This is a genomic window from Serratia sp. S4 (assembly GCF_000347995.1).
Taxonomy (GTDB): domain Bacteria; phylum Pseudomonadota; class Gammaproteobacteria; order Enterobacterales; family Enterobacteriaceae; genus Serratia; species Serratia quinivorans.
In genome coordinates this window covers 4652261-4767603 of the sequence record NZ_KB661120.1, presented here as the reverse complement: position 1 = coordinate 4767603, position 115343 = coordinate 4652261, and the positions used below count along the sequence as shown (strand labels likewise).

111 protein-coding genes and 1 other RNA gene (2 of these 112 running past the window's edge) are annotated in these 115343 nt (G+C 55.9%); 68 read left to right on the top strand and 44 right to left on the bottom strand.

Annotation, left to right across the window (positions count from 1 at the left end; genetic code table 11):
• The 5 genes from SERS4_RS0122960 to maa form a co-directional block, all read left to right on the top strand.
• On the top strand, positions 1–263 hold the 3' portion of the coding sequence (locus SERS4_RS0122960; RefSeq protein WP_012147140.1) for an Lrp/AsnC family transcriptional regulator. 205 nt of this gene lie to the left of the window's left edge; 263 of the gene's 468 nt are visible here — the last part of the coding sequence; the start codon falls outside the window, past its left edge; it ends in the stop codon at positions 261–263.
• An 82-nt stretch (positions 264–345) separates the two neighbouring features.
• Positions 346–1539 (top strand): amino acid aminotransferase, encoded by a 1194-nt coding sequence (locus SERS4_RS0122955; protein WP_017894194.1) that lies wholly within the window; start codon positions 346–348, stop codon positions 1537–1539.
• Positions 1540–1661: 122 nt separating this feature from the next.
• A complete protein-coding gene (locus SERS4_RS0122950) occupies positions 1662–2078 on the top strand; it encodes a secondary thiamine-phosphate synthase enzyme YjbQ (RefSeq protein WP_017894193.1) in 417 nt (138 codons plus the stop codon).
• A 4-nt stretch (positions 2079–2082) separates the two neighbouring features.
• Positions 2083–2436, top strand: a complete 354-nt coding sequence (locus tag SERS4_RS0122945; protein WP_017894192.1) for an MmcQ/YjbR family DNA-binding protein — start codon at positions 2083–2085, stop codon at positions 2434–2436.
• Positions 2437–2598: 162 nt separating this feature from the next.
• Complete coding sequence (maa, locus tag SERS4_RS0122940) at positions 2599–3156, top strand: maltose O-acetyltransferase (RefSeq protein ID WP_012147136.1); 558 nt, start codon at positions 2599–2601, stop codon at positions 3154–3156.
• Between the two features lie 38 nt (positions 3157–3194).
• Here maa and SERS4_RS0122935 read toward each other — a convergent pair whose 3' ends face one another.
• Together SERS4_RS0122935 and uvrA are read right to left on the bottom strand one after the other, a co-directional pair.
• A complete protein-coding gene (locus tag SERS4_RS0122935) occupies positions 3195–4247 on the bottom strand; it encodes an NAD(P)-dependent alcohol dehydrogenase (RefSeq protein WP_017894191.1) in 1053 nt (350 codons plus the stop codon).
• 222 nt (positions 4248–4469) lie between these two features.
• Complete coding sequence (uvrA, locus tag SERS4_RS0122930) at positions 4470–7301, bottom strand: excinuclease ABC subunit UvrA (protein ID WP_017894190.1); 2832 nt, start codon at positions 7299–7301, stop codon at positions 4470–4472.
• A 277-nt stretch (positions 7302–7578) separates the two neighbouring features.
• Between uvrA and ssb1 the strand changes: the two genes are divergently transcribed.
• A complete protein-coding gene (gene ssb1, locus SERS4_RS0122925; protein ID WP_017894189.1) occupies positions 7579–8115 on the top strand; it encodes a single-stranded DNA-binding protein SSB1 in 537 nt (178 codons plus the stop codon).
• A 79-nt stretch (positions 8116–8194) separates the two neighbouring features.
• On the opposite strand, the gene SERS4_RS0122920 is transcribed toward ssb1, so the two are convergent.
• Positions 8195–9745: a lytic transglycosylase F gene (locus tag SERS4_RS0122920; RefSeq protein WP_017894188.1), complete on the bottom strand. Its 1551-nt coding sequence runs from the start codon at positions 9743–9745 to the stop codon at positions 8195–8197.
• Positions 9746–9828: 83 nt separating this feature from the next.
• The gene (locus SERS4_RS0122915) at positions 9829–10578 is read right to left on the bottom strand and encodes a 3-oxoacyl-ACP reductase family protein (RefSeq protein ID WP_017894187.1); all 750 of its coding nucleotides are present in this window, start codon (positions 10576–10578) and stop codon (positions 9829–9831) included.
• A gap of 130 nt (positions 10579–10708) precedes the next feature.
• On the opposite strand from SERS4_RS0122915, the gene SERS4_RS0122910 reads away from it, so the two are divergent.
• Entirely contained in the window at positions 10709–11626 is a 918-nt protein-coding gene (locus SERS4_RS0122910) for a LysR family transcriptional regulator (protein ID WP_017894186.1), read from the top strand.
• A 56-nt stretch (positions 11627–11682) separates the two neighbouring features.
• Here SERS4_RS0122910 and SERS4_RS0122905 read toward each other — a convergent pair whose 3' ends face one another.
• The gene (locus SERS4_RS0122905; protein WP_012147129.1) at positions 11683–11943 is read right to left on the bottom strand and encodes a YdgH/BhsA/McbA-like domain containing protein; all 261 of its coding nucleotides are present in this window, start codon (positions 11941–11943) and stop codon (positions 11683–11685) included.
• A gap of 211 nt (positions 11944–12154) precedes the next feature.
• Between SERS4_RS0122905 and SERS4_RS0122900 the strand changes: the two genes are divergently transcribed.
• The 5 genes from SERS4_RS0122900 (at position 12155) to SERS4_RS0122880 (ending at position 17251) form a co-directional block, all read left to right on the top strand.
• Positions 12155–12598, top strand: a complete 444-nt coding sequence (locus tag SERS4_RS0122900; RefSeq protein WP_017894185.1) for a lipocalin-like domain-containing protein — start codon at positions 12155–12157, stop codon at positions 12596–12598.
• Entirely contained in the window at positions 12595–13263 is a 669-nt protein-coding gene (locus tag SERS4_RS0122895) for a glutathione S-transferase family protein (RefSeq protein ID WP_017894184.1), read from the top strand. Before SERS4_RS0122900 ends, SERS4_RS0122895 begins: the two co-directional genes overlap by 4 nt.
• Before the next feature lie 47 nt (positions 13264–13310).
• Entirely contained in the window at positions 13311–13718 is a 408-nt protein-coding gene (locus tag SERS4_RS0122890) for a VOC family protein (RefSeq protein ID WP_012147126.1), read from the top strand.
• A 336-nt stretch (positions 13719–14054) separates the two neighbouring features.
• Positions 14055–15416 (top strand): NCS2 family permease, encoded by a 1362-nt coding sequence (locus SERS4_RS0122885; RefSeq protein WP_017894183.1) that lies wholly within the window; start codon positions 14055–14057, stop codon positions 15414–15416.
• Between the two features lie 185 nt (positions 15417–15601).
• Complete coding sequence (locus tag SERS4_RS0122880) at positions 15602–17251, top strand: Na+/H+ antiporter (protein ID WP_017894182.1); 1650 nt, start codon at positions 15602–15604, stop codon at positions 17249–17251.
• Positions 17252–17280: 29 nt separating this feature from the next.
• Here the strand turns inward: SERS4_RS0122880 and SERS4_RS0122875 are convergent, their stop codons facing one another.
• Positions 17281–18168, bottom strand: a complete 888-nt coding sequence (locus tag SERS4_RS0122875) for a LysR family transcriptional regulator (protein WP_012147123.1) — start codon at positions 18166–18168, stop codon at positions 17281–17283.
• A 139-nt stretch (positions 18169–18307) separates the two neighbouring features.
• On the opposite strand from SERS4_RS0122875, the gene SERS4_RS0122870 reads away from it, so the two are divergent.
• Positions 18308–18730 (top strand): CidA/LrgA family protein, encoded by a 423-nt coding sequence (locus tag SERS4_RS0122870; RefSeq protein WP_017894181.1) that lies wholly within the window; start codon positions 18308–18310, stop codon positions 18728–18730.
• Positions 18723–19412: an LrgB family protein gene (locus SERS4_RS0122865; RefSeq protein WP_017894180.1), complete on the top strand. Its 690-nt coding sequence runs from the start codon at positions 18723–18725 to the stop codon at positions 19410–19412. The genes SERS4_RS0122870 and SERS4_RS0122865 overlap by 8 nt, the downstream gene beginning before the upstream one ends.
• A 111-nt stretch (positions 19413–19523) precedes the next feature.
• On the opposite strand, the gene lpxP is transcribed toward SERS4_RS0122865, so the two are convergent.
• From lpxP to SERS4_RS0122800, 13 genes are all read right to left on the bottom strand, one after another.
• A complete protein-coding gene (gene lpxP, locus SERS4_RS0122860; RefSeq protein ID WP_012147119.1) occupies positions 19524–20444 on the bottom strand; it encodes a kdo(2)-lipid IV(A) palmitoleoyltransferase in 921 nt (306 codons plus the stop codon).
• A 356-nt stretch (positions 20445–20800) separates the two neighbouring features.
• Positions 20801–21097, bottom strand: coding sequence for a DNA-binding transcriptional regulator Fis (fis, locus tag SERS4_RS0122855; protein ID WP_000462905.1), 297 nt, complete (start codon positions 21095–21097; stop codon positions 20801–20803).
• A 21-nt stretch (positions 21098–21118) separates the two neighbouring features.
• Positions 21119–22084, bottom strand: coding sequence for a tRNA dihydrouridine synthase DusB (gene dusB / locus SERS4_RS0122850; protein WP_037410551.1), 966 nt, complete (start codon positions 22082–22084; stop codon positions 21119–21121).
• Positions 22085–22470: 386 nt separating this feature from the next.
• Positions 22471–23205: a carbonic anhydrase gene (locus tag SERS4_RS0122845; protein WP_017894178.1), complete on the bottom strand. Its 735-nt coding sequence runs from the start codon at positions 23203–23205 to the stop codon at positions 22471–22473.
• Between the two features lie 186 nt (positions 23206–23391).
• Positions 23392–24273, bottom strand: coding sequence for a 50S ribosomal protein L11 methyltransferase (gene prmA / locus SERS4_RS0122840; RefSeq protein WP_017894177.1), 882 nt, complete (start codon positions 24271–24273; stop codon positions 23392–23394).
• Positions 24274–24285: 12 nt separating this feature from the next.
• On the bottom strand, positions 24286–25731 hold the full coding sequence (gene panF, locus SERS4_RS0122835; protein ID WP_012147115.1) for a sodium/pantothenate symporter: 1446 nt from the start codon (positions 25729–25731) through the stop codon (positions 24286–24288).
• On the bottom strand, positions 25721–25963 hold the full coding sequence (locus SERS4_RS0122830) for a YhdT family protein (protein ID WP_026142555.1): 243 nt from the start codon (positions 25961–25963) through the stop codon (positions 25721–25723). Before SERS4_RS0122830 ends, panF begins: the two co-directional genes overlap by 11 nt.
• Positions 25964–26117: 154 nt before the next feature.
• On the bottom strand, positions 26118–27467 hold the full coding sequence (gene accC, locus SERS4_RS0122825) for an acetyl-CoA carboxylase biotin carboxylase subunit (protein ID WP_012147113.1): 1350 nt from the start codon (positions 27465–27467) through the stop codon (positions 26118–26120).
• A gap of 10 nt (positions 27468–27477) precedes the next feature.
• The gene (gene accB, locus SERS4_RS0122820) at positions 27478–27942 is read right to left on the bottom strand and encodes an acetyl-CoA carboxylase biotin carboxyl carrier protein (RefSeq protein WP_012147112.1); all 465 of its coding nucleotides are present in this window, start codon (positions 27940–27942) and stop codon (positions 27478–27480) included.
• A 32-nt stretch (positions 27943–27974) separates the two neighbouring features.
• A complete protein-coding gene (gene aroQ / locus SERS4_RS0122815; protein WP_012147111.1) occupies positions 27975–28427 on the bottom strand; it encodes a type II 3-dehydroquinate dehydratase in 453 nt (150 codons plus the stop codon).
• Between the two features lie 241 nt (positions 28428–28668).
• Entirely contained in the window at positions 28669–29268 is a 600-nt protein-coding gene (gene msrQ, locus SERS4_RS0122810) for a protein-methionine-sulfoxide reductase heme-binding subunit MsrQ (RefSeq protein WP_012147110.1), read from the bottom strand.
• Positions 29269–30270 (bottom strand): protein-methionine-sulfoxide reductase catalytic subunit MsrP, encoded by a 1002-nt coding sequence (gene msrP, locus SERS4_RS0122805; protein ID WP_017894175.1) that lies wholly within the window; start codon positions 30268–30270, stop codon positions 29269–29271. It lies immediately after the preceding gene.
• 122 nt (positions 30271–30392) lie between these two features.
• The gene (locus SERS4_RS0122800) at positions 30393–31370 is read right to left on the bottom strand and encodes an MDR family oxidoreductase (RefSeq protein WP_017894174.1); all 978 of its coding nucleotides are present in this window, start codon (positions 31368–31370) and stop codon (positions 30393–30395) included.
• Positions 31371–31663: 293 nt separating this feature from the next.
• On the opposite strand from SERS4_RS0122800, the gene csrD reads away from it, so the two are divergent.
• The 15 genes from csrD to SERS4_RS0122725 all read left to right on the top strand — a co-directional run bounded on the left by csrD (position 31664) and on the right by SERS4_RS0122725 (position 58004).
• Positions 31664–33595: an RNase E specificity factor CsrD gene (gene csrD / locus SERS4_RS0122795; protein ID WP_017894173.1), complete on the top strand. Its 1932-nt coding sequence runs from the start codon at positions 31664–31666 to the stop codon at positions 33593–33595.
• A 412-nt stretch (positions 33596–34007) separates the two neighbouring features.
• Entirely contained in the window at positions 34008–35051 is a 1044-nt protein-coding gene (gene mreB / locus SERS4_RS0122790; protein WP_012147106.1) for a rod shape-determining protein MreB, read from the top strand.
• A gap of 94 nt (positions 35052–35145) precedes the next feature.
• Entirely contained in the window at positions 35146–36150 is a 1005-nt protein-coding gene (gene mreC, locus SERS4_RS0122785; RefSeq protein ID WP_026142554.1) for a rod shape-determining protein MreC, read from the top strand.
• Entirely contained in the window at positions 36147–36635 is a 489-nt protein-coding gene (mreD, locus tag SERS4_RS0122780) for a rod shape-determining protein MreD (protein ID WP_012147104.1), read from the top strand. The genes mreC and mreD overlap by 4 nt, the downstream gene beginning before the upstream one ends.
• A 10-nt stretch (positions 36636–36645) precedes the next feature.
• The gene (locus SERS4_RS0122775; RefSeq protein ID WP_012147103.1) at positions 36646–37230 is read left to right on the top strand and encodes a nucleoside triphosphate pyrophosphatase; all 585 of its coding nucleotides are present in this window, start codon (positions 36646–36648) and stop codon (positions 37228–37230) included.
• A 38-nt stretch (positions 37231–37268) separates the two neighbouring features.
• Complete coding sequence (rng, locus tag SERS4_RS0122770; RefSeq protein ID WP_012147102.1) at positions 37269–38738, top strand: ribonuclease G; 1470 nt, start codon at positions 37269–37271, stop codon at positions 38736–38738.
• Positions 38739–38841: 103 nt separating this feature from the next.
• On the top strand, positions 38842–42657 hold the full coding sequence (gene yhdP, locus SERS4_RS0122765; RefSeq protein ID WP_026142553.1) for an AsmA2 domain-containing protein YhdP: 3816 nt from the start codon (positions 38842–38844) through the stop codon (positions 42655–42657).
• Positions 42654–43514: a deaminated glutathione amidase gene (nit1, locus tag SERS4_RS0122760; RefSeq protein ID WP_017894170.1), complete on the top strand. Its 861-nt coding sequence runs from the start codon at positions 42654–42656 to the stop codon at positions 43512–43514. Before yhdP ends, nit1 begins: the two co-directional genes overlap by 4 nt.
• 7 nt (positions 43515–43521) lie before the next feature.
• Entirely contained in the window at positions 43522–44967 is a 1446-nt protein-coding gene (gene tldD / locus SERS4_RS0122755; RefSeq protein WP_012147099.1) for a metalloprotease TldD, read from the top strand.
• A 287-nt stretch (positions 44968–45254) separates the two neighbouring features.
• On the top strand, positions 45255–46928 hold the full coding sequence (locus tag SERS4_RS0122750) for a ShlB/FhaC/HecB family hemolysin secretion/activation protein (protein ID WP_017894169.1): 1674 nt from the start codon (positions 45255–45257) through the stop codon (positions 46926–46928).
• 26 nt (positions 46929–46954) lie between these two features.
• Positions 46955–55936 (top strand): hemagglutinin repeat-containing protein, encoded by an 8982-nt coding sequence (locus SERS4_RS0122745; protein ID WP_017894168.1) that lies wholly within the window; start codon positions 46955–46957, stop codon positions 55934–55936.
• A gap of 9 nt (positions 55937–55945) precedes the next feature.
• Positions 55946–56332, top strand: coding sequence for a hypothetical protein (locus SERS4_RS0122740; protein ID WP_017894167.1), 387 nt, complete (start codon positions 55946–55948; stop codon positions 56330–56332).
• Positions 56333–56539: 207 nt separating this feature from the next.
• Positions 56540–56836: a hypothetical protein gene (locus SERS4_RS27255; RefSeq protein WP_017894166.1), complete on the top strand. Its 297-nt coding sequence runs from the start codon at positions 56540–56542 to the stop codon at positions 56834–56836.
• Positions 56836–57075 carry a hypothetical protein gene (locus tag SERS4_RS0122730; protein ID WP_017894165.1) on the top strand — a complete coding sequence of 80 codons (240 nt, stop codon included), beginning with the start codon at positions 56836–56838 and terminating at the stop codon, positions 57073–57075. The genes SERS4_RS27255 and SERS4_RS0122730 overlap by 1 nt, the downstream gene beginning before the upstream one ends.
• Positions 57076–57326: 251 nt before the next feature.
• Positions 57327–58004, top strand: coding sequence for a hypothetical protein (locus tag SERS4_RS0122725; RefSeq protein WP_017894164.1), 678 nt, complete (start codon positions 57327–57329; stop codon positions 58002–58004).
• A gap of 86 nt (positions 58005–58090) precedes the next feature.
• Here the strand turns inward: SERS4_RS0122725 and SERS4_RS0122720 are convergent, their stop codons facing one another.
• A complete protein-coding gene (locus SERS4_RS0122720) occupies positions 58091–59035 on the bottom strand; it encodes a nucleoside hydrolase (RefSeq protein ID WP_017894163.1) in 945 nt (314 codons plus the stop codon).
• A gap of 208 nt (positions 59036–59243) precedes the next feature.
• Here SERS4_RS0122720 and SERS4_RS26615 point away from each other — a divergent pair, with 208 nt between their 5' ends.
• Positions 59244–59525: a zinc ribbon domain-containing protein gene (locus SERS4_RS26615; protein ID WP_012147090.1), complete on the top strand. Its 282-nt coding sequence runs from the start codon at positions 59244–59246 to the stop codon at positions 59523–59525.
• A gap of 2 nt (positions 59526–59527) precedes the next feature.
• Positions 59528–59905: a hypothetical protein gene (locus SERS4_RS0122715; protein ID WP_012147089.1), complete on the top strand. Its 378-nt coding sequence runs from the start codon at positions 59528–59530 to the stop codon at positions 59903–59905.
• On the opposite strand, the gene aaeR is transcribed toward SERS4_RS0122715, so the two are convergent.
• Positions 59868–60779, bottom strand: a complete 912-nt coding sequence (gene aaeR / locus SERS4_RS0122710; protein ID WP_012147088.1) for an HTH-type transcriptional activator AaeR — start codon at positions 60777–60779, stop codon at positions 59868–59870. The two genes, SERS4_RS0122715 and aaeR, sit on opposite strands and share 38 nt — an antisense overlap.
• A 433-nt stretch (positions 60780–61212) precedes the next feature.
• On the opposite strand from aaeR, the gene aaeX reads away from it, so the two are divergent.
• The 5 genes from aaeX (at position 61213) to SERS4_RS0122685 (ending at position 65324) form a co-directional block, all read left to right on the top strand.
• A complete protein-coding gene (aaeX, locus tag SERS4_RS0122705) occupies positions 61213–61416 on the top strand; it encodes a p-hydroxybenzoic acid efflux pump operon protein AaeX (RefSeq protein ID WP_012147087.1) in 204 nt (67 codons plus the stop codon).
• A 7-nt stretch (positions 61417–61423) separates the two neighbouring features.
• Positions 61424–62359, top strand: a complete 936-nt coding sequence (gene aaeA, locus SERS4_RS0122700) for a p-hydroxybenzoic acid efflux pump subunit AaeA (RefSeq protein WP_017894160.1) — start codon at positions 61424–61426, stop codon at positions 62357–62359.
• A complete protein-coding gene (gene aaeB, locus SERS4_RS0122695) occupies positions 62359–64326 on the top strand; it encodes a p-hydroxybenzoic acid efflux pump subunit AaeB (protein ID WP_017894159.1) in 1968 nt (655 codons plus the stop codon). The genes aaeA and aaeB overlap by 1 nt, the downstream gene beginning before the upstream one ends.
• Positions 64327–64569: 243 nt before the next feature.
• The gene (locus SERS4_RS0122690) at positions 64570–65019 is read left to right on the top strand and encodes a ribonuclease (protein ID WP_017894158.1); all 450 of its coding nucleotides are present in this window, start codon (positions 64570–64572) and stop codon (positions 65017–65019) included.
• 5 nt (positions 65020–65024) lie between these two features.
• The gene (locus SERS4_RS0122685; protein ID WP_012147083.1) at positions 65025–65324 is read left to right on the top strand and encodes a barstar family protein; all 300 of its coding nucleotides are present in this window, start codon (positions 65025–65027) and stop codon (positions 65322–65324) included.
• 30 nt (positions 65325–65354) lie between these two features.
• Here SERS4_RS0122685 and yjgA read toward each other — a convergent pair whose 3' ends face one another.
• Positions 65355–65903 (bottom strand): ribosome biogenesis factor YjgA, encoded by a 549-nt coding sequence (gene yjgA / locus SERS4_RS0122680; RefSeq protein WP_017894157.1) that lies wholly within the window; start codon positions 65901–65903, stop codon positions 65355–65357.
• A 187-nt stretch (positions 65904–66090) separates the two neighbouring features.
• On the opposite strand from yjgA, the gene SERS4_RS0122675 reads away from it, so the two are divergent.
• The 4 genes from SERS4_RS0122675 to cybC all read left to right on the top strand — a co-directional run bounded on the left by SERS4_RS0122675 (position 66091) and on the right by cybC (position 68830).
• The gene (locus SERS4_RS0122675) at positions 66091–66441 is read left to right on the top strand and encodes a type II toxin-antitoxin system RelE/ParE family toxin (RefSeq protein WP_017894156.1); all 351 of its coding nucleotides are present in this window, start codon (positions 66091–66093) and stop codon (positions 66439–66441) included.
• A complete protein-coding gene (locus tag SERS4_RS0122670; protein ID WP_012147080.1) occupies positions 66438–66776 on the top strand; it encodes a helix-turn-helix domain-containing protein in 339 nt (112 codons plus the stop codon). Before SERS4_RS0122675 ends, SERS4_RS0122670 begins: the two co-directional genes overlap by 4 nt.
• A 175-nt stretch (positions 66777–66951) precedes the next feature.
• Positions 66952–68292, top strand: coding sequence for a metalloprotease PmbA (gene pmbA, locus SERS4_RS0122665; RefSeq protein ID WP_017894155.1), 1341 nt, complete (start codon positions 66952–66954; stop codon positions 68290–68292).
• A gap of 151 nt (positions 68293–68443) precedes the next feature.
• Complete coding sequence (gene cybC, locus SERS4_RS0122660; protein ID WP_012147078.1) at positions 68444–68830, top strand: cytochrome b562; 387 nt, start codon at positions 68444–68446, stop codon at positions 68828–68830.
• Positions 68831–68887: 57 nt separating this feature from the next.
• Here the strand turns inward: cybC and rnk are convergent, their stop codons facing one another.
• Complete coding sequence (rnk, locus tag SERS4_RS0122655) at positions 68888–69298, bottom strand: nucleoside diphosphate kinase regulator (RefSeq protein WP_012147077.1); 411 nt, start codon at positions 69296–69298, stop codon at positions 68888–68890.
• 423 nt (positions 69299–69721) lie between these two features.
• On the opposite strand from rnk, the gene SERS4_RS0122650 reads away from it, so the two are divergent.
• The 10 genes from SERS4_RS0122650 (at position 69722) to SERS4_RS0122605 (ending at position 78550) form a co-directional block, all read left to right on the top strand.
• Complete coding sequence (locus SERS4_RS0122650) at positions 69722–70069, top strand: glycine dehydrogenase (RefSeq protein ID WP_017894154.1); 348 nt, start codon at positions 69722–69724, stop codon at positions 70067–70069.
• Between the two features lie 34 nt (positions 70070–70103).
• Positions 70104–70469 (top strand): glycine-rich SFCGS family protein, encoded by a 366-nt coding sequence (locus SERS4_RS0122645; protein WP_012147075.1) that lies wholly within the window; start codon positions 70104–70106, stop codon positions 70467–70469.
• Positions 70469–70765, top strand: a complete 297-nt coding sequence (locus SERS4_RS0122640; RefSeq protein WP_017894153.1) for a DUF4312 family protein — start codon at positions 70469–70471, stop codon at positions 70763–70765. The genes SERS4_RS0122645 and SERS4_RS0122640 overlap by 1 nt, the downstream gene beginning before the upstream one ends.
• Positions 70766–70795: 30 nt before the next feature.
• A complete protein-coding gene (locus tag SERS4_RS0122635; RefSeq protein ID WP_012147073.1) occupies positions 70796–71572 on the top strand; it encodes a DUF4311 domain-containing protein in 777 nt (258 codons plus the stop codon).
• An 11-nt stretch (positions 71573–71583) separates the two neighbouring features.
• Positions 71584–72234, top strand: coding sequence for a DUF4310 family protein (locus SERS4_RS0122630; protein WP_017894152.1), 651 nt, complete (start codon positions 71584–71586; stop codon positions 72232–72234).
• A 62-nt stretch (positions 72235–72296) separates the two neighbouring features.
• On the top strand, positions 72297–73436 hold the full coding sequence (locus SERS4_RS0122625; RefSeq protein WP_017894151.1) for an amidohydrolase/deacetylase family metallohydrolase: 1140 nt from the start codon (positions 72297–72299) through the stop codon (positions 73434–73436).
• Positions 73420–74538 (top strand): DgaE family pyridoxal phosphate-dependent ammonia lyase, encoded by a 1119-nt coding sequence (locus SERS4_RS0122620; protein ID WP_012147070.1) that lies wholly within the window; start codon positions 73420–73422, stop codon positions 74536–74538. The genes SERS4_RS0122625 and SERS4_RS0122620 overlap by 17 nt, the downstream gene beginning before the upstream one ends.
• Complete coding sequence (locus SERS4_RS0122615; protein ID WP_017894150.1) at positions 74535–75275, top strand: KDGP aldolase family protein; 741 nt, start codon at positions 74535–74537, stop codon at positions 75273–75275. The genes SERS4_RS0122620 and SERS4_RS0122615 overlap by 4 nt, the downstream gene beginning before the upstream one ends.
• A 92-nt stretch (positions 75276–75367) precedes the next feature.
• Positions 75368–76582, top strand: coding sequence for a lactonase family protein (locus SERS4_RS0122610; protein ID WP_017894149.1), 1215 nt, complete (start codon positions 75368–75370; stop codon positions 76580–76582).
• A gap of 51 nt (positions 76583–76633) precedes the next feature.
• The gene (locus SERS4_RS0122605; RefSeq protein ID WP_017894148.1) at positions 76634–78550 is read left to right on the top strand and encodes a transcription antiterminator; all 1917 of its coding nucleotides are present in this window, start codon (positions 76634–76636) and stop codon (positions 78548–78550) included.
• Positions 78551–78605: 55 nt separating this feature from the next.
• Here the strand turns inward: SERS4_RS0122605 and npr are convergent, their stop codons facing one another.
• The 12 genes from npr to SERS4_RS27100 all read right to left on the bottom strand — a co-directional run bounded on the left by npr (position 78606) and on the right by SERS4_RS27100 (position 86951).
• On the bottom strand, positions 78606–78878 hold the full coding sequence (gene npr / locus SERS4_RS0122600) for a PTS phosphocarrier protein NPr (RefSeq protein WP_012147066.1): 273 nt from the start codon (positions 78876–78878) through the stop codon (positions 78606–78608).
• Positions 78875–79729: an RNase adapter RapZ gene (gene rapZ, locus SERS4_RS0122595; protein ID WP_012147065.1), complete on the bottom strand. Its 855-nt coding sequence runs from the start codon at positions 79727–79729 to the stop codon at positions 78875–78877. Before rapZ ends, npr begins: the two co-directional genes overlap by 4 nt.
• 131 nt (positions 79730–79860) lie before the next feature.
• Positions 79861–80322, bottom strand: a complete 462-nt coding sequence (gene ptsN, locus SERS4_RS0122590) for a PTS IIA-like nitrogen regulatory protein PtsN (RefSeq protein WP_012147064.1) — start codon at positions 80320–80322, stop codon at positions 79861–79863.
• A gap of 163 nt (positions 80323–80485) precedes the next feature.
• Positions 80486–80773 carry a ribosome hibernation promoting factor gene (gene hpf / locus SERS4_RS0122585; protein WP_012147063.1) on the bottom strand — a complete coding sequence of 96 codons (288 nt, stop codon included), beginning with the start codon at positions 80771–80773 and terminating at the stop codon, positions 80486–80488.
• Positions 80774–80796: 23 nt separating this feature from the next.
• Positions 80797–82230, bottom strand: a complete 1434-nt coding sequence (rpoN, locus tag SERS4_RS0122580; RefSeq protein ID WP_017894146.1) for an RNA polymerase factor sigma-54 — start codon at positions 82228–82230, stop codon at positions 80797–80799.
• Between the two features lie 50 nt (positions 82231–82280).
• Positions 82281–83006, bottom strand: coding sequence for an LPS export ABC transporter ATP-binding protein (gene lptB, locus SERS4_RS0122575; RefSeq protein ID WP_017894145.1), 726 nt, complete (start codon positions 83004–83006; stop codon positions 82281–82283).
• A gap of 6 nt (positions 83007–83012) precedes the next feature.
• Entirely contained in the window at positions 83013–83552 is a 540-nt protein-coding gene (gene lptA, locus SERS4_RS0122570; RefSeq protein ID WP_012147061.1) for a lipopolysaccharide ABC transporter substrate-binding protein LptA, read from the bottom strand.
• Positions 83521–84099, bottom strand: coding sequence for an LPS export ABC transporter periplasmic protein LptC (lptC, locus tag SERS4_RS0122565; protein ID WP_012147060.1), 579 nt, complete (start codon positions 84097–84099; stop codon positions 83521–83523). The genes lptA and lptC overlap by 32 nt, the downstream gene beginning before the upstream one ends.
• On the bottom strand, positions 84096–84650 hold the full coding sequence (gene kdsC, locus SERS4_RS0122560) for a 3-deoxy-manno-octulosonate-8-phosphatase KdsC (protein ID WP_017894144.1): 555 nt from the start codon (positions 84648–84650) through the stop codon (positions 84096–84098). The genes lptC and kdsC overlap by 4 nt, the downstream gene beginning before the upstream one ends.
• A gap of 17 nt (positions 84651–84667) precedes the next feature.
• Positions 84668–85654 (bottom strand): arabinose-5-phosphate isomerase KdsD, encoded by a 987-nt coding sequence (kdsD, locus tag SERS4_RS0122555; RefSeq protein WP_017894143.1) that lies wholly within the window; start codon positions 85652–85654, stop codon positions 84668–84670.
• A 20-nt stretch (positions 85655–85674) separates the two neighbouring features.
• The gene (locus SERS4_RS0122550; protein ID WP_017894142.1) at positions 85675–86652 is read right to left on the bottom strand and encodes a calcium/sodium antiporter; all 978 of its coding nucleotides are present in this window, start codon (positions 86650–86652) and stop codon (positions 85675–85677) included.
• Positions 86653–86672: 20 nt separating this feature from the next.
• The gene (locus SERS4_RS27100) at positions 86673–86951 is read right to left on the bottom strand and encodes a hypothetical protein (protein WP_156779312.1); all 279 of its coding nucleotides are present in this window, start codon (positions 86949–86951) and stop codon (positions 86673–86675) included.
• Positions 86952–86955: 4 nt separating this feature from the next.
• Between SERS4_RS27100 and mlaF the strand changes: the two genes are divergently transcribed.
• The 7 genes from mlaF (at position 86956) to murA (ending at position 91767) form a co-directional block, all read left to right on the top strand.
• Positions 86956–87771, top strand: a complete 816-nt coding sequence (gene mlaF / locus SERS4_RS0122540) for a phospholipid ABC transporter ATP-binding protein MlaF (RefSeq protein ID WP_012147056.1) — start codon at positions 86956–86958, stop codon at positions 87769–87771.
• Positions 87772–87775: 4 nt separating this feature from the next.
• Complete coding sequence (gene mlaE / locus SERS4_RS0122535) at positions 87776–88558, top strand: lipid asymmetry maintenance ABC transporter permease subunit MlaE (RefSeq protein ID WP_012147055.1); 783 nt, start codon at positions 87776–87778, stop codon at positions 88556–88558.
• 4 nt (positions 88559–88562) lie between these two features.
• Positions 88563–89114, top strand: a complete 552-nt coding sequence (gene mlaD, locus SERS4_RS0122530) for an outer membrane lipid asymmetry maintenance protein MlaD (protein ID WP_012147054.1) — start codon at positions 88563–88565, stop codon at positions 89112–89114.
• A gap of 14 nt (positions 89115–89128) precedes the next feature.
• Positions 89129–89758 (top strand): phospholipid-binding protein MlaC, encoded by a 630-nt coding sequence (gene mlaC, locus SERS4_RS0122525; protein WP_012147053.1) that lies wholly within the window; start codon positions 89129–89131, stop codon positions 89756–89758.
• On the top strand, positions 89758–90057 hold the full coding sequence (mlaB, locus tag SERS4_RS0122520; protein ID WP_017894139.1) for a lipid asymmetry maintenance protein MlaB: 300 nt from the start codon (positions 89758–89760) through the stop codon (positions 90055–90057). The genes mlaC and mlaB overlap by 1 nt, the downstream gene beginning before the upstream one ends.
• A gap of 140 nt (positions 90058–90197) precedes the next feature.
• The gene (ibaG, locus tag SERS4_RS0122515; protein ID WP_017894138.1) at positions 90198–90452 is read left to right on the top strand and encodes a BolA family iron metabolism protein IbaG; all 255 of its coding nucleotides are present in this window, start codon (positions 90198–90200) and stop codon (positions 90450–90452) included.
• Positions 90453–90507: 55 nt separating this feature from the next.
• Positions 90508–91767, top strand: a complete 1260-nt coding sequence (gene murA / locus SERS4_RS0122510) for a UDP-N-acetylglucosamine 1-carboxyvinyltransferase (protein WP_012147050.1) — start codon at positions 90508–90510, stop codon at positions 91765–91767.
• A gap of 69 nt (positions 91768–91836) precedes the next feature.
• On the opposite strand, the gene degS is transcribed toward murA, so the two are convergent.
• The 3 genes from degS to zapG form a co-directional block, all read right to left on the bottom strand.
• Positions 91837–92895, bottom strand: a complete 1059-nt coding sequence (gene degS, locus SERS4_RS0122505; RefSeq protein WP_017894137.1) for an outer membrane-stress sensor serine endopeptidase DegS — start codon at positions 92893–92895, stop codon at positions 91837–91839.
• Positions 92896–92991: 96 nt separating this feature from the next.
• Positions 92992–94362 (bottom strand): serine endoprotease DegQ, encoded by a 1371-nt coding sequence (degQ, locus tag SERS4_RS0122500; RefSeq protein ID WP_026142551.1) that lies wholly within the window; start codon positions 94360–94362, stop codon positions 92992–92994.
• 195 nt (positions 94363–94557) lie between these two features.
• On the bottom strand, positions 94558–94959 hold the full coding sequence (zapG, locus tag SERS4_RS0122495) for a Z-ring associated protein ZapG (RefSeq protein ID WP_012147047.1): 402 nt from the start codon (positions 94957–94959) through the stop codon (positions 94558–94560).
• A 231-nt stretch (positions 94960–95190) separates the two neighbouring features.
• On the opposite strand from zapG, the gene zapE reads away from it, so the two are divergent.
• The 5 genes from zapE (at position 95191) to sspB (ending at position 98915) form a co-directional block, all read left to right on the top strand.
• Positions 95191–96321, top strand: coding sequence for a cell division protein ZapE (gene zapE, locus SERS4_RS0122490; RefSeq protein WP_017894135.1), 1131 nt, complete (start codon positions 95191–95193; stop codon positions 96319–96321).
• Positions 96322–96597: 276 nt separating this feature from the next.
• Positions 96598–97026, top strand: coding sequence for a 50S ribosomal protein L13 (gene rplM, locus SERS4_RS0122485; protein ID WP_012147045.1), 429 nt, complete (start codon positions 96598–96600; stop codon positions 97024–97026).
• Positions 97027–97041: 15 nt separating this feature from the next.
• Positions 97042–97434, top strand: coding sequence for a 30S ribosomal protein S9 (gene rpsI, locus SERS4_RS0122480; protein WP_012147044.1), 393 nt, complete (start codon positions 97042–97044; stop codon positions 97432–97434).
• Positions 97435–97770: 336 nt separating this feature from the next.
• Positions 97771–98412: a stringent starvation protein SspA gene (sspA, locus tag SERS4_RS0122475; protein WP_012147043.1), complete on the top strand. Its 642-nt coding sequence runs from the start codon at positions 97771–97773 to the stop codon at positions 98410–98412.
• Between the two features lie 5 nt (positions 98413–98417).
• Positions 98418–98915, top strand: coding sequence for a ClpXP protease specificity-enhancing factor (gene sspB, locus SERS4_RS0122470; protein ID WP_026142550.1), 498 nt, complete (start codon positions 98418–98420; stop codon positions 98913–98915).
• A gap of 120 nt (positions 98916–99035) precedes the next feature.
• Here the strand turns inward: sspB and SERS4_RS0122465 are convergent, their stop codons facing one another.
• Both SERS4_RS0122465 and gltB read right to left on the bottom strand, forming a co-directional pair.
• Positions 99036–100454, bottom strand: coding sequence for a glutamate synthase small subunit (locus SERS4_RS0122465; RefSeq protein ID WP_012147041.1), 1419 nt, complete (start codon positions 100452–100454; stop codon positions 99036–99038).
• Positions 100455–100464: 10 nt separating this feature from the next.
• Positions 100465–104925 carry a glutamate synthase large subunit gene (gene gltB / locus SERS4_RS0122460; protein WP_012147040.1) on the bottom strand — a complete coding sequence of 1487 codons (4461 nt, stop codon included), beginning with the start codon at positions 104923–104925 and terminating at the stop codon, positions 100465–100467.
• Between the two features lie 693 nt (positions 104926–105618).
• On the opposite strand from gltB, the gene SERS4_RS0122455 reads away from it, so the two are divergent.
• The 4 genes from SERS4_RS0122455 (at position 105619) to mtgA (ending at position 110608) form a co-directional block, all read left to right on the top strand.
• Entirely contained in the window at positions 105619–106557 is a 939-nt protein-coding gene (locus tag SERS4_RS0122455) for a TIGR01212 family radical SAM protein (protein WP_012147039.1), read from the top strand.
• A 92-nt stretch (positions 106558–106649) separates the two neighbouring features.
• Positions 106650–108989, top strand: coding sequence for an aerobic respiration two-component sensor histidine kinase ArcB (gene arcB, locus SERS4_RS0122450; protein WP_012147038.1), 2340 nt, complete (start codon positions 106650–106652; stop codon positions 108987–108989).
• Positions 108990–109226: 237 nt separating this feature from the next.
• The gene (gene elbB, locus SERS4_RS0122445; protein ID WP_017894133.1) at positions 109227–109880 is read left to right on the top strand and encodes an isoprenoid biosynthesis glyoxalase ElbB; all 654 of its coding nucleotides are present in this window, start codon (positions 109227–109229) and stop codon (positions 109878–109880) included.
• The gene (gene mtgA, locus SERS4_RS0122440) at positions 109877–110608 is read left to right on the top strand and encodes a monofunctional biosynthetic peptidoglycan transglycosylase (RefSeq protein ID WP_017894132.1); all 732 of its coding nucleotides are present in this window, start codon (positions 109877–109879) and stop codon (positions 110606–110608) included. The genes elbB and mtgA overlap by 4 nt, the downstream gene beginning before the upstream one ends.
• Positions 110609–110688: 80 nt before the next feature.
• Here the strand turns inward: mtgA and dolP are convergent, their stop codons facing one another.
• Genes dolP through SERS4_RS0122420 form a run of 4 tightly spaced genes read right to left on the bottom strand, consistent with a single transcriptional unit; the run spans position 110689 to position 114290 of the window.
• Positions 110689–111264 (bottom strand): division/outer membrane stress-associated lipid-binding lipoprotein, encoded by a 576-nt coding sequence (gene dolP, locus SERS4_RS0122435; protein ID WP_012147035.1) that lies wholly within the window; start codon positions 111262–111264, stop codon positions 110689–110691.
• Positions 111265–111273: 9 nt separating this feature from the next.
• Positions 111274–111864, bottom strand: coding sequence for a DnaA initiator-associating protein DiaA (gene diaA / locus SERS4_RS0122430; protein WP_004948462.1), 591 nt, complete (start codon positions 111862–111864; stop codon positions 111274–111276).
• Positions 111865–111915: 51 nt separating this feature from the next.
• The gene (locus tag SERS4_RS0122425; protein WP_012147034.1) at positions 111916–112269 is read right to left on the bottom strand and encodes a YraN family protein; all 354 of its coding nucleotides are present in this window, start codon (positions 112267–112269) and stop codon (positions 111916–111918) included.
• Positions 112266–114290 carry a penicillin-binding protein activator gene (locus SERS4_RS0122420; protein WP_017894131.1) on the bottom strand — a complete coding sequence of 675 codons (2025 nt, stop codon included), beginning with the start codon at positions 114288–114290 and terminating at the stop codon, positions 112266–112268. The genes SERS4_RS0122425 and SERS4_RS0122420 overlap by 4 nt, the downstream gene beginning before the upstream one ends.
• Positions 114291–114352: 62 nt before the next feature.
• On the opposite strand from SERS4_RS0122420, the gene rsmI reads away from it, so the two are divergent.
• Entirely contained in the window at positions 114353–115216 is an 864-nt protein-coding gene (gene rsmI / locus SERS4_RS0122415; RefSeq protein WP_012147032.1) for a 16S rRNA (cytidine(1402)-2'-O)-methyltransferase, read from the top strand.
• A 41-nt stretch (positions 115217–115257) separates the two neighbouring features.
• Positions 115258–115343, top strand: an RNA gene (gene rnpB, locus SERS4_RS25985) — RNase P RNA component class A; it runs 293 nt beyond the window's last position.

The window sequence follows — 115343 nt, the reverse complement described above, 5'->3', positions numbered from 1 at the left end:
TGATAGAAGTGAGCCTGACTCACCATGCTCAGGAGCAGATCGACAGTTTCCACCAGATGCTGGAAGAAGTGGATGCCATTCTTGACGCCTATAAAACTACCGGCGATGCTGATTATCTGCTGAAGGTCGCGGTGGCGGACCTGCCGGCGCTGGACGACTTTATCAGTCAGACGCTGTCGCGGCATAAAAGCGTGGCGCATATCAAAACGGCGGTGGTGCTCAACCGAATCAAGGAAAACGGTTTGTTGCCGGTTGCGCGATAAAGCTAAAACCGAACGCCGTTTTCCGTCTATATTAGAGCCTGATGCTGTGCCCCCGAACCCTAATAATCCAGGAGAACAACCCGTGTTTCAGAACGTTGATGCCTATGTAGGTGACCCGATCCTGTCGCTGATGGAAAAATTCAAAAAAGATCCCCGTTCGCACAAGGTTAACCTGAGTATCGGCCTTTACTATGACGAGCAGGGCATTATCCCGCAGATGAAGGCGGTTGCCGCCGCAGAAACGCAACTGAGCAGCGTGGATCACGGCGCGTCAGTATACCTGCCGATGGAAGGCCTGCAGCCTTACCGTACTGCCATTCAGCATCTGCTGTTCGGCGCCGAGCACCCGATGTTGCAACAGGGGCGTATCGCCACCATTCAAACCGTGGGCGGTTCCGGCGCGCTGAAGGTCGGTGCCGACTTCCTGAAAAGCTATTTCCCGGATTCGCAGGTGTGGGTCAGCGATCCGACCTGGGAAAACCACATCGCCATCTTTGGCGGTGCCGGTTTCAAGGTCAATACCTATCCCTACTTCGACAGCGAAAGCCTGGGCGTGAAGTTTGACGCCATGCTGAGCGCATTGAAACAGCTGCCGAAGCACAGCATCGCGCTGCTGCACCCGTGCTGCCATAACCCGACCGGCTCTGACCTGACCCATGCTCAGTGGGATGAAGTGGTCAAAGTGATCGCCGAACGTGAACTGATCCCGTTCCTTGATATCGCCTATCAGGGCTTTGGCGGTGGGATTGCCGATGATGCCTATGCCATCCGCACTATGGCTGCGGCCGGTCTGCCATGCCTGGTAAGTAATTCGTTCTCTAAAATCTTCTCGCTGTACGGCGAACGCGTCGGCGGCTTGTCGGTGGTGTGCGAAAGCGAAGAGGCGGCGGGGCGCGTATTGGGTCAACTGAAAGCCACGGTTCGCCGCAACTATTCCAGCCCGCCGAACTTCGGTGCACAGGTGGTGGCGAAGGTGCTGAACGATGCGCAGCTGAAAGCCCAGTGGCTGGCAGAAGTCGAAATCATGCGCACCCGTATCCTTGAGATGCGTAAAACGCTGGTGGAAGCGCTGAAGGTTGCTCTGCCGCAGCGTAACTTCGATTACCTGCTGGAACAGCGCGGTATGTTCAGCTACACCGGTTTCAGCGCGGCACAGGTCGATCGCCTGCGTGAAGAGTTCGGTGTGTACCTGATCCACAGCGGCCGTGTCTGCATGGCCGGCCTGAACCATAACAACGTGCATCAGGTGGCCGAGGCGTTTGCCGCAGTGCAATAATGTTGTTAGGGTTTGAAGTTCGCAAGGGAGCGATAGCGATATCGCTCCCTTTTTGTTGTCGGTTTGCCGCCGGAGTTGCTGCAAACTGGATAGAGAATATACTGATTGAGGGGCGCTCACTCATGTGGCATCAGCAAACGCTAATCCTCAGCGCAAAAGCGCGTGGTTTTCATCTGGTTACCGAAGAGATTACCGACCAGCTAACCCACTTACACCGCCTGCAAACTGGCCTGTTGCACCTGTTGTTGCAACATACCTCGGCCTCGCTGACGCTGAACGAGAACTGCGATCCTACGGTGCGAGCCGACATGGAACAGCATTTCCTGCGTCAGGTGCCAGAGAACGCACCCTATCAGCACGACTATGAAGGGCCGGACGACATGCCGGCGCACATCAAATCCTCTCTGTTGGGCACGTCCCTGACGTTGCCTGTCGGTCACGGGCGACTGATGCTGGGCACATGGCAGGGAATTTGGCTGGGGGAGCACCGCATCCACGGCGGTTCACGCCGGGTTGTGGCCACTTTACAGGGGGAATAACCCAATGAATAACACAGCACTGCTGGAATACTGCATGGCGAAGCCGGGCGCGGAACAGAGCGACCAGGACCAGTGGCAGGCCAGCCAGATCAAGGTTGGCGACGTTATGTTCGCCATGGTGTGCGAGGTGCAGGGGCGGCCGGCGCTGGCGGTAAAATCCAGCCCGGAACTGGCGGAGAGCCTGCGGGAACACCATCCGGAGATCGTCGCCTGTGAGCGGCTGAACAAAGCGCACTGGAATACGGTGTTTCTTGACGGCAACCTGCCGAACTCGCAGTTTTATACCCTGATCGACAGTTCATATCAGTTGGTGCTGGAAGGGTTACCTGACCACGTGCGCCAGGAACTGCGCGCTTAGGCGTTGAGGGCAGGTGCACCGCCTGCTTTTTTATCGTCCATCACCCTATTTACCGCTCATATTGTGATCGCCACTTGATGCTGGGAACGTTCCCGCTTCATTGTGCAACGGGAACGGCTAGGCTTTTTAACCATAAACTGCCAGACCAAAGGATGCCGTGAGATGGCCATGAGTGAACAGAAACGCAAGATGATTGCCGGCGAGTTGTATGATGCCGGCGACGAGCTACTGCGCAGCGAGCGTAAGCATGCACGTCAGTTGGTACACCATTACAACCATTCATCCCCGGATGAGACTGACCTGCGTAAACAGTGGCTGGCGGAGCTGTTGGGCCAGTATCAGGGTGGAACCATCGAGCCGACTTTTCGCTGCGATTACGGCTACAACATCTACCTGGGTAAGAACTTTTACGCCAATTTTGACTGCGTGATCCTCGACGTGTGTGAAGTGCATATCGGTGATAACTGCATGCTGGCACCAGGGGTGCATATCTACACCGCCACCCATCCGTTGGATGCGGAAACCCGCGTCGGCGGCGCGGAGTTTGGCAAACCGGTGCGCATTGGCGATAACGTGTGGATTGGTGGCCGGGCGGTGATTAACCCTGGCGTGACTCTGGGGGATAACGTGGTGGTGGCATCCGGGGCGGTGGTCACTAAAGACGTGCCGGCCAACTGCGTAGTCGGCGGCAACCCGGCACGGGTGATTAAACAACTGTAAGCAAAAATCGGGCGCCACAATGAATGGCGCCCTTAGAGTTAAGCTCGCAGCGAGTTGATATCCACCACGAAGCGGTATTTCACGTCGCTTTTCAGCATCCGCTCATAGGCCTGGTTGATTTGCTGCATCGGGATCAGTTCGATGTCCGAGGTAATACCGTGCTGACCGCAGAAATCCAGCATCTCCTGGGTTTCTGCAATACCGCCGATCAGCGAACCGGCGAGGCGGCGGCGTTTCATGATCAGATTAAACACCTGCGGTGACGGGTGATCGTGTTCCGGGGCACCGACCAGCGTCAGGGTGCCGTCGCGGCGTAGCAGGTTAAGGAACGGGTTCAGATCGTGCTGGGCTGCGACGGTGTTAAGAATAAAGTCGAAGCTGTTGGTGTGCTGCGCCATCTGTTCCGGGTCACGGGAAATGACCACTTCGTGGGCACCGAGGCGTTTGGCATCCTCGACTTTGGATTCGGAGGTGGTGAACAGCACCACATGCGCGCCCATCGCCCGGGCCAATTTGACCCCCATATGTCCTAATCCGCCCAGACCAACAATGCCGACCTTTTTACCGGGGCCGGCACCCCATTGGCGCAACGGGGAATAGGTGGTGATACCGGCGCACAGCAGTGGCGCTACACCGGCCGGATCCAGGTTCTCCGGCACCCGCAGCACAAAGTCCTGGTCCACGGTCATCGCGGTTGAGTAGCCGCCGTAGGTGATGGCACCGGTTTGCCGATCCTGTCCGTTATAGGTGCCGGTAAAGCCGTTTTCACAGTATTGCTCCAGTCCTTCTTCACAGCTCGGACAGCTACGGCAAGAGTCCACCATACAACCCACGCCGACCAAATCGCCGACCTGATAGCGAGAAACATGGCTGCCGACGGCGCTTACGCGGCCAACAATCTCGTGGCCGGGCACTACCGGGAAAATCGTGTTGCTCCATTCGTTGCGGGCCTGGTGTAGATCAGAATGGCAGACGCCGCAGAACAGAACGTTGATTTGCACATCGTGGTCGCGCAGGGTGCGCGGCGTGTAATCAAAAGGAACAAGCGCTGACTTGGCGTCGTGCGCGGCATAGGCGTGCGTAATGTTCATGGTCACTCCAGTCATCAAAGGGTGGGGAACAATTTCCGGCAGCAGGATGCCGGTAAGACGCGGCCTGGATACAGCAGGTGGCCACAGAGGGAACATTGATGATAAAAGCTGCGAGCGGGGAGGGAAATGCCTGAAAATGTCTAAATCTTGCCTGTTTCTGTTCAATTTGAGCGAAACAGGTAATAGCGCGGGCCGCTACAGGAACGGCCCGCCGGGCAGGGATTACTTCTTCTTCAGTAACGGCTTAAGGAAGCGCGCGGTATGTGAAGCTTCGCAGTTGGCCACGGTTTCTGGCGTGCCGGCCACCAGGATCTCGCCGCCGCCGCTGCCGCCTTCCGGCCCCAGGTCGACGATCCAGTCCGCGGTTTTAATCACGTCCAGATTGTGCTCAATCACTACGATGGTATTGCCCTGGTCGCGCAGCTGATGCAGTACTGCCAGCAGTTGCTGGATATCGGCGAAGTGCAGACCGGTGGTCGGCTCATCCAGGATATACAACGTTTGGCCGGTACCGCGTTTCGACAGCTCACGCGCCAGCTTGACGCGTTGCGCCTCACCGCCGGACAGCGTGGTGGCCGACTGGCCGAGACGGATGTACGACAGGCCCACTTCCATCAAGGTTTGCAGTTTGCGCGCCAATGCCGGCACCGCGTCGAAGAATTCACGCGCCTCTTCGATGGTCATCTCCAGCACTTCGTGAATGCTTTTGCCTTTGTACTTCACTTCCAGCGTTTCGCGATTATAGCGCTTGCCTTTACAGTGATCGCACGGCACGTAGATATCCGGCAGGAAGTGCATTTCCACCTTGATCACGCCGTCGCCCTGACAGGCCTCGCAGCGGCCGCCTTTGACGTTAAAACTGAAGCGGCCAGGGTTGTAGCCACGGCTACGCGACTCAGGCACGCCGGCGAACAGTTCACGCACCGGGGTGAAGATGCCGGTGTAGGTTGCCGGGTTGGAACGTGGAGTACGACCGATCGGGCTTTGATCGATGTCGATCACCTTGTCGAAATGCTCCAGACCGGTCACTTCGCGGAAAGGTGCAGGTTCGGCCAGGGTGGCGCCGTTGAGCTGGCGCTGGGCGATTGGGAACAGCGTGTCGTTGATCAGCGTTGACTTGCCCGAACCTGAAACCCCGGTAATGCAGGTGAACAGTCCCACCGGCAAAGTCAGCGTCACGTCTTTCAGGTTGTTGCCGTGCGCGCCGCTCAGTTTCAGCACCTTGGTCGGGTCCGCCGGTACACGCTGCTCAGGAATGGCAATCCCACGTTTGCCGCTGAGGAACTGGCCGGTCAGTGATTCCGGCTGCGCCATGATGTCTTCGACGGTGCCTTCTGCCACCACCTGACCGCCGTGCACCCCGGCACCGGGGCCGATGTCGATCACGTGATCGGCGGCGCGGATGGCGTCTTCGTCATGCTCAACCACGATCACCGTGTTACCGAGGTTGCGCAGGTGGATCAGCGTTTCCAGCAGGCGTTCGTTGTCGCGCTGATGCAGGCCGATTGACGGCTCGTCCAGTACGTACATTACGCCCACCAAACCGGCACCAATCTGGCTGGCCAGACGGATACGCTGTGCCTCACCGCCGGACAGGGTTTCCGCCGAGCGCGACAGCGACAGGTAGTTCAGGCCGACGTTCACCAGGAACTTCAGGCGATCGCCAATTTCTTTCAGCACTTTCTCGGCAATCTGGGCGCGTTGGCCGCTGAGCTTCATGTTCTGGAAGAAGCTCATGGCGTGGCCGATGCTCAGATCGGAGATTTCCGGCAGCGTGGTGTCTTCAACGAACACGTTGCGCGCTTCTTCACGCAGGCGGGTGCCGTGGCACGAGGCGCAAGGACGGTTGCTGATAAACTTGGCCAGCTCTTCGCGTACCGCGCTCGATTCGGTTTCTTTATAGCGGCGTTCCATATTGTGCAGCACGCCTTCGAACGGATGGCGGCGCACGGTGGTATCACCGCGATCGTTGATATATTTGAATTCGATGGTTTCTTTGCCGGAACCGCTGAGCACCGCTTTCTGCACGTTGGCATCCAGGCTGTTGAACGGCGCTTCGACGTCGAACGCGTAATGCTCCGACAACGAGCGCAGCATCTGGAAGTAATAGAAGTTACGGCGATCCCAGCCGCGGATCGCACCGCCGGCCAGCGAAAGCTCAGGGTTCTGTACCACACGTTCCGGATCGAAGAACTGCTGCACGCCCAGGCCGTCACAGGTCGGGCAGGCACCGGCCGGGTTGTTGAACGAGAACAGCCGCGGTTCCAGCTCGCGCATGCTGTAGCCGCAGATGGGGCAGGCGAAGTTGGCGGAGAACAGCAGCTCATCGGCCTTCTCGTCGTCCATGTCGGCGACGACGGCCGTGCCGCCGGACAGCTCCAGCGCGGTCTCGAACGATTCCGCCAGACGCTGCGACATATCGTCACGCACCTTGAAGCGATCGACCACCACTTCGATAGTGTGCTTCTTCTGCAGCTCCAATTTTGGCGGATCGGAAAGATCGCAGACTTCACCGTCGATACGCGCTCGGATATAGCCCTGGGTGGCCAGATTTTCCAGCGTTTTGGTATGCTCGCCCTTGCGATCTTTTACCACCGGTGCCAGCAGCATCAGGCGTTTGCCTTCCGGCTGGTTGAGCACGTTATCCACCATTTGGCTGACGGTTTGCGCCGCCAGCGGGACATGGTGCTCCGGGCAGCGCGGTTCGCCGACGCGGGCAAACAACAGGCGCAGGTAATCGTGGATCTCGGTGATGGTGCCGACCGTAGAACGTGGGTTATGTGAGGTCGATTTCTGCTCGATGGAGATCGCCGGTGACAGGCCTTCAATGTGGTCGACGTCCGGTTTTTCCATCAGCGAGAGGAACTGGCGTGCATAGGCGGAGAGCGATTCGACGTAGCGACGCTGCCCTTCGGCATACAGAGTATCAAAAGCCAGCGAGGACTTGCCTGAACCGGATAAACCGGTGACGACGATCAGCTTGTCACGCGGGATAATCAGGTTGATGTTTTTGAGATTATGGGTCCGAGCACCACGAACTTCGATATTGTCCATTTACACTTCCCGTCTTGATGATACACCGCGCCTGTCTGGGTGATTTACGGACGATTTTGTGATCGAACGCGCAAAAAACCGGCACAGCCAGTACGAAACGCATAATTATGACACAAAAAAACCTGAATGAATATCCAGTATACGAATGCAACAAGGTCGATCGGAACGACAATTCTGGAATAGAATACGCAGTTATCAACACGGGTGTCGTTTCGGGCTGAGCGTGTTAAACTTACTCGTTTATACTGTGTAAAAATCAATCTTCAGGAGAGTTCTCATGGCCAGCAGAGGCGTAAACAAAGTAATTCTGGTCGGGAATCTGGGCCAAGACCCAGAAGTCCGTTACATGCCGAATGGCGGCGCAGTGGCCAACATTACCCTGGCGACCTCCGAAAGCTGGCGTGACAAGGCGACTGGCGAGCAGAAAGAAAAGACTGAGTGGCACCGCGTTGTGCTGTTCGGCAAGCTGGCTGAAGTGGCGGGCGAATATCTGCGTAAAGGTTCCCAGGTGTATATCGAGGGCGCTCTGCAAACCCGTAAGTGGACCGATCAGGCTGGCGTTGAAAAATACACCACCGAGATCGTTGTAAACGTGGGCGGCACCATGCAGATGCTGGGCGGCCGTCAAGGCGGCGGTGCACCTGCAGGCGGTGGCCAGGCTTCCGGTGGTCAGGGCGGTTGGGGTCAGCCTCAACAGCCGCAAGGCGGCAACCAGTTCAGCGGTGGCCAGCAGGCTCGCCCAGCGCAAAACAATGCGCCGGCAGCCAGCAGCAACGAACCGCCAATGGACTTCGACGACGATATTCCTTTCTGATATAAGGTTGTCTAAAGCCGATGAAAAAGCCCCGAAAGGGGCTTTTTTGTTTCTGAAGGAGGCTACTTTCACGCCAAACTCACTGCACGGCTGGGGCTTGTGGCGGCTTCTCTGCTGCTGGCGCACTTTTGGATTGGTCCATGGCCTGCTGCTTGCGAGTTCGCTGATCCATGATCAGCCGATAAGCGACGTAGTATTTGTAGATATTGCTGACATAGGTCACCGTCTCGGCCCCAATCCGTTCGGCGGCCAGGTATTCCACATTGCCAAACCAGATATTGGGGTTAAAGCCACGTTTCTCCGTTTCCGCTCGCAAACGAGCGATGCGGGCTGGGCCTGCGTTGTAAGAGGCAAATGAGAACAGCACTTTGTCGAGTGGCGTCATCGGCTCGTCTGCGTAGTAGCGGTCAATCATCCAGCGCATGTATTTCACCCCAGCATTGATATTGGGATCCAGTTTGCGGATGTCGCCGACTTTCAGCTCTTTGCCGGTGCCCGGCATCACCTGCATAATACCGATGGCCCCCACCGGGCTGCGGACCGACTGGTTGAGGCGCGACTCCTGATAGCCCTGGGCCACCATCAGTAGCCAGTCCACGTTATAGCGATCGCCATATTTCCTGAACACGTCCACCATCGCCAGAAATTTGCTGCGCTCCTTCTCTGAGGCCGCATTTTTGACATATTTGGCATTTTTCAGGTAGCGCAACAGAAGGGTGTTCCCCAACTTGCTACCCTGGCGATTCTTTTCTACGAAGCCGTTGAGCAAAGCGAGTAACTGCGGGTTATCCTTGCGCACCGCCCAGGCGATGTCGGCATCGTCACGCAGCACCACATTTTCGTGTATCTGAATTTTAGGGAAAACCTGTTTCCAGAACAGAGCCTTATGGCGATCAACCACGATAAGTGGAATGAGGCCGGCACTCAGCATCTCGATCAGATCCTCATCCTCGAGCGCTTCGGGGGCAGTCTCCAGAATAACGGGAGGACGTGATTCCTGGGCAAAGCGCTTATTCAGGGCCACCAGACTTTCGTGATAGCTCGATGAGAGGCGCACGAATACCGTTTTTCCGGAAAGTTGTTCCAGGTTTTCCACTTTGGGTGAGGAGGGGCCAGAAATCAGCAGTTCCTTCACTTTCGGATAAAGAGCGGTGGTGAACGTCACTTGCTCCTGACGCGCCGGGGTAATGGTGAGGTTGGAGGCAGCAATATCGCCCCGGCCTTCATTGAGGGCATTGAGTAACTGGTCACGAGCTACCGGCACGAAGATGATGCGCACCTTAAGATGGCGCTGTTTGAGCTTTTTATCCTTCATCAACTTGAGATTAAGGTCGTGCTCGAACTCCATAAATATGTCATGGGTGGCTCCACGCTGGGTGCCCTTGGTGATAAAGAAAAAGGTCTTGCTGTAAGTCGTCAATACCCGAATCACCCGTCGGTCGAGCATGCCTGGCAAATCCCCCAGCCAGGGCCGCATGATGTCGTCCATATTGACCTGGAGCGTCTCTGGTTCTTCCTGATCCTGCGTCTTGTCCTTAGCGGGGGCAGCATATACTGAACTGGCGAACAGCAGGGCTGTGAGACACGCCAGGCAGGCGACCAGCAATCTTTGGGAAGAGGTGGCATTCATGGAAGACACTCCGAATGGTGCGTCTTCTCATTGTAGTCAAACTAAAAAAGCCCCGAGAGGGGCTTTTTGTTTTTCTGGGGACATTAAGCCGAGAAGCCGCCGTCAATGCTCAGGCTGGCTCCGGTGATATAACCCGCTTCGGGGCCAACCAGATAGGCGACGAAGCTGGCGATCTCTTCATCCTTGCCGTAACGACCGATCGCCATCATCCCTTTCAACTGCTCGGCGAAATCGCTGTTGTCCGGGTTCATATCGGTATCTACCGGGCCGGGCTGCACGTTGTTGACGGTAATGCCGCGTGGGCCGAGATCGCGTGCCATGCCTTTGGTCAGGCCGACCAGCGCAGATTTACTCATCGCATATACCGCGCCGCCGGCAAATGGCATACGTTCGGCGTTGGTGCTGCCAATATTGATGATGCGACCGCCATCATTCATATGACGCGCGGCTTCCTGACTGGCGACAAATACGCTGCGGACGTTCACCGCCAGCGTGCGGTCCAGATCTTCCAGCGGTAGTTCTTCGGTGCTGCCCATCGCCAGCACACCGGCGTTGTTCACCAAAATATCCAGATTGCCCAGGCTGTTTACTGCCTGGCGTACCGCCTGCTGCAGCGCTGTTGCGTCGGCACTGTCGGCCTTGATAGCCAGCGCCTTGCCGCCGGCAGCGGTGATTTCACCGACGAGTGCATCAGCTTTACCGGCGGAAGAGACGTAAGTGAAAGCCACGGCGGCACCTTCGCGCGCCAGGCGTTTGGCGATGGCAGCACCGATGCCGCGTGAACCGCCCTGAATGAATGCGACTTTGCCTTGCAGAGAGAGAGTTGCGGACATGATGTTTCTCCAGAGTGGGATTAGGTTAATAAAGCTACCGGTTCAGTATCGGAGAAACGCGGATCGGTAACTAGCCACAAAGAGCTATAATCAGCTTAAACCATTGGTTTGAAATCGTTGGAGAAAAATCATGCTCGGCCATCTGGAATGTTTTGTCAGCAGCGCAGAGAGCGGCAGTTTTTCCGCCGCCGGCCGCAAGTTGGGGATCAGTTCTGCCGCAGTGGGAAAGAACGTCACCAAACTGGAGTCGTTGGTGGGCGTGCGACTATTCCAGCGCAATACGCGTAAATTGACGCTGACCGAAGAGGGCGAACGTTTTTTGCAGGAGGTCAGCGGCGGCTTGCTGTTGATCCAGTGTGCATTGAAAAGTTTGAGTAGCAGCGGTGGGGTCGCTGCGGGAACCTTAAAGGTCAGCATGGGTACCGCTTTTGGCCTGCATTTTGTGCTGCCGATGTTGCCGGATTTTTTGGCACGTTATCCGGCGATTGTTCCAGACTGGCATTTTGATAACCGTCAGGTGGATTTGATTGGCGAGCATTTCGATGCGGCAATGGGAGGCGGTATCGAACTGGCGCAGGGGATGATCGCCCGCGAACTGGCACCGGCACACGGCGTGCTGGTGGCTTCGACGCAGTATTTGCAACAGTACCCATTGCTCCAGCAGCCGGAACAGTTGGTGAGTCATGCGGGCATTTTTATTCGCTCACCGCAAACCGGGCGAGTCCGCAACCTGCCGCTGCGCAATGCGGATAACGAGCAGCGAGCGCCGAGCATGATGATAAAAATGACGGTAAACGAGCCGGAAGCGGCGGCACGGGCCGCGGAAATGGGTTTAGGCATTGCGCTGATCAGCATGCCGAACGCGTTACCTTATCTGGAGAGCGGCCGCCTGGTGCGAGTATTGCCAGGCTGGTATGTCGATCGCGGTAGTGTGCACCTGTATTTCCCCACCACCAAATTTCTGCCGACCAAAACCCGGGTGTTCGTCGATTACATCACCGAACAATTCCGCCTGCAGAAGCTGGCGGCTCGGTTTGACGCGCGCTAGAAACGTGAAAAGCCCCTTGCGGGGCTTCATTCTTCCGTCAGTTTACTGTCTGACGATCAGTTGAAGATTTCTGCGGTGCCGTACAGTTTGTTCTGGCCACCGGCGGAGATGATGCGGTAAGAGCTGGCGCCTGATGCTGCGGCTTTGTTGGCCAGTTCAGTTTCCAGTGCGCTCAGGTTAGAGGCACCGCTAACGGATACCACACCGATTTTCTGGGCGTCGGCAGCAGGTTGGCTGGTTGGCTGGTCGGCAGCAACGCTGGCGAAAGAGGCGGTAGTCAGCAGCAGAGCAGTAGCAAAAATTTTGATGTTTTTCATGATTCAATCCTCAGGGTATTTTTTAGGTGAGAGGTTGTTGCCTCTCGATGTGGTAGATAATAGGCTGGCGCGGCTGAATAGAAAATCGGAGAGTTTTGATAATCTTTATCAAATAAATTGACTTATTTTTGAGCGGTGCGGCTTGCGCTGGCGTGCTGGAAAAATCGCCACTACCCTTTGAGTAAGCAGAAACCTTAGAGGAGTAAACGGCATGTCAGTCAACGCGTTTATCGGCAGTTGGTCATTGGTGTCTTCTGTCTTCAAAGGGGAAGACGGCAGAGTCAATCACCCGCTGGGCGAGCAGGTGCTGGGGCGCATTAACTACGAGCCCAATGGCACCATGGCGGCGCAGCTCTACAGCGCCACCCGGCCATGCTTTGCCGCCGACGATCTGGCACAGGGCAGCGAACAGGAGCTCCGCGCCGCCTTTATCAACATGATTTGTTATTTTGGCCGCTATCAGGTGGATGAAAGCGACCAGCGGGTGGTGCATCAGGTCGAAGGCAGCTCGTTCCCCAATTGGATCGGTAGCCGCCAGGTGCGCTTTTATCGTTTCTCCGGCGATCGTCTCGAGCTTCGTACGGTACCGCTACAGTTTGGCAACGGCGTGCAGACAGGCGAATTGGTATGGCAACGGATAGGAGCGCCCTCATGATCATTGTTCACCATCTGAATAACTCGCGTTCGCAGCGTATCCTGTGGTTTTTGGAAGAGTTGAACGTGCCCTATCAGGTGCAGCGCTATCAGCGCGATCCGCAAACTATGCTGGCACCGCCGGAGTTAAAGAAAATTCATCCGTTGGGCAAGTCGCCGGTGATTGTTGATGGCGATCTGACGTTGGCGGAGTCCGGCGCCATTATTGAATACCTGCAGGAAGCCTACGACGCACAGGGGCAGTTTATTCCCACCGACTATCATGCCCGTCAGCAGTTCCGGTATTGGTTGCATTATGCCGAGGGGTCGCTAATGCCATTGCTGGTGATGAAGCTGGTGTTTAGCCGATTGGGCCAGCCGCCGATCCCCTGGTTGCTGCGGCCGGTGGCGGGGGCGATTGGCAAAGGCGTGCAGCGTGAATATCTGGACAAACAGATCGCGCCACACTGTGATTATCTGGAACAGCACCTGAGCAAAAACACCTGGTTTGTCGGTAATGAATTCAGCGCGGCGGATATCCAGATGAGCTTCCCGCTGGAGGCGATGGCGTCACGTGGCGCACTGGACGGTTGCCCCAAGCTGCGCGGTTATCTACAGCGCATTCATACGCGTCCGGCCTACCAGCGGGCGCTGGAGCAGGGCGGGCCTTATGACCTGCTGAGCTGAGGCGATGGGCTATACTCGATGAGGTCACCCTTCATCGGAGGTAGCCCATGGCTACGCAAATCTTTGTTAACCTGCCGGTGGGCAATCTGCCCGCATCCATGACATTTTTCACCGAACTGGGCTTCAGCTTTAATCCCCGGTTTACCGATGATACCGCCGCTTGCATGGTAGTTAGCGACAGTATTTATGTGATGTTGCTGACCCACGACAAATTCAAAATGTTCACCCCGAATCCGATTGTCGATGCCAAAAAATCGACCGAGGTTTTGCTGTGTCTGTCGCAGCCCGATCGGGCGGCAGTGGATGCACTGGTGCGCAAGGCGATTGCTGCCGGCGGTAATACCTATAATCAGCCGCAGGATTACGGCTTTATGTACGGTCACGGGTTCCAGGATTTGGACGGTCATATCTGGGAACTGATGTACATGGACGAAAAGGCCGCGCAGGCCCAGTGACCCTTTTTGCCCTCCGAACGGGGGGCTTTCCCATCAGATTTCCCTATGTGACAAATTTCATATTTTCGATAATGATGGGCCTCATTACTTTTCTGCATAAATTGCCGCGATCTTTGGTTGATCAGAGAGCATAGAAGGCTGGATAATCGTTTGCCTTGAATAAACCACCATAAATCACCCGCCTCACGCAATGAGAGTTAATCGTTTGCCTTAATAAGCGCCGCCAATAAGCGACGTGAGTGAAAGACCGAAAAGCAAACGATACCCTACCAAACAGGTGTGGGCGGAATAACAAGCCTTGCAACGGGCTGGCAATGAAACACAGGGGACAGCAAGATGTCGAATTCTCAAGCGAACAACGCCGTTAAACCAAAAGGCGGGCTTGATGGTTATTTTAATATTTCTGCGCGTGGCAGCAGCGTGCGGCAGGAAGTGGTGGCGGGGTTAACCACCTTCCTGGCGATGGTTTACTCGGTGATTGTGGTACCGAGCATGCTGGGCAAGGCGGGTTTCCCGCCAACGGCGGTGTTTGTCGCCACCTGCCTGGTTGCCGGCCTGGGTTCGTTGCTGATGGGGCTGTGGGCTAATTTGCCGATGGCTATCGGCTGTGCGATCTCACTGACCGCCTTTACCGCCTTCAGCCTGGTGCTGGGCCAGCACATCAGCATCCCGGTGGCGCTGGGTGCGGTATTCCTGATGGGCGTGCTCTTTACCATTATCTCTGTCACCGGTATCCGCGCCTGGATCCTGCGCAATCTGCCGATGGGTGTGGCACACGGCACCGGTATCGGCATTGGTCTGTTCCTGTTGCTGATCGCCGCTAACGGCGTGGGCCTGGTGGTGAAGAACCCGCTGGACGGCCTGCCGGTGGCATTGGGTGCCTTCACCTCATTCCCGGTAGTGATGACACTGCTTGGGCTGGCGGTGATTTTCGGTTTGGAAAAACTGCGCGTTCCTGGCGGCATCCTGCTGGTGATTATCGCCATTTCGGTGATTGGGCTGGTGTTTGACCCGGCAGTGAAGTATCAGGGGCTGTTCGCCATGCCAAGCCTGGCGGACGCTAACGGCCATTCGCTGATTTTCAGTCTGGATATCATGGGCGCCTTGCAGCCGGTAGTGTTGCCGAGCGTATTGGCGTTGGTGATGACGGCGGTGTTTGACGCTACCGGCACCATCCGTGCGGTAGCCGGTCAGGCTAACCTGTTGGATAAAGACGGGCAGATCATCAACGGCGGCAAAGCGCTGACTTCGGACTCCTTGAGCAGCATTTTCTCCGGCCTGGTGGGCGCGGCTCCGGCAGCGGTGTATATCGAATCTGCGGCGGGTACTGCGGCGGGCGGCAAAACCGGCCTGACTGCGACCGTGGTCGGTCTGCTGTTCCTGATGATCCTGTTCCTGTCGCCGTTATCTTATCTGGTGCCGATTTACGCCACCGCACCGGCGCTGATGTACGTCGGCCTGCTGATGCTGAGCAATGTCACCAAGCTGGACTTCAACGACTTTGTCGATGCCATGTCCGGCCTGCTGTGTGCGGTGTTTATCGTGCTGACCTGTAATATCGTCACCGGCATCATGCTGGGCTTTAGCGCACTGGTGATTGGCCGTATCTTCTCCGGCGAATGGCGTCGGTTGAATATCGGTACCGTGGTCATTGCCGTGGCGCTGGTGGCGTTCTATGCCGGCGGTTGGGCAATCTGATCGCGCTGGTGTTTCCCCCGTCACTTCGGCGGGGGATGTTTTATCCCCATTTCTGCTTCAGATAAGTCTCCTTCTGCCGATACTGCATTTTGAATGGCACAACAAGCTTTAACCGCTGTAAAAAAAGTGATCTACTATCGGGGCATATTCAGAGATATTTCTGAACCCTGGAGTCTAAGGAAAGCATGGAAATCTTTTTTACAATCCTCATTTTAATTTTGGTGGTCTCCCTGTCCGGGGTGGTGACGCGCATGTTGCCGTTCCAGGTGCCATTGCCGTTAATGCAGATCGGTATCGGGGCCTTGTTGGCCTGGCCGCATTTTGGGCTGCACGTCGACTTTGACCCTGAATTGTTCCTGGTCCTGTTTATTCCGCCGTTGCTGTTTGCCGATGGTTGGAAAACCCCGACGCGTGAGTTTTTGCACCACGGCCGTGAAATCCTTGGTCTGGCACTGGTGCTGGTGCTGATTACCGTCGTCGGTGTCGGCTACCTGATTTACGCCATGGTGCCGGGCATCCCGCTGGTGGCGGCGTTTGCCCTGGCGGCGGTACTGTCGCCAACCGATGCCGTGGCGCTGTCCGGCATCGTGGGTAAAGGGCGTATTCCCAAGTCGATCATGGGGGTGCTGGAAGGCGAGGCGCTGATGAACGACGCGTCCGGTCTGGTCTCACTCAAATTCGCCATCGCAGTGGCGATGGGGACCATGGTGTTTACCGTGGGCGGGGCGACGCTGGAGTTTCTCAAGGTGGCGATCGGCGGCCTGCTGGCCGGTGTGGCGATCACCTGGCTTTACAGTAAATCGTTGCGCGTAATGAGCCGCTGGAGCGGCGACGACCCGGCGACGCAAATTGTATTCCTGCTGCTGTTGCCGTTTGCCTCTTATCTGATTGCCGAACATATTGGCGTCTCCGGCATCCTGGCCGCGGTTGCTGCGGGGATGACCATCAGCCAGTCTGGCGTGATCCGCAATGCCCCGCTGGCGATGCGTCTGCGTGCCAACAGCGTCTGGGCGATGCTGGAATTTGTGTTTAACGGCATGGTGTTCATCATGTTGGGCCTGCAGTTGCCGGGGATCCTGGAGACCTCCATTCTGCAGGCGGAGCTGGATCCGACCATTCAGACCTGGTACCTGTTTGCCGATGTCGCCATCATCTACGCTGCGTTGCTGGTGTTGCGCTTCACCTGGCTGTGGCTGATGAAAAACGCCAGCCGTCGCTTTATGAAAAAACGGCCGTTGCAGTTTGGCGATTTCACCACGCGGGAACTGTGGGTGGCGTCGTTCGCCGGGGTGCGTGGGGCGATTACGCTGGCGGGTGTGCTGTCCATTCCGCTGTTGCTGAGTGACGGTTCTGCCTTCCCGGCGCGCTACCAACTGGTGTTTATCGCCGCCGGGGTGATCCTGCTTTCGCTGATTGCCGGCGTCATGGCGTTGCCGCTGTTGCTGCGCGGCGTGCAGGTGGCAGACAAGAGCGTCAGCAAGAGTGAAGAGCGGATGGCGATTGCCATGGCGGCCGAAGTGGCGATCGAAAGCATCAACAAAATGGAAGAACGCCTGGCCGTGGATACCGAGGAAAATATCGATCCGCAGATACTGAAAGAGATCAGTTCGCGGGTGGTCGGGACGCTGCGGAGGCGCATCACCACTAAAGACGATATCGAAAATGCGCTGATGCTGGAAAACCTCGAACGGCGTTTTCGCCTGACGGCGCTGCGTGCCGAACGCGGTGAGTTATATCACCTGCGCGCCACGCAGAAAATCAGCAACGAGACGCTGCAAAAACTATTGCACGATCTCGACCTGCTGGAAGCGCTGTTGATAGAGCGCGAGGGGTAATGCCAATGGGGCCGCAGACGCGGCCCCGTTTATTTCATCGACGGCCAGTAGTCGCGACAGCAGGCGATCCAGGCCTGGGCGCTGTGCGACAGGTAGCTGCCCTGACGCCAGATTAACCCCACCTTCCATTCCATGCGTGGCTCCAGCGGCAGCCAAATCAGGTTTTCCTTATCCAGCCATTGGCAGACCGGCTCCGGCAGGGTGGCGATGCCAACCCCGGCCTGCACCATCGACGCCAGAAAATCCCATTGCCCGCTGCGTACCGCAATCTGGGGTTCAAAACCGGCCTGACGGAATGCTGTCATCAGCATCTTGTAGAGCGCGAAGTCCTCGTTATAAAGCAGGATCGGCCAGTTGGCCAACTCGGAGATATGGATACTGGTACGGTTTAACCAGTGCGGCGTTCGTGGTGCGACCACGCACATGGGGTGGCCGAGCAAGGGCAGAAAGGTCAGTGGCTGAGCGGAATCGACTGGCAGAATGGTCATCGCCAGATCCAGTTCACCGGACATCACCGCCTGTTCAACCGATAGCCCGCCCAGTTCGGAGATTTTGAGTTCGATGCCGGGATAAGTCTGGCGGAACTGCCGGATCAAATCGGCAATCTGCCGGCCGACCATCGGTGGGATGCCCAACCGCAGCACGCCTTTTTTCACCGAGCTGATGTCTTCCAGCTCGGCCTCCAACTGGCGGAATTCATCGATGATGGCCAGACCGCGCTGATATACCGCCTGGCCGCTGTCGGTCAGGTGCAGCCTGCGGCCTTCGCGGATCAACAAGGTGCACTCCAGCTCCTCTTCCAGATGGCGCAGCATCTTGCTGATGGTCGGCTGGGTGACGAACAGTTTTTCCGCCGCGCGGGTAAAGCTTTGCTGGCGCACCACTTCCACGAAGTAGCGCAAAGTGCGGACATCCACGTTGGGTTCTCCTCAGGAACAATACCAGCGGGAAATTATTCCCTGATGGCATGATATTGATGATTTTAATTCATTTCAGGCGGGGTTTCCTGGCTGCGTATACTGTAATCCGTGAATTTTTTGTTTAAGGTCATCTTCCATGTTACTGGCGTTACGCCACGCTGCTCCTTCTTTGCTGGCCCGCTTGCAGGTGCCTGTCCAGGTTGTTTTATACGCGGTGTTATTTTTGATTGCTGACCGGTTGGTGAAGCAGTTTCACTTGCCGTTGCCCGCCAACATTATCGGCATGTTGATGCTGCTGGCGCTGATTTCGCTACGCATTCTGCCGCTGAACTGGGTCAGGGCCGGTTCGCGCTGGCTGCTGGCCGAGATGCTGCTGTTCTTCGTCCCGGCGGTAGTGGCGGTGGTCAATTATGCCCAGTTGCTGATGGTAGAAGGCTGGAAGATTTTCCTGGTGATTGCCGTCAGCACCACGCTGACGCTGGGCGCGACGGGGCTGGTGGTTGACCGGGTCTATCGACTGGAAGTCTGGTTACAACGGCGAAAACAGCGCGATGAGTGATTTTATCCTGAGCATCGCCTGCTTTGTGGCAACGCTGGCGCTCTATTTCGCCAATAAAAAACTCTACCGCCGCCGTCGAACCTTGCTGTTGATGCCATTGGTACTGACGCCAATGATCCTGGTGCTGTTGCTGGTGGTGACCCATATTTCGTACCAGGACTACATTGGCGAAACGCACTGGTTGCTGTGGCTGCTGGGGCCGGCCACCATCGCCTTCGCGGTACCGGTATACGAGAATCTGCATATTATCCGCCGCCACTGGCTGTCGCTCAGCGCCGGAGTGCTGACGGCAGTGCTGGTGGCCGTTTACAGCTCGGTGTGGCTGGCGCGACTGCTGACGCTGCCGGAAGAGGTGCAGCGTAGCCTGGCAGTGCGCTCCATCACCACGCCGTTTGCGCTGGAGGCGGCCAAACAGATGGGCGGGCAGGCAGATCTGGTGGCGCTGTTTGTGGTGATCACCGGGGTGTTCGGCATGGCGATTGGGGATATTTTGTTCCTGCGGCTGGCGGTGCGCAGCAGTCTGGCGAAAGGCGTCGGGCTCGGGGCGTCATCACACGGTGCCGGTACGGCGAAAGCCTATGAGATGGGGCAGGAAGAAGGGGTCGTTTCCAGCCTGGTGATGATGCTGGCGGGGATTATCACGGTGATTGCCGCGCCGCTGATAGGGCAACTGATGTGGTAAGCCTGCGGCAGCTCGACTGCTCGCGCGTCACTTTCGCCGTTGTGGTTCCTTTAGAGCTACGGCGCACAAAAAAGCCCGGCGTTGGCCGGGCTTGGAAAATCAGGTTTTGGCTCAGTACAGCGACGGGGTACCGGCCGGCCGGGTTTTGAAGCGACGATGCAGCCACATATACTGCTCTGGAGCGCGCATGATCTCTTTCTCAACCACTTTATTCATGTAAGCCGCGGCGGCGATTTCGTCGCTGATAGGGTAATTTTCCAGTGCCGGTTGGATCAATAGATCATAACCACGGCCTTTCTCGCGACGAATCAGAACCACCGGTACCAGCGCCGGCTTGGCCATGCGTGCCAGCATATAGGTCCCGCTGGTGGTAGCGGCCTGATCGACGGCGAACAACGGGGCGAATACGCTGCCGCGTGGGCCGTAGTCTTGATCTGGAGCGAACCATACGGCTTCGCCGCGCTTAAGAGCCTGAACCATGCCGCGCAGGTCTTTGCGATCCAGCATGGCCTTGTTGGAACGCATACGCCCTTTGGTTTGTGCCCATTCCATCGCTTTATTGTTGTGTGGACGGTACATCGCCATCATCGGCTGGCACAGCCCCATGGCACGACCACCCAGCTCCAGCGACATAAAATGCACGCCAATTACCAGTACGCCGCGTTGGTTTTGCTGTGCCGCTTTCAGGTGATTGATGCCGGAAACGTTGAACCAGCGCTTAACGCGCTTATCTGACCAGAACCAGGCCATGCCGGTTTCCAGCAGGCCCATGCCGAGGGATTCGAAGTTACCTGTCACTTTGCGTTCGCGCTGTTCCACGTCCATGTCCGGGAAGCAAAGTTCCAGGTTACGGCGGGTAATGGAAACGCGGCGTTTCAGGAAGCGCATCGAGGTGCGGCCCATCCATATACCGAGCTTATGCAGCACCGGATAGGGGAGTTGAACCAGTAAGAACAGACAGCCCAGCCCGAACCAGGTAAACCAGTAGCGAGGATGTAGCAGGGCCATTTTGAATTTTTGCGGACGCTTCATATGAACTCATTTATGCATTAAAAGGGGCAGCAACCTGTAACGCACAAGGATCCACTTAATTGCGATACGACCACTCAGACACCCAGACATCACTATTGTTTAGCCAGATTCCATAATTGACCAAATCTTTACACTCGAGGGGCGGTTCGCGCTGCTATCAGGCTTCGGAGGGAGGGCTGCAGGCCCGCGAAGGCGGCTCCAGGAATGTATATTGTAACACACAATACGACCTGATAAGCAGGAGTGGCATGCGAATATTCTCATTCGCATTGACCTGAATTTGATAAAGCATCAAAGAAGAAAAAGGCGCCGCCTCTTGCGAGGTTGCGCCTTTTCAACATGCCAACTGACTAGTATCAGTTCATGCCGTATTTTTTCAATTTCTTACGCAGCGTACCGCGGTTGATGCCCATCATCAGGGCTGCACGGGTCTGGTTGCCACGGGTGTATTGCATCACCATGTCCAACAGTGGCTGTTCAACTTCAGCCAATACCAGCTCATACAGATCGTTAACGTCTTGACCATTCAGTTGAGCAAAATAGTTCTTCAGTGCTTGTTTCACCGAGTCACGCAGAGGCTTTTGAGTCACTTGGTCCTGTGAGTTCACGGTAGAAACGGTCAGTACGTCAGAATTTACGCGTTGTTCGAACATAGTTCTGTCAGCTCTTTTTTGTTACGCAAGATTTTCGAAATATGCCTCCAACGCCTCCAGCTGTTCGCTGGCATCCTCTATGGCGTTGAATGTGCGCCGAAACTGGTCATTCGGGGCGTGCTCCTGGAGATACCAGGATACGTGCTTACGAGCAATCCGGAATCCCTTGCCTTGGCCGTAAAAGCCGTGCAATTCCCGAATATGCCCTATCAACAAACGCTTAACCTCGCCAAGTGGCGGAGGGGGCAGCAGTTCCCCAGTGTCCAGATAATGCTGGATTTCCCGGAAGATCCAGGGTCTCCCCTGAGCAGCGCGGCCTATCATCAGGGCATCAGCCCCAGTGTAGTCGAGCACTGCTCTGGCTTTATGCGGGTCAGTAATGTCGCCATTCGCGATAATCGGAATGGAAACACTCTGCTTAACTGCCCGAATGCTGTCGTACTCCGCGTTGCCGTTGAACAGGCAGGCGCGGGTTCGGCCATGAATAGTCAGGGCCTGTATACCACAGTCTTCGGCCAGTTGGGCAATCTCTACACAGTTACGGTGTTCGGGTTCCCAGCCGGTACGGATCTTAAGTGTTACCGGCACATCCACAGCGTTAACTACCGCGTGGAGGATCTGTTTAACCAGATCCGGGTACTGCAGCAATGCAGACCCTGCAAGCTTCCGGTTCACTTTCTTGGCCGGGCACCCCATATTGATGTCGATGATCTGTGCGCCACTGGCCACGTTAATACGTGCCGCGGCGGCCATATCATCCGGATCGCATCCGGCAATCTGCACGGAACGGATCCCTGGTTCATCGCTATGGACCATACGCAGACGCGACTTATCCGTCCGCCACACCTCCGGATTGGAGGAGAGCATTTCGGATACAGCCATCCCAGCACCCATTGCATGACATAGGGCTCTAAATGGGCGATCTGTAATGCCGGCCATCGGGGCCGCAATCAAGCAATTTGTAAGCTGGTGGTGTCCAATGCGCATAGACAAAGAGTAACCATACTGTGTCCGCAAGGGCGCGTATATTACGCATTTTTGCGTTGAGATGAAAGGCCAAACTTTGACCAATCAGGCGCTATTCGGCAATAAAAATGCACCTCGTCAGGATCTATAAAAATATTATATATATTTAACAATGAGTTGACGAAATTTGGTCAATTAGTGCTCGATAAAATATTCCCAACACAACAGAATTTTATCTGTATTGAGTCTCGATTCAGCTGGATATCGGCAGCGATATAGGCCATTTGTCAGGGTATTGCGTTGAGAAGGGGCACAATTACGCTGAAATCGCGTGGTGAAGGTTTCGATTAAAAACGCATTTGTTCACCGCCGGGGATCAAATCGGCGGTGAAGTTATTCCGACAGCCTTAGTCGATGATCACGCGGCCGTTCAGCGCCTGTAGCGGGCGATTGTTCGCATGGTGTACTACGGCGCGGAATTGAGCGATCTGCTCGGCAGAGGCGCTTACAGGCTTATCCAGCACCATCCAGCTTACCCCTTCGGAACAAGGGGGTGTGGTTAACGAGCCGCTGAACCGATAGAAGTTAAAGTTTTGGGGCAGCAACGCCTTGATATCCAGCGGCGTGGTCAGTACTGCGGGCTGATCGACGGCGGTCGGCATCTGCCGCCAGGCCTGTGCCAGCTGCGGGTTGGCTTTGCCTTGCTGGAACATTAATGCCAGGACTGCCAGTTCACCCTCTTGGTCTTTATAAACAAAGTGCGCCTCAAGGGGGAATTGCTTGCCGTCAATTTCGTTTTCGCTGGGGGCGTGGAAGTGAAATTGTTGCAGCGTGAAGGTGTCGTTATCCAGTACCAGGGTATTGCCGCCGCTGACGTTTACCTGCACGGTATGACCGTTATTGACGATCTGCTGTTTGCCTGGTTGGAAAGCCAGTTTCAGTTTGTCGTGCTGGGTTTTCAGAGCACCCTTGATATTCACCGGAGACTGATTTTTACCGGTTTCGCACAGCGAAAAGTCCGGAGAGAGTTTTCCCCAGTGTGCCGGATCTTCCTGACCTTCATAGCCCCAATGGGCTTGCTCTGTGGCGTTGGCCGAAAATCCGGCGATCAGTAAAGCGGCGAGTAATAATTTCCCTTTCATTGCCAATCCTTATTGAAAAATCGTTAATTGTCTTTGGCGGACAGCGGCTAAAAAAATCGGCTGCGATCGCGCCTGCAGCAGAATACGCCTGCTTTTTATCAGGATAAATCAGTGAAATCTTGGGGCGAAAAAAAACCACCGTAACTTGTTAAGTTATCGGTGGTTTTTATAGGAACAAAAATATGATTATTTGCGTTGGCCGGTGATGCGACACCATTCCTCGCGTTCTGCTACCGGGTCGAGCGTGAATTTATCTTCATAGGCTTGCGCCACGCTCGCTGCCTGGGTGGCCAGCACGCCGGACAGGCCCAGATGGCCGCCGGACTTCGGCAGGCAGCCAATCAGCGGTGCCAGCTCACGCAATGGACCGGCCAGAATATTGGCAACGACCACATCGGCCAGCAGTTCGGCAGGCTGATCTTTTGGCAGATACAGCTCCAGACGCTCTGATACGCCGTTACGCTGCGCGTTGTCGCGACTGGCCTGAATGGCCTGGGGATCGATATCGATGCCGATAGCGCGCGCTGCACCGAGCTTCAGTGCGGCAATCGCCAGAATGCCGGAACCACAACCGAAGTCGATAATGGTCTTACCGGCCAGATCCAGACCATCGAGCCACTGCAAACACAGCGCCGTCGTCGGGTGGGTGCCGGTACCGAACGCCAGGCCCGGGTCGAGCATCACGTTAACCGCATCCGGATCGGGCACGTCACGCCAGCTTGGGCAGATCCACAGACGCTGGCCGAAACGCATCGGGTGGAAGTTGTCCATCCACTCGCGTTCCCAGTCTTTGTCTTCCAGCTGTTCAATCTTGTGGCGGAAACCGGCGCCCAGCAGTGGATGCTGTTCCAGCATTGCCACCACTTCGGCCATATCGGTTTCAGCGTCGTACAGTCCGATCACATCGGTATCGCCCCACAGCAGGGTTTCGCCCGGCAGCGGTTCGAACACCGGATTGTCGTGAGTGTCCTGAAAGGTCACCGATACTGCGCCGCTTTCAACCAGCGCGTCGCTCAGGTCTTCTGCCTGGCTGCCGGTGGTGTTCAGTTTGAGTTGGATCCAAGGCATAACAATTCTCTTTTAAGAGGGTAATGATGACGCCGTCCGGCGTTTTTCGCCGACGAGGTTACCGATATAAAATGCCAGCAGGCTAAGCAGCAGCGAAGGCACGATAGGGTGCAGCCCCGCCAGTTGCAGATTAAAGCTGGCCAATAGCGTATAGCATACCGCACCCGTCACCATTGAGCTAAGCGCTCCCTGTGCGTTGGCGCGCTCCCAGTACAGGCCCAGCACCAGCGGCCACAGGAATACCGCCTCCAGGCCGCCGAACGCCAGCAGGTTTAGCCAGATGATCATTTCCGGCGGACGCCATGCCGCCAGCAGCACCAAAAGCCCGAGGATCAAGGTGGTCAGGCTGGAAAAGCGTTTGATCAAGCGTTCGTTCTGCATCTGCTGCGGCCGTACGCCAAGGTAGAGATCTTTAATAATAGTGGCGGAAGACTGCAGCAGTTGGGCATTAATGGTCGACATGATGGCCGCCATCGGTGCTGCCAGGAAGATGCCGGCAGCATACGGCGGCAGCACGGTGATCATCAACGTCGGGATCACCTGATCGGGGATCTTCAGATCCGGCAACACCGCGCGGCCCAGCGCACCGGCCAGATGCATACCGAACATCAGCACTGCCACTACCATGGTACCGAGGATGATACCGCGGTGTACCGCTTTGCTGTCTTTGTAAGAGATGCAGCGCACCGCAGTATGCGGCAAGCCTATCACGCCAAAGCACACCAGGATCCAAAACGAGGCCATAAACGGCAGGCTGAGGATCTGTTCACCGCCCTGGGGTGACACCAGCGCCGGGTCAATTTGGTGGAGTTTGTCCACCGCGCTGTGCAGGCCGCCAGCGGCGTGGATCACCGCCACCAACAACAGCACGGTGCCGATCAACATGACCAGGCCCTGCATGGCATCGTTCAGCACGCTGGCACGAAAGCCGCCAAAGGCGGTATACAGCGCGATGCTGACGCCAAAGATCAGCAGGCCGGTGTCGTAAGGGATGCCGGCAGCGGTTTCCAGCAGGCGGGCACCGCCGATAAACTGCACCGTCATGGCCCCCAGGAACGCCACCAACAGGCTAAGACTGGCCAGCCAGACCAACAGGCGGCTTTGATAGCGCCCGTACAGCATGTCGTTCAGGGTGATGGCATTGTAGCGACGCGCCAGAATGGCGAATTTCTTGCCCAGCACACCGAGCGATAACCATACGGCGGGCAGTTGGATCATCGCCAACAACACCCAACCAAGGCCATATTTATAGGCGGCACCGGGGCCACCGATAAACGAACTGGCGCTGATATAGGTTGCGGTCAGCGTCATGGCCAGCACAAAGCCACCCATCGATCGGCTACCCAGGAAGTATTCGCTGAGGAAATTACCTGTCTGACGGCGGCTGTAAGCGTAAACCGACAGCCCAAACACCAGCAGCAGATAGGCAACCAGCGGCAAAATAACTTCAGTTTGCATCGCCGTCCTCCAGCGAAATATTGCGGAATACGCCACGCACCATCAGCCAACACAGGCCGATAAACAGCAGTGGTACCAATAAGCAGGCCATTTCGAACCAGTGTGGCAGGCCGGTAATACCAGATTCACTGTCCGGCAGGTAGGCCGCCAGCGACCAGGCCAGCAGATACAGCAGCGTCAGACCGAGCGCCCATCGTGCTTCGCGGTGGGCTTGAATAAAGCGTGTTTCCATCAGTGTTCCCCATAGGTTTACGGTGATGGTTTTGCCAAAGGTAAGGAATTCTACGGCAAGGCCGGCTTTTGCCAAGCCGTTACCGTGCCTGAGATGAAAAAGAAAAAGGCCGGTGATTAACCGGCCTTCTGTCAGGCGAGGTGGATTGCCTGCCTTAGGTTTCCTGCAGACCGAGCTTCTTCTCCAGATAGTGGATGTTGGTGCCACCGTGCTGGAAGTTTTCGTCGCTCATGATCCGCTGCTGCAGTTCAACGTTGGTTTTGATGCCATCGATGATCAGCTCAGCCAGGGCGTTCTTCATGCGGGCAATCGCCACGTCACGGTTTTCACCGTAGGTGATCAGTTTGCCGATCATGGAATCATAGTACGGCGGTACGGTATAACCGGCGTAAATATGAGATTCCCAACGCACGCCGAAACCGCCTGGCGCATGGAAACGGGTGATCTTGCCTGGGCTTGGCAGGAAGGTGTTCGGGTCTTCGGCGTTGATACGGCATTCCACCGCATGGCCGTGAACCTTCACTTCATCCTGTTTGATCGACAGCGGCTGACCGGCAGCGATACGCAGCTGCTCTTTGATCAGATCCACGCCGGTGATCATTTCGGTAACCGGGTGTTCAACCTGAATACGGGTGTTCATTTCGATGAAATAGAACTCGCCGTTTTCGTACAGGAACTCGAAAGTCCCCGCACCGCGGTAGCCGATCTCAACACAGGCTTTCGAGCAGCGCTCGCCGATGTAACGGCGCATTTCGCTGGTGATGCCTGGTGCTGGAGCCTCTTCAACCACTTTCTGGTGGCGACGCTGCATGGAGCAGTCGCGCTCGGCCAGATAGATGGCGTTACCCTGACCGTCTGCCAAAATCTGAATTTCGATATGGCGTGGGTTTTCCAGGTATTTTTCCATGTAAACCATGTCATTGTTGAAAGCCGCTTTGGCTTCAGCTTTGGTCATGGAAATGGATTGTTCGAGGTCTTTGTCGCTGCGCACAACGCGCATGCCACGGCCGCCGCCGCCGCCAGATGCCTTGATGATTACCGGGTAGCCGATGCGCTTGGCGAAGGCACGGTTTTTATCCATGTCGTCGGTCAGCGGGCCATCAGAGCCTGGTACGCAAGGCACGCCTGCTTTCTTCATGGCGTTGATGGCAGAAACCTTGTCGCCCATCAGGCGGATGGTTTCGGCTTTCGGGCCGATGAAGATAAAGCCGGAACGTTCGATCTGCTCGGCGAAGTCGGCGTTCTCAGACAAGAAGCCGTAACCCGGGTGAATCGCCACTGCGCCGGTGATTTCCGCTGCAGAGATGATGGCCGGGATATTCAGATAGCTTTTTACCGATGGCGCAGGACCGATACACACGGTCTCGTCAGCCAGCAGCACGTGTTTCAGATCGCGATCTGCTGTGGAATGCACGGCAACGGTTTTGATACCCAGCTCTTTACAAGCACGCAGGATACGAAGCGCGATCTCGCCACGGTTGGCGATAACAATTTTATCAAGCATGTTCGCCTCGTTATTCGATGACGACCAGTGGCTCGTCAAATTCTACCGGTTGGCCGTTCTCTACCAGAATGGCTTTCACCACGCCGGATTTATCCGCTTCGATCTGGTTCATCATTTTCATGGCTTCAACGATGCACAGCGTGTCGCCGGCATTCACTTTCTGGCCAATTTCGATGAAGGCTTTCGCATCCGGGCTTGGCGTGCGGTAGAAGGTGCCGACCATTGGAGAACGGACGATGTGGCCACTCATGGCCGCTGGTGCTGCAGGGGTTTCGGCTGGCGCGGCAGCAACGGCAGTAGCCAGTGCTGGCTGCGGCTGTGCCGGCATTGCGTATGCCTGCGGCATCATTGGGTAAGCCTGTGCCGGGGCGGCACGGCTGATGCGAACTGACTCTTCGCCTTCAGAGATTTCCAGTTCAGAAATACCTGATTCTTCAACCAGTTCGATCAGTTTCTTGATTTTACGAATATCCATGAGTGTGATTCCGTACTCTTTTTGCGTAGCAATTAGTGGGTTTTCGACAGACGGTTAACCGCTGCCTGTAAAGCAAATGTGTAGCCATCTGCGCCGAGGCCGCAAATCACACCCACCGCAATATCGGAAAGGTAGGAGTGATGGCGGAAAGGTTCTCGGGCATGCACGTTGGAGAGGTGGATCTCGATAAACGGGATCTGCACCGCCAGCAATGCATCGCGCAGCGCCACGCTGGTATGCGTGAACGCGGCAGGGTTGATCAGAATAAAATCTGTGTTGCCGCGTGCCTGATGTATGCAGTCGATAAGCGCATGTTCAGCGTTAGACTGCAGATGGCTCAGGGTAATATCCAGTGCGGATGCCTGGTTTTCCAATCCGTTAACAATCTCTGTTAGCGTCGTGCTGCCGTACTTCTCCGGCTCACGCGTCCCCAGCAGATTCAGATTGGGGCCGTTCAGAAGCAAAATGTGAAACTTATCCGCCATTGTGCTGGTATCTCCGGCAATAAAACCATCATCGTAGAAAATAACCCGATGTCACCGATTTGTCACCTGTTAAGGGGACAATTCACCCTGAGAACAGAAACAAGGTCGGGCATTATAACGATATCGTAGCAATTCGCAGCTAAATACTGGTCTTATCAGCGAAGATATTCAACCCAAAACCTGCAAACTGATGAGGGTGTTATCGCATTATGAGGGGTAGAACACAGAAAAGTTCCGCCTTTTAACGCCACCAATTACGGAATTTCTTGTAGCGTAGTGCCAGCAGCACGACGGCCAGCAGGGCATAAATGAAGGGCTGTGGCGAAAAGGTTTTGACCGACCACAGGTAGTGAATCGGTGCCAGGATGGCCACCAGGTACACCAGATTATGCAACGTCTGCCATTTGGCCCCCAGTTTGCGCATGGCCCACAACGTCGAGGTTGCCGCCAGTGCCAGCAGGATCAGCCAACTGATGATGCCGAGCGTCAGGTAAGGGCGGGTGACCAGTTCACGCCCCAACAGGCCAATATTGCTCAGTCCCAATTCAAGCGTCGAATAGCTTATCAGATGCAGCGTCCCCCAGGCAAAACACCACAGGCCCACCAGGCGGCGGCAACGGATCAACAGAGGCTGGCGGGTATAGCGTGCCAGTGGGGCGATCATCAAGGTTGCCAGCAACAGTTTCAGCGTCATCCTGCCGGTAAAATGCTGGATATCCTTGGCCGGATCGGCGCTGAACCAGCCCTGATCCACCGACAGCACCAGCCAGAGAAAGGGCAAAAATGCCGCCAGATAAATGGCAACCTTGATCCCTTTGATATGGGTTGGAGTCAAACGCACTTAGAAATTCTCCCGTAGATCCAGGCCACGGTACAGCGATGCGACCTGTTCCGCATAGCCATTAAACAGCAGGGTGGGTTGGCGTTTAACGTCCAGAATGCCGCCGGAACCGATAAAACGCTCGGTGACCTGCGACCAGCGGGGATGATCGACGTGCGGATTCACGTTGGCGTAGAAGCCGTACTCATTAGGTGCAGACTGATTCCAGGTGGTCGGCGGCTGATCGCGCACCAGGCGGATATGGACGATCGACTTTATCCCCTTAAAACCGTATTTCCATGGGGTGATCAAGCGCAGCGGTGCGCCATTTTGCGGCGGCAGCGTTTTGCCGTACACGCCGACGGTCAGCAGTGCCAGCGGGTTCATCGCCTCGTCGAGACGCAGCCCTTCGACATAGGGATACTTCAACCCGCCGCCGATAAAGCGGTCTTTCTGGCCGGGCATCTGTTCCGGGTCGTACAACGTCTGGAAAGCGACGTAACGCGCATTGCTGTTGGGTTCTGCCAGCTTGATCAGTTTACCCAATTCAAAGCCAATCCACGGCACCACCATTGACCAGGCTTCAACGCAGCGCATGCGATAGATGCGCTGTTCCAGCGGGAAGCGTTTGATTAAATCATCTATGTCCAGCGTGATGGGTTTGGCGACTTCGCCGTCGATGCGCACCTGCCAACCTTCGGTTTTCAAGCCGCCGGCATTGGCTGCCGGATCGGCCTTGTCCAGACCGAATTCGTAGAAGTTGTTATAGCCGGTGACTTTATCTTCGGGCGTCAAGGCCAACTGGGCCTGCCAGGCGGCAGGTTTGCTGAACTCCAGCGGTTTACCCGGCGGTGCCTTGGGCCGATCGTTACCCTTAAACCATGACAGCAAATCGGCCTGTGCATTATGCGGCAGGGCCAGCGATGCGGCGGTAATGCCCAACGCCTGCAACACTTTGCGTCGCTGATAAAATACGCTCTCTGGCGTGACATCGGCCTCAGTGAGTTTTCGTTGTTTGCTCATGGTATTTTCTCCGCAATTTATGGTGTAAGCATGGCGTGAAACCAGGCCTTATGCGAGAGGCGGAGGGAAAATATGAAATTTCGCAGACGGGATAGGCCCCCGTTGCGGGGGGGCCGTCAGACTCAGCGGATTTTTACCAGGGTGCGACCGGTAACTTTGTTGTCCAACAGTGCGGCAGCCGTGGCCGGTGCCTGCTCCAGCGTGATTTCCTGGGTGGCTTGCTGGTAGAAGCTGTCCGGCAGGATACCGGCCAGGCGCTCCCAGGCGGTTTGACGGCGATGCAGTGGGGTGTGCACCGAGTCGACCCCTTGCAAACGAACATTGCGCAAAATAAATGGCATCACCGTGGTCGGCAGGTGATAACCACCGGCCAGGCCACAGGCGGCGACCGTGCCGTTATAGTTCATTTGCGCCAAAACCCGCGCCAGCATAGTGTCGCCGACGGTATCCACCGCACCGGCCCACAGTTGCTTTTCCAGTGGGCGCGGAGCTTCGAGATAGCCGTCACGCGACAGTACTTCTTTGGCACCGAGCGCTTTGAGGTAGTCGGTATTGCTTTCACGGCCGCTGATGGCCGTGACGTGATAGCCCAGCGCCGCCAGAATAGCGACCGCCGTGCTGCCGACGCCACCGCTGGCACCCGTAACCAAAATGTCGCCGTCATCCGAATGTACGCCGCCTTCTTCCAGCGCCATCACGCACAGCATGGCGGTAAAGCCGGCGGTACCGAGGATCATCGCTTTACGTTCATCCAATCCGTTTGGCAACGGCACCAACCATTCCCCGGAGACACGCGCCTGCTCAGCCAGGCCGCCCCAGTGGTTTTCACCCACGCCCCAGCCGGTAAGCACCACGCTTTGGCCTTCTTTAAAGCGATCGTCGCGGCTTTGGCGCACGGTACCGGCGAAGTCGATGCCTGGCACCATCGGAAAGTTGCGCACGATTTTGCCTTTGCCGGTGATCGCCAACGCGTCTTTATAGTTAATGCTGGACCAATTAACGTCGACCGTGACATCGCCGTCGGGCAGTTGGTCACTGTTGATATCTTTGACGCGAGCCAGAGTTTGATCGTCTTGTTGTTCCAATAACAGTGCACGCATGTCACTCTTCCTCTTGTTTGCAATTTTGTCATGGATGGCTGGATCCGATTTAATTGACTATATGCATATAAGAAATTTATGTCCTGATAAAAGACAAAAAAGGGTGATTGAAGGTTTTCTTCGTTGATGATGCTTGGTAGTTTGGCGGCATGAACTGCCGGCGATGATCGTCAAGGATACGCCAGTGACTAATTAAAAATCAGGGTATTGTGTTGGATTCTTTTGAGCGGATTCGGGGCCTTTATACGACCAAAGGTGATAATTCACGTAACCATAACGGACAAGGCACAGGGATGCGATTTACCACCAAGCTCTCTGCATTGATCACCCTGCTTGTTGCTCTGGCGATGTTTTTGATGCTGATGGGCTGCTCATACAGTTACTTCTACGTCACTCAGGAGAGGCTGGATCGCCGCTTTAATTCGCTGATGACCTCGCTCGATCAGGCGATGCTGCGTGAATCTCCACAGGAACAGGAACAATGGTTACCGCTGGTGATGCGTCCGCTTGGTATCGTGGCCGTCAGCGTGGATACCAGCCACAGCAATCTTCTTTCTTATCATCTGCCAACGGTAAAGCAGCCCTGGGAATCGCTCAACGGCTACCGGCAGGTTTCTCTGCCGTTGATGCAGCATCCCGGCGCTTCGCTACGCATTACCTATATTGACCCTTTCGCCAGCGACGTGCGTTCGTTGCAATCCACTGCGGCTGTCACTTTGTCGATCGTCGTGATGGTGGTTATCTTGCTGCTCAGTTTGCGTTGGTTACGCGATCAGGCCGACGGGGAGGACCGGCTGGAACGCCGTGCACGCCGTATTCTTAATGGCGAACGAGAGAGCGTGATGCAGGGCGACGTGCGCGAATGGCCGGCAAACGTCAGCGGAGCACTCGATCGCCTGCTGGCGGATCTGGCGGAAGCGCGCGAGGAGCGTAGCCGGGTCGATACGTTGATCCGCGCCTTTGCCGCTCAGGACGCCAAAACCGGGCTGAACAACCGATTGTTCTTTGATAACCAACTGACCACCCAACTGGAAGAGGAAGGTTCGCACGGCATTGTCATGATGGTGCGATTACCGGATTTCGACACGCTGCGGGAAACCCACGGCAACAGTGCGGTGCAAGAACTGATGTATTCACTGGTCAATCTGTTGTCGACCTTCGTGATGCGCTACCCGGCGGCGTTGCTGGCGCGCTATTTCCACAGCGATTTCAGCGTTCTGTTGCCGCATCGCACGCTGAAAGAGGCGGACGGCATTGCTTCACAGTTGGTTCATGCCATTGACGCCTTGCCTTCGACGGCGCTTATCGATCGCGAGGCGTTTTTGCATATCGGTATTGTGGCCTACCGCAGCGGACAAAGTACCGAACAGGTGATTGATCATGCAGAGCAGGCCACGCGCCACGCGACGCTGCAGGGGGAAAACGGCTGGTATGTCTACGACAGCCAGGTGCCGGAAAAAGGGCGCGGCAGCGTCAAATGGCGCACTCTGTTGGAACAGGTGCTGGCGCGGGGCGGGCCACGGTTGTACCAGAAACCGGCAGTGACGGTGGAGGGGGAAGTTCATCACCGGGAGATCATGAGCCGGATATACGATGGGACCCAGGAACTGCTGCCATCTGAATATATGCCGTTGGTACAGCAGTTGGGGCTGGCGGAAAGTTACGATCGCCAGCATTTGAGTCGCATTCTTCCTTTACTGGCGCTGTGGCCTGAAGAAACGCTGGCATTTACGCTGTGTGTAGACTCTTTATTGCAGCGTACTTTCCAGCGCTGGCTGCGTGATAGCCTTCTGCAATGTGAAAAAAGTCATCGTCGGCGAATTCTGATTGAACTTGCAGAGGCAGACGTGTGTCAACATATCGACCGTTTGCGCCCGGTGTTGAGATTACTCTCTGGATTGGGGTGTCGTCTGGCCGTGTCCCAGGCGGGGTTAACCGTGGTCAGTACCTCCTATATCAAGTCTTTACCGGTGGAACTGGTCAAGCTCCACCCTGGTTTGGTGCGGAGTATTGATAAGCGGGATGAGAATCAGCTGTTCGTTCAGAGCCTGACTGGCGCCTGCGAAGGGACCAGTACCCAGGTTTTTGCCGCCAGCGTGCGGACGCGTAATGAATGGCAGACGCTGAAAGATCGCGGGATCCTCGGCGGGCAGGGTGACTTTTTCGCGTCGCCGGAACCGATAGACGCAGGGCGTAAAAAATATTCGCGTCGTTATCGCGTTTAACCTGAATGCCGGGCAAAAATTGACGTAGAATGAGCGCCAATTCATCTGGGCTATTTTATCTGTCTTTTTGGGGTTATCCCCAAACTGCCTGCGACAATGACGCCTATTTGATATAGGCTCTTGTCAGTCCTTTTCTGTTGAACGTTGGTAGGTGCTTACCACCAACGGCAATCAGGGAATATGTTAGATTTTATGAGCTGTGTTACGCCGTTTCGTGCGCTGACAGGGTGGTAAACTGAGCCTTTGTTCAGGGAATTCAGGCCTCATCCAATTTCCGTGCATTCGAGCAGAAACAATACAGACTATTTTTCACCGAAGTAGAACGTTTTTGCGCCTTGTCGCTGCTTCGTGTGGTTGGTAAAGTAGGCGGATTTTATTTTCCGCCCCCAGCTTGCAGGATTATCCTTTAGTTATGTTTAAGAAATTTCGTGGCATGTTTTCCAATGACTTGTCCATCGACTTGGGTACCGCCAATACCCTAATTTATGTTAAAGGGCAAGGCATTGTACTGAACGAACCTTCGGTGGTTGCCATTCGCCAGGATCGTGCCGGTTCACCCAAGAGCGTTGCGGCCGTGGGTCATGAGGCTAAACAGATGCTGGGGCGTACCCCCGGCAATATCGCGGCTATCCGTCCGATGAAAGACGGCGTTATCGCCGACTTCTTCGTGACTGAAAAAATGCTGCAGCACTTTATCAAACAGGTTCACAGCAACAGCTTCATGCGGCCAAGCCCGCGCGTGCTGGTGTGTGTGCCGGTCGGCGCAACTCAGGTTGAACGTCGTGCCATCCGCGAATCCGCCCAAGGGGCCGGTGCGCGTGAAGTGTTTCTGATTGAAGAGCCAATGGCTGCGGCAATCGGTGCAGGCCTGCCGGTTTCTGAAGCGACTGGTTCAATGGTGGTGGATATCGGTGGTGGTACTACTGAAGTGGCGGTGATTTCACTCAACGGTGTGGTCTACTCTTCTTCCGTGCGTATCGGCGGTGACCGTTTCGACGAAGCCATCATTAATTATGTGCGTCGTAACTATGGCTCACTGATTGGTGAAGCGACGGCCGAACGTATCAAGCACGGCATCGGCTCAGCTTATCCGGGCGATGAAGTGCATGAAATCGAAGTTCGCGGCCGTAACCTGGCTGAGGGCGTGCCACGCGGCTTTACCCTGAATTCCAATGAAATCCTCGAAGCGCTGCAGGAGCCGTTGACCGGCATCGTCAGTGCGGTGATGGTCGCGCTGGAACAGTGTCCGCCGGAGCTGGCTTCCGACATTTCCGAACGCGGCATGGTGTTGACCGGCGGTGGCGCATTGCTGCGCAACCTGGATCGCCTGCTGATGGAAGAAACCGGTATTCCGGTAGTCGTGGCAGAAGATCCGCTGACCTGCGTAGCTCGCGGTGGCGGCAAGGCGTTGGAAATGATCGACATGCATGGCGGCGATTTGTTCAGCGAAGAATAGTCAGCCCCAGGAAGGAGGAATCGTATCGGATGAATGCGCAAAGCGAAAATCGGGTACGGTTCCTCTTTCTGTTGTCGAGGAACACGCATAATTTATGAAGCCGATTTTTAGCAGGGGGCCTTCCCTGCAACTACGACTTTTTTTAGCAGTGATTGTGGCTATCTGCCTGATCGTTGCCGACAGCCGTCTCGGTACGTTCGTGAAAATACGTAACTACATGGATACGGCCGTCAGCCCTTTCTATTTTCTGGCCAATGGGCCGCGTAAGGTTTTGGACAGCGTTTCAGAAACGCTGGCTACCCGCCAACAGCTGGAGCTGGAAAACCGTGCTCTGCGGCAGGAACTGCTGCTGAAAAACAGCGATATTCTTCTTCTTGGCCAATTCAAGCAGGAAAACGCCCGTTTGCGTGAGCTGTTAGGCTCGCCGCTGCGCCAGGACGAACACAAAATGGTCACCCAGGTGATCTCGACCGGATCTGATCCTTACAGCGACCAGGTGGTGATCGACAAAGGTTCGGACAACGGCGTTTATGAAGGCCAGCCGGTCATCAGTGATAAAGGCGTAGTCGGCCAGGTAGTCGCGGTGGCGAAAGTCACCAGCCGCGTGCTGCTGATCTGCGATGCTTCACACGCGCTGCCTATCCAGGTACTGCGCAATGATATCCGGGTGATCGCTGCAGGCAGCGGTTGTGCCGATGATTTACAGCTCGAACACTTGCCGAACAATACCGATATTCGCGTGGGCGACGTGCTGGTCACTTCCGGCCTGGGCGGCCGCTTCCCGGAAGGCTATCCGGTGGCGGTGGTGTCCTCGGTTAAAGTGGATAACCAGCGTGCATATACCGTGATCCAGGCACGCCCGACGGCGGGTCTGCAGCGTTTGCGCTATTTGTTGTTGCTGTGGGGTGCCGATCGTAATGGCGATATGCCGTTGCCGCCGGACGAAGTGCACCGTGTCGCCAATGAGCGGCTGATGCAGATGATGCCTCAGGTGCTGCCACCGGCCGATGCCATGGGGCCGCAACAGCCACTGCCGGCACCGGCAACCGGCGTTGCCGTGCCGCAAACCGCCGCACCGGCCGCGGGAGTTACCCAATGAATCGCTACCGCAGTAATGGGCGCTGGATAATCTGGCTGTCATTCCTGGTGGCGCTGGTGCTGCAAATTATGCCGTGGCCGGAACAGATCTACATGTTCCGTCCCTCCTGGCTGGCTTTGATCCTGATCTACTGGGTAATGGCACTGCCGCACCGGGTTAACGTCGGCACCGGCTTTGTGCTGGGGTTGATTATGGATCTGATCCTCGGTTCTACGCTGGGTGTGCGTGCGCTGGCGCTGGGGATCATTGCCTATCTGGTCGCGTTTAAATTCCAACTGTTCCGCAACATGGCCCTCTGGCAACAGGCGCTGATCGTCGTGCTATTGTCACTGGCGATGGATGTTGTGGTGTTCTGGGCCGAGTTTTTAGTGATCAACGTTTCTTTCCGCCCAGAGGTGTTCTGGAGTAGTGTGGTAAACGGCATTCTGTGGCCATGGTTATTCCTGCTGATGCGCAAAATCCGCCGTCAGTTCGCCGTACAGTAAGGGTATATCAATGACTTCGCTTTATCTGGCCTCCGGCTCTCCCCGTCGACGTGAATTACTGACCCTGTTGGGCGTGGCGTTTGAAATTATCCTGACGGATACCGAAGAACAACGACAGGAAGGGGAAGCTGCGGAAGTCTATGTGCGCCGTTTGGCGCAGGATAAGGCCAGGGCAGGCGTGGCGCTGGCCCAGCAGGACTGGCCGGTGCTGGGCGCGGATACCATTGTCGTGCTCAATGGCCGGGTGCTGGAAAAACCCCAAAGCGAAACGCATGCGGCGCAAATGCTGGCGGCGCTGTCGGGTAAACAGCATCAGGTGATGACCGCGGTGGCGATCGCCGATCGTCATGATGTTCTGTGCCAACTAGTGGTGACAGACGTGACATTCCGCAACCTGTCACAACAGGATATCTGCGACTATATTGCAACGGGCGAACCGATGGATAAAGCGGGCGCCTATGGAATTCAAGGAAAGGGTGGTTGTTTCGTCAGGACGATAACCGGGAGTTATCACGCGGTGATGGGCTTGCCGTTGGTCGAAACACATGAGCTGCTCAGTAATTTTGTCGCATTACGTGATGTAAGAACCGGTTGATGGGCGCTGCCATTATCGACCGGCTCTGAGGAGAAGGCATGACAGCTGAGCTACTGGTTAATATCACACCGTCTGAAACGCGGGTTGCCTATATTGATGGCGGCATCCTGCAAGAGATCCATATCGAGCGCGAATCCAAGCGCGGTATCGTCGGCAATATTTATAAAGGGCGCGTAAGTCGCGTGTTGCCGGGTATGCAGGCGGCATTCGTCGATATCGGCCTGGACAAAGCGGCCTTCCTGCACGCCTCCGATATCATGCCGCACACCGAATGTGTCGCCGGCGATGAGCAGAAAAATTTCCACGTGCGCGATATTGCCGAGCTGGTGCGCCAGGGGCAGGATCTGATGGTGCAGGTGGTGAAAGATCCGCTGGGCACCAAAGGCGCGCGCCTGACCACCGACATCACTCTGCCTTCGCGTTACCTGGTGTTCATGCCGGGGGCGGCGCACGTTGGTGTTTCACAGCGTATTGAAAGTGAAGCCGAGCGCGATCGCCTGAAAAAAGCCGTCGCCGGTTACTGCGATGAACTGGGTGGTTTTATCATCCGCACCGCGGCAGAAGGCATTGGTGAAGAAGAGCTGTCGCAAGACGCTGCCTTCCTCAAACGCCTGTGGACCAAGGTGATGGAGCGTAAAAAGCGCAACCAGACCAAATACAAGTTGTACGGTGAGCTGGCGCTGGCGCAGCGTATTTTGCGTGACTTCGCCGGTGCGGCACTGGACAGGATCCGCGTGGACTCGCGTCTGACCCACGATCTGCTGGTGGAATTTACCGGTGAGTACATCCCGGATATTACCGCCAAGCTGGAGCTGTACACCGGCAGTCAGCCGATCTTCGATCTGTATGATGTTGAAAACGAGATCCAGCGTGCGCTGGAGCGTAAGGTAGAGCTGAAGTCCGGCGGCTACCTGATCATCGATCAGACCGAAGCGATGACCACCGTGGATATCAATACCGGCGCCTTTGTCGGCCATCGCAATCTCGACGAAACCATCTTTAATACCAATATCGAAGCGACCCAGGCGATTGCCCGCCAACTGCGGCTGCGCAATCTGGGCGGCATTATCATTATCGACTTTATTGATATGAATAATGACGAACATCGTCGTCGGGTGCTGCATTCGCTGGAGCTGGCGCTGAGTAAAGATCGGGTAAAAACCACGATCAACGGCTTCTCTCAGCTAGGCTTAGTTGAAATGACGCGTAAACGCACGCGCGAAAGCATTGAACATGTGCTGTGCCATGATTGTCCTACTTGTCATGGACGCGGCACCCTGAAAACTGTGGAAACCGTGTGCTACGAAATTTTGCGTGAAATTGTGCGCGTGCACCATGCTTATGATTCAGATCGTTTCCTGGTTTACGCCTCTGCGGCGGTGGGTGAGGCGCTGAAAAGCGAAGAGTCCCATGCGCTGGCCGAAGTGGAAATCTTTGTTGGCAAACAGGTCAAGGTGCAGATCGAACCCTTGTACAGCCAGGAACAATTTGACGTTGTCATGATGTAGTCCGCCCGTTGGCGGCCAAAGTCCGGTATTGGTGGGGCCCAGCATGCTGGGCCTCCCATGCATAGATATCCCGTTGCCAGGCAGCGGAAGCAAGGAGAACTGCGTGAGGCGACTGCCTGGGATTTTGTTAGCTACAGGCGCCAGTCTGATTGTCATCGTGGCGTTGCTGATCAGCGGGCTGCGTTTGGCGCTGCCTGAACTGAACAACTACCGCCCGCAACTGTTGGCCAAGGTCGAAAGCCTCTCCGGCGTGCCGGTGCAGATCGACTTTATGCAGGGAAGTTGGGAAACCTTCGGCCCGCAGTTGGAAATGCGTAACGTGCGTGCCACGCTGCCCAAAAGCAATCTGCGTATTGAACGCGTTACCCTGGCGCTGGACGTATGGCAGTCGCTGTTGCACTGGCGCTGGCAGTTCCGCGATCTCACCTTCTACCAACTCCAGTTCGATCTCAACACCACTTTGGGTGGCGAAGAGCATAAGGGCAGCACCATCGAGCCGGGTAAAATCAGCGATTTGCTGCTGCATCAGGTCGATCACTTCAACCTGCGTGACAGCCGCCTTTCCTTCCTTACGCCTGCCGGTGCGCGCGCCGAATTCGAGGTTCCACAGCTAACCTGGCTTAACGGCCGCGATCGCCACCGTGCCGAAGGGCAGATTAGCCTGTCGACGCTGAATGGCCAGCATGGTGTGGTACAGCTGCGCATGGACCTGCGTGATAACCAGGGTTTATTGAATGTGGGTACGGTCTATATGCAGGCCGATAATATCGACATGAAGCCCTGGTTCACCCGTTGGTTACGCGCCAATACCGGCCTGGAAAGCGCCGACTTTAGCCTGGCAGCCTGGCTACAAATACAGAACGGTGAAATTGCCGGCGGCAGTGCGTTGTTAAAGCAGGGCGCGGCCAACTGGAACGTGGGCAAACAACAGCACCGGCTGGACGTGGACAATCTGGCGCTGACGCTCAGCCGCCAGGGGACCGGCTGGCAAGTCGAGGTGCCGCAGCTCAACCTGGCCACCGACGGCCAGGCCTGGCCGCAAGGCAAGCTGTCCGGGCTGTGGCTGCCGGAAAATACCGAGTTTATGGGGCCGGGGCAGACGGAAGAACTACGCGTGCGAGCGACCAACATTCAGCTTGAACGCCTGTCTGCGCTATTGCCGACCTTCTCATTCCTCAGCCCGGACGTGCTGGAGCGCTGGAACGACCTGCAACCGCAAGGCAAGGTCAATGCATTGGCGTTGGATATTCCGTTGAAACAGCCGGAAAAAACCCGTTTCCAGGCCCGTTGGCAGGACGTCAGTTGGCAGCCGTGGAAACTGTTACCGGGGATAAATCATTTCTCTGGCGCGCTGAGTGGCGGTGTAGAAAATGGCCGCCTGCAGCTTGATCTCAACGACAGCACCTTGCCGTACGGTGACATGTTCCGCGCCCCGCTGGAAGTCAGCAGCGCGCGCGGTGCGTTAACCTGGCTGAACAACCCACAGGGCTGGGAGCTGGCGAGTAAAAATCTGGATGTGAAAGCCAAATCGCTGTGGGTGAACGGTGATTTCCGCTACCAGCAGCCGGCCAAAGGGGATCCGTGGCTGAGCATTCTGGCCGGTATCCGCCTGTATGATGCCGCAGACGCCTGGCGTTACTTCCCGGAACCCTTGATGGGCAAGCACCTGGTGGACTACCTCAGCGGTGCCATTCAGGGCGGGCAGGTGGATAACGCCACGCTGCTCTACAACGGTGACCCGCAGCACTTCCCTTACCGTAAACATGAAGGCCAGTTTGAGGTATTTGTCCCGCTGCGCCATTCGACCTTCCAGTTCCAACCGGACTGGCCGGCATTGACCGATCTGGCCATCGATCTCGATTTTGCCAATGAAGGGCTGTGGATGAATGCTCCGCAGACCAAACTGGGTAAAGTCGATGGCAAAAATGTTACCGCCATCATTCCGGACTACCTGAAAGAGCGCCTGTTGGTTGATGCTGACGTGGCGGGTCAGGGTGAGGAAATCCATGACTATTTCGAGCAGACACCTCTGCATGATTCACTGGGTGCCGCACTGGATGAACTGCAGATTGGCGGGAATGTCAGTGGGCGCTTACATCTCGACATCCCCTTGAACGGCGAGCTGGTGCGCGCCACGGGCGAGGTGGCGCTGAACAACAACTCATTGCTGGTTAAGCCGATCGAAAGTGAGCTGCAAAAGGTCAGCGGCAAGTTCCGCTTCGATAACGGCAATCTGACCAGTGATAGCCTGTCGGCCAACTGGTTCGGGCAGCCGGTTGCGGTGAATTTCAATACGCTGGAAGGTAAAAGTGACTACAAGGTCAATGTGGGTCTGAAGGCCGACTGGCAGCCGGGCAAATTCCCGGGTATTCCACAGGAAGTGGCCGATGCGCTGAGCGGCAGTGCTCCGTGGCAGGGCCAGGTTGCCATTACCTTGCCGCATAAGGGCAACGCCAGCTATGACATCGGCGTTGATGCGGACCTTAGGAAAGTAAGCAGTCACTTACCTTCTCCACTGGATAAGCCGGCTGGTGAGCCACTGCCGTTGAGTGTAAAAGTGAAAGGTGGCCTGAATGGCTTCATGCTGACCGGTAGCGCCGGCAAGCAGAACCATTTCAACAGCGAATGGACCTTCGCCAAACAGCAGGTGCGGCTTGCACGAGCGGCATGGCAAACCGAAGGCGGTGGAACGCCACCTTTACCGGCCGGTAAATCTTTGACGCTAAACCTGCCGCCACTGGACGGTGAAAAGTGGTTGGGGTTAATGGCACCGGCGTTAAAACAAGGCGGTGGCTCGGGCCAGGTGGGCGGCTTCAACTTCCCAACCACCGTAGCGCTGAAAACACCGCAGCTGCTGTTGGGCGGTCAGGCCTGGCACAAGCTGACGTTGTCGGCCGAGAAACAGCTCGGCGGCACGCTGGTCAGTGCCAAGGGCGATGAAGTTGACGGCAGTCTGCGGGTGACGGATCGTGGGCCGTGGCGTGCCGATATCAATTATCTTTATTACAATCCGCAGTTTAGCGATAGCAAGGGGACGGCGACGGCGGCGAGCAACCCGCTGGCCGCGGCAGAAAAGGTTTCTTTCCGTGACTGGCCGTCGTTGATGCTGCGCTGCAAGTCGTGCTGGATGATGGGGCAAAACCTCGGCAAGGTGGAGGCGGATCTGGCCAATCAGGGTGATACCCTGACCCTGGAGCATGGCTTGGTCGATACCGGCAAAGGGCGCATGACCGCCAGCGGCCTGTGGAAGCAGAACGCCCAGGAAGAACGCAGCTCGCTGAAAGGCAAACTGCTGGGTGGCAAGATTGACGAAACCGCCGCTTTCTTCGGCATCACCACGCCGCTGAAAGGCGCGCCTTATGACATTGATTTTGATCTGTACTGGCGTGGCACGCCGTGGAAACCGCAGATGAGTACCCTCAGCGGTGCGATGAAGGTCAATATGGGCAAGGGGGAGATCGACAGCATGGGCGGTGGACGTGCCGGCCAGCTGTTGCGTTTGGTCAGTGTCGACTCCCTGTTGCGTAAGTTGCAGTTCGATTTCAGTGATACCTTCGGCAAAGGTTTCTACTTTGACTCCATCCGCAGCACCGCGTGGCTGAAAGATGGCATAATGCATACCGATAACCTGTTGGTTGACGGACTGGCGGCGGATATTGCCATGAACGGACAGGTCGATTTGGCGCGCCGCCGGATTGATATGGAAGCGGTGGTCGCGCCGGCCATTTCGACCACTGTCGGTGTGGCGACGGCATTCGTGATTAACCCGATTGTCGGCGCGGCGGTGTTTGCTGCCTCGCAGGTGTTGGGGCCGCTGTGGAGTAAGATCTCGCTGATTCGTTACCACATCAGCGGCGATTTGGACCAGCCGAAGGTCAACGAGGTCCTGCGTAAGCCAAAGGAGGATAAGGCGTCATGAGAAATGCTAACGTTGCGTTGTTACAGTTGTGCAGTGGCGATCGGGTGCGTGATAACCTGGCCCAGATTGAACAGCAGATTAAGCAGCTCAATACCGGGGTAAAACTGGTGATGACGCCGGAGAACGCGCTGCTGTTCGCCAATTCTGCGGCTTATCGTGAACATGCTGAACGCCAGGGCGACGGGCCGCTGCAGAATGCGGTGCGCGAGATGGCACGGCGTTATGGTGTCTGGCTGCTGGTGGGGTCGATGCCGTTGGTCAGCCGTGAAAATCCTGCGCTGATCACCACCAGCAGCCTGCTGTTCGACGACCAGGGCGAGATCCGCGCGCGCTATGACAAGCTGCACATGTTCGACGTGGACATTAACGACTCTCACGGCCATTATCGGGAGTCGGATACCTATCAGCATGGCCAAGAGCTCATGGTAGTGGATACCCCGGTCGGGCGGCTTGGCATGACCATCTGCTACGATCTGCGCTTCCCGGCGCTGTTCCAGGCGTTACGGGCACAGGGCGCTGAACTGATTTCCGTACCGGCGGCCTTTACTCGTGTGACCGGTGAGGCGCACTGGGAAATTTTGCTGCGCGCCAGAGCGATAGAAAACCAGTGTGTGATCCTGGCGCCGGCACAGGTTGGCAGCCATGGCCCGACTCGTCGCACCTGGGGCCATTCGCTGGCGGTGGATGCCTGGGGCAAGGTATTGGCTGAAAACCCCGATGCGGTATCGGCGTTGAAAGTGCGGGTCGATATCACCGGCCTCAAAACTATTCGCGAGCAAATGCCGGTATTGCAACACAACCGATTCCAGACGTCGCTGACGGCGCCGTTTGACAACAAATTCTCCATTAAAGAGTGAAAAAATTATGAGCCTGACGTTTGTCAGTGAGCAGTTACTTGCTGCCAATAAGCTGAGCCACCAGGATCTGTTTTCCGTCCTGGGGCAACTGGCCGAACGCCGCCTCGATTACGCCGATCTCTATTTCCAGTCGAGCTACCACGAAGCCTGGGTGATTGAAGACGGTATCATCAAGGATGGCTCTTACAATATCGACCAAGGGGTTGGAGTACGCGCCGTGAGCGGCGAGAAAACCGGCTTCGCCTATGCCGATCAAATCACCCTGAACGCCTTGCAGCAAAGTGCCCATGCCGCGCGCAGCATAGTGCGTGACAGCGGTAATGGTCAGGTGCATACCTTGGGTGAAATCAGCCATAAGGCGCTGTATCCCCTGCTCGATCCGCTGCAAAGCCTGCCGCGGGAAGAGAAAATCGCCCTGTTGCACCGCATTGACAAGGTAGCCCGCGCGGCCGATAAACGGGTGCAAGAGGTCAGCGCCAGTATCACCGGCGTGTATGAACAAATTCTGGTGGCGGCCACCGACGGTACTCTGGCTGCGGACGTTCGCCCATTAGTGCGCTTGTCTGTCAGCGTACTGGTGGAGCAAGACGGCAAGCGTGAACGCGGTTCCAGCGGCGGCGGTGGCCGTTTCGGCTATGACTATTTCCTGGAAATCGCCGATGGCGAAGTCCGTGCCGACGCCTACGCCAAAGAAGCGGTGCGCATGGCATTGATTAACCTTTCTGCCGTTGCGGCCCCAGCCGGTAATATGCCGGTGGTGCTGGGCGCAGGCTGGCCGGGCGTCCTGCTGCATGAAGCGGTGGGCCATGGTCTGGAAGGTGACTTCAACCGTCGTGGTACTTCGGTCTTCAGCGGCCAGATGGGTCAGTTGGTGGCCTCAGAGCTTTGTACGGTGGTGGATGACGGCACTTTGCAGGGGTTACGAGGCTCACTGGCGATCGATGACGAAGGTGTACCGGGCCAGTACAACATGTTGATTGAGAACGGTATCCTGAAAGGTTATATGCAGGACAAACTCAATGCGCGTCTGATGGGCGTTGCGCCGACCGGTAACGGCCGCCGTGAGTCCTATGCGCATCTGCCGATGCCGCGTATGACCAACACCTACATGCTGGCGGGCAAGTCTACGCCGGAAGAGATCATCGCCAGCGTTGAATACGGCCTGTACGCGCCGAACTTTGGCGGCGGCCAGGTGGATATCACCTCAGGCAAGTTTGTGTTTTCCACCACCGAAGCCTACCTGATCGAAAAAGGCCGCATCACCAAGCCGGTGAAGGGCGCCACGCTGATCGGCTCAGGTATTGAGGCGATGCAGCAAATTTCGATGGTGGGCAACGATCTGGCGCTGGATAAAGGCGTCGGCGTTTGCGGTAAAGAGGGGCAAAGCCTGCCGGTGGGGGTTGGTCAACCGACCCTTAAGCTGGACACCCTGACCGTCGGTGGTACCGCGTAATACTTTCCAGGGGCCGGTTCACGGCCCCTATCCGTTTCTGTTTTGCGGCGCTCATCGCATTAGCAGCAATTTTTGGGTTTAGCTGAAATAAAGAGCGATCCACTGTTTTTTCCTTTTCGTGCGAATCAATGAATTATATTTAACTATTACAGGTGATTTTCTGCGGTTTGGCTTAGGAATTGTCTCTACCAATCGGTCTGAACTACCTTATTGGCTAATGATTCAACCTTGTTACATTCCCCGTCCTGTCGTTAAAATGCTGAAAAAACACACGGATGGTCTTCTGAATGGATTCAGTTACTCAACGGCTTTCGGCTGCTTTGCTGTGCATTTTCTTTTCTTCCGCCACCGGCGCTAACCTGCTTAGCCCGGCGGACCGCGACACGATCCAACAACAGCAGCGCGAATTACTGGAACAAAACCAGCAGCAGCGACAGGAATTGCAACGCAGTCTGACGCCGACCTTGCCAGCAACCCCGGCACCCAGCGCCAACGCGGGTGGTCCTTGTTTCACCATCACCCAAATTCAACTGGAAGGCGCCGAGCATCTGCCTGCCAGCGCGCAACGTAAACTCACCCAGAATTACCTGCAGCAATGCCTGAATCTGGGGCAAATCCAAACGCTGGTGCAGCAAATCTCCGACTGGTATATCGGCCGTGGCTATATCACCAGCCGCGCATTCTTGACCGAGCAGGATCTGTCGCGTGGCGAACTACGGTTACTGGTGCTGGAAGGCAAGCTGGAGAAAATTCAGCTGGAAAAGCAGGACGATCGGATGCTGAAAATGGCCTTCCCGGGCCTGCAGGGCAAGATCCTTAACCTGCGTGATATCGAGCAGGGCATGGAGCAGATCAATCGTCTGCGTCAGCAGCCGGTGCAGATAGAAATCCTGCCCGGCAGCCAACCGGGTTACTCATTGGTCAACCTGAGCGCCAAACCTGAATTTCCGCTGATGCTCGGGCTGGGTTTCGACAACAGCGGGCAAAAAAGCACCGGGACCGGGCAGATCAACGGATCCTTGACCGGCAATAACCTGCTCGGGTTGGCGGACCAATGGTTTGTCGCCGGCGCCCGCAGCAGTGATTTTGCCAACGATCACAACGCACGCAGCGTACAAACCGGCGTGAGCCTGCCCTACGGCTACTGGACGCTGGATTACAACTATTCCTACAGCGATTACCTGACCACGCTCAATAACCAGGGTTTTGACTGGCGCTCCCGCGGTGACAGCCAGACCCATCGTTTGGGCGTTTCGCGGGTGCTGTTCCGCGACGGCGAAATGAAAACCGGCCTGTCGCTGGGGCTGACGCACCGCATCAATCGCAATTACCTCAACGATACCCGGCTGGAAAGCAGCAGCCGCAAGCTGACCAGCGTGACGTTGGGGGTCAGCCACAGCCAGAAATTGCTGGGCGGGTTCGCTACCCTGAACCCGGCCTACAGCCGTGGTGTCCCCTGGTTGGGCGCAGAAAATGACAGCGGAAAAATCAAGGAAGCGCCCCGGGCCGAGTTTCACAAACTTTCGCTTTCCGGCAGCTACTATCTGCCGCTGACGCAAGATTGGACCTATCTCACCAGTCTTTACAGCCAGTGGAGTAACCACCGTTTGTACGGCAGCGAGCGCCTGACGATAGGTGGAGAAAGCTCTGTGCGTGGTTTCAAGGAACAATACCTTTCTGGTGACAAGGGCGGTTACTGGCGTAACGAGGTCAATCGCACGCTGGTGACATTGCCGTACCTCGGCAGCATCAACGCCCTGGCGGCGCTCGATGGTGGCTATTTACAGCGTGACAAGCTGGATGCTAACGCCTCCGGCACGCTGTGGGGCGGCGCAGTGGGGCTGGGCAGCCGCGGGCGCTATTTCGGCAGCCAACTGACCGTCGGCTGGCCGCTGGCTTATCCCGACTGGTTGAAGCCGGATCGGGTTTCGGTTTACTACCGGGTGAATATCGTACTTTAACGCTACTGTACAGGAAGGTTTCAAGGATGAAGCGTAAACAGAATCAACCGCTTAATACCCCTCAGCGTCTGCTGAGCTACACCCTGTGCATGTTACTGGCCGGGCAGCCGCTGCTGCCGGCGCTGGCCGAAGGCGTTAACGTGGCCGAAGGTAATACCCGTGTCGATCAGGCCGCCAACGGCGTGCCGGTGGTCAACATTGCCACGCCGAATCAGGCCGGTATTTCCCATAACAAATACAACGATTTCAACGTCGGCAAAGAGGGCGTGATCCTCAACAACGCCACCGGTCAGCTCAACCAGAGCCAGCTTGGCGGCCTGATCCAGAACAACCCCAACCTGCAGGCCGGCAAGGAAGCGCAGGGCATCATCAACGAAGTGGTGGCACCGAACCCTTCACAGCTTCAGGGCTACCTGGAGGTGGCAGGCAAGCAGGCCAGCGTGATGGTCGCCAACCCCTATGGCATCACCTGCGACGGCTGTGGCTTTATCAACACCCCTAACGCGACGCTGACCACCGGCAAACCGGTGCTGGGTGCCGACGGCAAGCTGCAGGCGCTGGAAGTCACCCAAGGGGCGATCACCATTCAGGGCAAGGGGCTGGACGCCAGCAAGAGCGACAAATTCGCCCTGATCGCCCGCGCTACCGAGATTAACGCTCAACTGTATGCCAAAGATCTCAACATCACGCTCGGGGCTAACCGGGTGGACGCTACCGGCAAGGCCACGGCGATCGCCGGTAATGGCGACGTGCCCAAGGTGGCCATCGACACCGGCGCCCTTGGCGGTATGTACGCCAACCGCATTCATTTGGTGTCCAGTGAAAAAGGGGTCGGAGTCAACCTCGGCAACCTCACCGCGCGTGAAGGCGATATTCAGCTGGATGCCAATGGCCAACTGCGACTGAATAAAACCCTGGCGCAGGGCGGCCTGAATGCCACTGCGGCGGGAATAACGCTCAGCGGCAACCACAAGGCCGGGCAGGCGCTTACCCTGAATAGCCGTGGCGATATTGCCATGAGTCAGGCCACGCTGAGCGCCAAAGGGGATATGCAACTGACTGCCGCAGGCAAACTGCAGGCGGGCAAAGCCGATACGGACGGCCGCCTGCAAGTGGATGCTGCCAGCCTGAGCAGCGATAAAAACAGCACCCTGACGGCCGAAGGTGATATCCACCTGACGCTCAGCGGCGACGGCAACTGGCAGGGCACCCTGACCGCTGGACGCGATCTGCAGTTGCAGGCCAATCATCTGACCAACGCTGGCCAGCTGGCTGCCAATCGCGACAGCCGTGTTAAGACACAGAACCTGACCAACAGCGGCCTGATCCAGGCTCAGGGCACGCAGAACCTGACCAGCAACCAACTCGCTAACCTTGGGCAGTTGCAAGCGGGGGGAATGCAGACCATCACCGCCAACGGTGTCGACAATAAGGGGGCGATCGGTTCCCAACAACAACTCGAACTGCGGGTACGTGACCGACTTAATGTCGCGGGCTCACTACTTGCCGATGGCCCATTGACGGTACAGGCGGGTGAATTTTTACTGGCCGGAAGCGCCAGCGGCAAGCAGGGTGTCACCCTTGTTCACACCGGCTCTCTGAAAACCGAGCTGGGTTCATCGCTGCTGAGCGACGGCAATATCACCCTCAACGCCGATGATGTACGGCTCGGCGGGCTGCTTTCCAGTGAACTTGGCCTGACGATAGAGACAAAAAAACTGCTGTCTACCGCCGGCGCCCGCACCCAGTCCAAACAGGACATGAAGCTCAAGGTTGCGCAAGACGCGCAGCTGGCCGGCGTGTTCAACACGCTGGAGGATTTGAAGTTTTCTGCCGCCACGGCGGATAACAGCGGCGAAATAGACGCGCGCAATATTGACTGGGGCGGAGACTCGCTGAAGCAGCGCGGACACCTGAAGGCCACTGAGAACGCCACGCTGAAGGTAAAACAGCTCGATCAGCAGGGGGATCTGCTGGCTGACCAACGGCTGGAGCTACGCGGCGATAGCCTGGTGAACAGTGGGCTGATGGGTGCCCAGACGCTGGATCTGGTGTTAAGCGAATCGCTGAACAACACCGGCAACCTGCACGGCGTAAAAAAGCTGGCGTTGCAGTTGGCTAAGGATTTGACCAACGCTACTGGGGGCAAGCTGCTCAGCGAAGGCGAATTAACGGCCCAGGCGGCGACGGTTAATAACAGCGGATTATGGCAGGGGGATCGTATCACGCTGACTGCGCGGCAGTTGGATCATAAAGGTACGCTGCAGGCGGCTAAGGGGATCAAACTGGATCTGAGCGGCGATCTTGATGCCGATCTCGGCAGCAAGATTTTCTCCAATGGCAAAGCGGACCTGACGGCGCTGACCTTGAACAACCAGGGCCATATACAGGCAGAAGAATTGAAGTTAAGCACCGCAGACCTGACCAACAGCGGCAGGCTGCAGGGGCAAAAAAGCCTCGATGCCAAGCTAAGCGGCATATTCGATAACCTGGCCGGCGGCAATGTGCGCAGTCTGGGGACGTTGCAGCTGGAGGCTAAAGAGCTCAATAACGCCGGGGATCTGCAGGGTGATGGCCGCAGCGAGCTGCAGTTGGATCTTCAGTTGATCAACTCAGGTAACCTGATGGCAGGTGGTGCGCTGAGTCTGCAAGCACCGACGCTGAACAACAGCGGCTTGCTGCAGGCCGACAGCCTGACGTTCACCGGCACGACGTTGGATAACCGCGGCACATTGAGCACCTCCGGCGATAACCAGCTCACGCTGGATACTCTGAATAATAAAGGGACGTTGCAGGGCGGTAATTTAAAACTGAAGGCAGACAGCCTGGATAACACCGGCACGCTGCTGGCGACAAGCCAGATGAGCCTCAAAGCGCGGCAGATTGATAACCAGAACAGCGGCAAGCTATTGAGTGGCGGCGATATTTCACTGGCCAGCACCCTGTTGAATCAGTACGGCCAATTGGTGGCGCTGGGCAACATGACGTTGACGCTGAAAGACGCCTTCACCCAGAGCGGCACCCTGGCGGTGGGCAAAGCGCTGGTTCTGACCAGCGACGGCGATATTCTGCTGCAGGGCGCCACTCAGGGCCAGAGTGTGGATGTTCGCAGCGGCGGTCAGTTGAGCAACGCCGGTTCATTGCGTGGCGGCAGCGGAGAAATGCGCCTCGAAGCCGCCGGGATAACTCAAAACGCCGCCGCCAGCCTGCAGTCGGGCGGATTGGTGCAGCTGTTGAGCCGTGGCGACATCAGCAACAACGGTTTTATCGGCACCGCCGGTACTCTGCTGTTGAGTGCCGCAAACTCATTACTCAACAGCGGCATGCTGTACGCCGGCGTCGATATGAAGTTGCTGGCTGATCGTATCACCAACCAGCGTGGCGACATTCTGGCAGCCAATAAACTGTGGATGCAGAAAGACGCCGACGGTAATACCAACAGCCAGATCGTCAACACCTCGGGCACCATCGAGACCGAAACCGGCGATATTCAGATCAAAACCGCGCATCTGCTTAATCAGCGTGATGGGCTGAAAACCTCGGTTACGCAGGAAGATCTGACCAAAAAATACGACTGGCTGAACGGGGCCACGGCCAGCATTCCGCTGAGCTTCTTTAACGATGACGAGTACGGTTATTACACCGTGGAGACCATGCGTCAAATGGCGGGGGATGCTGCGCGTGAAGTGTACAAGACGTATACCTACGCCTCGCCGTATGCCACCACCAAAGAGTTGGCGTTGTCGACCAGCAAGGTGACGGTCAGCAGCTCGGGCGGCGCGGCGCGCATTGCCGCCGGCCGTAACATGACGCTGAATGCCACGACGCTGGATAATCTGGCCAGCGATATTTTGGCCGATGGGGATATTGCGCTCACCGGCAGCACGCTGAACAACCAGTCATGGGCTGCGGGTACAGAAACACGTTATCAAACCTATACCTATCAAAAACCGCCGTTGCCGGGCTCGGATAATACGCCGAAGGTGTCCGCGGTCTCTGCAATCAATAATTACGCCAAAGGGAAAATCGACGACAAAAATATCCACTATAAAGCCAGCGGAGAAGTGCGCACTGAACGCACCGACGACGGTGTCTATCGTTCAGTGCTCCAGGCTGGCGGTACAGTCAACGCCAAGTTTACCGACGATATCAGCAATACCACTGTGACCCCGAACGCCGGTAGCCTCAGCCACACTCTGGCGCGGCCGACGCTGGATAGCCTGCAACAGCCGGAAGCCGTCAATGCGGTAGAACAACAAGCCCTGGCGAAGGACCAAAGCGTAGTGTTTGGTTCGCCGGAGTGGAAAGACAATCTGGCGGATTACCCGTTGCCAACCGGCGGCAACGGTCGTTTTGTCGTGACCGAAGACCCGAACAGCCCCTATCTGATCACCACCAATCCCAAGCTGGACGGCCTGGGCCAGTTGGACAACAGCCTGTTCAACGATCTCTACGCCATGCTGGGCCAACAGCCGGGTACGGCCCCGCGTGAAGGCGACAGCCGTTTCACCAACGAGAAGCAGTTTATCGGCTCGGCCTATTTCCTCGACCGCTTAAAGTTAAACCCCGATTACGACTACCGTTTCCTGGGCGATGCGGCGTTCGATACCCGTTACATCAGCAATGCGATGCTCAGCCAGACCGGTCAGCGCTATCTTAACGGCGTCGGATCCGAACTGGCGCAGATGCAGCAGTTGATCGACAACGCGGCACGGGCGCAGAGCGGCCTGAAGTTGCAGTTCGGCATCGGCCTGACACCGGCACAGGTTTCACAGCTGGAGCACAGCATCGTCTGGTGGGAGAAGGTGACGGTCAACGGCCAGACGGTGCTGGCACCAAAACTGTACTTGGCCAAAGCTGACGTCGCCCCGCTGAGCGGCAGCGTGATTGCGGGCAACAAGGTTAACCTGAACGCTGGCAGCATCCGCAACGACGCCAGCACGCTGCAGGGCGGTGAGCGGCTGAACGTCAACAGTCAGGCAGGCATCAGCAATCTTAATCAGGGAATGATCAATGCTAAAGATGGGCTGAGTTTGAACGCTATTGGGGATATCAGCAATATCGGCTCGACCATCAGCGGTCAGCGGGTCGAGCTTGAAAGCCAGGACGGCAGCATTATCAATAAAACCCAGGCCCGCCAGTGGGATGCCACCGATACCCTGGGTGGCCAATCGCTGACGCTGTCGCGTACCGAAGTCGGTGATACCGCCGTGATCCGTGCCGGAGATACATTGAACATGCAGGCCGGTAACAATATCGATGTTACCGGGGCGCAGGTTACCTCTGGCGGCGCAATAGATCTGCGGGCGGGCGGCGACATCAACCTGCTTGCCAATAACACTTCTCGCGTCGACAAGTCAGACGGCGGCCGCTGGGGCGGTGGGCTAAAAGAAAGTGAAACCCATGGCAGCCTGGCCACTGAAATCAGTGCGGGTGGGGCGCTAAACGTCAACGCCGGGCAGGATCTGAACCTGGTTGCCAGCCAAATCGGCAGCAAGGGTGATGCGGCATTAACAGCCGGACGTGACATCAATCTGAACACCGCCGAACAGGTGAGCCGTCAGAAAACCGACGGTAGCGAACACATCAGCAGCGGTGCGACGCGCAGCACCCTCACCAGCGGCGGGGATCTGCAGTTGCAGGCCGGTCGCGATTTGAATTCGCAGGCGGCGGCGCTGGTGGCGGATAACGACGTTGAACTCCGCGCCGGGCGTGACGTTAACCTCAATACTCAACAAAGCCGGGAATATCAGGAAAGCCACGGCGGTCGCCAACAGCGAGTAAATGAGTCCATACGCCAACAGGGCACTGAAATCGCCAGCGGCGGTGACGCACGCATTCAGGCCGGACGGGACGCGACCCTTAACGCCACCCAGGCCCAGGCCAGCGGTGACGTGGCGGTGAGTGCCGGGCGTGATATCGCGCTGAACAGCGCCACCGAAAGCGACTACAGCTTCTTTGAAGAGACCAAGGTCAAAAAAGGCCTGATGTCCAAAACCACCACCCATACGGTGGAAGAGGATTACGCCACCCGCGAGAAAGGCGGGCTACTGAGCGGGAACAATGTCTCACTCAATGCCGGTAACGATCTCAAGGTGCAAGGCTCGACGGTGGTCGGCGACGGCAAGGTAAACCTGCAGGCAGGCAATAACGTCGACATTGTGGCAGCCACCGAGGAGCAATCCCGTTATCGGCTGAACGAGAAAAAAACCAGCGGCATGTTCAGCGGCGGTGGCATCGGCGTGACCTTCGGCAGCAAATCTTCCCGTCATCAGTTGAACGAAGACGGCACCACCCAAAGCCAGAGCGTCAGCACCATTGGCTCTACCGGCGGCGACGTGAATATCGTGGCCGGCGGCAAGGCGCATATCAGCGGCGCGGACGTGATTGCGGATAAGAACCTGTCGGTGACGGGAGATAGCGTACAAATCGATCCGGGTCAGGATATCCGTCGTCGTGATGAAACCTTTGAACAGAAACAAAGTGGTCTGAGCCTCGCCTTGTCCGGCACGGTTGGCAGCGCCATCAACACGGCGGTAACGACGGCCCAGCAGGCGAAGCAGGAGACTGATGGTCGGCTGGCAGCATTGCAGGGCACCAAAGCAGCCTTATCTGGCGTGCAGGCCGTTCAGGCAGGGCAACTGGCACAAGTCGGCAATACCGATACCGAAGAAGGCAGCATGGTAGGTATCAGTGTCTCGCTGGGGGCACAGAAATCGTCGTCGAAACAGCATCAGGAGCAAACCTCAGTTACTGGCTCGACGCTCAACGCCGGTAATAACTTGCAGGTGACGGCGACCGGCAAGGGTAACTCGGCCGACAGTGGCGATATTGCCGTGGTGGGCAGCCAGCTCAAAGCAGGGGGCGACACCACCCTGAGTGCCGAGCGGGATGTGTTGCTGCTGGGTGCAGCCAATACGCAGAAGACTGAGGGCAGCAACAAGAGCAGCGGCGGCAATATCGGCGTCAGTATTGGCGTAGGGCAACAGACCGGATTGAGCGTGTTCGCCAATGCCAACAAGAGCCAGGGCAGCGAGCATGGCGATGGCACGTTTTGGAGTGAAGCGACGATAGACAGTGGCGGCACGCTGTCAATGCACAGCGGCCGGGATACCCTGTTGTCGGGTGCGCAGGCCAGTGGCGAAACGGTGAAGGTGGATGCCGGGCGTAACCTGACTTTGCAAAGCCAACAGGATAGCGATAATTACGACGCCAAACAGACCAGCGTCAGTGGTGGTTTCAGCGTAGCCATCATCGGTGCCGGCGGCTCCGCCAGCCTGAGCATGAGTCGTGACAAACTGCACAGTAATTATGACAGCGTGCAGGAGCAAACCGGTCTGTTTGCCGGCAAGGGCGGCTATGATGTTAAGGTGGGCGAGCATACGCAGTTAGATGGCGCGGTGATTGCCAGCACGGCTACGGCGGATAAAAACCGCCTTGATACCGGCACCTTGGGCTTCAGTGATATCCATAATCAGGCGGATTTCAAGGCCGAGCATCAGGGGGGCAGCATCAGCAGCGGTGGCCCGGTAGGGGCCGACTTGCTAACTAATCTGGCGGGCGCAGCCCTGTCCGGCGCGGGGAATAAAGGGCATGCAGAAGGCACCACGCAGGCAGCAGTGTCGGGCGGTAGCGTGGTCATTCGGGACCAGGCCAACCAGCAGCAGGACGTTAATCAACTCAGTCGCGATACCGATAACGCCAACGGCAGTATCGGACCGATATTCGACAAGGAGAAAGAGCAGAACCGGCTGAAGCAGGCGCAGCTGATTGGTGAGATCGCCGGGCAGACGATGGATGTTATCCGCACCCAGGGTGATATTAATGGGCTGAAGGCGGCGAAGGATAAGCATCCGGGGCTGGACGCGAAAGCGTTGCGTAAAACGCCGGAATATCAAGCCGAGATGAAGGAATACGGTACCGGCAGCGATATACAAAGAGCCGCACAGGCGGTGACGGGGGCGCTGCAGGCGCTGGCGGGAAACAATCTTGCCGGTGCACTGGCGAGCGGCGCGGCACCGTATCTGGCGAGAGAGATCAAAGCGCGAATCGGTGATGACAACGTGGCCGCCAACGCGATGGCGCATGCGGTGCTGGGTGCGATAACCGCGCAGTTGAACAACCAGTCGGCGGTAGCGGGTGCGGTAGGTGCCGGTGGTGGTGAGCTGGTAGCGCGGGTGATACTGAGTGAGATGTTCCAGGGCCGTAAAATCTCGGACCTGACAGAAAGCGAGAAACAGCAGGTCAGTGCGCTGAGCCAACTGGCCGCAGGGCTGGCGGGCGGTCTCGTCTCAGACAGCAGCGCAGGCGTGGTGACAGGTTCGCAAGCCGCTAAGAATGCGGTGGAGAATAACTTGTTGGGCGGGAATGAGGAAACTCAGACCAAGTTCGTGCAGGAACACGGCAAGAATATTGCGTCTTGCAGCACTGACTCAAGTTCAGCATCCTGCCAGAAAGGTTTGGCGATGAACGATGCGCTGATGGTTGCTTTGCCAGCCGGGCTTGGTGGTGGCGTTCTGGCCGCTGCGACACCGGAGCTAGCGGCAGCAGCCAAGGCGGCGATACAGACCTGTGCGGGTAATGTAGTGCTGTGCCTTAATAATGCTGGTATCCAGATGTCGGAAGCCATCGTGCCGGGTGGTGTAGGTGCCGGTGGTGCGGTGGGTATCGGTAAGACAGCGGCAGAGGCGACGGCGGCTAAGGCGGCTAATAATGCAGCCCACAGCGCTGCCAGTGGTCTGAATCTGAATAAGTCATTAGCCAGTGAAGCACAGTTGGCAGATCTTGTTAAAAGTGGAGGTGCTTCGTTAGCTGGTAATGGAGCTAAAGATCCGTTACGTGATGCACCTAGGTTAGTAGCAGAATATGGCGGTAAGGTGTCTGACTGGAGTAAGGTATCCAGTAAGAGTTATACCGCTGCTGATGGTTCGCAATTTGAAATTCATGCTTACCGTAATGCAATAACAGGTCAACTGGTTGAGCCGAAAACCATTCCAACACAAAAATAAGACAACATAATGAAAGTTAAATGTATTGCAACAAGCTTAACTGCAGAGCAAAAACAAAATATGGGTCTCGATGAGCATGAGAATCCTCACTACCCTTTCATTATTGGGACGGTTTATACAGTTCTTGGTATTCATACACAAATAGGGCGTTACGCCGGAACAATACTAAAGATCCCAATGAGATATGCTGTACCTGCGCCGGCATGCCTTTTTGAAGTGGTTGATGATCGTCCATCAACATATTGGAAAATAAAAAGTTTAAGTGAATACGAACTAGCTTTATGGCCTGAGGAACTATATCAGGAATACTTTCAAGACGATCTTACCGATGGCGTTCCTGAAGTTGTCGAGATCTACAAGAGGGTAGTGGAAAAGCTAGAAAAAGAGTTCGACTAAAGCAACCACTCCGGCCATTGGTCGGGGGGGTGCTTTTACAACCTAAATACAACCTAAAATCCTTCTCGCTGTCGCAGCCGGATTACTCCGGGTGCGGCGGTGCTCTCTAACTGTTCTACGTAAATTGCTGATGCCGGAACAGTGTTTAGGTTAGTCAAAAGACGTACATATTTTGAGACTCTGAGGTAAGTGCTGGACATTTTAACAGTGGCAAAGAAGGCAGCGGAACTAAGCCTTACAGAAAACGAGCTAATAATATTAAACTCAGCGCTTAATGAGATCTGTAATGGAATGGCGATATTGGAGTTCGAAACCAGAATTGGTGCAACGAAACAAGACGCAGCTTTGCTGCTTAGTGGAATTAGCCGAGTTTTAGATGTAATGATTGCTGTAGATGAAAAACTAAAGCTGGTACGGTTGGTCACGATATCAGATGGTTGTGGAGTTCGTTATAACTCTGATTGTTCGTTCTTTGGATTTTTAGACCCTATGAGGCCGCAATAATGATGCATACTGATTTTGAAATCGTTTTCTTTAGCGACTCTCATTATGAAGAGTTAACCGCAGAGATTACTTATAAAGGCCAGATACTTTGCCAGTTAAATCAAGATAAAGGTATTGATAATATTGAAGTTGAGTTTTTTTCTGATTCCAGGCTTCTTGCAGAAGAAGTAGCAATGAAATTACCGTTAGATGAGTTTTTATCTGTATTGACGGAAGCAAAGAAGGCTCTTGTTGATTAATAAATACAAACTCGGGGAACTGGCCGGGGAGTTACATTTAAGGCCTAAATCCATTAACTCCTGCTGCCGCAACCGCCTAATTCGGAGAGCTGCAGTGTCGGGAGTAGCCGGTTGATTAGTAAAATATTGTCATTTTGAAAATTGAATTACCCAAGATTAATCATTAATAAAATAAATTTCTTTATATTAAAGATAAACGATATCAATAAAAATCCAACATGATGTTGGAATATTACTAACAAGGAGCAGTAATGAAAAAAGTTCTGTGTGTTTCCATGGCGAGCAGTATGCTGTTATTAACTGCCTGTTCATCAAATAATAATGTAGAAAAGGTCACCGCCGCTAATGGCAGTAGCATTGGTGTAAGGACTTTCTTTGCTCTACCTGAAAATAATAATAATCAATATGCCGACGCCAAGCTACGTATTGTCACTCAGGCCGATACGGGGGTCGGTGTGGGGCTGTCAGTTTTAACCTCTGTGCTTGCTGGTGGCCTTTCTGCCAGTACTTTCAGTAAGGATACATTGAAAGGTAGCAGTGTGGATTCTTTGCCGGAACCGACCAAAAGTTATCTGGTGCCTAAAGCCAAGGTGGTTATCGCCGAATGGTTGCAAAAGAACAGTGCCGGTTACAATTACAAGAATAATTTGAATATCACTCCCGCCAAGTGGTTGCTGGTGTATCAAGAGCTTTCGAAAAGTGACACTCCATTCGAACTGCGCTACGCGGTTACCTTTTATAAACGGCCGGAAGGGGGAAACATGTTCTCAGCTTTCGACCAGTTCAAGTGCAGCCCAACCCCGCTAACGGCATCGTTGGCGCAGTGGCAAGCCAGTGATTATGCGATGGTGAAGCAGGTCACCACGGAATATATGGATAACTGCCTTAGCCAGTTGGATGAACAATTAGCCACATTATTAAAACGCTAGTTTATCCCCCGATAAACCCAGGCCGGGCGGCTATCCAAACACCCCCGGCCCACCGCCTTACCATTACCTGTCCTACAAGCCGCAGCCTAAACCTTCACTTCCCCAATTCTCTCCAGCGCATCCACTATCAAATCCCAAAACTTATCCTGATCCAGCGTCACCGCCACCTGAGTGTGGCAGTCCGGCGGCGGTGCGGCGCGGAAGTCGGCTACCGTCATGCCCAGCGTCAGGGTGCCGGTCAGTTCGATATCCACCGGGACTTTACGCACCGTCATCACTTCGGGATCGATCACATAGGCCACCGCGCAAGGATCGTGTACCGGCGGGGCGCTAAAGCCCTGCGCCTGTTGATACATCTTGCCAAAGAACTCAAGCAGTTCGCCGACAAACCTGGCTGGTCCGGTTTGGATAGCGGCGATGCGGGCACAGACTTCTGGCGTGGCGAGCGCCTGATGGGTCAGATCCAGCCCGACCATGGTCAGCGGCCACTTTTCATTGAACACGATGTGCGCGGCTTCCGGATCGATCTTGATATTAAATTCCGCCACCGCGCTCCAGTTGCCCACGTGGTAGCCGCCGCCCATCAGCACCACTTCTTTCACTCGTTCGGCAATGCGTGGTTCTTTGCGCACCGCCATGGCGATGTTGGTCAGGCCGCCGGTCGGAACCAGCGTCACGCTGCCCGGCGGGTGAGCCATGATGGTATCGATGATCAGATCAACCGCGTGGCAGGGTTCCAGCGCCAGCGTTGGCTTCGGTAACACCGGGCCATCCAGGCCGGATTCGCCATGGATATCTGGTGCGACTTCTATCTGGCGTACCAACGGGCGCGGGCAGCCGGCGGCAAAGGGTACGCCGGTAATATTGGCGATGCGTGCGACGGCCAGCGCGTTACGGGTGACCTTCTCCAGCGTTTGGTTGCCCACCACGGTGGTCACGGCCAGCAGATCGATCTGCGGGTTGCCCCAGGCCAGCAGCATGGCGATCGCATCGTCATGTCCCGGGTCGCAGTCCAGTATGATTTTTTTCATTGTTATTCCTGATGCAGGGAGAGGTCCCCGCAGCATAGCGCACCGATGGTGGGCGAGGTAATGACCGATAATGCTTTTTGCTAACCACATCAAAGCGTTGCTGATTTAGCGATGTAATTAAACGTAAATCCCCCTCGGCGCGCTTTACCCTGGAGTTTACTCCAGGCTTTATTCTATAACCTGGCATAAAGCACAGAGGAGAAGCGCGATGAGCCTGTTGAAAAAACTCTTGGGACAAGGCGATTTTGGCGGTGGGCACCAGCGCTCAGGGTATCGCAGTGGCCACCATGGTAACCGCTATAACCAGCACGGCGAGCAGGGGCCACAATGCCTGCAATGTCAGGCACCTAACAAGCCCGGTGCCCGTTATTGCCACCGTTGTGGACAACCTTTCGAGACGGCGGCGGCACAGTGCAGCGGGTGTTCAGCGCCGTTGTCACCGGGAAGCCGTTTTTGCCAACAATGCGGCAAGGCCGCTAACGGGGGATAGCCATGACAAAACGTGGATGGAGTGTGGCAGTGCTGTTGGCGGTAATGGCGTTATGGACGCTGCTGGCCTGGGGCGTTTCTGGCGTATTGGGCTGGTTGCCCGCGTTAACGGGGCTGGCGCAGAGCGGTTCGGCACAGTTGGCACCGCAGCTTACCGGCTTGCTCAGCCTGGTGCCACAGGCGCTATTGGACACTTGGCTGCCGCAGTTGCAGCAACTGGGGAACTGGCTGGCGGGGTCTTTCCCACTGTTGCTCACCTGGGCGAAGTACGCCGTCTGGTTAATCTGGGGGCTGGGTATGCTGGCAATACTGGTGCTTGGCGCTTTGGCGCGTCGTGTATTGCTCAGCGGTAGCCCTGATAGACTTCCCCCACGCGCTTAAAGTACTCGGTCAGGTAGTTGATGCACACCTGCACCTTGAGCGGCAGCTTGTCTTTCTCGGTGTACACCGCGTACACCGGGCGAGGATCCGAATGGTAGTTTTTGAACAGGATCTCGATCTCTCCGCGTTTGATCTCCTCGATCACCCACATCAGCGGTGCATAGGCGATACCGGCCCCGGCTTTCAGCCAGCGGATCATGGTCTGTGAATCGTTGGTGACGAAGCGTCCCTGCGGCGAGATGCGCGTGCTGATGCCTTCCGGTGCGATCAGCTCGAACTCGCTGTCTGGCCGCACGCTGTATTCCAGCCAGGAAAAATTGACCATGTCGCTTGGTTTTAGTGGCGTGCCGTGCTGGCTGAGATAGCTTTTGGCGGCACACACTACCATCGGCATTGAACCCAGGCGTTTGGAGAACAAGCTGGAATCCTGCAGCGCGCCGGTGCGGATCACTACATCCAGCCCGTCGGCGATCAGATCCGGTGCCGGGATACCGGTTACCAGGTTCACCGTCAGGCCGGGGTACTCTTTGAGCATATCTGCGGTCATGGTTGCCAGCACGTTTTGTGCCATGGTGGATGAGCTACCAATGCGCAGCGTGCCGGTCGGCGTATTGTTAAACGCGTACAGCTGCTCATGCACTTCGCTGACTTCCAGCAGCATGCGGCGACAGCCCTGATAATAGATTTTTCCGGCCTCCGTCAGGCCAATGCTGCGCGTGCTGCGGTTGAGCAGCTTGACCTGCAGCTCATTCTCCAGTTTGGAGACGGTCTGGCTGATAGACGAAACGCTCATATCCAACTGGCGCGCTGCCGCAGTAAATGACCCGCATTCAACCACTTTGGCGAATACCGACATCCGTTTTAGTCTTTCCATTATTCACTCTGGCTTAAAAGTGATTTAGATCACAGATTGTTGATGACTTGATAGTAAGCACGCTAATATAAACAGGTCGGGTGAAAAGACCTTACTAACGCGCGAGTGCGATCGGCAGCGCCATGGTGGCCGATCCCTCCGATATCCTCGCAGTCCCTATCGCGGATGTACGCTCCAGAGTTTACTCTTATTTCAGGTTCCTGACCTGTCTGGGCCTGAATTTGTGGTGCGTGTCCGCTAAAATGTAAAGAGAATGTGAACGGAGATATACCCTATAGCTTTCAAGTTGCAGTTAGGCGCCCAGCTCGCTCATCCCCAGGCGCTTACTTTAGTAAGTAACTGGGGTGAGCGAGTGCAGGTAACAACACTGCAACTTGAAAGATGACGGGTATGGGGGTTAACGCCCGGTGCAGTGAGTGATAAGGAAAAATTGATGAGTTTGCTTCCGGTTATGGTCATTTTCGGACTGTCGTTTCCCCCGATATTTTTTGAGTTGCTGCTCTCGCTGGCGCTGTTTTTTTTGCTGCGCCGCCTGCTGCAACCCACCGGGATTTACGATTTTGTCTGGCATCCAGCGCTTTTTAATACCGCGCTGTACTGCTGTTTGTTCTATCTGATTACCTGTCTTTTCGTTTGAGGTCGCTGTGAAAAATTTTTCAATAAAAATAACCCGAATCGCGATCACTCTGATTCTGGTCCTGCTGGGGATCATCGCCATATTCAAGGCCTGGGTGTTCTACACCGAATCCCCCTGGACGCGTGACGCCAAGTTCACCGCCGACGTGGTGGCGATCGCCCCGGACGTCACCGGTCTGTTGACCGATGTCCCTCTGGTGGATAACCAACTGGTGAAGAAAGGGCAGGTGCTGCTGGTGATTGACCAGCCGCGCTACCAACAGGCCCTGGCGGAAGCCAATGCCGATGTCGCCTACTACCAGACGCTGGCGGCAGAAAAAAGACGTGAAGCCGGCCGCCGTGTGCGCCTCGGCGTGCAGGCGATGTCGCAGGAAGAGATCGACCAGGCGAATAACGTTTTGCAAACCGTAGAGCATCAGCTGGCGAAGGCCGTAGCGACCCGTGAACTGGCTAAATTGGATCTGGAACGCACTACGGTACGCGCACCGGCCGATGGCTGGATCACCAACCTGAACGTTCACGCCGGCGAATACATCACCCGGGGTTCAGTCGCCGTGGCGCTGGTGAAGAAAAACAGCTTCTACATTCTGGCCTATCTGGAAGAAACCAAGCTCAATGGCCTGAACAAGGGCGACCGTGCGGAAATCACTCCGCTGGGCAGCAATCGCATCATGCACGGCACCGTCGATAGCGTGGCCGCCGCCGTCAACAACAGCAGCAGCACCGTGAACAGCAAAGGATTGGCGTCGATCGACAGCAACCTGGAGTGGGTGCGTCTGGCGCAGCGCGTGCCGGTAAAAATCCTGCTGGACGACAAAGACCAATTGCACCCGTACCCGGCTGGCACCACCGCCACCGTGGTGATCACCGGTAAGAACGATCGCGCGACCAACAGCGGCTCGCCTTTTGTGCGTTTGATGCATCGGCTGCGTGAGTTCGGTTAATGAATAACCCAACCTTTATTCGGCTGAGATTTGCCTTCAAGCTCAGCTTTGCGGTGGTGTTTGCGCTGTTCGTCGGGTTCCATCTCAATCTGGAAACCCCACGCTGGTCGGCGATGACCGCCGCCATCGTGGCCGCCGGTACGGCCTTTGCCGCGGGCGGCGAGCCTTTTTCCGGTGCTATTCGTCATCGCGGTTGGCTGCGTATTATCGGCACATTCATCGGCTGCTTTGTCGGCATAGCGATTATTGTCACTACGGCGCGTGCACCGGTGGTGATGTTGTTGCTGTGCTGCATTTGGGCCGGCTTCTGCACCTGGATTTCCTCTCTGGTTAAAGTTGAAAACTCCTATGCCTGGGGCCTGGCGGGTTATACCGCGCTAATCATTATTGTCACCGTTGCCAGCAGCGAAGCGCATCTGCTGGAAGCGCCGCAGTTCGCTATTGAGCGCTGCAGCGAGATCGTGCTGGGGATCGTCAGCGCCGTGTTGGCAGACTTGCTGTTCTCGCCGCGCTCAATCAAACAAGATATCGACCGGGCGGTGGATAAACTGCTGGTGGATCAGTACCTGTTGATGCAGATGTGCATCAGCAATGCCGAGAAAGAAGATATCGACCGCGCCTGGAGCAATTTGGTGAAGAGCACCACAGCGCTGAACGGCATGCGCAGCAACCTGATGATGGAGTCATCACGCTGGCAAAAGGTGAATCGCCGCATTCTGGCGTTGCATACGCTTTCGCTGACGTTGATTACCCAGGCCTGCGAGACCTATTTAATCCTGTTGAACCACCCGGATGCGCTGAAAGAAAACGTTCGCGAGTTGCTGATGGTTCCGGCCCAAACGCCGCAGGAAATCCATAAACGCATGAAGTTATTGCGGCAGGTGCTGACCACCAACCGTACCGACGAGACATTAGTGACCATCACCAGCTGGGTGGGGGCGGCCACTCGCTACCTGCTGCTGGCCAAAGGTGTACACACCAACAGCAGTATCAGTTCGGTAGAAGAAGGGGTGTTGAGCAGCGAGGTGGTGGTTAAACCAACCTCGGCGGAAAGACACCACGCGATGATTAACGGTCTGCGCACCTTTGTGGCGACGGCCTTTGGCAGCCTGCTGTGGCTGTGGACCGGCTGGACCTCCGGCAGCGGCTTTATGGTGATCATTGCGGTGATCACCTCCCTGGCGATGCGCACCCCGGCACCGCGCATGGTGGCGATGGACTTTATCCTGGGTATGCTGGCGGCGATCCCGGTCGGCTCACTGTATTTTATGGTGATCCTGCCGGCGACTCAGCAAAGTATTTTACTGCTGTGCCTCAGTCTGGGCCTGCTGGCGTTTTTCATCGGTATCGAAGTGCAGAAACGACGGTTGGGCTCGCTTGGCCTGCTGGCGGGGACCATCAATATTCTGGTATTGAGCAACCCGATGGAGTTCAACGTCACGCAGTTCCTCGATGGTGCGCTTGGCCAGTTCCTCGGCAGCTGTGTGGGCCTGATGGTGCTGCTGCTGATCCGCGATAACTCGCGTGAACGTACCGGTCGCACCTTGCTGAACCAGTTTGTCGGCAGCGCGGTATCGGCGCTGACTACCAAGGCCGCACGCCGTCAGCAAAACCACCTGCCTGCGCTGTATCAGCAGTTGAATCAGCTGCTGATGATGTTCCCGAACGATATTGCCAAGTACCGATTGGCGCTGAATCTGATCATCGCTCACCAGCGTATGCAGCGGGCTGAGATCCCGGTCAGCGAGGAGCTTTCGGCTTTCCATAAGCAGATCCGCAATACCGCCGACCACATGGTCTCGGCGAAGAACGACGTAAAACGTGCTTATTATTACGATCGGCTGTTGAGTGAAATGAACGATTATCAGCAGAAGCTGGTGGATTATCAGGCCCCGCTCAGCGTTACCGGGCCGGTAAAACGTCTGGCTGACATGCTGTATCGCTACCGACACGCCCTGATTGACTGATACCTCAAATTTTCTTGCCGGGGCTATACTTGCCTGAGATAGCCCCGTTTCAGAGTTGCACTGAGTGCCTGACCGGCTGCAAAATGGCATGATTAGCTTGAACGGGTGATGCAGGTTGTTCGGCGCGCTTTCCCTGAAGTGAAAACGTTACATGCCAGTCATCTCTGCTTCATCCTTTTCATCTATAAATCCAACCAGCATGGGTGTTGATGCGCCCCTGTCGGCCATAAATCAGGGACAGCAATGAATAAGCGGATCCTCGTGGCGATCGTTATCGCCGTTGTGATAGCCGGTTTTACTGCACTGCGCAGTAACGATCGGGTGATTGCCAACGTACCGGCAGTAGCCGAAGGTCAGAGCATTGACCAACTGACGCAGCAGCAAAGGGTGGTGAGCTATCTGCAGCAGCACCAGCGGCTGCCGGACTATTACATCACCAAGAAGCAGGCGCGTGAACAGGGATGGGATGCACGTAACGGCAATCTGTGTTCGGTGTTGCCGGGCAAAGCGATTGGCGGCGATCGTTTCTCAAACCGTGAAGGGCAACTGCCCACGGCCCACAGTCGGGTATGGCGTGAGGCGGATATCAATTATCAATGCGGCCGGCGCGGCGCCGATCGTTTGCTGTATTCCAGCGACGGCCTGATTTTTGTCACGCGTGACCATTATAAAAACTTCATTCGGGTGGAGTGAGCTTGATGGCAAAAGTAGAGTTCGATTTTAATCAGATTAACGATTTGCCGGCTTTTTACCGCGACTTCGCGCAAAAGTTTGCGCTGGATGAGGCGTTTGGTGCCAATCTGGATGCGCTGTGGGACGTGGTGACGGTGGACATCGGTTTGCCGGTGGAGATAGAATTTACCCATCTCAATGCCCGCAGCAAACGTCGCTTTGGCGCGATTATCCTGTTGTTTGAAGAGGCGGAGGAAGAGCTGGAAGGCAGCCTGCGTTTCAATATTCGTGAAAGCAGCGGTGAACCTGCACATCACCGGGGATGAACTGGGTTCATCCCGTGGTGACGGCGGCGATCATTCTGCGGTCTCGGCCAGATCGCGCAGGTACTGGAAGATTTGACGGTAAGCTTTCGGCGGCTTGTTAGCGGCTTTCTCTTTCTGTGCGTTACGCACCAGTGAACGCAGCTGCTGGCGATCGGCTTCCGGATACAGCGCCAAAATTGACGGGATCGCGTCATCACCTTCTTCTACCAGGCGGTCACGTAATGCTTCCAGCTTGTGGAACAGCGAAACCTGTTGGTTATGGCGGTTCTTCAGCTTGTCGAGCGCGGTCTGAATCGGCTCTACGTCGCGGGCGCGCAACATCTTGCCAATCAGTTGCAGCTGACGGCGGCGACCTTCTTTTTTGATTTTCTGCGCCAGATCAATCGCAGCGCGCAAATCTTCATCCAGCGGGATGCGTTCCAGCGCGTTCTTACCCAGCTCGACCAGTTCAACACCCAGGTCTTTCAGCGCTTCGGCATCACGTTTAATTTCACTTTTACTGACCCAGATAATCTCGTCATCTTCCTCGTCAATGTTCTCCGGGACATCGTCGAGCCAGTCTTCAGGCTGTTTGTTCATGGTAGGCTCCGTTAAAAAGAGGCTAATCCTAACAGGTTGTCCAGCAACCCGCCAATTACGCACCAGAGCAGATTGAGTATAGCTACCGATGCGACGAAAAATCGCCCTTATTAACGGGCAGCCATTTTGATTTGTTGTTTTTATCACCATTAATGTATAAAATTTTATACAAATGGAGGCGGTGCTCATGGATGATGAGAGTGAAAAGGCCATTGACTGGCGTGGATCCTCGTTGGTGGATCTATTAGCGTTTCCGACCGACGCGCGAAAGGCTGCCGGGTTTGAATTGAGTAAAGTACAAAGAGGCGTCGAACCTGGCAGTTGGAAACCCATGAGTGGGTGCGGTGCGGGTGTTTGTGAAATCCGCTTATATGTACTTGCTGGTGCATTCAGAGTGATTTACGTGGCTAAGTTCAAAGAAGTTATTTATGTTTTGCACAGTTTTCAAAAGAAGACAGCTAAAACCAGTCGGCACGATATTCAGATTATCAAAACGCGATATGACGCGGTGATAGAAGAGCGGGGTAAGAAGAAATGACCAAGCCAATTGATACCCATTCCCGGCATGTCACGCCACGAGGCGGCAACGTATTTGCTGATCTTGGGTTTGCCCCCGATGAGGCAGGGCAATTACAGGCGCAATCCAACGCCGAGATTGAACACCTCATTGCGCTTAAAAAACAGCTGATGGGAGAGATAAGTGCCTGGATAGAAGGGGAAGGGTATCGTCAAGAAGAGGCCGCACGTCATTTGCATACTTCCAGACCACGCGTGTCTGACGTGGTAAATCAGAAAACAGACAAATTTACTCTTGATGCACTGATCAATATGCTCGCCAATATAGGCAAATCAGTAAAGTTGGTGATTGAGTGACAAACTCACCGATTTAGTGTCCTTTCTATGCCCCGCAATTGCTTTATGCGAAATTCCACGCGGTTCCTGTTAGACTCAAAAGTATAAATCTCATGATTTTTGCGCGTGACTCCACGCGCAACCACGCCGCCACGGCACTTTTCTCAACGATTTTCTGATTAAGTATGGCAGATTGATGAAAGTAGTCACTCAAGTTGCACAGCAGCGCAAGGCGCTGGAACAGGCCGTTTCACAGGCTTTGGAACTGGCGCGCGCCGGTTCCGATGCGGCAGAAGTTGCCGTGACCAAATCTACCGGTATCAGCGTCAGCACCCGCTTTGGCGAGGTGGAAAACGTTGAATTCAACAGCGATGGTGCGTTGGGTATTACCGTCTATCACCAGCAACGTAAAGGTAGCGCTTCATCAACCGATCTCAGCCCGGACGCTATTGCCCGCACCGTGCAGGCGGCGCTGGACATTGCCCGTTATACCTCAGTGGATCCACATGCCGGCCCGGCGGAGAAAGACCTGCTGGCGTTTGACGCGCCGGACCTGGATCTGTTCCACCCGGCAGAGCTGGACGCCGATCGCGGTATCGAGCTGGCTGCCCGCGCCGAACAGGCATCCCTGGCGGCGGACAAGCGCATCACCAATACCGAAGGCGGCAGTTTTAACAGCCACTACGGCATCAAGGTGTTCGGCAACAGTCACGGCATGCTGCAAAGCTATTGTTCCAGCCGACATTCATTGTCGAGCTGTGTGATCGCCGAGCAAGGTGGTGATATGGAGCGTGATTACGCCTATACCATCGGGCGTGCGATGGGCGATTTGCAAAGCCCTGAATGGGTGGGACAGGAATGTGCCCGCCGCACCTTGTCACGCCTGTCTCCGCGCAAGCTGTCGACCATGACCGCTCCGGTGCTGTTTGCCTCTGAAGTGGCGACCGGTCTGTTCGGCCATCTGGTTGGCGCCATCAGCGGCAGCAGCGTTTACCGTAAATCGACCTTCCTGTTGGATTCGCTGGGCAAGCAGATCCTGCCGGAGTGGCTGACCATCGAAGAGCACCCGCATCTGCTGAAGGGGCTGGCTTCCACGCCGTTCGACAGCGAAGGCGTGCGTACCCAACGGCGCGACATTGTCAAAGACGGCGTGCTGCAAACCTGGCTGATGACCAGCTATGCGGCGCGTAAGCTCGGCATGCACAGCACCGGCCATGCGGGCGGCATTCATAACTGGCGTATTGCCGGTCAGGGTAATGACTTTGCCGGCATGTTGAAACAGTTGGGTACCGGCCTGGTGGTTACCGAACTGATGGGGCAGGGCGTCAGCGGTATTACCGGTGACTACTCACGCGGCGCGGCTGGTTTCTGGGTGGAAAATGGCGAGATCCAATATCCGGTCAGCGAGATCACCATCGCCGGCAACCTGAAAGATATGCTGCGCAATATCGTCAGCGTGGGCAGTGATATCGAAACCCGTAGCAACATCCAGTGTGGTTCCGTGTTGTTGCCGGACATGAAAATCGCCGGTCAGTAAATCTGCTTACGGCTGGCCGCTCCGGTTGCCAGCCGCATCACTCCCCCTTCCCCGTTTTAACCTTGCTTACAAATCTTCGGTTTCGGTTTTCAGCCCTCTTGCCTATGGTTAGCCTGGGTCAAATAAAACTATAACTGGAAGGTGAGCAAATATGTCGAACAAACTGAAAGCGCTGTTGGCGTTGGCATTATTGGGTGCCAGTTCACTGGCGGTCGCGGCCGATCTGGCCGACGATATGGATACCATTGCAGGCAATTACAAAAAGGTGCTGAGCACCGATTCCACCGATACCCTTAAACAAAGTTTGCAGAATATGCGTGCCGCGGCAGTGGATGCCAAGCAAAGCAAGCCGCCAAAAATGGAAGACAAAGCCAACGATAGCCCAGAGATAAAAGATTTCCACCACGGGCTGGATACGCTGATCGGCCAGATCGACCAGTCGCTGGCGTTGGCTAATCAGGGCAAGCTGGCCGAAGCCAAACAGGTCGCCCAGGGTTTCAAGCAAACCCGCGACGCCAACCACAAGAAATTCCGCTAAGTATTTTCGGACAGGCAGGACACAGAAAGGGCGGCAGGGAACCGCCCTGATAACCGCTTAGCGGTGGTATTCACCCGCCGCTTCTGGCTGGTACAACAGTTCCAGCACTTCGATACGCGCTTCTTCACCGTTCGGCAACTGCCAGGTAATCTGGTTACCTACGTGCATCCCCAGCAGCGCTGCGCCCAAAGGTGCCATTACCGAAAGCTGTTCGTGGCTGTCCTTCAGCGAAGCCGGGTAAACCAGCGTCCGCACGTGTTCTTCTGCAGTATGCAGATCGCGGAAACGCACGCGGCTGTTCATGGTCACCACGTTGGCTGGGATCTGGGACGGCGGCAGAATTTCGGCGCGATCCAGCTCGATGTTCAGCGCGGTGGCGACATCGGTGTTGGCAAAGGCCGGTTGTGCCAATAGCGCATCCAGGCGCTCCGCATCCAGCTCATTAATAGTAATGGTTGGTTTGGTCATTCCACTCTCCAGTCAAATCAAAGGGCGTCAGGTTACGCGCCCATAAATTCGGAAAAACAGCACAAAAGCAACACCCCCGCGCCAGAGGAGCGGGGGTGTTGTTGATGTCGAATTGTCTTACCGATAGTAGGCGGTTAAGCGGGGAAAAGAAAGAGATCCCGATCACGAAGCTTTTCACCGTCGCCGGGCGAACTGGAAACAGTTTGTGGCGTTATCTTTTTGTAATTTAATTGAATTATCTGGCAAATGCTTATTTTGCGAAATGGATCCCTGACGGTCACTGAATTTCCACTTCCAACTGGAAAAAAACAGGCTACACAGAAAATCTTCCCGGGGTTAGGGTAAAGGCATCAGAGAAGGCGGGTTATTCAGGTGATGCCGTGCAATTGACCGAGTCATGTTTGGATCTAGGGGTACTGAAAAGTGAATGATGGATCTGTTGCGATAGAAAATAGTGAGCAACCCGATATCAGCGTAGCCGGGACAATCACCGAACAGGTGCTGGCAGGTATTACCGAGATGCTAAGCGCAGAGGGTATTTATACCAACGCGGTACAGCAACAGATGCTGGAGTCGCATATTCGTGCCATGGTGCTGCGATCAATAACCGGCGAGCCATTACCGGAAGTCGATAAATCACTGTTTGATGAGATTTCGGCGGAATCAATGCAAATGGCCGAGCGGGTAGTGGGGCAGTTTGCCACTTTACCGATCGAAGAGGCTTATTTGCTGTCCGTCCATTTTGAAGTGGCAAAAGATAATAACCAATAGCAGTTAACGAATTAATTTAATCAGGAGAAATACCATGGGTCAGATTACCGTAGTGATTGGCGATCGTTTGGGTAAAGGTCAGAAAGTGGGTCAGGGCATTGAAAACGCAGGCGGAAAAGCCATTGTGATCCCAGGCGTGGCGGCAGACATGAAACTCGGCGACGTGATGAAAGCGGAAGGCGCGCAGCTGGGTATTTCTTTCTGCGGCAGCGGCGGTGCTGGTGCGATTACCGCTCAAACCAAATACGGCTATAAAGCCAAATACGGCATGCGCTCGATTGATGAAGGCGTGACGGCAATTAACGAAGGCTGCACCGTATTAGGCTTCGGTTTTATGGATAAAGAAGAGCTGGGCCAGAGGCTGGTTGAAGCCTACGTTAAAAAACATGGCAATCCGTAATGAAAGAGCAATATACAACGTCGGTAAAGGTGGAGGGTAAGGGCGACAGCAAAGCGAAAGCTTTTGCTTCCGCCTTGGCCAATGTGCAGGGCGCGGTATTAAAATCCACCAGTAATATTCTGCTGCGTATTGAACCGCAGGATGTCAGCGTATTAAAAGCGGAAGAGAAAATAACAAAAGAAAAGTTTCTGTTCTTCTTTCTGCCGCGCGAAAGAAAGAACTATTCCGTATCTCTGGAAATAACCGTGAACGTGACAATCATCAATACAGAAAAAGTTGTCTTCGTCGCGAAATAAAAACGTTAGCATAAATCAAAGGGTATACTGATGTTTTTAATAATCTTATTTAAGTCGCTTATTATTGGCGGACTGGTGGGGGTTGGCGTAGGGGCCGGCGCCGCACGCATGTTCCATGCCCCAACCACCCAGGGCATGGGCGCTTTCCGTACCTTGGGCGAGCTGAATTCCTGCGAGGGCGATCCGGCTTCCCATTTCTCATTCGGTCTGGGCTTCTTCTTCAACGCCTGGGCGTCTTCCGTGGCGGCCGGGGCCTTCACGCAGGACGTTGACCACCGCATCATCCCACACTGGGGAGCGGCAGCGTTGATGGTCAAAAACCGCAACCTGGCGCAAACGCTGCACGACCCGAAAAAAATGGCTATCGCCTGCGGCATTATCGGCATGCTGGTGGTGGCTTTCCTCAACACTACCGCTTCTGCAGTGCCTGCTGCGCTGCAGGTTACGGCGATTAAAGTGTTGGTGCCGGCCGCTAACCTGCTGGTGAACACCGTGATGCCGGTGATCTTCTGGTTGGCGGCTATCGACGCCGGGCGTCGCTCCGGTTTCTGGGGCACCATCTTCGGCGGCCTGGCGCAGCTGATTATGGGCAACGCCGTACCGGGTCTGGTGTTGGGCATCCTGATCGGTAAAGGTGTGGAAGAGAGCGGCTGGAACAAAATCACCAAGATCATGATGGCAGTGATAGTGCTGCTGTTCGTGCTGAGCGGTTTCTTCCGCGGCTTCGACATGAAAGTCCTCGAATCCTTCAGCCTCGGCGTGCCGGGCTGGTTGGATGCCATTCACAATACCCTGAGCGGTAAATAAGGAGCTGGATGATGGAAGAACAAACCCAAAAAGGCTTCTGGTATGCCGACTGGTCATTCCCGATTTTTGTTGGCCTGCTCTCGTCCGGCGTGTTCGCCGGGACGCACATGTACTACCTGTACGGTATCGGTGCCTTTAACGAAGTGGCCTTCGTTTCCATGCTGCGGGCCGGAATGGATACCGGCGTTTATGGCGCGGTGGCGGCATTCGGTGCCAGCTTCCTGTTTGCGCGCATCATCGAAGGCTCACTGGTGGGGATCTTGGACATCGGCGGTGCAATCCAGACCGGTGTTGGCCTGGGGGTGCCGGCACTGCTGCTCGGGGCCGGCATTATCTTCCCGGTTGCCAACTTTGCCGCCTCGCTGGTAACCGGCCTGGTGATTGGTCTGGCGATTGGCTACCTGATCATTCTGGCGCGTAAATTTACCATCAACCAGAGCAACTCCACCTACGGGGCGGACGTGATGATGGGGGCTGGTAACTCCTCCGGTCGTTTCCTGGGGCCGTTGATCATCCTGTCGGCGATGACCGCCTCGATTCCGATTGGCATTGGTTCACTGCTCGGCGCACTGCTGTTCTATATCTGGAATAAGCCAATCACCGGCGGGGCGATCCTCGGGGCGATGCTGTTAGGGGCTATTTTCCCGGTAGCCATCGCTTAAATGCGACTGTGATTGTTGGGGAGCGGCGCGCCGCTCCCCTGCTTGAAAAGGAGTGATGCAGTATGTATGACTTAGTAATCAGACGCGCCAGACTGGCGGATGACCGACTGGTCGATTTGGCGGTTCTGGACGGCAAGATTGCCGCGGTCGGGCAACTGGCTGAAGACGTTCGCGCTCATCGGCAATGGGATCTGGCTGGCAATCACCACCTGAGCGCCGGCTGGATTGACTCCCACGTGCATTGTTACCCCTCTTCGCCGATTTACCATGACGAGCCGGATCTGGTTGGCACCGCCTGTGGCGTCACCACGGTGGTCGACGCCGGTAGCACCGGCACTGACGATGTCGATACGTTTTATGCACTGACGCGCCGTGCCAAAACCAACGTTTTTGCCTTCCTGAATATTTCGCGCATCGGTCTGCTGCGACAGAATGAACTGGCAGACCTGACTGATATCGACAAGCAGAAAGTCAGCCGGGCGATCGACAAACATGCCGGTTTTGTCATCGGCATCAAGGCGCGCATGAGCAGCAGCGTGGTCGGCCAGAACGGCACACGGCCGCTGGTGCTTGCCAAAGAGATCCAGCAGGAAAATAGCCTGTTGCCGCTGATGGTGCATATCGGCAATAACCCGCCGGATCTCGATGAGATAGCCGATCTGCTGACCCGTGGCGACATTATTACCCACTGCTACAACGGCAAGCCAAACCGCATCCTGACCCCGGCCGGCACGCTGCGTGAGTCTATCCAGCGTGCGCTGCAGCGCGGTGTGTTGCTCGACGTTGGCCACGGCACCGCCAGCTTCAGCTTTGAAGTCGCCCGGCAGGCGATAGCCTTGGGCATTTTGCCACATACCATCAGTTCCGATATTTACTGCCGTAACCGCATGGCCGGGCCGGTACACAGCCTGGCGACGGTGATGTCCAAATTCTTCGGCGTCGGGCTGTCGCTGTCGCAGGTGATTGCCTGCGTGACTGAGAATGCCGCGTCGGCCCTACGTCTGGTCAACAAGGGCCGGCTCGAAGTGGGTTGCGACGCCGATTTCACCCTGTTTGATCTCCGCCAGGGGCCGCAGGTGTTTGCCGATTCAGAAGGGCAATCGGCAGCCGGCCAACAGTTGCTGGTTCCGCTGGCCGCGGTGGTGGCCGGGGAAATCCTATTAACCGATGAAGGGAAAGCCGCTCATGTCTTCAATTTATGAAAAATATAATTTAAAACAAGTCATTAATACTTCAGGCCGCATGACCATGCTTGGCGTGTCCACACCACGTCAGGACGTCATTGACGCGGTTGACTACGGCCTGAATCACTATTTTGAAATAAAGGATCTGGTCGACAAGACCGGGGCCTATATCGCCAATCTGTTGAATGTCGAAGATGCGGTGATCGTTTCCTGCGCCTCGGCAGGTATCGCCCAGTCGGTAGCGGCATTGATCGTCAAAGACAACGCCAACCTGCTGGTGAATTTGCACTCTGCGCCGATTACCGTACCGCGGGAAATCGTGTTGCCGCGTGGCCATAACGTCAACTTCGGCGCGCCGGTCGACACCATGGTCGCACTGGGAGGCGGCAAAGTGGTCGAGGCGGGTTATGCCAACGAGTGTTCTGCCGAGCAGCTCGAAGCCTGCATCACGCCGCAGACTGCCGCCATTCTCTATATCAAGTCGCACCACTGCGTGCAGAAAAGCATTCTTTCCGTTGAACAGGCGGTGGTGGTGGCACGTAAACATAACCTGCCGCTGATCGTCGATGCCGCCGCGGAAGAAGATCTGCTGTGCTACTACCAGATGGGGGCCGACCTGGTGATTTACAGCGGCGCCAAAGCCATTGAAGGCCCAACCAGCGGTTTGGTGATCGGCAAGAAGCAATACGTTGAGTGGGTGAAGCTGCAATCCGGCGGCATCGGCCGGGCGATGAAAGTAGGTAAAGAGGGCATCCTCGGCCTGACGCAGGCGATCGAAAGCTATCTGACGTTGGAGAAAACCACCGGCCAGCAAATGGTGGAAAGAATGACGCCGTTTATCGACAGCCTGAACACCCTGACCGGCATCAGCGCCAAAACCGTCTGGGACAGTGCCGGCCGTGATATTGCGCGGGCAGAGATCACCTTTGACGAAGCGGTACTCGGGCGTTCGACCTACGACATCGTGCAGGCGCTGAAAACCGGCGCCATCGCCATCTACTTCCGTGGCTATAAGGCTAACGAAGGCAAGATTGAAGTGGATGTGCGCAGCGTTGATCAGCAACAGCTGATGACCGTCTTCACCTGTATTAAAAATCTGTTCACGGAGAAACAAGCATGAAGCTGCAACCCAACTACTATCGCGATCGCGTGTGCCTCAACGTATTGGCCGGTTCGAAAGACAATGCGCAGGATATTTATTCGGCGGCGGAAGGGCATGTGCTGGTGGGCGTTCTGTCCAAGAACTACCCGGACGTCGACAGTGCGGTGGCAGACATGCAGCGCTATGCGCGGCTGATTGAAAATGCGCTGTCGGTGGGGCTGGGCGCGGGGGATCCGAAACAATCGGCGATGGTCAGCCTGATTTCTCAACAGGTGCAGCCACAGCACGTAAACCAGGTGTTTACCGGTGTCGGTGCCAGCCGTGCGCTGCTGGGCCAAAATGACAGCGTGGTCAATGGCCTGGTGTCGCCTACCGGCCGCGTTGGCTGGGTGAAAATCTCAACCGGCCCGCTGAGTGCTGCGGCACCGGACGGCATTGTGCCGGTGGAAACCGCCATTGCCCTGTTAAAAGACATGGGCGGCAGCTCAATCAAGTATTTCCCGATGGGCGGGCTGGCATGCAAAGAAGAATACCAGTATGTGGCCCAGGCCTGCGCCGAACATGACTTTATGCTGGAGCCGACCGGCGGCATCGATCTGGAAAACTTCGAGCCGATCGTCGAGATCGCATTGGCTGCGGGAGTGAAACGGGTGATCCCACATATCTACAGCTCCATCATCGATTCCGCCACGGGCAACACTCGCCCGCAGGACGTTAAAACCCTGCTGGCCATCACCAAAAAACTGGTCGGGTAAACGCATTATCGGATGACGTAAGGCAGGGAGGCGACAGGCTTTGTATTCACAGGCGCGGGCATTCCGCGCCGCTATCTATCATAAGGATAACTATGCGAAACTGGCAGTCACCAACCCTACGCACCGCGTTAACTCTGGCGTTACTGGCGATGACCAGCCCGGTGCTGCATGCTGAGGATGCAATGAAATCTACGTCATCTCATTTTGCTTATATCGGTACTTACAATCCCAACGGTGAAGGCGTTTACCGGGTGCAGGTTGACTCGGCCAGCGGTGCGTTTAGCGCCAGAACGCTGGTCAGCAAGCAGGCCAATCCGGCACAGCTTACCGTGGATGCCAAAGGCCAGACGCTGTATGTCGCCAGTGAAGTGGCGGATTTTAACGGCACCAGGCACGGCGGCATTATTGCCTACCATATCAATCCGTCCGATGGCAGCCTGACGCAGCTTAATCAGGTCGACTCCCAAGGTGCAGGGCCGGTTTATCTTTATCCGACGCCCAATGGCCGTTATCTGCTGGTAGCGAACTACGTCAGTGGCACCGTGGCGGCCTTCCCGCTGGAGAGTGACGGTAAACTGGGCAACGCCAGCTCGGTGCAGCAACAGCAAGGGCCTACAGGTGCCGGTAAGCCGGAAGGCGCGGTAGAGGGCAGTTTTGCCATCAGCGATCACAATGGGCCGCATGCGCATATGATCGCCAGCGATCCGAGCGGCAAGTTTGTGTTTTCTACCGATCTGGGGCTGGATCGGATCTACCAGTGGCGCTTTGACGATGCCAGTGGCCAGCTGACGCCGAACGATCCGCCGTGGATCGCCGCATCTTCTGCGGGTGCCGGCCCACGTCACTTTGTCTTCCATCCGGATGGCAAAACTGTGCTGCTGGTGAATGAAGAGGCCTCGACGCTGACCAGCTACCGTTTCGACAGCCAAAAAGGGACATTGAAACAGTTACATGTCGTTTCTTCGTTGCCTGCCGATTATAAGGGTACCAACTTTGCCGCCGGGCTGGTTCTGAGCGCAGACGGCAAAAATCTGTATGTTGCCAACCGGTTACATAACAACATCGCGCAGTTCAGCGTCGGCAGCGATGGCGAGTTGCATGCGGTGGCGGAAACCTGGACGCGCGGCGATTATCCACGATCCCTGACGCTAAGCCCGGACGGGCGTTATCTGTATGCCATGAACCAACGCAGCGATAACGTCACCCGCTTTGGCGTGGATAAGGCCAGCGGCAAACTCAGCTTTGTTGAAGGCTATACGCCGGTGGGCAGCCCCTCGCAAATGGTGTTCTTGCCGGTGGCGAAGTAACCCGTTGCCCGCCTGATTCCCCAGGCGGGCACCTTAATTGACGGAAAGAGAATGGTGCGATTTCCCTACCCGCGTTTGGCCTATCTGTTTGATGCTTTACAGTCAGAGACTTTGCCACAGGAAGAGCTGGCGAAGCGCTTTGCTGTTTCCACCCGAACCGTGCGCGCCGACATCACCGCGCTGAACGATATTCTGGAAAACTATGGTGCCCACTTTGTGCATAGCCGTGGGGCGGGTTATCGCCTACAGGTCGATGACGCCGTACTGTTTAGCGCCCTGCAACATCAGGAACGTAAAAAGCACGCCACGCCACGCAGCGCGCAGGAACGGGTGCACTATTTGCTGATTCGTTTTCTGACCTCAGCCTTTTCTCTGAAACTTGAAGATTTAGCCGATGAATGGTTTGTCAGCCGTGGCACGCTGCAAAACGACATGGCTGAGGTAAGAGAGCGTCTGGCGCACTACCAATTGACCATTGAAACCAAACCGCGCTACGGCATGAAGCTGTTTGGTTCGGAGATGGCGATCCGCGCCTGTCTGACCGATCTGTTATTTCAATTGCATCTGGCCGATGCCGAAAATCCACTGCTCAACAATGAGATCCTGCGGCAACCGCAGGTGACGACCTTTGCCGGTTTGCTGCATCCGTTGCTGTCGCAATATGCCATTCGTTTGACGGACGAAGGTGAGCAGTATCTGATTTTCTATTGTGCAGTCGCGCTGCAACGCATTACCGATGGTTATCCGCTGCCGGACTTTGACGTTGAGGACGGGGATGACGCGGTGCGCAAGGTTTCGACCTGGCTGGCCGGGGAACTGCGTAAAGCCAGTGGCAAAGAGATATCGATAGCGGAAGAGGCCTACCTGCGGGTGAATATTGCTGCGCGGCGGGTGCAGGAGGTGCAACCTACCGAGATCAACGCCGACGATGAAGAAGCGCTGGTGGATTACATTCTGTCGTATATCAACGCGCACTATAACTACAATCTGCAGGGTGACAAGCAGCTGCGTGCCGATCTGCTGACCCATATCAAGACCATGATCACCCGGGTGAAATACCAGATTAATATCCCCAACCCGCTGCTGGCGAACATTAAGCAGCACTACCCGATGGCCTATGACGTGACGCTGGCCGCGGTCTCCAGCTGGGGGAAATATACGCCCTACACCCTGAGTGAAAACGAGATCGGTTATCTGGTACTGCACATTGGCGTTGGGCTGGAGCGGCATTACAACATCGGCTATGAGCGACACCCGCAGGTGATGCTGGTGTGCGATACCGGTAACTCGACGGTGCGGATGATCCAGGCGCAGATCGCACGCAAATACCCGCAACTGGTGATGACGCGCATCGTTTCACTGCGAGATTACGAGGTGCTCAGCCATATCGACGAAGACTTCGTTATTTCCAATGCGCGGGTTAGCGAAAAGAACAAGCCGGTGGTGGTGATGTCGCCGTTCCCGACCGAATACCAGCTCGAACAGCTCGGCAAACTGGTGCTGGTGGATCGTACCAAGCCCTATATGCTGGAGAAGTTCTTCGACGCCGAGCATTTTATGTTGGTCAATGAACCGCTGACCCAGGCGGAATTATTCCAGCAGGTGTGTCGTCAGCTTGAGCAAGAAGGCTATGTTGGCGAAGATTTTTACCCTTCAGTGGTCGAGCGCGAGGCGATTGTTTCTACCCTGCTGGGTGAAGGGATCGCGCTGCCGCACTCGCTGGGGTTGCTGGCGAAAAAAACCGTCGTGGTGACGCTGCTGGCGCCGCAAGGGGTGGCCTGGGGTGAAGGTGAAATTGCCCACGTGATTTTCCTGCTGGCGATCAGCAAGAGCGATTACGAAGAGGCGATGGCAATCTACGATCTGTTCGTCACTTTTGTGCGCGAACGTTCGATGAGTCGCCTGTTGGGCAGTGATAATTTCGACAGTTTCAAGGCGGTGGCGCTGGACTGTTTAAGTAGGATCTAGCTGCAGGAATGATGTGTTGTAAAGTAGGTGCGCTGCATGTAGCGCACCTGACTCTTTAGTCTTCGTCAAAACCGGAATTGATCAGTTCGATCACCGCCGCCAGTGCCTTGGCTTCATCCGGGCCGGTGGCTTCCACTTCGATATGACGCCCCTGTGCGGAGTCCAGCATCAGCAGCGCAATCACGCTGCTGGCTTCGGCCTCGGTGCCACTGTCGTTGCGTAGCATCACTTCGGCATCAAAGCTCTGCACCAGCTCAAACAGCTTCATCGCCGGGCGCGCGTGCATCCCCAGCTTGTTTTTGATTTCAACCGTTTGTTTGACCGTCATTGTTTGCGTTTTTCCAGCGTGCGGTGGCGCGACTGCACGTTTTTGCCGCGTGAGCGGAAGTAGTCGGCCAGCTGTTCTGCCACGTAGACTGAACGGTGCTTACCGCCGGTACAACCAATGGCGACCGTCAGGTAGCTGCGGTTGTTGGTTTCCAGCATTGGCAACCACTGTTCGAGATAGCTACGGGTCTGGTAGATAAAGTTGTGCACCTCGGTGTGGCGGTCGAGGAACGAGGCGACGGGTTTATCCAGACCGGTCATTGGGCGCAATTTTGGATCCCAGTGCGGGTTAGGCAGGAAGCGCACGTCGAACACATAATCGGCGTCGATTGGAATACCGTGCTTGAAACCAAAGGATTCGAACACCATGGTCAGTTCGCGCTCGCGTTTGCCCAACAGGCGGGTACGCAGCATTTCGGCCAGTTCATGCACTGACATTTCTGAGGTATCGATGATCAGATCGGCCCTGGAGCGCAGTGGCTCAAGCAGGTCGCTCTCTTCATCGATGGCGCTTTCCAGCGACAGGTTCTTGCTCGATAGCGGGTGCAGACGGCGAGTATCACTGTAGCGGCGAATCAGCGTATTACGGTCGGCATCGAGGAACAGCAACTGCGGCGAAAAGCTGTCCGGCAGTTGAGTCATCGCATATTCAAACACTTCCGGCGATTCCGGCATGTTACGTACGTCGATGCTTACCGCAGCGGAGCTATTGCGTTCCGCCAACGTATTGGCAAGCTGCGGCAGCAGTACCACGGGCAGGTTATCAACGCAGTAAAAACCCATGTCTTCCAGCGCCCGTAAGGCGACGGATTTCCCTGAACCGGAACGGCCGCTGACAATCATCAGCACCATGTGGCAACTCCCCCTGGCATCTCAGTGGCGTTTATCGCCACCGTTAGAAACTTTAGGATCCCTGTCCGAACCGGGATCCATCGTGGCTAAACAGTATCGTTATCCGGGCTGGAAGTCACGCCAGCCGGGCGTTACTCGGTGATGATTTGGTAAAGTTCTTCGTCACTTTGCGCCGCACGCAGGCGGCGGCATACGGTTTTGTCGGCCAGGCGCTTGGCGACCAGCGACAGAGTATGCAAATGGGTTTTACATTGGTCGGCTGGTACCAGTAAGGCAAACAGCAGATCGACCGGCTGGTTATCAATGGCGTCAAAGGCGATAGGTTGGTCGAGACGGATAAACACGCCAACGGCCCGCAGTGTGTCCTCTTCCAGTTTGCCGTGGGGAATAGCGATACCATTGCCGATACCGGTACTGCCCATGCGCTCGCGGGTGAGAACCGCGTCAAACACTACCTGTGATGACAGGTTGAGCTGTTTTGCGGCCAGTTCGCTGATAATTTCCAAAGCCCGTTTCTTGCTGGTGCAATGGACGGAGCTTCTGGTGCACTCGATGTTTAACACCGAGCTTAATTGCATTGTTTCGTTGTTCATCTCATCTTCACTTAAAACCACACCAGCAAGCAGGAGGCTTGTGAGGTGATTTTTCGCCTTGTTTAACCCTTGATGGCTTATCGGCGCGATACCCATACAGGTAACGCGCCGATGGCCGAGGCTACGTTTGAGCCGTACCCGCTGACGGAAACGGCCCAGAATGTCAGTGTTGTTTCAGTTTGTCTTTATGTTTGTTCAATTGACGCGCCAGTTTGTCGATCAGGCTATCAATTGCAGCATACATGTTCTCGTCTTCCGAGGTGGCGTGCAACTCGCCTCCATTCACGTGCACCGTCGCTTCCGCAATCTGCTGCACTTTTTCCACACTAAGTACGACATACACCTGATTTATGCGATCAAAATACTGTTCGAGTTTGGCGAACTTGGTGTTCACGAACTCGCGCAAAGGTTCGGTGATTTCGATGTGGTGTCCGGTAATGTTGAGCTGCATAATGTCTTCCTTCTCAATAGAGGTCAAACCAACTGTTTACGTTGGTTGGACGGCGGGATGGACAAAGACTCTCGGTACTTGGCGACGGTACGCCGCGCCACGATGATCCCCTGGTCGGAAAGCAGGGTGGCCAGCTTGCTGTCGCTGAGCGGTTTGGCGGGGTTTTCCGCCGCGATCATTTTCTTGACCACTGCCCGGATCGCCGTAGAGGAGGCTTCGCCCCCGCTGTCGGTATTCACATGGCTGGAGAAGAAATATTTCAATTCGAAAATGCCGCGCGGACTGTGCAAAAACTTCTGCGTGGTCACGCGTGAAATTGTCGATTCATGCATCTCCACGGCCTGGGCAATATCTGCCAGCACCATGGGCTTCATAAATTCTGCACCCTGTTCAAAGAACGCCTGTTGCTGCTCGACGATGCAGCGCGAAACTTTCAGCAGAGTGTCGTTTCGGCTTTCCAGACTTTTGATCAGCCATTTCGCTTCCTGCAAATTGCTGCGGATGTACTGCCCGTCACTGTCGTTACGTGCGCTATTGCCCATCGCGGCGTACTGCTGGTTGATCTTCAAGCGTGGAATGCTGTCGCTATTGAGCTCGACCGTCCAGACATCCTGCACTTTGCGCACCAGCACGTCCGGGATCACATACTCGGATTCGCCGGTGTTGATCGACTGACCCGGACGGGGATCCAATGACTGGATCAGCAACATCGCTTCTTTCAGTGTATCTTCTTTTGAGCGCGTTGTTCGCATCAGGCTGCGAAAGTCGTGGTTAGCCAGCAGGTCCAGATGCTCGCTGATGATCAGGCGTGCCTCAGCCAAATAGGGCGTGTCTTTAGCGTACTGGGAAAGCTGAACCAGCAGACAATCGCGCAGGTCGCGTGCGGCGACGCCAACCGGATCAAAACGCTGTACGCGCTTCAATACCGCTTCGACTTCGTCCATTGTCACATTCTCGTCACCCAGGCTCTCCAGAATGTCTTCCAGCGGCACGGTGAGATAGCCGGTGTCGTCAACGGCGTCGACGATTGAGGTGGCAATAGCGGCATCGGTGTCAGAAAACGGCGTCAGATCCACTTGCCACATCAGGTAATCCTGCAGGGTCTGGGTGGTCTCGCCCTGATAAACCGGTAGCTCATCGTCACTGTAATCGGTGCGGGTACCGGACGGTGTACCGGCGGTGTAGATTTCGTCCCAGGTGGCGTCGAGCGGCAGCTCTTCGGGCATGTCCTTTTGTTCCAACGCCTCGCGGGTATCCAAACCTTCGGTTTCGACAGTTTCTTTGGCGTCGACTTCTTCGTGCAGGTCGCTCTGTTCAAGCAATGGGTTGCTCTCTAACGCCAGCTGTATCTCCTGCTGGAGCTCAAGCGTGGACAACTGCAGCAGGCGGATAGCCTGCTGGAGCTGGGGGGTCATGGCCAGTTGTTGGCTAAACCTGAGTTGCAAACCTTGCTTCATAATCTTCAGTCTACTTCCGTTAACAGTCGTCCATCAGGACGCGCTGGCACTCAGAGGCGGAATTCTTCGCCCAGATAAACGCGTTTCACCTGCTCATCGGTCAGAATAGCATCCGGCGTGCCGTGGGCAATCAGTTTGCCCTGGCTGACGATATAGGCGCGTTCACACACGTCCAGCGTTTCGCGCACGTTATGGTCGGTGATCAGCACGCCCAGGCCGCTGTCACGCAAGTGCTCGATAATTTTTTTAATGTCGATAACGGAAATCGGGTCAACCCCGGCGAACGGTTCATCCAGCAGGATGAATTTCGGATTCGCCGCCAGCGCACGGGCGATCTCGACGCGGCGGCGTTCACCACCGGACAGCGCCTGGCCCAGGTTGTCGCGCAGGTGGGAGATATGGAATTCTTCCATCAGCTCTACCGCACGGTCTGCTCGCTGCTCGCTGCTGAGATCTTCACGGATCTCCAGCACGGCCATCAGGTTGTCATACACGCTGAGGCGGCGGAAAATGGAGGCTTCCTGCGGCAAATAACCGATGCCACGGCGCGCACGGGCGTGCAGCGGCAGCAGGCTGATGTCTTCTTCGTCAATCACGATACGCCCGGCATCACGCTGAACGATACCCACCACCATGTAGAAGGTGGTGGTCTTGCCGGCGCCGTTTGGCCCCAGCAGGCCGACGATCTCGCCGGATTTCACTTTCAGGCTGACGTCTTCAACAACTTTGCGGCCCTTGTAGGCTTTCGCCAGGTTTTCTGCGATGAGTGTAGCCATAAGTGATTAGTTACTCTTCTTTTGCCCGTTTTTGTCTTGCAACTGCGACGGTACCAGAACCGTAGTCACGCGTTTGCCTTTGTCGCTAAACGCCTGCATTTGCTGCTGTTGCACCAGATAGGTGATGCGATCGCCTTTTACGTTGCTGTCGAGCTGTTCCAGATAGGCGTTCCCGGTCAGGGTCACCAACTGCGACGCCACATCGTAACGAACCTTCTGCGCGTGGCCTTTCACCGGCTTGCCGCTGTCTTGCATCTGATAGAAGGTCACCGGATTGCCAAAGGCTTCGATATAGGTTTTGTTCTGATCGCCGCCTGGGCGGGTCACCACAACCTTGTCTGCCTTGATATCGATAGTGCCTTGCTTGATCACCACGTTATCGGTAAAGGTGCTGACGTTGCTCTGCATATCCAGAGACTGTTTCAGTGAGTCGATGCTTACCGGTTGGCTGGAGTCGGATTTCAGCGCCCAGGCGGGTGCGCTGGCGGCCAAAATCAAGCTGCCGATCAACAAATTACGGCTTGGTTTGTTGGTTCTGAATTTCATAGTTGGTCTTAACCTTATCAATCAGCTCAGCGGTTTTGGCCCGCAGGTTCCCACGCATTTTCATGCCGTTAGAGGTGAAGTTCGTCCCATAGAGCGTCACTTCGTCATCCGAAGCCACATCCTGGGTCACCAGGTTCACCTGAGCATTGTCTGTTTTAATTTTTTCCAGCTGTGAGGTGGTGGTCAGGCTGTTCACCTCGACATGGCCGTAAAGATACAGCATCCGGTCTTTAGTCAGTTTGGCGCGATCGGCGCGAACTGACCAGGTGGCCACCGCGTTTTCATCAAACAGCGTCATCACCGGCTGGGTAAACCAGCTTAATTCGTCGGCCTCATAGTACTTTACGTCTTCCGCCACCAGCTTATAGCTCAGCTTGCCGGTCGGATTGTACACTATGGTGACCGTGTGCTGGCTCTGATAAGTCGGGTCCTTACTGTTAGCCGGTCCCGGCATGGCATCATCATTGACATCAGTCATGTTCCAGCCAATCAGCGCCAATGCGATCACCGCCAGCAAGATGGTGATCCAAAGTTTGGTTTTACTCATATCGACAGCCCTTTGGCGTCCTCCAGCTTGTTCTGAGCCAAAAGAATAATGTCACACAGCTCGCGCACCGCACCGCGGCCGCCGGCAATGCGGGTAATATAGTGGGCTCTTGGCAGCAACAGAGGATGTGCATCTGCTACCGCGACTGCCAGGCCAACCTGGGCCATCACCGGCCAGTCGATCAGGTCGTCGCCAATATAGGCTACCTGATCTGCCGTTAGCGACAGTGTATCCAACAGTTCGCGGAAGGCCAAAAGCTTATCGGATTGCCCCTGATAAAGGTGGGTAATACCGAGGGTATTTGCGCGGTCTTCCAGGAGCTTGGCGGAGCGGCCGGTAATAATTGCCACTTCAATATCCGAGGTTTTCAGGCAGCGAATGCCGTAACCGTCGCGCACGTTAAACGCTTTTAGTTCTTCACCGTTGTTGCCCATGAAAATCAGGCCGTCTGACAGAACGCCATCGACATCACAAATCAGCAGGCGGATTTTACCGGCGCGCGCCATGACGTCTTGTTCTACAGGCCCGTAGCAGGTTTCAACCAGACTCATTGAGTTCTCTTCCATAATTAAACGACGCCGGCGCGCAGCATGTCATGCATATGTACCACACCCAGCAACTGGTCGCCATCGGCAACCAGCACTGAGGTGATATGACGTTGCTGCATCAGGTTCAGCGCGTCAACCGCCAGCAGGTTCGGACGCACTCGCACGCCACCGAGCGTCATAACATCGACGATCCTGGCCTCGTTGAGATTGATACCCATATCAAAAATCCGGCGCAGGTCACCATCGGTAAAGATACCGGCGATTTTCATCAGATCGTCACAGATGACCGTCATACCCAGATTTTTGCGGGTGATTTCCAGCAGCGCGTCGCGTAGCGATGCATCGGCGCTGACGTGGGGAATTTCATCGCCGCTGTGCATGATATCACTCACGCGCAGCAGCAGTCGGCGGCCCAGAGCGCCACCAGGGTGTGACAACGCAAAATCTTCCGGCGTGAAACCGCGGGCTTTCAGCAGGGCGACGGCTAGCGCATCGCCCATCACCAGGGTGGCGGTGGTGCTGGTGGTTGGTGCCAGGCCGAGCGGGCAGGCTTCCTGTGGCACCTTGATGCACAGGTGAATATCCGCCGCTTTGCCCAGCGAGCTTTCCGGATTGTTGGTCATGCAGATCAACGGGATTTGCTGGCGTTTCAACACCGGGATCAGCGCCTGGATTTCGTTGGACTCGCCGGAGTTGGAGATGGCGAGCACAATATCCTGCGCAGACACCATGCCCAGGTCACCGTGGCTGGCTTCCGCAGGATGAACAAAGAACGAAGGCGTACCGGTGCTGGCGAAGGTGGCGGCAATCTTGCAGCCGATATGGCCGGATTTGCCCATGCCCATCACCACCACTTTACCCGTGCATTCGGCGATCAACTCGCAGGCGCGGGTAAAGTCTGCATTGATGTATTGATCGAGCTGAGCCAGCCCGTCACGCTCAATCTGCAGCACTTCTTTGCCTGCCTGCTGAAAATCAAAGCCTGGTTGCAACTGAATGTTCGACATACTCATTCCCGCCCGTCGGTTTAGCCGAAAGTACTGAAAGGGTTAAAAAACAGCACCGCAAGATACGCAATAAAGCCACATAATAACAGAGCCCCTGCCAGATGACCGATGCGATGTTTACGCCCAACGCACAAGGCGGTGAGCACAATGCTGACCGCCAGCATCACCCAGTAATCGCGGTGGAAGGCGGCGCCATCGACACTGCCAGGGGACAGCAGGGCGGGGACACCCAGCACTATCACCGTATTGAATATGTTGGAGCCGATGATATTGCCAATCGCCATATCATCCTCACCCTTTAGTGCTCCGGCGATGGAGGTCGCCAGCTCCGGCAGGCTGGTGCCGACAGCGATAAGGGTCAGACCGACCACCAGTTCACTCATACCGAAAAAGTGCGCGATCACCGTGGCGTTATCGACCACCATTTTGGAAGACAGCGGCAGAATGATAAACGCCAGCACCAGCCACAGCACCGCCACGGTGTTGCTGCTGTCCTGCGGCAGTTCGGCCATTTGTTCTACGGTCAGGCTGTCGTTGCCTTCACGCTGTGCCAGCCGGGCAATTTTTAACATCAACAGAATGAAGACGGCGGCGGCGGCCAACAGCACCACGCCATCCAGCCGACTTAGCGTGCCGTCCATCAGCACGAAACCGCACAATACTGTGACCGCCAACATCAGCGGCAGTTCGCGTCGCAACACTTCAGAACGTGCAGCCAGCGGGTGGATCAGCGCGGCAACGCCGAGGATCAATAGAATATTGGTGATGTTGGAACCTATTACGTTTCCCACCGCCATATCTATCTGCCCGTTCAGCGCGGCGGTGGTCGAAACAAACAGTTCCGGCAATGAAGTGCCGATGCCGACGATGGTCATGCCGATAATCAGCGGTGGCACACCAAGTGAACGAGAAATCACCGCAGCACCGTAAACCAAGCGGTCTGCGCCATACACCAGTAAAAATAAACCAACGATTAATAAAACTATCGCGAGAAACATGCAGGGTCCTTTGTTGGGAATTATCCCGGTTCGTTGGTTAAAAGCCGTAATTCGGCTATCTTGCTTTGCCCTCCGTTGCGCAGGCAAAAGCCGCAGCAACGGGATTTCCCGGCTAATATATGAACACTTTCGTTTTTTTTCGTTATGGTGCCAATTTTGACCGGGTGGCGCGTAAAAGTAAAACCTATGGCACCATTGGTAACGAAATGCCGGTAAGTTTTTGTAAAGATGAGACGCATTGCGCCCGTTGCTTTAACATCGCGGGTAGATTTGGCAAAAATAAGCCGCAAAGGATCCATTAACATGCACCAGAAGGCAGAGAATCTGGTCGAAGTTCGCGACATGACTTTCTCTCGCGGCGATCGACTAATATTCGAAGACATCAACCTGACGGTTCCCCGTGGCAAGGTGACGGCGATCATGGGGCCGTCCGGTATTGGTAAAACGACGCTGCTGCGTCTGATTGGCGGCCAGTTGGCACCGGACAGCGGTGAGATCTGGTTTGATGGCGACGACATTCCCGCGTTGTCCCGTCATCAGCTGTATGAAGCACGTAAGAAAATGAGCATGCTGTTCCAGTCAGGAGCGCTGTTCACCGATCTGACGGTGTTTGAAAACGTGGCTTATCCGCTGCGTGAGCACAGCCGCTTACCGGAACCTATTTTGCGCAGTACGGTAATGATGAAACTGGAGGCGGTCGGACTGCGTGGCGCGGCTGAGCTGATGCCCAATGAGTTGTCCGGCGGTATGGCGCGGCGTGCGGCGCTGGCGCGGGCGATTGCGCTTGACCCGGAGATGATCATGTTCGACGAGCCTTTCGTCGGTCAGGATCCGATCACCATGGGCGTGCTGGTGAAGCTGATTGATGAGCTCAATCACGCGCTGGGCATCACCTGCATTGTGGTTTCGCACGATGTACCTGAGGTGCTGAGCATCGCCGACTACGCGTACATTGTTGCCGATCATCGGGTGATTGCCGAAGGCACGGCGCAAGAATTACAGAACAATCCTGATGCACGCGTGCGCCAGTTCCTGGATGGTATTGCCGATGGGCCGGTGCCTTTCCGTTATCCGGCTGGCGATTATCAGGCCGAGTTGTTAGGTTTAGGGAGTAAATAAGCTGATGTTATTACAGGCGTTAGCGTCGTTAGGACGCCGTGGCATCAACACCAGCGCCAGCTTTGGACGCGCCGGATTGATGCTGTGGGGCGCGCTGGTCGGGCGGCCCGAGCCGCGCAAACAGTGGCCGTTGCTGCTCAAGCAAATGCACAGTGTAGGCGTGCAATCACTGCTGATTATCATGGTTTCCGGGTTGTTTATCGGCATGGTACTGGGGCTACAGGGCTATTTGGTGCTGACCACCTACAGTGCCGAGGCCAGCTTGGGCATGATGGTGGCGCTGTCGCTGTTACGTGAACTGGGCCCGGTGGTGACGGCACTGTTGTTTGCCGGTCGTGCCGGTTCCGCGCTGACGGCCGAAATTGGCCTGATGAAGGCAACCGAACAAATCTCCAGCCTGGAAATGATGGCGGTCGACCCGCTGCGGCGTATTGTCGCACCGCGCTTCTGGGCCGGTTTGATCAGCATGCCGTTGTTGACGCTGATCTTTGTCGCAATTGGTATCTGGGGCGGTTCGATAGTCGGTGTGGATTGGAAGGGCATTGACGGTGGCTTCTTCTGGTCGGCGATGCAGGGCGCCGTAGAGTGGAAAAAAGACTTGCTCAACTGCCTGCTCAAGAGCGTGGTATTTGCCATTACCGTGACCTGGATTGCCATCTTCAACGGGTATGATGCAGTACCGACCTCTGAAGGGATTAGCCGGGCAACGACCCGTACCGTGGTACATTCGTCACTGGCGGTGTTGGGATTGGATTTCGTGCTGACAGCACTGATGTTTGGGAATTGATTCGATGCAAACGAAGAAGAGTGAAATCTGGGTTGGGGCATTTATGCTGATTGCGCTGTGCGCCGTCGTGTTTTTGTGCCTGCAAGTGGCAAACATTAAGTCGATCGGTAACGAACCTACATACCGTATTTACGCGACCTTCGATAATATCGGTGGTCTGAAAGCACGTTCACCGGTGAAAATCGGCGGCGTGGTGATTGGCCGGGTGGCCAATATCTCTCTCGATCCTAAAACTTATACGCCGCGCGTTGCCCTGGATATCCAGGATAAATTCAACCAGATACCGGATACCAGCTCACTGGCGATCCGCACCTCCGGCCTGCTGGGGGAGCAATATCTGGCACTGAACGTCGGTTTTGAAGACCCGGATATGGGTACTACCATCCTGAAGGACGGTGGTACCATTCAAGACACCAAATCAGCCATGGTTCTGGAAGATCTGATCGGCCAGTTCTTGTATAAGAGCGGCGGCCAGGATAACGCAGATAAAGCGGGAGACGCGGCTGCCAGCCCGGCTGCCGGTACTGCGCCGCAACCCGCTGCCCCCATTCATTAAGAGAGGAAGCCTGCATGTTTAAACGTTTACTTATGGTTGCCCTGCTGGTGGTTGCGCCGCTGGCGAACGCGGTCGATCAAACCAATCCTTACAGCCTGATGCAGGACGCGGCTCAAAAGACCTTTAACCGTCTGAAAACCGAGCAGCCGAAAATCAAGCAGGATCCCAACTACCTGCGTTCCGTAGTGCATCAGGAGTTGATGCCTTTTGTACAGGTTAAATACGCCGGTGCGCTGGTACTGGGCCGTTATTACAAAGAAGCGACCCCGGCGCAGCGTGAAGCTTACTTCACCGCATTCCAGGCCTACCTGGAACAGGCCTACGGCCAGGCGTTGGCGATGTACCACGGCCAGACTTACCAGATTGAACCTGAAAAGCCGTTGGATAATGCCGATATCGTCGCCATCCGCGTGACCATCATTGACCAGGGCGGTCGCCCGCCGGTGCGTCTGGACTTCCAGTGGCGCAAAAACAGCAAGACCGGTTACTGGCAGGCGTATGACATGATCGCCGAAGGCGTCAGCATGATTACCACCAAGCAAAACGAGTGGGCATCTACCTTGCGTACCCAAGGGATTGACGGCCTGACCAAACAACTGCAGGCGGCGGCGCAGCGTCCAATCACGCTGGATCAGAAAAACTGATGACCGCACTCAGCGTTGAATCGCAGCAGCAGACTCTGATCCTGCGCGGTGAACTGGATCGGGAAACTCTGTTGCCGCTGTGGGAACAGCGGGAAACGTTGCTGGCGGATATAACTGTCCTCGACGTTACGCAATTGCAGCGTGTGGACTCTTCCGGGCTGGCATTGCTGGTACATCTGCGTGAACAGCAGCGTCAGCACGGCGTGGAATTAAAAATTTCTGGTGCCAGCGATCGCCTGAAAACCTTGATCACCCTGTACAACCTGCAAGCAATAATGCCTGTCGATACCGCTGGTTAGCCCTACTTTCGGCTGGTTAAAGACGGTTTCGCCTCAGAAAGCCCCTGTTACACAGGGGCTTTTTCTTTAGTTTAAGAAAACGTCTGATTCCACTAAGATGTCAGGCTGATTATGATCCTTTTGATGCAGAACTGGATACTATGGAAAATAACGAGATTAAAGACGTGCTGATGCGAGCATTGGCACTGGATGAAGCACATGTTACCGGTGACGGTAGCCATTTTCAGGTGATCGTGGTCGGCGAGCTGTTTGCCGCCATGAGCCGCGTCAAGAAACAACAGGCGGTGTATGCACCGCTGATGGAATACATTGCGGACAACCGAATTCATGCCTTGTCGATCAAGGCGTACACCCCAGAAGAGTGGCAGCGAGACCGCAAACTCAACGGATTTTAAGGCTGTTTGCCCAGCGGGGCGGGCAGCGTCAGTTTAGATAATAGAGAGTAGTCAAATGGATAAATTTCGTGTGCAGGGCCGGACCCGCCTAAGCGGTGAAGTTGCTATTTCCGGGGCCAAAAATGCTGCCCTGCCGATCCTGTTCGCCGCATTATTAGCGGAAGAGCCGGTCGAGCTGCAGAATGTCCCGAAGCTGAAGGACATCGATACCACCATTAAGCTACTCAACCAGTTAGGCACCAAGATTGAGCGTAACGGTTCCGTATTCGTTGATGCCAGCGGCGTGAACGAATTCTGCGCGCCGTATGACCTGGTGAAAACCATGCGTGCTTCTATCTGGGCACTGGGGCCGCTGGTCGCTCGTTTTGGTCGTGGTCAGGTTTCCCTGCCGGGTGGTTGTGCGATCGGCGCTCGTCCGGTTGATCTGCATATTACGGGTCTGGAACAGCTGGGTGCAGAGATCAAACTGGAAGAGGGTTACGTAAAAGCTTCCGTTGACGGCCGCCTGAAGGGTGCACACATCGTTATGGACAAGGTGAGCGTTGGCGCTACCGTGACCATCATGAGCGCCGCCACACTGGCGACGGGCACCACCGTGATTGAGAACGCCGCACGTGAGCCGGAAATTGTCGATACCGCCAACTTCCTTAATACGCTGGGTGCGAAAATCACCGGTGCCGGCAGTGACCGCATCACCATCGAGGGCGTTGAGCGCCTGGGTGGCGGCGTTTATCGCGTTCTGCCGGACCGTATCGAAACCGGCACCTTCCTGATCGCTGCCGCGGTTTCCGGTGGCAAAGTGATGTGCCGTGATACCCGTCCGGATACGCTGGATGCGGTGCTGGCCAAACTGCGTGAAGCCGGTGCGGATATCGAAGTAGGTGAAGACTGGATCAGTCTGGACATGCACGGCAAACGTCCGAAAGCGGTGACCATTCGCACCGCGCCGCACCCGGGGTTCCCAACCGATATGCAGGCTCAGTTCAGCTTGCTGAACCTGGTTGCGGAAGGCACCGGCGTGATCACCGAGACCATCTTTGAAAACCGCTTTATGCACGTGCCTGAATTGATCCGTATGGGTGCACATGCTGAGATCGAGAGCAACACCGTGATTTGTCACGGCGTTGAGCAACTGTCCGGTGCTCAGGTTATGGCGACCGATTTGCGCGCTTCAGCCAGCCTGGTGATTGCCGGCTGCATCGCCGACGGCGTGACCGTTGTCGATCGTATCTATCACATTGACCGTGGCTATGAGCGTATTGAAGACAAGCTGCGTGCGCTGGGTGCAAATATCGAGCGTGTGAAAGGCGAGTAATCTGTTGGATGCCGGGGTGATGCCCCGGCGAAAATGCAGTCTTGAGGGCTCGGCTTTGCCGGGCCCTTTTTAATTGGTGTCTTCCGGGAATTCGCCCACGGTCATCTTCAAGGTGATGCGTTTGCCTTCGCGCAACACAATCACCGGAATTTCAGTGCCTGGGCGGATCTCCGCCACCTGGTCCATGGTCTCCAGCACCGAAATCGCCGGTTTGTTGTCGACGTTGATGATCACGTCGTTGATATGGAAGCCGGCGTTGCCTGCCGGCCCATTCGGCGTAATTTCTGTCACGATAATGCCCTGCAGGCGATCGATGCCGGAATTGGACGAGCGCAGGGGAATAATCTCTTTACCCTGAATACCGAAATAACCGCGGATGACGCGGCCGTCACGGATCAGTTTGTCCATAATCTTGGTGGCCAGCTCGATAGGAATGGCGAAGCCCAAACCTTCCGGCGTTTCCCCATCGGTGATTTTATCGTAGGTCAGGGTATTGATGCCGATTAGCTCGCCCAGCGAGTTGACCAGCGCACCGCCCGAGTTGCCGCGGTTAATCGAGGCATCGGTCTGCAGGAAGGTCTGGCGACCGGTGGTGCTCATACTGATGCGGCCGGTAGCGCTGAGGATCCCCTGAGTGACGGTCTGACCGAGATTGAAGGGGTTGCCGATCGCCAGTACTACGTCACCTACGTGCGCGGTGCGAGCCGTGTTTATCGGGATCACCGGCAGGTTGCCCGGATCTATTTTCAGCACTGCCAGATCGGTCAGGCTGTCAGAGCCGACCAGCAACGCTTCGTAGCGGCGGCCATCCTGCAATACAACGGTGATTTGCTGCGCATCTTTGATTACGTGCCGATTGGTCAGGATATAACCGCGATCGTTCATGATCACGCCAGAACCCAAAGACAGTACGTTGGCGGCACCATTCATATTGCGGTTGTAGATATTTACCACGGCAGGTGCGGCGCGGCGCACCGCCTTGTTGTAACTGACCGGCGTTTCATCACGGGTACTTTCATGTTTTTCTGCGAACAGGGTATTGGAAGAACGTAGCACGGGCAGAGCAGCCAGCAGCAGGCCGGCAACGATTAAACCAATAACGACGGAACGCAAGAGCTTAGCAAACATGGAGTTTTAGTACGTGAGATGAAAGATACACGGAGGATAGCATGAGAATACCGGGCGCAGTATGTCACCGGGCCCGGTTTTTAAACAAATTACCGATTAACGCAACAGCAGATAAATGGTTTCGCCGCCGCGTACGATGTTCAGTGCCATCACCGGTGGCTTGGCTTCCAGCACCTTGCGTAAGGTCGTGATGTTTTCAACGCGCTGACGGTTGACGCCAATGATCACATCGTCTTTCTGCAACCCGATCTGCGCGGCTACAGAGCCTTTATCGACTCTATCGATCTTCACGCCTTTGTCACCACTTGGAATGGCGCCGTTGCTCAGTGACACGCCCTGCAAAGCCGGAGAAAGCGTTTCGGCGTTGGTGGAGGCGCCTTCACTGTTATCCAGGGTGACGGAAACTTCCTGCGGCTTGCCGTCGCGCAGCAAGCCAACCTTGATAGTTTTGCCAGGAGCTGTGGTACCGACCTTGGCACGCAGTTCGGCAAAGCTGCTGACGGGCTTGCCATCAACAGAGACCAGAATGTCACCGGCTTTGATGCCGGCCTTGGCAGCGGCAGATTTCGGCAGGACTTCACTGACGAAGGCGCCACGCTGGGTATCTGTATTAAAGGCTTTGGCCATATCGGCGGTCATTTCACTGCCTTTAATGCCCAGCAGGCCGCGTTTCACTTCGCCAAATTCAATCAACTGCTGGCTGAGGTTCTGCGCCATGTTGCTCGGAATGGCAAAGCCGATACCCACGTTGCCGCCGCTTGGCGCCAAAATGGCGGTGTTGATGCCGATTAACTCACCATTGAGGTTAACCAGTGCGCCACCGGAGTTACCGCGGTTGATGGAAGCATCGGTCTGAATGAAGTTTTCCAACCCTTCCAGGTTCAGACCGCTACGACCCAGTGCAGAGATAATACCGGAAGTCGCCGTCTGGCCGAGGCCGAATGGGTTGCCAACGGCCACGGCGAAGTCGCCGACCCGCAGTTGATCGGAGTCCGCCATTTTTATCGCGGTCAGGTTTTTCAAATCGCTGAGCTGCAGCAGGGCAATGTCGGACTGTTCGTCACGTCCCAGCAACTTGGCATCCACTTCACGCCCGTCATTCAACTGTACGCTGATTTTGTCGGCATTGTTGATCACGTGGTTATTGGTCAGCACATAGCCTTTGGCGGCGTCGATGATCACACCAGAACCCAAGCCTTCAAACGGGCGTGAGCTTTGCTGCTGCCCAGGGCCGCCGGGGCCGAAGAAGCGTTTGAGCTCTTCCGGTACCTGCTGGCGCTGCACCTGGGTGCCTTCCACATGCACGCTGACGACAGCGGGCAATACTTTTTCCAACATCGGCGCCAGGCTTGGCAACTGCTGCCCCTGCACGGCGACAGGCATCGCCGCGTTGGCTACCGGTACGGAGGTCAGTGTGAGGCCAATACTCATTGCCAATGCACTAAGAATTAACGACTTTTTATTCATTGATTATAACTCTCTCAATACCTGCCGGTGAAAGGGTGATGATAATGCAGCAGCACTACCATAGTGAAGGGTAAGACCGTGAATTTGCGTGAAAAGTTCACTCAGGTGCCAGCTTTAAGGATAGCTCGGCGTGGGGAAGAAAAAGCATGGGGGAGCAAAAGCCCGTGGAACTGGCCCACGGGCGAAGAACAGCGTTTAGTCGCGGCGCGGACGTTCGCCACGCAGCAGGCCTGATGCGCCTTCTGAGTAATCGCGCGGCATCTCTACCGGCGTCTGATCGTTATCCGCTTCGGCTTCGGTCAGGCGATAGCGGAACGGGTTTTCCTGCATTGGCAGGTCCGGCAGCAGGTTGTTGGAGCTTTTCGCCATGTGCTGATACAGCTGGCGATAGTCGCGTGCCATATTGTCCAGCAGCTCAGCGCTGCGGGCAAAGTGGCCGACCAGCTCCTGGCGATACTCTTCAAGATCGGTTTTGCTCTTGTCCAACTCGTTCTGCAAAACTTGTTGTTGACGTAATTTACGGTTACCAAAACGCATCGCTACCGCACCAATGACGATACCGACCACCAAACCAATCAGCGCATACTCCCAGGTCATGATGACTCCTATTTTGACTTCGTTGTTCCGCAGGGATTTTTCACTTAATAATATCCACTATAACCGTTAACCTTGTCCGAGTGGAATCCTGATGAGCCATGACCTGATTTCTTCAGGGTTTTCAGCGCCGCCCTGAGCGGGTATTTGTAGCGATAAGGGCGCGAAGCCACCCAAAGTTGCCGCGAAAATGGGCTAAATAATTTCTAAGCGTTGTGAAGGAACATCGAACAGATGCAGGCACAATCACCGTTATCACGCTACCAGCGGCTGCTTGCTGCGGGAGAATACCAGGCCGATGAAGTCCAGATGGAGGCCGTGACTCAACTGGATCATATCTATCAGGCATTATTGCAGCAGACGCCGGCTGTCAGTGCGCCGGCCGCGGGCCTGCGCGGCAAACTGAATCGTTGGCTGGGCAAGAGCAGTGAAACGACTCAGCAGCGTCCGGTCCAGGGCTTATATATGTGGGGCGGCGTGGGACGCGGCAAAACCTGGCTAATGGACATGTTCTTCCATAGCCTGCCGGGGGAGCGCAAGCTGCGGCTGCATTTTCACCGTTTTATGCTGCGGGTGCACGAAGAGCTGACCGAACTGCAGGGGCAGGAAAACCCACTTGAAATCATCGCGGATGGTTTCAAGGCACAGACCGATGTGCTGTGTTTCGACGAGTTCTTTGTTTCCGATATTACCGACGCCATGTTGTTGGCAACGTTGTTGCAGGCGCTGTTTGCCCGTGGCATTACGCTGGTGGCGACCTCCAATATCCCGCCGAACGATTTATACCGCAACGGCCTGCAGCGGGCGCGTTTCCTGCCGGCGATCGATCTGATTAACGAATTCTGTGACGTGATGAACGTTGACGCCGGCATTGATTATCGCCTGCGTACCTTGACTCAGGCGCATTTGTACCTGACGCCGCTTGATGAACAGACCCGGCTGACCATGGACCGGATGTTTGTGAAACTGGCCGGCAAGCCAGGAGAGGCGGCGCCGGTATTACAGATCAATCATCGGCCGTTGCAGGCGATCAACGCGGTAGACGGCGTGCTGGCGGTCGATTTTCACACGTTGTGCGAAGAGGCGCGTAGCCAGTTGGACTATATTGCGCTGTCGCGCCTGTACCACAGCGTGATCCTGTATAATGTGCGGGTGATGGGGCCGCTGAAGGAAAATACCGCGCGCCGCTTCCTGGCATTGGTCGATGAATTTTACGAACGTCACGTCAAACTGGTGATCGCTGCCGAAGCGTCGATGTTCGATATTTACCAGGGTGAGCGGTTGAAGTTCGAGTACCAGCGTTGTCTGTCGCGGCTGCAAGAAATGCAGAGCGAAGAGTATCTGAAGTTGCCGCATCTGCCGTGACGTCCAGGGGGACCCAGGCCACTGGCGTCCCCGGTTTTCTGCCATTGGCGTTTAATTGCGTTTCTATTCAAAAAGCGTTCGATCTTTGTGAGCGACTTCTCTATAATCTTGCGACCCCACGTTACAACAAAGTTTTTTTCCCAAAAACTTTTTAGTGCCGGCAATGGCTATTCGAAGGGGTAGGTTTGCTGGACTTGTATGGTCGTGTGAGCCTCAACTGTTTTCGAGCGTTTGGGTGTTCACCAACGTGTAACTAATTATTGGGTAAGCTTTCTAATGAAAACTTTTACAGCTAAACCAGAGAGCGTAAAACGCGACTGGTACGTTGTTGATGCAGATGGTAAAACTTTAGGCCGTCTCGCTACTGAACTGGCTCGTCGTCTGCGCGGCAAGCATAAAGCGGAATACACCCCGCACGTTGATACCGGTGACTACATCATCGTTCTGAACGCAGAAAAAGTTGCTGTAACCGGCAACAAGCGTACAGACAAAGTGTATTACCGTCACACCGGCTACGTCGGTGGTATCAAGCAAGCGACCTTTGAAGAGATGATTGCCCGCAACCCAGAGCGTGTGATTGAAATCGCGGTTAAAGGCATGCTGCCAAAGGGTCCGTTGGGTCGTGCAATGTTCCGTAAACTGAAAGTTTACGCGGGCACCGAGCACACTCACGCGGCACAGCAACCGCAAGTTCTTGACATCTAATCGGGATTATAGGCAATGGCTGAAAATCAATACTACGGCACTGGTCGCCGCAAAAGCTCCGCCGCTCGCGTTTTCATCAAGCCGGGCAGTGGTAACATCGTAATTAACCAGCGTAGTCTGGAACAGTACTTCGGTCGCGAAACTGCCCGCATGGTAGTTCGTCAACCGTTGGAACTGACCGACATGGTTGGTAAGTTTGACCTGTACATCACCGTTAAAGGTGGTGGTATCTCTGGTCAGGCTGGCGCTATCCGTCACGGTATCACCCGTGCACTGATGGAGTACGACGAGACTCTGCGCGGTGAATTGCGTAAAGCTGGCTTCGTTACTCGTGACGCCCGTCAGGTTGAACGTAAGAAAGTCGGCCTGCGTAAAGCACGTCGTCGTCCGCAGTTCTCCAAGCGTTAATTTTTTACTGCCTCGGCAGTGGAATTTACGCCAAAAACCCGGTGCTTCACCGGGTTTTTTTATGCCTGAAAATCAACTTGTCGCTACTAAAATCTTTGGTATATCAGACAATTCAATACGAAATCACCGCACAGCCCCCACAAAACAAGCAAAATCTGGTAAACTATCATCCACTTTTGCGCCTGTTCGCCATGCAGCAGTTATCAGTCTACCTCCGAGGCCGTTTTTATGACCTAAGGTTTCGCTGCAAGTTGCTGGCCTGCGGTCAAGATCATTCAGGATAGCAGCCTGTCAGTTGGCTATTCGCAGTATTTTCTAGATAACTTGGAGGTTTTCATGGCTGTCGCTGCCAACAAACGTTCGGTAATGACGCTGTTCTCTGGCCCGACCGACATTTTTAGCCATCAAGTACGTATCGTACTGGCGGAGAAAGGTGTCAGCGTTGAGATTGAGCAGGTTGAGTTGGATAACCTGCCGCAGGATCTGATTGACCTCAACCCGTACCAGACGGTGCCTACCCTGGTCGATCGCGAACTGACCCTGTATGAATCCCGTATCATCATGGAATACCTCGATGAGCGTTTCCCGCACCCACCATTGATGCCGGTCTACCCGGTTGCTCGTGGTGAGAGCCGCCTGATGATGCTGCGTATCGAGAAAAACTGGTATTCGCTGATGTACAAAATCGAGCAGAGCAACGGTCAGGAAGCTGAATCAGCTCGCCGTCAACTGCGCGAAGAACTGCTGGCGATTGCCCCTATCTTTGGTCAGACCCCGTACTTCATGAGCGAAGAGTTCAGCCTGGTGGATTGCTACCTGGCGCCGCTGCTGTGGCGTTTGCCGCAGTTGGGCATTGAACTGAGCGGTGCCGGTTCCAAAGAGCTGAAAGGCTACATGACTCGCGTGTTCGAGCGTGACGCCTTCCTGGCCTCCCTGACCGAAGCCGAGCGCGAAATGCGCCTGCAGACTCGGGGCTAAGCGTTATGGATATGTCTCAGATGACTCCGCGCCGTCCGTATCTGCTGCGAGCTTTCTATGACTGGCTGTTGGACAATCAGTTGACTCCGCACCTGGTGGTGGATGTGACGCGCCCTGACGTTCTGGTGCCTATGGAATTCGCCCGTGATGGTCAGATCGTTCTGAACATCGCGCCGCGTGCTGTGGGCAACCTGGAGTTAGGCAACGACGAAGTGCATTTCAACGCACGTTTCGGTGGTGTACCGCGTGAAGTCTCGGTGCCAATGGCAGCGGTGCTGGCGATTTATGCCCGTGAGAACGGTGCAGGCACCATGTTCGAACCGGAAGCCGCTTATGAAGCGGAAGGCACGTTTGAAGGTTTGGACAATGAGACGATCCCTTCGGAAAGCCTGATGTCGGTGATTGATGGCGATCGCCCCGATCTGGATGAAGGTAACGATCCAGACGACGAGCCGCCACCGCCACCACGTGGTGGCCGCCCGGCACTGCGCGTGGTGAAATAATCCCGCAGCGGTGAACAGTAAAGGTCGCTTCGGCGACCTTTTTTATGGCCTGCGCCCCGGGAAAAAACAAAGGGCCCGGCAGATCACCTGCGGGCCCTTTGGGGAAAAGCCGATGGAAGATTAGACTTCCAGGTAGCTCATGATGCCATCGGCAGCTTTACGACCTTCGGCAATCGCCGTTACCACCAGATCCGACCCGCGCACCGCATCGCCACCGGCGAAGATTTTCGGGTTGCTGGTCTGGAAGGCATTATCGGTGCTTTCCGGTGCCACAATGCGGCCCTGTTTGTCGAGCTCCACATCGTGCGCGGCCAGCCAGTCCATCTGGTGCGGACGGAAACCAAAGGCCATAACCACCGCATCGGCATCAATGATGTGCTCGGAACCAGGTACCTGCTCAGCAATCTGGCGGCCGTTGGCATCCGGTGCACCCAACTGGGTACGAACCATTTTCACTCCGGCCACGCGACCGGCGCTGTTGAGTTCGATGCTCAGCGGCTGCAGGTTGAATTTGAAATCAACCCCTTCCTCACGCGCGTTTTTCACTTCGCGTTTGGAGCCTGGCATGTTGGCTTCATCACGGCGGTAGGCGCAGATAACGTCGGTTGCCCCCTGGCGAATAGAGGTACGCACGCAGTCCATCGCGGTGTCACCACCGCCCAGCACCACCACACGTTTACCTTCCATGCTGACATAAGGCTCGTGCTGCTCGGCCTGATAGCCCATCAACTGCTTGGTGTTGGCGATCAGGAACGGCAGGGCGTCATAGACCCCCGGCGCATCCTCGTTCTCCAGGCCACCGCGCATTGACTGATAGGTACCGACGCCGAGGAACACCGCGTCATAATCACTCAGCAGCGTCTCCATGGTGATGTCTTTGCCCACTTCGGTATTGAGTTGGAACTCAATGCCCATCTCGCTGAAGATGCCACGGCGCTTCACCATCACTTCTTTTTCCAGCTTGAAGGCCGGGATCCCGAAGGTTAGCAGGCCGCCGATCTCCGGGTGACGATCGTAAACCACCGCTTTCACGCCGTTACGGGTCAGTACATCGGCACAGGCCAGGCCTGCCGGGCCGGCCCCGATCACCGCCACGCGTTTACCGGTAGGCAGCACGTGAGACATGTCCGGTTTCCAGCCCATCTCAATCGCTTTATCGCTGATATAGCGTTCGATGTTGCCGATGGTCACCGCACCGAACTCGTCGTTCAGGGTACAGGAACCTTCACACAGACGATCCTGCGGGCAGACGCGACCGCACACTTCCGGCAGGCTGTTGGTCTGGTGCGCCAGATCCGCTGCCTCCATGATGCGGCCTTCATTCGCCAGCTTCAGCCAGTTCGGGATGTAGTTGTGAACCGGGCATTTCCATTCGCAATAAGGGTTACCGCAGGACAGACAACGGTCCGCCTGCGCCTTCGCCTGACTTTCCGAAAACGGCTCGTAAATCTCTACAAACTCAATTTTACGGATCTTGAGCGGTTTCTTTGGCGGATCAACGCGCTGCAGGTCGATAAATTGATAAACATTCTGACTCATTAATGACCTCTTACTGCGCCTGAACCCGCAGCTCTGCAGCGGTTCGACTACGGTGACCCAACAATGCTTTGACATCACTGGACTTCGGCTTGACCAGAGCGAACTTCGGTGCCCATTCCGGCCAGTTGGCCAGGATCTCTTCCGCACGCGAAGAACCTGTCGCCTGGACGTGCTCGGTAATCAAGCCGCGCAGGTGCTCTTCATGGATAGCCAGTTGTTCGACATCCAACACTTCCACCAACTCTGGATTCACACGTTTGCGGAACTCGCCGTCTTCATCCAGCACGTAGGCGAAGCCGCCGGTCATGCCCGCACCAAAGTTGATGCCGGTTTTGCCCATTACGCAGACAATACCGCCGGTCATGTATTCACAACCGTTGTCACCGATACCTTCGACGACGGTGATGGCACCGGAGTTACGCACGGCAAAGCGTTCGCCTGCCCGGCCAGCGGCGAACAACTTGCCGCCGGTCGCACCATATAAACAGGTATTACCTATGATGCTGGCTTCGTGGCTGCGGAACGCAGAACCAATCGGCGGACGTACCGCGATACGGCCACCGGCCATGCCTTTACCAACGTAGTCGTTGGCGTCGCCGGTCAGGGTCAGTTCAACCCCACCCGCATTCCAGACGCCGAAACTCTGGCCGGCAGTACCGGAGAAGTACGCCTTGATCGGGTCGGCAGCCATGCCCTGATCGCCGTGCACGGTAGCGATAGCCCCGGACAGGGTGGCGCCCACCGAACGGTCGGTATTGCGGATATCGAAGTAGAAAGCCTTGCTTTGTCTGGCTTCGATATGCGGTTGCGCCTGCGCCAGCAGATCTTTGTTCATCAACCCCTGGTCGAACGGCGGGTTGCTGCTTTCGGTGCAGTACAGCGCCTTGCCCGGATGCGGCGTGGCGGTTTGCAGCAACGGTGACAGATCCAGCTTGTTCTGCTTGGCAGAAATGCCATCCAGCTCGGTCAGGAACTCAGTGCGGCCAATCAGATCTACCAGTTGGCTGACACCCAGTTGCGCCATAATCTCGCGGGTTTCACGGGCGATAAACTGGAAGTAGTTAACCACACGTTCCGGCAGGCCGTGGTAGTGATCGCGGCGCAGTTTTTCATCCTGAGTTGCTACGCCGGTAGCGCAGTTATTCAGGTGACAGATACGCAGATATTTACAGCCCAGCGCCACCATAGGGCCGGTACCGAAGCCAAAGCTTTCCGCACCGAGGATCGCCGCTTTGACGATATCCACGCCGGTTTTCAGGCCGCCGTCTACCTGCAAGCGGATTTTATGGCGCAGGCCGTTAGCCACCAGCGCCTGCTGTGTTTCCACCAGACCCAGTTCCCACGGACAGCCGGCGTATTTTACCGAAGACAGTGGGCTGGCGCCGGTACCGCCGTCGTAGCCGGCAATGGTGATCAGGTCGGCATAGGCTTTCGCCACGCCGGTGGCAATGGTACCCACGCCCGGTTCTGACACCAGTTTCACCGAAATCATCGCCTTCGGGTTGACCTGTTTCAGGTCGAAAATCAACTGCGCCAGATCTTCGATCGAGTAGATGTCGTGGTGCGGCGGTGGCGATATCAGGGTCACGCCCGGTACCGAGTAACGCAGCTTGGCGATATAAGGGGTCACCTTGTCGCCCGGCAACTGGCCGCCTTCACCCGGCTTGGCCCCTTGCGCCACTTTAATTTGGATCACATCGGCATTTACCAGGTAGGCCGGAGTCACGCCGAAACGGCCGGATGCCACCTGCTTGATGCGTGACACCTTGTTGGTGCCGTAACGTGCCGGATCTTCGCCGCCTTCACCGGAGTTGGAGAAGCCGCCGAGGCTGTTCATGGCAATCGCCAGCGACTCATGCGCTTCCGGGCTCAGGGCGCCGATAGACATGGCCGCGGTATCGAAGCGTTTGAACAGCGATTCTGCCGGTTCAACCTGATCGACCGGGATTGGCGTGCCTTTCGGCGTGATGGCCAACAGGTCGCGCAGCATTGCCACCGGGCGTTCATTCACCAGCTTGGCGTAAGTCTGATAGTCGCTGTATTTGCCGCTGTGGACCGCGGTTTGCAGCGTGCTCACCACGTCAGGGTTGTACGCATGGTACTCGCCGTCGTGGACGAACTTCAGCAGGCCGCCTTGTTCCAGCGGTTTGCGTTTCAGCCAGGCACGCTTGGACAGGTTCTGCAGATCCTGTTGGATGTCACTGAAGCTGGCACCGCCGATACGGCTGACCACGCCCTGGAAGCACAGATCGGACAAATCGCGATGCAGACCGACGGCCTCGAACAGTTTGGCGCAGCGGTAAGAGGCAATGGTCGAGATGCCCATTTTGGACATGATCTTGTACAGGCCTTTGTTGATGCCGTTACGGTAGTTCAGCATCACTTCACGGTATTTCTTGTCGATTGCCTGGGTATCTACCAGTTTGGCCAGGGTTTCGTAGGCCAGGTACGGGTAGACCGCCGTTGCACCGAAGCCCAGCAATACGGCGAAATGGTGTGGATCGCGGGCGCTGGCGGTTTCAACAATAATGTTGGCGTCGCAACGCAGGCTCTTTTCAACCAGACGGGTCTGGATCGCCCCTACGGCCATCGGTGCAGGCACCGGCAGACGGCTGGTGGAGATCGCGCGGTCGGACAATACCAGCAGCACGGCGCCGTCGCGGACTTTGCGTTCCGCTTCGTCGCACAGGGCGCGGATGGTCTGCTCCAAATCCTGCTCCGCCGGATCAAAGGTCAGATCAAGCGTATCGGCGCGATAGTATTCGCCTTCCAGCGTGGTGAGCTGTTTGAAGTCGGAGTACAGCAGGATCGGCGATTTGAAGCTTAAACGGTGTGCCTGGCCTTCGGCCTCGCAGAACACGTTCATTTCGCGGCCGATGCTGGTCGCCAGCGACATCACATGCGCTTCACGCAGCGGGTCGATCGGTGGGTTGGTCACCTGGGCGAACTGCTGACGGAAATAGTCATAAATAATGCGTGGACGGCTGGAGAGCACGGCGAATGGGGTATCGTCACCCATTGAACCCGTGGCTTCCTGGCCAATCTCACCCAGCACGCGGATCACCTGATCCAGTTCTTCGCTGCTGTAGCCAAACTGTTTCTGGTAAGTCTCAAGCTGCGAGTCGTCAAGCTCACGGCTGCCAACCTGATCGGCCGGTAGATCTTCGAATGGCACCAGACGTTTGACGTTCTTTTCCATCCACTCTTTATACGGATGGCGGCTTTTCAGATCGTCGTCGGTCTCGGCGGAGTGCAGGATCCTGCCGCTGCGGGTGTCGATCACCATCAGTTCGCCAGGGCCCACGCGGCCTTTCTCTACCACTTCATCGGGTTGGTAATCCCAGATACCGACTTCCGAGGCGCAGGTGATCAGCTTGTCTTTGGTGATGACGTAGCGCGCCGGACGCAGGCCGTTACGGTCCAGGTTACAGGCAGCGTAGCGGCCGTCGGACATCACGATGCCGGCAGGGCCGTCCCACGGCTCCATGTGCATCGAGTTGAAGTCGAAGAAGGCGCGTAGATCGGTGTCCATATCCGGGTTGTTCTGCCAGGCCGGCGGCACCAGCAGGCGCATGGCACGGATCAGATCCATCCCGCCCGCCAGCAGCAGTTCCAGCATGTTATCCAGCGAACTGGAGTCGGAGCCGGTTTCGTTAACGAAGGGTGCTGCAGTCTGCAAATCCGGGATCAGCGGCGTCTGGAATTTATAAGTACGGGCACGCGCCCACTGACGGTTGCCGGTGATGGTGTTGATCTCGCCGTTGTGCGCCAGATAGCGGAACGGCTGCGCCAGCGGCCAGCGTGGCACGGTGTTGGTGGAAAAACGCTGGTGGAACAGGCAAATGGCCGATTCCAGGCGCAGATCCGCCAAATCAAGATAGAAACGCGGCAGATCCGCAGGCATGCACAGGCCTTTATAGATCGTCACCAGATTCGAGAAGCTGCAGACGTAGAAGCTGTCGTCCTGGACGCGCTTCTCGATACGGCGACGCGCGATAAACAGGCGGCGTTCCATATCACGCGGACGCCAACCGGCCGGGGCGTTAACGAAGATTTGTTCAATGCGTGGCAGAGAAGAGAGGGCGATCTCACCCAATACGTCCGGGTTGGTCGGCACTTCACGCCAGCCGACTACCGACAGCGTTTCATTCTGCAGCTCTTCTTCGACAATGCGGCGGCTGGCACGGGCTTCCTCTTCGTTCTGGCTGAGGAACATCATGCCAACGGCGTAGTTCTTGGCTAAACGCCAGCTGCGCTCTTCTGCGACCATGCGGAAGAAGCGATCGGGCTTTTGCAATAACAGGCCGCAACCGTCGCCAGTCTTGCCGTCAGCAAGGATTGCGCCACGGTGCTGCATACGGGCAAGTGCGTGAATAGCGGTACGCACCACCTTATGGCTAGGTTCGCCTTCTATGTGGGCGATCAGGCCGAAACCACAGTTGTCCCGCTCTTGGGATTTATCGTACAACATATCAGTGAACCTCCCCAGGCTCTGCGTGACTCTCACAACCCACTGCGAGCGGCTTCTTAATTTCAGGCAGAAGTCCAATCAGCAAGGTTAATAGCGCCGATCTGCTTTTCCGCCCTCCGTTAATGGCCTCTCGTGACGGTTCTCACAAGTGGTAAATGACTTGTTTTAAGAGGGAGTCTTAAATTACTGCATAAATATGACGAGACGTTTGCCCGTCCAGAAAGCTTCCAGCGGACTTCCAACTTAGCGAGAAAGAATACGCAGGTCAACTATAGGCCTAAGGGGGTTTCTTATGGGATTTTTTGCGCTCAATTAATTGATATTTAATATGTTATATCCGTTTTTGAGCTTGTGCAGGAGAGCAGTAACCCCCGGAGAAATGTGAGCTGTCTCACTATAGTGCAACGCCTGAATCTCTGCACCATGCTAGTGCGGGTGGGAATGTCGGAATTTTATTCTAATAAGTTATTCTTTTTCGTTGTTTATAACTATTTTTCATCGCTTTGTCATATTGACGTGAACGGTTGCGTGAGAATAAGAAAAATTCATCTCGGCCAGAGTGATTTTATTTGCATTTATAATGAATAGTTATGCCTGGTGAAGCCTTGCGGGGAAAGCGTTGATCTCTGTCATCGCGGGAAAAGCCGTTTCTTATTAGCATCACGGGCTTTGAGCACAGAGACTCCCAAGATTATGCAGTTGCCGCAATTAGTCAATATGTTTGGCGCCGATCTTCAGCGCCGCTACGGTGAAAAGATCCATAAACTCACGCTGCATGGCGGTTTCAGTTGCCCGAACCGCGATGGCACGCTTGGGCGCGGCGGCTGTACCTTTTGCAATGTAGCCTCTTTCGCCGATGAACAGATGCAGCAACAAAGTATCGCCGAGCAGTTGGCGCTGCAGGCGGTCAGGGTCAACCGCGCCAAGCGCTATCTGGCCTATTTCCAGGCTTATACCAGTACTTATGCCGAAGTGAGCCTGCTGGCACAGATGTATCGGCAGGCGCTGGCGCAGGCGGATATGGTCGGTATCTGCGTCGGCACGCGCCCGGACTGTGTACCGCCCGCCGCGCTGGATCTGCTGGCGGGTTACCTTGAACAGGGCTATGAGGTGTGGCTGGAGTTGGGGCTACAGACCGCGCACGATAAAACTCTGAAACGCATCAATCGCGGCCATGATTTCTCCTGTTATCAGCACACCGCTCGGCTGGCGCGTGAACGCGGGTTGAAGGTCTGCAGCCATCTGATTGTTGGGCTGCCAGGGGAAACGGCCGCCGACCATCTGTCGACCCTGCAACAGGTGGTGGACAGCGGGGTGGACGGCATCAAGCTGCACCCGCTGCATATCGTGACCGGCAGCACCCTGGCGCGGGCCTGGCAGGCTGGGCGCTTGCCTGAGCTGGCGCTCGAGGAGTATGCCTGCAGCGCCGGTGAGATGATCCGCCATACGCCGAAAGAGGTGGTATATCACCGCATCTCCGCCAGTGCCCGCCGGCCGACGCTGTTGGCACCATTATGGTGCGAAAACCGTTGGAACGGCATGCAGGCGGTGGGGGGCTATCTGCAACGCCATGGCGGCCAGGGCAGCGCATTGGAAGAAAAGCAGCAATATCGCCCTTGCGCACTGTTTTGATTTGCAATCTTTCCCACACTTCGGCGTTTGCTTTCTTATCTCACCGGGGTTTTACGGTATGATTTACAAGATTCTGTCTGATGGGAGCGGCTATGAAGCAAATCCGGGTGTTAGCCCAGTACTACGTTGATTTAATGGTAAAACTGGGGCTAGTGCGCTTTTCGCTGCTGCTGGCATCGGCGCTGGTGGTGCTGGCGATGGTGGTACAGATGGCGGTCACCATGCTGCTGCGCGGGGAAGTAGAAAGCATAGACGTGGTGCGTTCTATCTTCTTCGGCCTGCTGATTACGCCATGGGCGGTCTACTTTCTGTCGGTGGTGGTCGAACAGCTTGAGGAGTCGCGCCAGCGCCTGACGCGGCTGGTGGATAAGCTCGAAGAGATGCGCCACCGCGACCTGGAGCTGAACCAACAGCTTAAGGACAACATCAGCCAACTGAATCAGGAAATTGCCGACCGTATCAAGGCGGAAGAAGAACGTCAGCAGGTGATGGACAAACTGACGGGAGAGATGGAGCAGCGTGAACTGGCGCAGATCGAACTGGGCCAGCAGTCGGCGCTGTTGCGCTCCTTCCTCGACGCCTCACCGGATCTGGTCTATTACCGCAACGAAGACAAAGAGTTCTCTGGTTGTAACCGGGCGATGGAACTGCTGACCGGCAAAAGCGAAAAGCAGCTGATCGGTCTGACGCCTTTTGACGTCTACGGTGAGGAAATTGCCGAGAAGGTAATCGAAACCGACGAGAAAGTGTTCCGTCACAACGTCTCACTGACCTACGAACAGTGGCTGGTTTACCCGGATGGTCGCAAGGCCTGTTTTGAGCTGCGCAAGGTGCCGTTTTACGACCGCGTGGGCAAACGCCACGGCCTTATGGGCTTTGGCCGCGATATAACCGAACGTAAGCGCTATCAGGACGCGCTGGAGAATGCCAGCAGGGACAAGACTACCTTCATCTCAACGATCAGCCACGAGCTTCGTACGCCGCTTAACGGCATCGTCGGCCTGAGTCGCATTCTGCTCGATACCGAATTAAACGACGAACAGCTGAAATACCTCAAAACCATCCATGTCAGCGCCATCACGCTGGGTAATATCTTCAATGACATTATCGAGATGGACAAACTCGAGCGCCGTAAAGTGCAGCTCGACAATCAACCGGTGGACTTTACCGGCTTCCTGGCCGATTTGGAAAACCTCTCCGGCCTGCTGGTGCAGCCGAAAGGGCTGCAGTTTGTGATGGAGCCGCAGCAACCGCTGCCGCAACAAATCATCGCCGATGGTACCCGCCTGCGGCAGATCCTGTGGAACCTGATCGGCAACGCGGTGAAGTTTACCCCGCAGGGGCAAATCGTGGTGCGGGTGCGGCGTGAAGAGCAGGATCGGCTGGTGTTTGAAGTGGAAGACTCCGGCATGGGCATTCCGCAGGATGAACAGGACAAGATCTTCGCCATGTATTATCAGGTGAAGGATCAGCACGGCGGCCGTCCGGCAACCGGTACCGGCATTGGGCTGGCGGTTTCCAAGCGGCTGGCGCAGAGCATGGGCGGCGATATCACCGTCAGCAGCGTACAGGGGCAGGGTTCTTGCTTCACCTTATCCATCAAGGCACCGGCGGTGCAGGAAGTGGAAAGTGAAACCGCAGTTGAAGAGGAACTGCCATTGCCGGCGCTGCATATCCTGCTGGTGGAAGATATTGAGCTGAATGTGATTGTGGCGCGTTCGGTACTGGAAAAACTGGGTAACAGCGTTGAAGTGGCGATGAACGGCCAGGATGCGCTGGCCATGTTTGATCCGGACGAGTTCGATTTGGTGCTGTTGGACATCCAGTTGCCGGATATGACCGGGCTGGATATCGCCCGGATATTGCGTGAACGCTATGCCGGGCAGGCGCTGCCACCGCTGGTTGCGCTGACTGCCAACGTGCTGAAAGACAAAAAAGAGTACCTCGACGCGGGAATGGACGATGTGCTGAGCAAGCCGCTGTCGGTACCGGCGCTGACCAAAGTGATTAAACATTACTGGGATCATCAACCCTCTCACACCACAAAGAAAACGGAGCAAAAGACGATGAAGATTAATGAGTCTTTACTGGATACCACCATGCTGGAACAGTATATGGACCTGGTGGGGCCGCAGTTGATTCATCAAAGCCTGGAGATGTTTGAGCAGATGATGCCGGGTTATCTGGCAGTGCTGGATTCCAACATGACGGCGCGCGACCAGAAAGGCATCACGGAAGAGGGGCATAAAATCAAAGGTGCCGCCGGCTCGGTTGGCCTGCGTCATCTGCAACAAATTGCGCAGCAAATTCAAACTCCGACGCTGCCGGCATGGTGGGATAACGTGCAAGATTGGGTTGATGAGTTGAAGCTGGAATGGCGCAACGATGTGCAGGTACTGCGTGAGTGGGTAGCGGAAGCTGAAAAAAAATGACCCCGACCTAGGCCGGGGTGCGCGAATATTGCGCCAACACCAGGGAAATTGTGAACCTGCGTATTGGTTTTAATGTTCTGGTCGAGCAGGTTGTAGAGAATTCCTAAACATCATACAGCCAACAACATAGCAAATGTAAGCGCTCTTGTTAGAAGATTCATTAAAATGTGTGATGTAGATTAGTGTTTGTCAACTCAGAGCACTAACCAGTTGACAGCAGCGACAGGAGGAAGGGTGATGAAAAACGTTGGCGTAGTGCTGAGTGGCTGTGGGGTTTATGACGGTTCGGAGATCCATGAAGCCGTCCTGACGCTGCTGGCGTTGGACCGGGCGGGGGCGCAGGCGGTGTGTTTTGCCCCGGATAAACCTCAACTTCATGTTATCAATCATTTATCTGGCGATGTAGTGCCGGAAAATCGCAATGTTTTAGTGGAGTCTGCGCGCATTGCCAGAGGCAAGGTTCAGCCGCTTTCACAGGCCGACGCCAGCCAACTCGACGCCCTGATCGTCCCCGGCGGCTTTGGTGCGGCAAAGAACCTCAGCAGTTTTGCCAGCGAAGGGGCGGAATGCTGGATTGATAAGGATTTGGCTAAGTTAACGCAGCAAATGCATAAGGCAAATAAACCAATTGGTTTTATGTGTATTGCGCCTGCCTTGCTGCCGAAGTTGCTGGATCAACAAGTGCGGCTGACCATTGGCAACGATCCCGACCTGGGTGAAGTGATTGATGCCATGGGCGGCGAGCCGGTGATTTGTCCGGTTGACGACATCGTAGTGGATATCGAGAACAAAGTGGTGACTACGCCGGCCTATATGCTGGCGAAATCGATCGCTGAGGCGGCCAGCGGAATTGATAAGCTGGTTTCACGGGTGCTGGATTTGACTGAATGAGAAAATCTGCGGGCAAATCGATTTTTTCCCGGCCCTGGTTTTGGCTGAAACGTGGATTAATTGTGCTGGTTGGCGCATGGCTACTGGGGATCCTTGCCTTTGCTTTTCTGCCAGTGCCTTTTTCTGCGGTGATGGTTGAACGGCAGATCGGTGCCTGGCTGAATGGCGATTTTAGCTATGTGGCGCATTCCGACTGGGTGTCGATGGACGATATTTCCCCGCAGATGGCGTTGGCGGTGATGGCGGCGGAAGACCAGAAATTCCCGGAGCACTGGGGGTTTGACGTGGCGGCGATCGAAAAGGCGTTTAGCCACAACGAACGTCGGCCCACGCGCATCCGTGGTGCCTCTACGCTGTCCCAGCAAACGGCGAAGAACCTGTTCCTGTGGGATGGCCGCAGTTGGCTGCGCAAAGGGCTGGAGGCCGGGCTGACATCGGGCATTGAGCTGGTGTGGACCAAGCGACGGATCCTGACGGTTTATCTGAATATCGTGGAGTTCGGCGATGGCGTCTTCGGCGTGGAGGAAGCGTCACAGCGCTTTTTCAATAAACCGGCCAAACGTCTGACGGCCTCAGAGGCGGCATTGCTGGCGGCAGTCTTGCCCAACCCGCATCGCTTCAAAGCCAATGCGCCTTCGGGCTACGTGGTACAGCGGCAGCAGTGGATCATGCGCCAGATGCGTCAGTTGGGTGGTGAAGGGTTTCTGAAAGAAAATAATCTGGATTGAGTGAGCTTTCCCCTCTCCGGTGGGAGAGGGCCGGGGTGAGGGCATCAGACAATGCTGAAGCCACTTTCCCCGGCAAGCGGTTATTTCACAAAGGTAAAGGCGGTGGTGACGTGTTTCACGCCGCCGACCTGGCTGGCGGTCTGTGCCGCAGACTGCGCTTCCTGTTGCGTGACCAGACCCAGCAGGAACACTTCACCATTTTCGGTGGTGACTTTCACATTGGATGATTTCACTGCATCGCTGGTGAGCAATTGTGAACGCACCTTGGTGGTGATCCAGGTGTCGGAAGACGCGGTGCTCAGACTGACCGGCGTACCCTGACGGACCTCGTTATACACTTCGGTCGTGCCTTCAACACCCATCGCGATCTGCTTGGCGCGGGCGGCCAGATCGGTATTCGGCGCCTGGCCGGTCAGCAGCACCTTACCCTGATAGGCGGTCGCAACCACCCGGGCCTCTTTCTTCAACTGCTGATCTTTACTCAGGGCGTTTTCAACCCGGGCTTCCAGCGTGCCGTCGTCTACCTGAGTCCCGACGCTACGTGGGTCGGTGGCAGTTTTGGTGGCAACGGCGGCGCTGCCAACGACAACGCCTGCAATACAGCCTTGTAACAGCAGGGCGCTGGACAGCACTGCAAATGTGGCTTTCAGCTTCATCTCAGTTCCTTATTCGTCCTGGTGGGGAAACAACGTACTATCAATCAGGTCGCACAGGCAATTTACGGTAAGCATATGCATTTCCTGAATACGTGCACTGCGGTGCGATGGAATGCGGATCTCGACATCCTGCTGGCCGAGCAAGCCGGCCAGCTCACCGCCGTCATAGCCGGTCAGTGCGACGATCGTCATGTCGCGCGTCACTGCGGCTTCGACCGCTTTCACAATATCACGGCTGTTGCCGCGGGTGGAAATTGCCAGCAATACGTCGCCGGCATGGCCGAGCGCGCGAACTTGTTTGGCATAAACTTCGTCGTGCAGCCGATCGTTGGTGATCGCCGTCAGCACCACGTTATCGGCATTCAGCGCGATGGCCGGCAGGCTTGGGCGCTCGGTTTCAAAGCGATTGATCATGCTGGCGGCGAAATGCTGCGCGTTGGCCGCCGAGGTGCCGTTGCCGCAGCACAGAATTTTATTACCGTTAAGTAAGGATTGAACCAGCGTCATCGCAGCACGCGAAATGGCGTCGGGCAAGGCCTCCGCTGCCGCAATCTGGGTTTGGATGCTTTCGGTAAAACAGGCTTTAATTCTATCCAGCACGTTGTATTAATCCACTAAGTCAAAGGGCCGGTCTGCACCGGTAAACCATGATTAATCCGCATTGAAGGCGTTGGGTATCCATTCTAACTGGCTACCGGTGATGGCCAAAACATCAAAACGGCAAGACGATGTGTCAAAACTGGCTCCGCGTCCCGCCAGCCACACGGCGGCGGCATGCAGCAACCGCTGCTGCTTGCGATAAGTGACGCTGGCAGCAGCACCGCCAAAAGCGTCACTGCGGCGGTAGCGGACTTCAACGAACACCCAGGTTTGACCATCGCGCATGATGAGATCGAGCTCACCGCCACGCAGCGCCACATTGGCGGCGCAGAAGGTGAGCCCGGCGCGTTCCAGATAGTGGCGGGCCTGTAACTCATAGCCCGCCCCTATGGCGCGTTGACTCAAGAGACCGGAACGACCGTGCCCTGACGATATTGCAGCCAAGGCAGCTTTCTGTTGATCACACAGCCTGGCGCGGCGGTGAGTACGCCAGTGGTGCCGGAGACCTGGAAGCCAGGCAACTGGCGCATTTCAGCAAAGTGGTTGGACAATGTCCAGGCATCCATCCCCATTGCGTACAGGCGCACCAGCGAATAGTCGTTGCGGAACTGGCTGCTTGCCTGCTGCAACAACTGCGGGTTAGCGCCGGCCAACAATGGAATATCACTGAACTGCAGGCCTTCCATTTCCAGACGGAAGTCCGGGCCGGCACCGGCCTGGTAGCTGCGAGAACTGGCGTACATTGCCGGTTTGCTGCGCGAGTTGGTGGCCATATCGATCATCGGTTTGATCAGCGTCAGCTGGGACTGAGTCGCGACGATATAAACCGAGTCTACGCTGCCACCGCTGGTTGCAGGCGTATCGCTTGGTGGTGCCGGAATAGTCAGCCCGGCAATGGTCACTGCCTGCGGCGCCGGTGCGGTGGAGATTGGCGTACCGGACATGCGAATACCACCGCTGTTGACCATCTGGCGCAGCTCACTGGCGGAACCGATGCCTTGCTGTAGCACGGTTTGGCCACCCAGTTTCTGCCACTCCTGGTTAAAGGCTTTGGCAACGCGATCGCCGAAGGCACCGCGTGGGATCAGCAACAGCGGCTGCCGCTTCTGCTGTTCCCAAATATGACGGGCTGCATCACGCGCTTCGTCTTCCGGAGAAAGGGCGAAGTAACAGATATTCGGGTTATCTTTCGGCGTTTCCGGCTGATTGAGCGCCAGCACGTTCAGCGTAGTGGTGCTGCTGGCCAGTTGATCGACGTTTTCTTTCAGCAGCGGGCCGACCACCAGGGTCGCGCCATCCTGCTGTGCCTGCGTCAGCAACGCGGCCAGCGGTTGGCTGGAGGTATCATACACTTTAATCTGTGCGTTAGCGGCCTGCGGCGGTGTAATTGGCGCAGTAGAAGGCGCGGACGGCTGAGCGGCGGTCACCGGGGCCGCATCTGGTGCCGAGGTGCTCACCGCACCATTGGCGTTTTGATCGGTTGATGCCGGTTGCACTGCCTGCTCAGGCACGCTGGCGGGTTGCTGTTGCTGAACCGGCGTAGAAGGCGTCACGCCATTTTTAGCCGCTTCAAAGCCTTTTTGGATCGCGTCGGCGAACACTTTGGCCTGGCCGTTCAGCGGCAGCAGCAGAGCGATTTTCGACGTGGAAGCCTGGGTAAAGTGCAGTACCTGGTTCAACTGGGTCGGTAGCGTTTTTGCCGCCGGGTTCTGCGGATAGCGGTTCTGCCAGTCTTTAATCCCGGCTTTCAGCAGGTCAGGATCCTGTTTGTTGTCCTGATACACCCGTAGCAGATCCAGCCAGCCTTGCAGCACATTTTCATTGGCGTTGATCACCAGGCTGTTCATGTCCTGCGGCGTCAGTTGCAGCAGTGACTGCCAGGTTTGATCCAGGTTGTTCTGATGTGCCTTGCCGGTCAGCAATGGCTCTTGCGCAATGTAAGCGCGGATTAGCGGCAGGGAAGGTTTACCCTGATTGGCCGCGATCTGCGCCTGGTAGAAGCGCACCAGCTGATTGGCTGATAGCGAACCGCTATCGATATGACCCAGCGTGCTGCGCGCGCTGACGTAGCTTTTGTTCGCCACCTGCAGTTCTGCGGTCAGCAACTGGCTTTCCACCTGCTGCACGCTGCTGAGGTTTTTCGGCAGTTGGTTCAGTTGTTCACTAGCCTGCGGCAGTTTCCCTTCGCGTAACAACGCGCGAATAGCAAGTAATTGCCAGTCAGCCTTGTTATCATTGCTGCTTTGCTGCAGCTGCTGCAGATAGTAATCGGAACTGGCGCTCGCTTCGTCCTGTATATTGGCAGGCGGCGTCTGCGGGGCCTGACTTGGGCAGCCTGCAAGGAAAAGGGCTGCTGCGATAACTGCGGTAAGTCGGACAGGCTTTGAACGCCCTGCTTTGGTACGAACGAATGTTGAGGAAAGCATACTGTATCCAGTGATGTTTTTTTCAAGATGCTCAATATTAAATCGGCAACCCGGATGAAACAATGAATCAACACCAACAATCAGTCATTTCTGCATCAACGCTGTATGTGGTGCCCACCCCAATCGGCAATTTAGGGGATATTACCCACCGTGCGTTAGAGGTACTGAAAAGCGTTGATCTGATTGCGGCGGAAGACACGCGCCATACCGGGTTGCTGCTGCAACACTTTGCGATTAGCGCGCGGTTGTTTGCGCTGCATGACCATAACGAACAACAAAAGGCCGATCAACTGTTGGCGAAACTGCAGGAAGGCCAGAGCATTGCGCTGGTTTCCGATGCGGGTACGCCGTTGATCAACGATCCTGGTTATCACCTGGTGCGCCGTTGCCGTGAAGCAGGCATCCGTGTGGTGCCGCTGCCAGGTGCCTGTGCGGCAACTACCGCACTTTGTGCCGCCGGTTTGGCATCAGACCGTTTCTGCTACGAAGGGTTCCTGCCGGCGAAAACCAAGGGCCGTAAGGATACGCTGATGGCGCTGGCAGAGGAACCGCGCACGTTGATTTTCTACGAATCCACCCACCGTTTACTGGAAAGTTTGCAGGACATGGTCACCGTCTGGGGGCCGCAACGTTATGTGGTGCTGGCGCGCGAGCTGACCAAAACCTGGGAATCCATCACCGGCGCACCGGTTGGTGAACTGCTGGCCTGGGTGCAGGAAGATGAAGTCCGACGTCGCGGCGAAATGGTACTGATCGTTGAAGGCCACAAGGCGCAGGAGGACGCATTGCCGCTGGAGGCTCTGCGCACCCTGGCACTGCTGCAAAAAGAACTGCCGTTGAAAAAGGCGGCGGCGCTGGCGGCGGAGATCCACGGTGTGAAGAAAAATGCGTTGTATAAATATGCTTTAGAGCAACAAGAACAGTAAAGCGGTTGACCTGCGGTGGGCGCAACGCTACTATCCGCGCCGGAGTTGACCAGACAGTCGCCGCTTCATTGCCGTCCCTTTCGGGGGAGACAGATGGAGGGGAGGAAAGTCCGGGCTCCATAGGGCA

Bases quoted from the DNA above. Each gene is read 5' to 3' on its own strand.
- SERS4_RS0122950 (WP_017894193.1), top strand. From the start codon at position 1,662: ATGTGGCATCAGCAAACGCTAATCCTCAGCGCAAAAGCGCGTGGTTTT.
- SERS4_RS0122945 (WP_017894192.1), top strand. From the start codon at position 2,083: ATGAATAACACAGCACTGCTGGAATACTGCATGGCGAAGCCGGGCGCG.
- maa (WP_012147136.1), top strand. From the start codon at position 2,599: ATGGCCATGAGTGAACAGAAACGCAAGATGATTGCCGGCGAGTTGTAT.
- SERS4_RS0122935 (WP_017894191.1), bottom strand. From the start codon at position 4,247: ATGAACATTACGCACGCCTATGCCGCGCACGACGCCAAGTCAGCGCTT.
- uvrA (WP_017894190.1), bottom strand. From the start codon at position 7,301: ATGGACAATATCGAAGTTCGTGGTGCTCGGACCCATAATCTCAAAAAC.
- ssb1 (WP_017894189.1), top strand. From the start codon at position 7,579: ATGGCCAGCAGAGGCGTAAACAAAGTAATTCTGGTCGGGAATCTGGGC.
- SERS4_RS0122920 (WP_017894188.1), bottom strand. From the start codon at position 9,745: ATGAATGCCACCTCTTCCCAAAGATTGCTGGTCGCCTGCCTGGCGTGT.
- SERS4_RS0122915 (WP_017894187.1), bottom strand. From the start codon at position 10,578: ATGTCCGCAACTCTCTCTCTGCAAGGCAAAGTCGCATTCATTCAGGGC.
- SERS4_RS0122910 (WP_017894186.1), top strand. From the start codon at position 10,709: ATGCTCGGCCATCTGGAATGTTTTGTCAGCAGCGCAGAGAGCGGCAGT.
- SERS4_RS0122905 (WP_012147129.1), bottom strand. From the start codon at position 11,943: ATGAAAAACATCAAAATTTTTGCTACTGCTCTGCTGCTGACTACCGCC.
- SERS4_RS0122900 (WP_017894185.1), top strand. From the start codon at position 12,155: ATGTCAGTCAACGCGTTTATCGGCAGTTGGTCATTGGTGTCTTCTGTC.
- SERS4_RS0122895 (WP_017894184.1), top strand. From the start codon at position 12,595: ATGATCATTGTTCACCATCTGAATAACTCGCGTTCGCAGCGTATCCTG.
- SERS4_RS0122890 (WP_012147126.1), top strand. From the start codon at position 13,311: ATGGCTACGCAAATCTTTGTTAACCTGCCGGTGGGCAATCTGCCCGCA.
- SERS4_RS0122885 (WP_017894183.1), top strand. From the start codon at position 14,055: ATGTCGAATTCTCAAGCGAACAACGCCGTTAAACCAAAAGGCGGGCTT.
- SERS4_RS0122880 (WP_017894182.1), top strand. From the start codon at position 15,602: ATGGAAATCTTTTTTACAATCCTCATTTTAATTTTGGTGGTCTCCCTG.
- SERS4_RS0122870 (WP_017894181.1), top strand. From the start codon at position 18,308: ATGTTACTGGCGTTACGCCACGCTGCTCCTTCTTTGCTGGCCCGCTTG.
- SERS4_RS0122865 (WP_017894180.1), top strand. From the start codon at position 18,723: ATGAGTGATTTTATCCTGAGCATCGCCTGCTTTGTGGCAACGCTGGCG.
- lpxP (WP_012147119.1), bottom strand. From the start codon at position 20,444: ATGAAGCGTCCGCAAAAATTCAAAATGGCCCTGCTACATCCTCGCTAC.
- fis (WP_000462905.1), bottom strand. From the start codon at position 21,097: ATGTTCGAACAACGCGTAAATTCTGACGTACTGACCGTTTCTACCGTG.
- dusB (WP_037410551.1), bottom strand. From the start codon at position 22,084: ATGCGCATTGGACACCACCAGCTTACAAATTGCTTGATTGCGGCCCCG.
- SERS4_RS0122845 (WP_017894178.1), bottom strand. From the start codon at position 23,205: ATGAAAGGGAAATTATTACTCGCCGCTTTACTGATCGCCGGATTTTCG.
- prmA (WP_017894177.1), bottom strand. From the start codon at position 24,273: ATGCCTTGGATCCAACTCAAACTGAACACCACCGGCAGCCAGGCAGAA.
- panF (WP_012147115.1), bottom strand. From the start codon at position 25,731: ATGCAAACTGAAGTTATTTTGCCGCTGGTTGCCTATCTGCTGCTGGTG.
- SERS4_RS0122830 (WP_026142555.1), bottom strand. From the start codon at position 25,963: ATGGAAACACGCTTTATTCAAGCCCACCGCGAAGCACGATGGGCGCTC.
- accC (WP_012147113.1), bottom strand. From the start codon at position 27,467: ATGCTTGATAAAATTGTTATCGCCAACCGTGGCGAGATCGCGCTTCGT.
- accB (WP_012147112.1), bottom strand. From the start codon at position 27,942: ATGGATATTCGTAAAATCAAGAAACTGATCGAACTGGTTGAAGAATCA.
- aroQ (WP_012147111.1), bottom strand. From the start codon at position 28,427: ATGGCGGATAAGTTTCACATTTTGCTTCTGAACGGCCCCAATCTGAAT.
- msrP (WP_017894175.1), bottom strand. From the start codon at position 30,270: ATGAGCAAACAACGAAAACTCACTGAGGCCGATGTCACGCCAGAGAGC.
- SERS4_RS0122800 (WP_017894174.1), bottom strand. From the start codon at position 31,370: ATGCGTGCACTGTTATTGGAACAACAAGACGATCAAACTCTGGCTCGC.
- csrD (WP_017894173.1), top strand. From the start codon at position 31,664: ATGCGATTTACCACCAAGCTCTCTGCATTGATCACCCTGCTTGTTGCT.
- mreB (WP_012147106.1), top strand. From the start codon at position 34,008: ATGTTTAAGAAATTTCGTGGCATGTTTTCCAATGACTTGTCCATCGAC.
- mreC (WP_026142554.1), top strand. From the start codon at position 35,146: ATGAAGCCGATTTTTAGCAGGGGGCCTTCCCTGCAACTACGACTTTTT.
- mreD (WP_012147104.1), top strand. From the start codon at position 36,147: ATGAATCGCTACCGCAGTAATGGGCGCTGGATAATCTGGCTGTCATTC.
- SERS4_RS0122775 (WP_012147103.1), top strand. From the start codon at position 36,646: ATGACTTCGCTTTATCTGGCCTCCGGCTCTCCCCGTCGACGTGAATTA.
- rng (WP_012147102.1), top strand. From the start codon at position 37,269: ATGACAGCTGAGCTACTGGTTAATATCACACCGTCTGAAACGCGGGTT.
- nit1 (WP_017894170.1), top strand. From the start codon at position 42,654: ATGAGAAATGCTAACGTTGCGTTGTTACAGTTGTGCAGTGGCGATCGG.
- tldD (WP_012147099.1), top strand. From the start codon at position 43,522: ATGAGCCTGACGTTTGTCAGTGAGCAGTTACTTGCTGCCAATAAGCTG.
- SERS4_RS0122750 (WP_017894169.1), top strand. From the start codon at position 45,255: ATGGATTCAGTTACTCAACGGCTTTCGGCTGCTTTGCTGTGCATTTTC.
- SERS4_RS0122745 (WP_017894168.1), top strand. From the start codon at position 46,955: ATGAAGCGTAAACAGAATCAACCGCTTAATACCCCTCAGCGTCTGCTG.
- SERS4_RS0122740 (WP_017894167.1), top strand. From the start codon at position 55,946: ATGAAAGTTAAATGTATTGCAACAAGCTTAACTGCAGAGCAAAAACAA.
- SERS4_RS0122730 (WP_017894165.1), top strand. From the start codon at position 56,836: ATGATGCATACTGATTTTGAAATCGTTTTCTTTAGCGACTCTCATTAT.
- SERS4_RS0122725 (WP_017894164.1), top strand. From the start codon at position 57,327: ATGAAAAAAGTTCTGTGTGTTTCCATGGCGAGCAGTATGCTGTTATTA.
- SERS4_RS0122720 (WP_017894163.1), bottom strand. From the start codon at position 59,035: ATGAAAAAAATCATACTGGACTGCGACCCGGGACATGACGATGCGATC.
- SERS4_RS26615 (WP_012147090.1), top strand. From the start codon at position 59,244: ATGAGCCTGTTGAAAAAACTCTTGGGACAAGGCGATTTTGGCGGTGGG.
- SERS4_RS0122715 (WP_012147089.1), top strand. From the start codon at position 59,528: ATGACAAAACGTGGATGGAGTGTGGCAGTGCTGTTGGCGGTAATGGCG.
- aaeR (WP_012147088.1), bottom strand. From the start codon at position 60,779: ATGGAAAGACTAAAACGGATGTCGGTATTCGCCAAAGTGGTTGAATGC.
- aaeX (WP_012147087.1), top strand. From the start codon at position 61,213: ATGAGTTTGCTTCCGGTTATGGTCATTTTCGGACTGTCGTTTCCCCCG.
- aaeB (WP_017894159.1), top strand. From the start codon at position 62,359: ATGAATAACCCAACCTTTATTCGGCTGAGATTTGCCTTCAAGCTCAGC.
- SERS4_RS0122690 (WP_017894158.1), top strand. From the start codon at position 64,570: ATGAATAAGCGGATCCTCGTGGCGATCGTTATCGCCGTTGTGATAGCC.
- SERS4_RS0122685 (WP_012147083.1), top strand. From the start codon at position 65,025: ATGGCAAAAGTAGAGTTCGATTTTAATCAGATTAACGATTTGCCGGCT.
- yjgA (WP_017894157.1), bottom strand. From the start codon at position 65,903: ATGAACAAACAGCCTGAAGACTGGCTCGACGATGTCCCGGAGAACATT.
- SERS4_RS0122675 (WP_017894156.1), top strand. From the start codon at position 66,091: ATGGATGATGAGAGTGAAAAGGCCATTGACTGGCGTGGATCCTCGTTG.
- SERS4_RS0122670 (WP_012147080.1), top strand. From the start codon at position 66,438: ATGACCAAGCCAATTGATACCCATTCCCGGCATGTCACGCCACGAGGC.
- pmbA (WP_017894155.1), top strand. From the start codon at position 66,952: ATGAAAGTAGTCACTCAAGTTGCACAGCAGCGCAAGGCGCTGGAACAG.
- cybC (WP_012147078.1), top strand. From the start codon at position 68,444: ATGTCGAACAAACTGAAAGCGCTGTTGGCGTTGGCATTATTGGGTGCC.
- rnk (WP_012147077.1), bottom strand. From the start codon at position 69,298: ATGACCAAACCAACCATTACTATTAATGAGCTGGATGCGGAGCGCCTG.
- SERS4_RS0122645 (WP_012147075.1), top strand. From the start codon at position 70,104: ATGGGTCAGATTACCGTAGTGATTGGCGATCGTTTGGGTAAAGGTCAG.
- SERS4_RS0122640 (WP_017894153.1), top strand. From the start codon at position 70,469: ATGAAAGAGCAATATACAACGTCGGTAAAGGTGGAGGGTAAGGGCGAC.
- SERS4_RS0122635 (WP_012147073.1), top strand. From the start codon at position 70,796: ATGTTTTTAATAATCTTATTTAAGTCGCTTATTATTGGCGGACTGGTG.
- SERS4_RS0122630 (WP_017894152.1), top strand. From the start codon at position 71,584: ATGGAAGAACAAACCCAAAAAGGCTTCTGGTATGCCGACTGGTCATTC.
- SERS4_RS0122625 (WP_017894151.1), top strand. From the start codon at position 72,297: ATGTATGACTTAGTAATCAGACGCGCCAGACTGGCGGATGACCGACTG.
- SERS4_RS0122620 (WP_012147070.1), top strand. From the start codon at position 73,420: ATGTCTTCAATTTATGAAAAATATAATTTAAAACAAGTCATTAATACT.
- SERS4_RS0122615 (WP_017894150.1), top strand. From the start codon at position 74,535: ATGAAGCTGCAACCCAACTACTATCGCGATCGCGTGTGCCTCAACGTA.
- SERS4_RS0122610 (WP_017894149.1), top strand. From the start codon at position 75,368: ATGCGAAACTGGCAGTCACCAACCCTACGCACCGCGTTAACTCTGGCG.
- SERS4_RS0122605 (WP_017894148.1), top strand. From the start codon at position 76,634: ATGGTGCGATTTCCCTACCCGCGTTTGGCCTATCTGTTTGATGCTTTA.
- npr (WP_012147066.1), bottom strand. From the start codon at position 78,878: ATGACGGTCAAACAAACGGTTGAAATCAAAAACAAGCTGGGGATGCAC.
- rapZ (WP_012147065.1), bottom strand. From the start codon at position 79,729: ATGGTGCTGATGATTGTCAGCGGCCGTTCCGGTTCAGGGAAATCCGTC.
- ptsN (WP_012147064.1), bottom strand. From the start codon at position 80,322: ATGAACAACGAAACAATGCAATTAAGCTCGGTGTTAAACATCGAGTGC.
- hpf (WP_012147063.1), bottom strand. From the start codon at position 80,773: ATGCAGCTCAACATTACCGGACACCACATCGAAATCACCGAACCTTTG.
- rpoN (WP_017894146.1), bottom strand. From the start codon at position 82,230: ATGAAGCAAGGTTTGCAACTCAGGTTTAGCCAACAACTGGCCATGACC.
- lptB (WP_017894145.1), bottom strand. From the start codon at position 83,006: ATGGCTACACTCATCGCAGAAAACCTGGCGAAAGCCTACAAGGGCCGC.
- lptA (WP_012147061.1), bottom strand. From the start codon at position 83,552: ATGAAATTCAGAACCAACAAACCAAGCCGTAATTTGTTGATCGGCAGC.
- lptC (WP_012147060.1), bottom strand. From the start codon at position 84,099: ATGAGTAAAACCAAACTTTGGATCACCATCTTGCTGGCGGTGATCGCA.
- kdsC (WP_017894144.1), bottom strand. From the start codon at position 84,650: ATGAGTCTGGTTGAAACCTGCTACGGGCCTGTAGAACAAGACGTCATG.
- kdsD (WP_017894143.1), bottom strand. From the start codon at position 85,654: ATGTCGAACATTCAGTTGCAACCAGGCTTTGATTTTCAGCAGGCAGGC.
- SERS4_RS0122550 (WP_017894142.1), bottom strand. From the start codon at position 86,652: ATGTTTCTCGCGATAGTTTTATTAATCGTTGGTTTATTTTTACTGGTG.
- SERS4_RS27100 (WP_156779312.1), bottom strand. From the start codon at position 86,951: ATGGATCCTTTGCGGCTTATTTTTGCCAAATCTACCCGCGATGTTAAA.
- mlaF (WP_012147056.1), top strand. From the start codon at position 86,956: ATGCACCAGAAGGCAGAGAATCTGGTCGAAGTTCGCGACATGACTTTC.
- mlaE (WP_012147055.1), top strand. From the start codon at position 87,776: ATGTTATTACAGGCGTTAGCGTCGTTAGGACGCCGTGGCATCAACACC.
- mlaD (WP_012147054.1), top strand. From the start codon at position 88,563: ATGCAAACGAAGAAGAGTGAAATCTGGGTTGGGGCATTTATGCTGATT.
- mlaC (WP_012147053.1), top strand. From the start codon at position 89,129: ATGTTTAAACGTTTACTTATGGTTGCCCTGCTGGTGGTTGCGCCGCTG.
- mlaB (WP_017894139.1), top strand. From the start codon at position 89,758: ATGACCGCACTCAGCGTTGAATCGCAGCAGCAGACTCTGATCCTGCGC.
- ibaG (WP_017894138.1), top strand. From the start codon at position 90,198: ATGGAAAATAACGAGATTAAAGACGTGCTGATGCGAGCATTGGCACTG.
- murA (WP_012147050.1), top strand. From the start codon at position 90,508: ATGGATAAATTTCGTGTGCAGGGCCGGACCCGCCTAAGCGGTGAAGTT.
- degS (WP_017894137.1), bottom strand. From the start codon at position 92,895: ATGTTTGCTAAGCTCTTGCGTTCCGTCGTTATTGGTTTAATCGTTGCC.
- degQ (WP_026142551.1), bottom strand. From the start codon at position 94,362: ATGAATAAAAAGTCGTTAATTCTTAGTGCATTGGCAATGAGTATTGGC.
- zapG (WP_012147047.1), bottom strand. From the start codon at position 94,959: ATGACCTGGGAGTATGCGCTGATTGGTTTGGTGGTCGGTATCGTCATT.
- zapE (WP_017894135.1), top strand. From the start codon at position 95,191: ATGCAGGCACAATCACCGTTATCACGCTACCAGCGGCTGCTTGCTGCG.
- rplM (WP_012147045.1), top strand. From the start codon at position 96,598: ATGAAAACTTTTACAGCTAAACCAGAGAGCGTAAAACGCGACTGGTAC.
- rpsI (WP_012147044.1), top strand. From the start codon at position 97,042: ATGGCTGAAAATCAATACTACGGCACTGGTCGCCGCAAAAGCTCCGCC.
- sspA (WP_012147043.1), top strand. From the start codon at position 97,771: ATGGCTGTCGCTGCCAACAAACGTTCGGTAATGACGCTGTTCTCTGGC.
- sspB (WP_026142550.1), top strand. From the start codon at position 98,418: ATGGATATGTCTCAGATGACTCCGCGCCGTCCGTATCTGCTGCGAGCT.
- SERS4_RS0122465 (WP_012147041.1), bottom strand. From the start codon at position 100,454: ATGAGTCAGAATGTTTATCAATTTATCGACCTGCAGCGCGTTGATCCG.
- gltB (WP_012147040.1), bottom strand. From the start codon at position 104,925: ATGTTGTACGATAAATCCCAAGAGCGGGACAACTGTGGTTTCGGCCTG.
- SERS4_RS0122455 (WP_012147039.1), top strand. From the start codon at position 105,619: ATGCAGTTGCCGCAATTAGTCAATATGTTTGGCGCCGATCTTCAGCGC.
- arcB (WP_012147038.1), top strand. From the start codon at position 106,650: ATGAAGCAAATCCGGGTGTTAGCCCAGTACTACGTTGATTTAATGGTA.
- elbB (WP_017894133.1), top strand. From the start codon at position 109,227: ATGAAAAACGTTGGCGTAGTGCTGAGTGGCTGTGGGGTTTATGACGGT.
- mtgA (WP_017894132.1), top strand. From the start codon at position 109,877: ATGAGAAAATCTGCGGGCAAATCGATTTTTTCCCGGCCCTGGTTTTGG.
- dolP (WP_012147035.1), bottom strand. From the start codon at position 111,264: ATGAAGCTGAAAGCCACATTTGCAGTGCTGTCCAGCGCCCTGCTGTTA.
- SERS4_RS0122420 (WP_017894131.1), bottom strand. From the start codon at position 114,290: ATGCTTTCCTCAACATTCGTTCGTACCAAAGCAGGGCGTTCAAAGCCT.
- rsmI (WP_012147032.1), top strand. From the start codon at position 114,353: ATGAATCAACACCAACAATCAGTCATTTCTGCATCAACGCTGTATGTG.